The organism is Pseudochryseolinea flava (genome assembly GCF_003286915.1).
GTDB classification, from domain to species: Bacteria; Bacteroidota; Bacteroidia; order Cytophagales; family Cyclobacteriaceae; genus Ohtaekwangia; species Ohtaekwangia flava.
In genome coordinates this window covers 115344-230686 of record NZ_QMFY01000006.1, presented here as the reverse complement: position 1 = coordinate 230686, position 115343 = coordinate 115344, and the positions used below count along the sequence as shown (strand labels likewise).

General features: G+C 43.0%; 83 protein-coding genes, 2 tRNA genes and 1 pseudogene (2 of these 86 cut by a window edge). 37 read left to right on the top strand and 49 right to left on the bottom strand.

Translation table 11 applies throughout. The features are described from left to right. Positions 1-860: the 3' portion of a Na+/H+ antiporter gene (locus tag DQQ10_RS13695; RefSeq protein WP_112747441.1), read on the top strand. Its footprint begins 751 nt before the window's first position; 860 of the gene's 1611 nt are visible here — the last part of the coding sequence; its start codon lies beyond the left edge, outside the window; its stop codon occupies positions 858-860. An 83-nt stretch (positions 861-943) separates the two neighbouring features. Here DQQ10_RS13695 and DQQ10_RS13690 read toward each other — a convergent pair. Next, positions 944-1018, bottom strand: a tRNA-Pro gene (locus tag DQQ10_RS13690). A gap of 131 nt (positions 1019-1149) precedes the next feature. Here DQQ10_RS13690 and DQQ10_RS28235 point away from each other — a divergent pair. The 3 genes from DQQ10_RS28235 to DQQ10_RS13675 all read left to right on the top strand — a co-directional run bounded on the left by DQQ10_RS28235 (position 1150) and on the right by DQQ10_RS13675 (position 4342). After that, positions 1150-1884, top strand: a complete 735-nt coding sequence (locus tag DQQ10_RS28235; protein WP_112747440.1) for a carboxypeptidase-like regulatory domain-containing protein — start codon at positions 1150-1152, stop codon at positions 1882-1884. 11 nt (positions 1885-1895) lie between these two features. Then, on the top strand, positions 1896-2897 hold the full coding sequence (locus DQQ10_RS13680; protein WP_112747439.1) for a transglutaminase domain-containing protein: 1002 nt from the start codon (positions 1896-1898) through the stop codon (positions 2895-2897). Between the two features lie 353 nt (positions 2898-3250). Beyond that, entirely contained in the window at positions 3251-4342 is a 1092-nt protein-coding gene (locus DQQ10_RS13675) for a hypothetical protein (protein WP_112747438.1), read from the top strand. Positions 4343-4462: 120 nt separating this feature from the next. Here DQQ10_RS13675 and DQQ10_RS13670 read toward each other — a convergent pair whose 3' ends face one another. Continuing rightward, complete coding sequence (locus DQQ10_RS13670) at positions 4463-6736, bottom strand: TonB-dependent receptor (RefSeq protein WP_165823929.1); 2274 nt, start codon at positions 6734-6736, stop codon at positions 4463-4465. 377 nt (positions 6737-7113) lie between these two features. Here DQQ10_RS13670 and DQQ10_RS13665 point away from each other — a divergent pair, with 377 nt between their 5' ends. The 4 genes from DQQ10_RS13665 (at position 7114) to DQQ10_RS13650 (ending at position 13768) form a co-directional block, all read left to right on the top strand. Further along, complete coding sequence (locus DQQ10_RS13665) at positions 7114-8196, top strand: substrate-binding domain-containing protein (protein WP_112747436.1); 1083 nt, start codon at positions 7114-7116, stop codon at positions 8194-8196. A gap of 118 nt (positions 8197-8314) precedes the next feature. Further along, a complete protein-coding gene (locus DQQ10_RS13660; protein WP_165823928.1) occupies positions 8315-9790 on the top strand; it encodes a sensor histidine kinase in 1476 nt (491 codons plus the stop codon). Between the two features lie 3 nt (positions 9791-9793). Then, on the top strand, positions 9794-10222 hold the full coding sequence (locus DQQ10_RS13655; protein WP_112747434.1) for a response regulator: 429 nt from the start codon (positions 9794-9796) through the stop codon (positions 10220-10222). 84 nt (positions 10223-10306) lie between these two features. After that, positions 10307-13768, top strand: coding sequence for a ThuA domain-containing protein (locus DQQ10_RS13650; protein WP_112747571.1), 3462 nt, complete (start codon positions 10307-10309; stop codon positions 13766-13768). 128 nt (positions 13769-13896) lie between these two features. Here DQQ10_RS13650 and DQQ10_RS13645 read toward each other — a convergent pair whose 3' ends face one another. From DQQ10_RS13645 to DQQ10_RS13580, 14 genes are all read right to left on the bottom strand, one after another. Beyond that, complete coding sequence (locus tag DQQ10_RS13645; protein ID WP_133259645.1) at positions 13897-15933, bottom strand: cellulase family glycosylhydrolase; 2037 nt, start codon at positions 15931-15933, stop codon at positions 13897-13899. A gap of 308 nt (positions 15934-16241) precedes the next feature. Further along, entirely contained in the window at positions 16242-18611 is a 2370-nt protein-coding gene (locus DQQ10_RS13640; RefSeq protein WP_112747432.1) for a PAS domain-containing protein, read from the bottom strand. A 3-nt stretch (positions 18612-18614) separates the two neighbouring features. Continuing rightward, entirely contained in the window at positions 18615-19022 is a 408-nt protein-coding gene (locus DQQ10_RS13635; protein ID WP_221409731.1) for a response regulator, read from the bottom strand. A gap of 131 nt (positions 19023-19153) precedes the next feature. After that, positions 19154-22396 carry an Ig-like domain-containing protein gene (locus DQQ10_RS13630; RefSeq protein WP_112747431.1) on the bottom strand — a complete coding sequence of 1081 codons (3243 nt, stop codon included), beginning with the start codon at positions 22394-22396 and terminating at the stop codon, positions 19154-19156. A gap of 116 nt (positions 22397-22512) precedes the next feature. Then, positions 22513-22851, bottom strand: a complete 339-nt coding sequence (locus DQQ10_RS13625; protein ID WP_112747430.1) for a DUF6958 family protein — start codon at positions 22849-22851, stop codon at positions 22513-22515. Between the two features lie 8 nt (positions 22852-22859). Continuing rightward, positions 22860-23264, bottom strand: a complete 405-nt coding sequence (locus tag DQQ10_RS13620) for a hypothetical protein (protein WP_112747429.1) — start codon at positions 23262-23264, stop codon at positions 22860-22862. Positions 23265-23347: 83 nt separating this feature from the next. Next, complete coding sequence (locus DQQ10_RS13615; protein ID WP_165823927.1) at positions 23348-24217, bottom strand: IPT/TIG domain-containing protein; 870 nt, start codon at positions 24215-24217, stop codon at positions 23348-23350. Positions 24218-24629: 412 nt separating this feature from the next. After that, positions 24630-26243: a DUF6377 domain-containing protein gene (locus DQQ10_RS13610; RefSeq protein WP_112747427.1), complete on the bottom strand. Its 1614-nt coding sequence runs from the start codon at positions 26241-26243 to the stop codon at positions 24630-24632. Positions 26244-26439: 196 nt separating this feature from the next. Next, positions 26440-27696 carry a glycoside hydrolase family 71/99-like protein gene (locus DQQ10_RS13605; protein ID WP_112747426.1) on the bottom strand — a complete coding sequence of 419 codons (1257 nt, stop codon included), beginning with the start codon at positions 27694-27696 and terminating at the stop codon, positions 26440-26442. Between the two features lie 34 nt (positions 27697-27730). Continuing rightward, entirely contained in the window at positions 27731-29743 is a 2013-nt protein-coding gene (locus DQQ10_RS13600; RefSeq protein ID WP_112747569.1) for a glycoside hydrolase family 97 protein, read from the bottom strand. 375 nt (positions 29744-30118) lie between these two features. Continuing rightward, a complete protein-coding gene (locus DQQ10_RS13595; RefSeq protein WP_112747425.1) occupies positions 30119-31681 on the bottom strand; it encodes a RagB/SusD family nutrient uptake outer membrane protein in 1563 nt (520 codons plus the stop codon). A gap of 21 nt (positions 31682-31702) precedes the next feature. Further along, on the bottom strand, positions 31703-34675 hold the full coding sequence (locus DQQ10_RS13590) for a SusC/RagA family TonB-linked outer membrane protein (protein ID WP_112747424.1): 2973 nt from the start codon (positions 34673-34675) through the stop codon (positions 31703-31705). Between the two features lie 391 nt (positions 34676-35066). Then, positions 35067-36326 (bottom strand): YeiH family protein, encoded by a 1260-nt coding sequence (locus DQQ10_RS13585; protein ID WP_112747423.1) that lies wholly within the window; start codon positions 36324-36326, stop codon positions 35067-35069. 79 nt (positions 36327-36405) lie between these two features. Then, a complete protein-coding gene (locus DQQ10_RS13580) occupies positions 36406-37014 on the bottom strand; it encodes a YceI family protein (protein WP_112747422.1) in 609 nt (202 codons plus the stop codon). Between the two features lie 287 nt (positions 37015-37301). On the opposite strand from DQQ10_RS13580, the gene DQQ10_RS13575 reads away from it, so the two are divergent. After that, positions 37302-37739, top strand: a complete 438-nt coding sequence (locus DQQ10_RS13575) for an RrF2 family transcriptional regulator (protein ID WP_112747421.1) — start codon at positions 37302-37304, stop codon at positions 37737-37739. Between the two features lie 10 nt (positions 37740-37749). Here the strand turns inward: DQQ10_RS13575 and DQQ10_RS13570 are convergent, their stop codons facing one another. Together DQQ10_RS13570 and DQQ10_RS13565 are read right to left on the bottom strand one after the other, a co-directional pair. Beyond that, a complete protein-coding gene (locus DQQ10_RS13570; RefSeq protein WP_112747420.1) occupies positions 37750-38787 on the bottom strand; it encodes a WD40/YVTN/BNR-like repeat-containing protein in 1038 nt (345 codons plus the stop codon). A 28-nt stretch (positions 38788-38815) separates the two neighbouring features. Beyond that, complete coding sequence (locus DQQ10_RS13565; protein ID WP_112747419.1) at positions 38816-39007, bottom strand: hypothetical protein; 192 nt, start codon at positions 39005-39007, stop codon at positions 38816-38818. A 189-nt stretch (positions 39008-39196) separates the two neighbouring features. Between DQQ10_RS13565 and DQQ10_RS13560 the strand changes: the two genes are divergently transcribed. The 5 genes from DQQ10_RS13560 to DQQ10_RS13540 all read left to right on the top strand — a co-directional run bounded on the left by DQQ10_RS13560 (position 39197) and on the right by DQQ10_RS13540 (position 44807). Continuing rightward, positions 39197-39391, top strand: coding sequence for a hypothetical protein (locus DQQ10_RS13560; RefSeq protein WP_133259644.1), 195 nt, complete (start codon positions 39197-39199; stop codon positions 39389-39391). Between the two features lie 207 nt (positions 39392-39598). Then, positions 39599-39868 carry a hypothetical protein gene (locus DQQ10_RS13555; protein ID WP_112747417.1) on the top strand — a complete coding sequence of 90 codons (270 nt, stop codon included), beginning with the start codon at positions 39599-39601 and terminating at the stop codon, positions 39866-39868. Positions 39869-40004: 136 nt separating this feature from the next. Then, entirely contained in the window at positions 40005-41237 is a 1233-nt protein-coding gene (locus tag DQQ10_RS13550) for an MFS transporter (RefSeq protein WP_112747416.1), read from the top strand. A gap of 76 nt (positions 41238-41313) precedes the next feature. Then, the gene (locus DQQ10_RS13545) at positions 41314-41745 is read left to right on the top strand and encodes a hypothetical protein (RefSeq protein ID WP_112747415.1); all 432 of its coding nucleotides are present in this window, start codon (positions 41314-41316) and stop codon (positions 41743-41745) included. 20 nt (positions 41746-41765) lie between these two features. Continuing rightward, the gene (locus tag DQQ10_RS13540) at positions 41766-44807 is read left to right on the top strand and encodes a M4 family metallopeptidase (RefSeq protein ID WP_112747414.1); all 3042 of its coding nucleotides are present in this window, start codon (positions 41766-41768) and stop codon (positions 44805-44807) included. A 116-nt stretch (positions 44808-44923) separates the two neighbouring features. On the opposite strand, the gene DQQ10_RS13535 is transcribed toward DQQ10_RS13540, so the two are convergent. The 6 genes from DQQ10_RS13535 to DQQ10_RS13510 form a co-directional block, all read right to left on the bottom strand. Beyond that, entirely contained in the window at positions 44924-46078 is a 1155-nt protein-coding gene (locus DQQ10_RS13535) for a LamG domain-containing protein (RefSeq protein WP_112747413.1), read from the bottom strand. Between the two features lie 316 nt (positions 46079-46394). Further along, on the bottom strand, positions 46395-48902 hold the full coding sequence (locus tag DQQ10_RS13530) for a carbohydrate-binding protein (RefSeq protein ID WP_112747412.1): 2508 nt from the start codon (positions 48900-48902) through the stop codon (positions 46395-46397). Between the two features lie 148 nt (positions 48903-49050). Further along, positions 49051-50406 (bottom strand): glycosyl hydrolase family 18 protein, encoded by a 1356-nt coding sequence (locus DQQ10_RS13525; protein WP_165823926.1) that lies wholly within the window; start codon positions 50404-50406, stop codon positions 49051-49053. Between the two features lie 26 nt (positions 50407-50432). After that, entirely contained in the window at positions 50433-52049 is a 1617-nt protein-coding gene (locus tag DQQ10_RS13520; RefSeq protein WP_112747410.1) for a SusD/RagB family nutrient-binding outer membrane lipoprotein, read from the bottom strand. A gap of 18 nt (positions 52050-52067) precedes the next feature. Next, positions 52068-55265: a SusC/RagA family TonB-linked outer membrane protein gene (locus DQQ10_RS13515; RefSeq protein ID WP_112747409.1), complete on the bottom strand. Its 3198-nt coding sequence runs from the start codon at positions 55263-55265 to the stop codon at positions 52068-52070. A gap of 236 nt (positions 55266-55501) precedes the next feature. Then, the gene (locus DQQ10_RS13510) at positions 55502-58447 is read right to left on the bottom strand and encodes a two-component regulator propeller domain-containing protein (protein ID WP_112747408.1); all 2946 of its coding nucleotides are present in this window, start codon (positions 58445-58447) and stop codon (positions 55502-55504) included. A 269-nt stretch (positions 58448-58716) separates the two neighbouring features. Between DQQ10_RS13510 and DQQ10_RS13505 the strand changes: the two genes are divergently transcribed. Then, positions 58717-60912: a tetratricopeptide repeat protein gene (locus DQQ10_RS13505; protein WP_112747407.1), complete on the top strand. Its 2196-nt coding sequence runs from the start codon at positions 58717-58719 to the stop codon at positions 60910-60912. An 84-nt stretch (positions 60913-60996) separates the two neighbouring features. Here DQQ10_RS13505 and DQQ10_RS13500 read toward each other — a convergent pair whose 3' ends face one another. Together DQQ10_RS13500 and DQQ10_RS13495 are read right to left on the bottom strand one after the other, a co-directional pair. Beyond that, positions 60997-63315 carry an alpha-amylase family glycosyl hydrolase gene (locus tag DQQ10_RS13500; protein ID WP_112747406.1) on the bottom strand — a complete coding sequence of 773 codons (2319 nt, stop codon included), beginning with the start codon at positions 63313-63315 and terminating at the stop codon, positions 60997-60999. Between the two features lie 174 nt (positions 63316-63489). Beyond that, on the bottom strand, positions 63490-64941 hold the full coding sequence (locus DQQ10_RS13495) for a helix-turn-helix domain-containing protein (RefSeq protein ID WP_112747405.1): 1452 nt from the start codon (positions 64939-64941) through the stop codon (positions 63490-63492). A gap of 108 nt (positions 64942-65049) precedes the next feature. On the opposite strand from DQQ10_RS13495, the gene DQQ10_RS13490 reads away from it, so the two are divergent. Together DQQ10_RS13490 and DQQ10_RS13485 are read left to right on the top strand one after the other, a co-directional pair. Beyond that, entirely contained in the window at positions 65050-65922 is an 873-nt protein-coding gene (locus tag DQQ10_RS13490) for an aldose 1-epimerase family protein (protein ID WP_112747404.1), read from the top strand. Positions 65923-66185: 263 nt separating this feature from the next. Then, positions 66186-69848: an Ig-like domain-containing protein gene (locus DQQ10_RS13485; protein WP_112747403.1), complete on the top strand. Its 3663-nt coding sequence runs from the start codon at positions 66186-66188 to the stop codon at positions 69846-69848. 79 nt (positions 69849-69927) lie between these two features. Here the strand turns inward: DQQ10_RS13485 and DQQ10_RS13480 are convergent, their stop codons facing one another. From DQQ10_RS13480 to DQQ10_RS13470, 3 genes are read right to left on the bottom strand one after another with little or no spacing between them, the layout of a single operon-like run. Then, positions 69928-71265: an ATP-dependent DNA helicase gene (locus tag DQQ10_RS13480; protein WP_221409730.1), complete on the bottom strand. Its 1338-nt coding sequence runs from the start codon at positions 71263-71265 to the stop codon at positions 69928-69930. Between the two features lie 50 nt (positions 71266-71315). Then, the gene (locus tag DQQ10_RS13475; RefSeq protein WP_317047940.1) at positions 71316-72584 is read right to left on the bottom strand and encodes an Hsp70 family protein; all 1269 of its coding nucleotides are present in this window, start codon (positions 72582-72584) and stop codon (positions 71316-71318) included. A 36-nt stretch (positions 72585-72620) separates the two neighbouring features. Further along, positions 72621-73265, bottom strand: coding sequence for a class I SAM-dependent methyltransferase (locus DQQ10_RS13470; protein ID WP_112747401.1), 645 nt, complete (start codon positions 73263-73265; stop codon positions 72621-72623). Between the two features lie 196 nt (positions 73266-73461). Between DQQ10_RS13470 and DQQ10_RS13465 the strand changes: the two genes are divergently transcribed. Both DQQ10_RS13465 and DQQ10_RS13460 read left to right on the top strand, forming a co-directional pair. Beyond that, positions 73462-74775 (top strand): sensor histidine kinase, encoded by a 1314-nt coding sequence (locus tag DQQ10_RS13465; RefSeq protein WP_133259643.1) that lies wholly within the window; start codon positions 73462-73464, stop codon positions 74773-74775. 858 nt (positions 74776-75633) lie between these two features. Continuing rightward, the gene (locus DQQ10_RS13460) at positions 75634-76254 is read left to right on the top strand and encodes a porin family protein (protein WP_112747399.1); all 621 of its coding nucleotides are present in this window, start codon (positions 75634-75636) and stop codon (positions 76252-76254) included. A 71-nt stretch (positions 76255-76325) separates the two neighbouring features. Here the strand turns inward: DQQ10_RS13460 and DQQ10_RS13455 are convergent, their stop codons facing one another. Then, entirely contained in the window at positions 76326-76838 is a 513-nt protein-coding gene (locus DQQ10_RS13455) for a porin family protein (protein ID WP_112747567.1), read from the bottom strand. Between the two features lie 351 nt (positions 76839-77189). Further along, a complete protein-coding gene (locus DQQ10_RS13450) occupies positions 77190-77384 on the bottom strand; it encodes a hypothetical protein (RefSeq protein WP_133259642.1) in 195 nt (64 codons plus the stop codon). Positions 77385-77580: 196 nt separating this feature from the next. Between DQQ10_RS13450 and DQQ10_RS13445 the strand changes: the two genes are divergently transcribed. The 8 genes from DQQ10_RS13445 (at position 77581) to DQQ10_RS13410 (ending at position 85355) form a co-directional block, all read left to right on the top strand. Further along, entirely contained in the window at positions 77581-78216 is a 636-nt protein-coding gene (locus tag DQQ10_RS13445; RefSeq protein WP_112747397.1) for a hypothetical protein, read from the top strand. A 178-nt stretch (positions 78217-78394) separates the two neighbouring features. Beyond that, a complete protein-coding gene (locus DQQ10_RS13440; RefSeq protein WP_112747396.1) occupies positions 78395-79213 on the top strand; it encodes an SDR family NAD(P)-dependent oxidoreductase in 819 nt (272 codons plus the stop codon). A gap of 79 nt (positions 79214-79292) precedes the next feature. Further along, the gene (locus tag DQQ10_RS13435; protein ID WP_112747395.1) at positions 79293-80183 is read left to right on the top strand and encodes a helix-turn-helix domain-containing protein; all 891 of its coding nucleotides are present in this window, start codon (positions 79293-79295) and stop codon (positions 80181-80183) included. A 150-nt stretch (positions 80184-80333) separates the two neighbouring features. After that, positions 80334-82682, top strand: a complete 2349-nt coding sequence (locus DQQ10_RS13430; RefSeq protein ID WP_112747394.1) for a TonB-dependent receptor — start codon at positions 80334-80336, stop codon at positions 82680-82682. A gap of 296 nt (positions 82683-82978) precedes the next feature. Further along, a complete protein-coding gene (locus DQQ10_RS13425; RefSeq protein WP_112747393.1) occupies positions 82979-83395 on the top strand; it encodes a hypothetical protein in 417 nt (138 codons plus the stop codon). 295 nt (positions 83396-83690) lie between these two features. Further along, complete coding sequence (locus tag DQQ10_RS13420; RefSeq protein WP_112747392.1) at positions 83691-84032, top strand: ArsR/SmtB family transcription factor; 342 nt, start codon at positions 83691-83693, stop codon at positions 84030-84032. Further along, on the top strand, positions 84016-84480 hold the full coding sequence (locus DQQ10_RS13415; protein ID WP_112747391.1) for an SRPBCC family protein: 465 nt from the start codon (positions 84016-84018) through the stop codon (positions 84478-84480). The genes DQQ10_RS13420 and DQQ10_RS13415 overlap by 17 nt, the downstream gene beginning before the upstream one ends. Next, complete coding sequence (locus DQQ10_RS13410; RefSeq protein WP_221409729.1) at positions 84477-85355, top strand: alpha/beta fold hydrolase; 879 nt, start codon at positions 84477-84479, stop codon at positions 85353-85355. The genes DQQ10_RS13415 and DQQ10_RS13410 overlap by 4 nt, the downstream gene beginning before the upstream one ends. Positions 85356-85397: 42 nt before the next feature. Here the strand turns inward: DQQ10_RS13410 and DQQ10_RS13405 are convergent, their stop codons facing one another. The 3 genes from DQQ10_RS13405 to DQQ10_RS13395 are packed head-to-tail and all read right to left on the bottom strand — an operon-like array spanning position 85398 to position 88587. Then, entirely contained in the window at positions 85398-85607 is a 210-nt protein-coding gene (locus DQQ10_RS13405; RefSeq protein WP_112747390.1) for a KTSC domain-containing protein, read from the bottom strand. Between the two features lie 50 nt (positions 85608-85657). Further along, positions 85658-88252, bottom strand: coding sequence for an FtsX-like permease family protein (locus DQQ10_RS13400; protein ID WP_112747389.1), 2595 nt, complete (start codon positions 88250-88252; stop codon positions 85658-85660). Beyond that, the gene (locus DQQ10_RS13395) at positions 88249-88587 is read right to left on the bottom strand and encodes a PadR family transcriptional regulator (protein WP_112747388.1); all 339 of its coding nucleotides are present in this window, start codon (positions 88585-88587) and stop codon (positions 88249-88251) included. Before DQQ10_RS13395 ends, DQQ10_RS13400 begins: the two co-directional genes overlap by 4 nt. A gap of 161 nt (positions 88588-88748) precedes the next feature. Here DQQ10_RS13395 and DQQ10_RS13390 point away from each other — a divergent pair, with 161 nt between their 5' ends. Genes DQQ10_RS13390 through DQQ10_RS13380 form a run of 3 tightly spaced genes read left to right on the top strand, consistent with a single transcriptional unit; the run spans position 88749 to position 90308 of the window. Further along, on the top strand, positions 88749-89324 hold the full coding sequence (locus DQQ10_RS13390; protein ID WP_112747387.1) for a protoglobin domain-containing protein: 576 nt from the start codon (positions 88749-88751) through the stop codon (positions 89322-89324). A gap of 54 nt (positions 89325-89378) precedes the next feature. Next, on the top strand, positions 89379-89642 hold the full coding sequence (locus tag DQQ10_RS13385; protein WP_112747386.1) for a DUF2024 family protein: 264 nt from the start codon (positions 89379-89381) through the stop codon (positions 89640-89642). A gap of 60 nt (positions 89643-89702) precedes the next feature. After that, a complete protein-coding gene (locus DQQ10_RS13380) occupies positions 89703-90308 on the top strand; it encodes a MarR family winged helix-turn-helix transcriptional regulator (RefSeq protein ID WP_112747385.1) in 606 nt (201 codons plus the stop codon). Between the two features lie 17 nt (positions 90309-90325). Here the strand turns inward: DQQ10_RS13380 and DQQ10_RS13375 are convergent, their stop codons facing one another. Both DQQ10_RS13375 and DQQ10_RS13370 read right to left on the bottom strand, forming a co-directional pair. Further along, positions 90326-90682, bottom strand: a complete 357-nt coding sequence (locus tag DQQ10_RS13375; protein ID WP_112747384.1) for a DUF4406 domain-containing protein — start codon at positions 90680-90682, stop codon at positions 90326-90328. Positions 90683-90754: 72 nt separating this feature from the next. Then, positions 90755-91342, bottom strand: a complete 588-nt coding sequence (locus tag DQQ10_RS13370) for a Crp/Fnr family transcriptional regulator (RefSeq protein WP_112747383.1) — start codon at positions 91340-91342, stop codon at positions 90755-90757. A 407-nt stretch (positions 91343-91749) separates the two neighbouring features. Between DQQ10_RS13370 and DQQ10_RS13365 the strand changes: the two genes are divergently transcribed. The 3 genes and pseudogenes from DQQ10_RS13365 to DQQ10_RS13355 all read left to right on the top strand — a co-directional run bounded on the left by DQQ10_RS13365 (position 91750) and on the right by DQQ10_RS13355 (position 93485). After that, positions 91750-91821: transfer RNA gene (locus DQQ10_RS13365), tRNA-Arg, on the top strand. A 427-nt stretch (positions 91822-92248) separates the two neighbouring features. Next, a pseudogene (locus tag DQQ10_RS13360) lies at positions 92249-92767 on the top strand (type I restriction-modification system subunit M N-terminal domain-containing protein); the annotation flags it as partial. 163 nt (positions 92768-92930) lie between these two features. Next, positions 92931-93485 carry a dihydrofolate reductase family protein gene (locus tag DQQ10_RS13355; protein WP_112747382.1) on the top strand — a complete coding sequence of 185 codons (555 nt, stop codon included), beginning with the start codon at positions 92931-92933 and terminating at the stop codon, positions 93483-93485. 205 nt (positions 93486-93690) lie between these two features. On the opposite strand, the gene DQQ10_RS13350 is transcribed toward DQQ10_RS13355, so the two are convergent. Beyond that, entirely contained in the window at positions 93691-94086 is a 396-nt protein-coding gene (locus DQQ10_RS13350) for a VOC family protein (RefSeq protein WP_112747381.1), read from the bottom strand. 27 nt (positions 94087-94113) lie between these two features. Beyond that, positions 94114-94545 carry a hypothetical protein gene (locus DQQ10_RS13345; protein ID WP_112747380.1) on the bottom strand — a complete coding sequence of 144 codons (432 nt, stop codon included), beginning with the start codon at positions 94543-94545 and terminating at the stop codon, positions 94114-94116. Positions 94546-94788: 243 nt separating this feature from the next. On the opposite strand from DQQ10_RS13345, the gene DQQ10_RS13340 reads away from it, so the two are divergent. Further along, the gene (locus DQQ10_RS13340; protein WP_112747565.1) at positions 94789-95217 is read left to right on the top strand and encodes a VOC family protein; all 429 of its coding nucleotides are present in this window, start codon (positions 94789-94791) and stop codon (positions 95215-95217) included. Positions 95218-95254: 37 nt separating this feature from the next. Here the strand turns inward: DQQ10_RS13340 and DQQ10_RS13335 are convergent, their stop codons facing one another. The 10 genes from DQQ10_RS13335 to DQQ10_RS13290 all read right to left on the bottom strand — a co-directional run bounded on the left by DQQ10_RS13335 (position 95255) and on the right by DQQ10_RS13290 (position 111504). Beyond that, complete coding sequence (locus DQQ10_RS13335) at positions 95255-95515, bottom strand: hypothetical protein (RefSeq protein WP_112747379.1); 261 nt, start codon at positions 95513-95515, stop codon at positions 95255-95257. A 119-nt stretch (positions 95516-95634) separates the two neighbouring features. Further along, positions 95635-96861: a hypothetical protein gene (locus tag DQQ10_RS13330; RefSeq protein WP_133259641.1), complete on the bottom strand. Its 1227-nt coding sequence runs from the start codon at positions 96859-96861 to the stop codon at positions 95635-95637. Next, positions 96858-97388 carry a hypothetical protein gene (locus tag DQQ10_RS13325; RefSeq protein WP_133259640.1) on the bottom strand — a complete coding sequence of 177 codons (531 nt, stop codon included), beginning with the start codon at positions 97386-97388 and terminating at the stop codon, positions 96858-96860. Before DQQ10_RS13325 ends, DQQ10_RS13330 begins: the two co-directional genes overlap by 4 nt. A 249-nt stretch (positions 97389-97637) precedes the next feature. Beyond that, positions 97638-98084, bottom strand: coding sequence for a DUF4304 domain-containing protein (locus DQQ10_RS13320; protein WP_112747376.1), 447 nt, complete (start codon positions 98082-98084; stop codon positions 97638-97640). 164 nt (positions 98085-98248) lie between these two features. Further along, positions 98249-98653, bottom strand: a complete 405-nt coding sequence (locus DQQ10_RS13315) for a DUF4304 domain-containing protein (RefSeq protein ID WP_221409727.1) — start codon at positions 98651-98653, stop codon at positions 98249-98251. A 171-nt stretch (positions 98654-98824) separates the two neighbouring features. Then, positions 98825-99187 (bottom strand): SMI1/KNR4 family protein, encoded by a 363-nt coding sequence (locus tag DQQ10_RS13310; protein WP_112747375.1) that lies wholly within the window; start codon positions 99185-99187, stop codon positions 98825-98827. 4 nt (positions 99188-99191) lie between these two features. Further along, on the bottom strand, positions 99192-103649 hold the full coding sequence (locus DQQ10_RS13305) for a DUF6443 domain-containing protein (RefSeq protein ID WP_112747374.1): 4458 nt from the start codon (positions 103647-103649) through the stop codon (positions 99192-99194). Between the two features lie 2 nt (positions 103650-103651). Beyond that, the gene (locus DQQ10_RS13300) at positions 103652-107608 is read right to left on the bottom strand and encodes a PKD domain-containing protein (RefSeq protein ID WP_112747373.1); all 3957 of its coding nucleotides are present in this window, start codon (positions 107606-107608) and stop codon (positions 103652-103654) included. 400 nt (positions 107609-108008) lie between these two features. Then, entirely contained in the window at positions 108009-109886 is a 1878-nt protein-coding gene (locus tag DQQ10_RS13295) for a cytochrome c peroxidase (protein ID WP_165823925.1), read from the bottom strand. A 73-nt stretch (positions 109887-109959) separates the two neighbouring features. Further along, positions 109960-111504 (bottom strand): PhoX family protein, encoded by a 1545-nt coding sequence (locus DQQ10_RS13290; protein WP_245970407.1) that lies wholly within the window; start codon positions 111502-111504, stop codon positions 109960-109962. Positions 111505-112280: 776 nt separating this feature from the next. On the opposite strand from DQQ10_RS13290, the gene DQQ10_RS13285 reads away from it, so the two are divergent. The 3 genes from DQQ10_RS13285 to DQQ10_RS13275 all read left to right on the top strand — a co-directional run bounded on the left by DQQ10_RS13285 (position 112281) and on the right by DQQ10_RS13275 (position 114976). Beyond that, on the top strand, positions 112281-112721 hold the full coding sequence (locus DQQ10_RS13285; protein WP_112747370.1) for a cold shock domain-containing protein: 441 nt from the start codon (positions 112281-112283) through the stop codon (positions 112719-112721). 363 nt (positions 112722-113084) lie between these two features. After that, on the top strand, positions 113085-114140 hold the full coding sequence (gene rsgA, locus DQQ10_RS13280; protein ID WP_165823924.1) for a ribosome small subunit-dependent GTPase A: 1056 nt from the start codon (positions 113085-113087) through the stop codon (positions 114138-114140). 482 nt (positions 114141-114622) lie between these two features. After that, positions 114623-114976, top strand: coding sequence for a hypothetical protein (locus DQQ10_RS13275; RefSeq protein WP_112747368.1), 354 nt, complete (start codon positions 114623-114625; stop codon positions 114974-114976). Between the two features lie 61 nt (positions 114977-115037). Here the strand turns inward: DQQ10_RS13275 and DQQ10_RS13270 are convergent, their stop codons facing one another. Beyond that, on the bottom strand, positions 115038-115343 hold the 3' end of the coding sequence (locus tag DQQ10_RS13270; RefSeq protein WP_112747367.1) for an alpha/beta hydrolase family protein. It continues 1485 nt past the right edge of the window; only the last 306 of its 1791 coding nucleotides appear in the window; its start codon lies beyond the right edge, outside the window; the stop codon is at positions 115038-115040.

Here is a 115343-nt window from a genome sequence, read left to right as displayed (position 1 = left end):
AAAATCATTTCGACATCTCGCATAGCAGCCGCTTAAAAGCTGGAGCAATATGGACATCACTCGTTTTCATCCTCAACGCTGTTATATTCTTCCTCATTGGCTTGCAATTGCCCAGCATCGTGAACGATCTGAAAGGGATCGCCCTTCGCGATGCCATCATCATCTCCATCATCATCACGATTGTTATTACAGCCACGCGATTGTTTAGCGGAATTTTGTCGGCGCTGTTCACACGATTTATTAGTCGATACATCACCGTTGCACAAGCTGCACCTGGCTGGCGAAATCCTGCGATTGTCGGATGGGTGGCCATGCGTGGCGTGGTGTCATTGGCATCGGCAATGTCTATCCCTGTCCTGTTAACCAACGGCGAAGAATTTCCACACCGGAGTCTCATTCTCTTTGTAACATTCTTCGTCACCATTGTCACCCTCGTAGGACAAGGATTGATGCTCCCATGGCTCGTAAAAGTGGTGAAGCCGCAAGAGCTATCGACGCGTAAAACGGATGACGTACAGATGTTCGAAATGGAGGCTCAACTTTCTAAAGTTGCTGTAGATGAGCTTGAACAGCATCACGCAAAAACTATGGAACGTAACTTCCTAGTGAAGCACAAGTTCGATACGCTGAGAGACAAAGTAGAGATGTTAGAAATCAATAAAGAAAGTGAAGAAGGCTTTAAACACGCTACTGGCATGCTCGACGAATTTAACAAAGTAATGCACGCCGTCGCGACAAGGCAAAGACAGGAACTTCATAAGTTTAGGCGCATGACAGACTACGACGACAACGTGATCAAAGCGATTGAAACAAAGCTCGATTTAGAAGAGGAGAAATTGGGCGAGGGAAACGGGCATTGACAGCAGTTATAAATTTTGCCGCGCAGTTCCGTATAAATAAAAAAAGCCGCTATAAGAATAACGGCTTTCTTGTTTTTAAATAGTCGGGGTGAGATGATTCGAACATCCGACCCCCACGTCCCTAACGTGGTGCGCTAACCGGGCTGCGCTACACCCCGAATACCCATAAAATGGGCTGCAATAATAATCATAAAGCTCCAACGCTCAAAACGACTACCTCCGATAAGAAAATTCAAAATCTTTTATGGAATCGCTCTCTTGATCGCATCCTACGGGAAACATTTCAATCATGAGAACCACATACTCCTTATCGATCGCGAAACCCTGCAATGAAAAATGGGAAGACTTTACACCGCAAGACAAAGGCGGCTATTGTTCGTCATGCGCTAAAGTTGTTGTTGACTTCACCACCATGAGCGACTACCAAATACTTGAGTTTCTCAAAAACAAGAAAGCGCACACTTGCGGCCGCTTCACAAAAGATCAACTTAAATCATACCAAGATTTACAGCTCCCAAAGATCAATCCAGGTTTTAATTTGCTGAAAGCAAGCCTTCTATGCTTCGTTTTAATATTAACCGCGAAAACATCAACTGCGCAAGATGCCCTTGCCAAAACTGCCACCGAACAGATCATCGAACTTAAGGCGGTATCGACAGGTGGCGCTACCGTTACACGGAATGTAATGGGTATCGTGAAGGACGAAAACGGAGATCCACTACCCGGTGTAAATGTTATTGTTAAGAACACCACCATTGGAACGAGTACCAATGCCGATGGCGAATTTCAATTGACCGGCGATTTTAAAGAGGGCGACGTGTTGCTATTCAGCTTTATCGGTTATGAAACCAAAGAATTTTCAATACCGAAGAATGCTGCTCAATCACTTGAAATTCCGCTGACGGTTGATGTGCGTATGACGATGGACACGGTGATCATGATGGGCGAAATTGCGATTGACAATGTGTATGAAGAAAAATCGTCGGTTGGAAAATTCTGGGATAAAGTAAAAAACTTCTTCTAACGGATCACTGCATGATTAGGATCGCACAGCTTGTTATCGTCCTTGCACTAACACTAACGACAACGTTTTACAGTCTCGCGCAGCGAAGTGATTTCCAACAAATCGACTTCAGTAGGGCCGACAACATGGCGCTGCGATTTCCTAATCATTCATTAAAAAATATAAAAGTACTTGCTGACAAACTCACACAAGGTCTCACTACCGACGTTGAAAAATTCAGAGCACTGTATCGATGGGTATGCGACAATATTGCCTACGACTATGCCTTGTTTGAGAAAAACCGGCGACTTCGAGCAAAGCAAGAAAACACGGCCGATGATATTGCCCGTAACAAAAAATTCAATGCCGAAGTATTTAGAACACTTTTAGAAAAACATCGTACAGTATGTACCGGATACGCATACTTATTAAGGGAGCTTTGTTCACATGTCGGCATATCCTGTGTAATCGTTGATGGGTATGGAAGAACGGCGAATGCAAACATTGGTGGCAATGGTATTCCTAATCATTCGTGGAATGCTGTTCAACTTCATGGTAAATGGTACTTGAGTGATCCTACTTGGGCAAGTGGTGCCGTCGAGAGTCAGTTTCACTTGTTCATCAAAAATTACGACGACGCATACTTCCTCTCCGATCCTAATGTTTTCATTCAAAATCACTACCCACTTGATCCACAATGGACACTTTTAAAAACCAATACTGTAACGTTAAATGAATTTTTAAACAGGCCCATCATTTACAGCAACGCATATCACTACCAGGTGGATAACCCCTCTCCTACACGTTTCAATGTGGCTGTTAGAAAGGGAGAAGAAATTTCTTTTCAATTTGATAGCCGGCATGATTTCTCGCAAGCCGCATTGATGGTCGATGGAAAGTCAATTCAACATTCATTCGACAAAAAGGGATTACGCTATTCCACAGTGCAGGCATTCAATAACAAAGGCGTTCACGTTGTCCATCTGATGATTGATAACAAGAGTGTCTTAACCTATCGCGTCAGCGTAAAATAAGTGTCAATCGCACAGAAATTTTACAATCACTTCAATGCCTATTATCGTACTATTTTTTTAAATCGTTTTTTTAAACAAACATTCCTAACGCATCGAAACTAACCCCGCGGCATTTCTTTTCTTATAATTTTTCGAGCGATGTAGTTCAGAATGAAACGCCACACCTGATTATTAAGGTTTCAATATTTTTATCTTTTACTATAAACGTCACGCGCTGAGTATGACAATCACTATCGTTTTATTCTATCATTCGCGCCGTTTGATTGAATGGATTGCAATTAAATCGTACAAAAAACAAGTTCAACATTACATTCTGTAATTTCAGTGAACTCGTACCCTAAACTATTTACACCATGAAAAAACTTAGTTGGCTTTTTCTCATGGTCCTCATTCCTTTTGCCTGTCAGGAAGAAAGGGAGGACGTGATCGATCAGTCGGACCTCAAGGAGTTCACGACTGAAACAATCAAAATTATTCGCAATAAAAACAACGGTCGACTTATCACGACAACCGGTGTTAATTGCGAACAGAGCACCACGTTCGTTATTGCAGTTCCAAACGTAAGTGAAGAAGGTTACGGAACGGTAAGCGTTCATGCGGAGGAAATTGTCATTGATTATGATCTATCATTGAGTGAATGGTATTTAGTCAATGTCAAAGTTTATGCAGGAGATTGCAATGCGATACCAGATCCTGCAAATTTCCCTTACGGACAGACTTATCCTATGGATAACGAAGTACGGGCGGGCTCACTTTCCATTCCAATGTCATCGCTCCCAGACTGTGGTTGTATTCAAATCGCCGTCACCATTGGACGATTCAGTCCCATCAACAGTGAGTTAGAAACGGTCACATCAACTTCGTCCACGGATTATTGCAATTGTGATGAGCCAGAAGAACCAGAGGATCCAGACGATAAAAATTTAAGAACACAAACACCCGGTGGATGGGGCGCACCTCCTAATGGCGACAACCCAGGGGTTTATTTACACGCTAATTTTGCAGCAGCATTTCCAAATGGTATTGTATTAGGGTGCGATCACACCATTACACTAACATCGGCACACGCGGTCACAAACTTTCTGCCGCAAGGTGGACAACCCGGCGCGCTCACAAAGAGTTACGTTAACCCCGTGAATACAAACAAGAGCAGTAACAATCCGAAAAATGTTCTCGCCAGTCATGTTACCGCTTTGACATTATCAACAGGTTTTGATTCGTGGGACGCTGACTTCGGCGATTCTTCCAGCAACTTGATCAACTCAACAATTACCTCAGGTACGTTCGAAGGTTGGACTGTTTCGGAAGTACTCGCCGAAGCAAACAAGGTGTTAGGTGGATGCGCTTCGAGTTATAGTGCATCGCAGTTAACGGAAGTTCTTACAGCAATCAACGAGTGCTACGTCGACGGAAGTACGAACACAGGCTTCCTTCAAAATCAATAGAGCTCATCCATGTCTATGGTTCAAGGCCTTCTCAAATAATGAGGGGGCCTTTTCTTTTCAAACCGAAAACAAAAAAAGGTCGCCTAGTTAGTAGACGACCTTCTTTCAGAAAGCGCGCAATTAGAAACTGAAACTTTTCTTAACAGTTATCCCATAATTTGCAGGGTTGCCCAAGTGGATACCACCGAAATCATACGCATAGGAAATGTAGTGCTTGTCTCCGATGTTTCTCCCCCAAAGAGATGCTTCAAAGCCATTGAATGCAACGCCAATTCGTGCATTAGCCAAGTGATAAGATGACTGCTTAATTTGATTGCCGAGATCAAAGTACTGCTTGCCGATGGTTACCCATTCCGCACGCACAAATAAGCGAACATCTTCGGTATCAACATAATTGTATTGAACAGCGAGCATCGACGTTACGTTCGGTGTAAAAACTTGACGATGTCCATCCCAATCAAACACAACATCAGTGTCTTCCATCTTGCCAGCAAATTTAAGATCATTATACGTCGCATCTGTGAGTCCAACATTGTAGTCAATCTGTAACCCTTTAACAGGTGTCGCATTAACTTCAAATTCCAATCCCTTGCTTGTAAGTTTACCAGCATTTCTTGTGACAGTATAACCTTCTTGCATCAGTGTAGGAACTTGAATATCATTCACGATCACATAAAAAGCAGCGGCATTGAAAGTAACTTTATGATCGAACAACAAATTCTTAAAGCTTAATTCGAAATTATTGCTGTACTCTGGATTAAACTCGAATAAAACATCTTCCGAGCTTAGCGATATTCCTCCCGTTCTAAAACCTCTTGTGTAAGCAGCATAGAGTTGGCTATTGTCATTTACATGGAAAGTTGCGCCAACTTTCGGCGATAAAGCCCCGTAAGATGTGCTCTTCTTCTGCGTATCGACGATGTTCATTTCACGCTCTTCATAATCGTAACGCAATCCACCGATGACGTCAAATTTTCCAACGGTGTATGTTATTTGACCATAAACAGCAGCCCCCACGTTATCAGACTCCGTCACATCAGGTTCTCCCTGTCCCATCACGAAGTAACCTTGTTTCACTGGTGCTTGTTGTGCGAAGCTATAGACACCTGCAGTCCATTTTAATGGAGAAGATGAGGCAACAGGAGAGGCCAACTTGAATTCTTGCGTAGCAACTTTGACATTGTTCCAATCTCTACCATAGTTGTTCACGATCGTCATGAACGGAAATCCAGAGAAGTCTGCATCGATCGGATCTCTGTAGTAACGATAATTAGATTGATATGTGGTTAAGGAAGTAAATGTAATTCGCTCACCACTGTGATTGATTTTCATGCTCGCGTTAAACACATCATCAACAAGTTCCGTGATGGCATCCTGTTCAAGTTTAAATGGATTATTGAAAGCCTCCTCAGTACTTATCACAAGCGGAAAAGATCCATCATTTCTATTGTTACTATGCTTTACATTCCATGTAGCAGACCATGCAGGATTGATCATCCAAGTCATGAAGTAATTTCCGGTTAAACTCTTTCGCTTATCAAAATCGCTGTCATTATAGGTGTTGGTATAGAAACCGTCAGTTTTGTCGAAGATGCCAGAAGCACTGAAGAACAATTTATTCTTTACCAACGGTGTTCTTACACCCAGGGCATAACGTTGTTGTCCATGAGTGCCGGCACTCAACTCAGCAAATGCGTTTCCATGATTAGTCGGTTGTTTTGTGATGATATTAATTACACCACCCATTGCATTTCGACCGTAAAGTGTTCCTTGTGGGCCGCGAAGAACTTCAATTCGTTCAACGTCGAACAACTGGGCGATATAAGTATCTAAGCTGAATTGATTGACACCGTCGACGTAGGTGGCAACTGCCGGATCGTAAGACGTAGAAGTAATACCGCGGATGGAGGTGACATTTCGGTTATCGCCAGGGTTAGCGGAATATAATGTTGGAACGATCGCCGTAATATCTTTGATATTCCAAAGGCGATAGTCATTCACCTTCTTCGAAGAAATGGCGGAGATACTGTAAGGCACTTTTTGTACATCTGTCTCTTCCTTCTCTGCAGTAACGATAACGTCATCCAACTGGTAGACTGACTCGGTCAACGTGATGCGCACCGGCTCAGCATTGTCTTGTACGGTTACGAGTTGATTACTTTCCGCGAAGCCGATCGCTGAAATGGCGAGCGTATATTTTCCATTTGAAAGCGACAGCGAAAATTTACCTTCAGAATCCGATAGGGTGTTTTGGTTCGTATTCAATACACGAACGAAAGCGCCTACTACTGGCTTTTGATCATTGCTGAAAATGATTCCTGTAATAGACTGCGCAAACACCATATTGGAAACCAAAAGGAGTACGAGCAAAAATTTGATTTTCATTGTTTTCATGAATTCTGTTCTACACATTTTCTTAAAAGAACCTGCGATTATAGATAAAGTTGGGGTTGTTTCCATCATGCGATGGCGTGATGCTAAAACGATTTTGTGGGCGGTTCGGATCGGCTATAAAAAGGAAGAGGCTACATTGCTGTAGCCCCATATCCAAACCAATTAAACCCGAGATTTTAAGACGTCCCCAAAGACGTCGGATTTCGAGAACTAAGCGGTTTTTGACCGTCTAGCGCTGTAAATCTGCCATAAAGTAAACGCGAGCATTTGGAATTTCCAAGGATTTTCTAACTTCGTTTCCGCACACGGTTGAATCGTGCACGCAAACGATACTTATTTTACGCTAAAACGCCACACTGGGCACTAAATCGTTTTTTATGGATAATAGCATGGCACCGAACGGAAATGGAAAGTCGTCAATCAGAATTAAGGACATCGCCAAGTTGGTAGGCGTTTCCGTCGGAACCGTTGACCGTGTCATTCACAACCGCGGAGAAGTTTCCAAAGAGTCGTACGATAAGGTAATGGCGGCATTGGAAACGACGGGTTATAAACCTAACCTGATTGCGCGGACCCTCGGCTCCAACAAATCATATCGCGTCTGTGCGCTTGTGCCGAATCCTCAGCAAGATGAATACTGGAAAAAATCCGCCGATGGTGTTCAACATGCCCTCGAGGAATGGGGACAATACGGTGTGCGTATCGAACCGATCTATTTTGATCTCTACGATAAAGAATCATTCAAACGTGTATCAGAGAATATTTTGCAATCGGAATTTGATGGTATCATCATCGCACCAATATTCTATCAAGAAGCATTGCAGTTCTCTGAACACTGCACAGAAAAAAATATCCCCTTCGTTTTATTCAACAATACCATTCCTGACGCAAAGCCATTAACCTTTGTCGGACAAAATCTTTATGAGAGTGGACGTGTTGGCGCGGAACTTCTTCAAACAGGACAACCTGAAGGAACATTTGCCATCCTACATATCTACGACGATATTCATAATTCACTTCACCTTTACGAAAAAGAAAAAGGGTTTAATGATTATTTCTTAGAGCAAGGTCCACAGTACAATGTGTTAAGCCTGGGCATCAGCACACCCGATGAGAAAGAAATTCAGGAAAAGATTCAAACGTTGCTCACGCATCACAACTTGAAAGGCATTTTAGTAACCACTTCAAAAGGTGCGTCTACTGTGTCGGCCATTCTCAACAAGCAAGGAAAAAATAACATTCGCCTCGTTGCATACGATCTGTTACAGCCTAACATTGACTCTCTGAAACGGGGGATTATCGACTTCATCATCAACCAAGATTCAAAGCGTCAAGCATCGCTTGGTATTAGTAAGTTGGTGAACTATCTCTTGTTTAAGAAAGGTTTGCCGCCGGCGTACTTATTCCCGCTTGAAATCATCAGCAGGCAAAACTTGAATTCATATATTCAAACACACTAGTGCATACTTCGGTAACATTGTTTGATGTATTGCTGAAAAACTTGCAATTTTAAGGCAACCCAGCGGATGTACACGCCGCGATTAACACCTCTACGGCAATTGCTTATACCGAATGCCGATGAAGATTTCGTATTTTATATTTCTAGGATTTTTCACCATCCTGGCGCTATTTACAGTCGCCACCGCCGTAAATCTGCGACTGTCAGAAAAGGTGAATGAAAATTCAGAGTTTTTTGAAAAGTCGACAACTGTGGTCCGTAGCAGCAATCGCTTTCAGCGCAACATCCTCAATATGATCAGCGGCTTGCGTGGCTATCTTTTTACCGGAGAATCAAGCTTTCTGCAATCCTACGACTCTGCTGTACTCGAAAACAACGACCTCATTCATGAAATGGAGTTGATGACGTTTGATAGTTCTAGTCAGCTTCAAGATATCAAACAGATCAAAGCGTTGAATAACCGATGGCTTCAGGAATTTGCGACACCACTGATCAACGCAAAAAGAAATGCCGACTTGTCGGATAGTAGCTTGCAAGCCTTTCAAAGGCTCTATCGTGAAAAACTAAACACAGGCTTCGAAAAACAAATCAACAATAGACTACAAGCAAAACTTCGCGATTTCAGCAACTATGAATATGATCGTCGCGCACAGCGAAAGATTACACTGGAGCAATCAATTAAAGAAACGAGAACGATATCCTTTCTGCTCACCACGGTTTCTGTTGCTATCGGTTTATTGATTGCCGGATTCCTTGCTTACCGGATCTCCACAAGAATGGTACAATTGGTACGCATGGCCGATGAAATTGCCGGTGGAAATTACCTCGTTCATGTTGAAGATTCAGGCAAAGATGAATTAAGCGGGCTTGCCAGCGCATTGAACCACATGTCGAAAACGCTCTCTGAGAACATTGCATTGCTGAAGCGAAAGAATCGAGAACTCGATCAGTTTGCACACATCGTTTCGCACGATCTCAAGGCTCCGTTACGGGGAATCGACAACGTAGCAACATGGATTGAGGAAGACCATTTAGATGAGTTATCGCCAAAAGTAAAAGAATATCTAGCGTTGATAAAAGGCCGTGTTGTTCGCGCAGAAAATCTCATCCGGGGTATTCTCTCTTATGCACGGATTGGAAGAGAAAGTATTGAAAAAGAAATGGTCGACGTGGGCAAAATGTTGCAAGAGATCCAAGAAAGTATTCCTATGAAGCCAGGTGTCAGCATTAACATCGCTGCCAACATGCCTGTATTCGTTACCGAGAAACTCCCGTTGCAAATGATCTTTACAAACCTGCTTAACAATGCCATCACCTACCATGACAAATCTCCCGGAGAAGTAACCATTTCTTTCGAATCCGAAAAAAATGAATATCGTTTTTGCGTAGCCGACAATGGCCCCGGTATAGCCAAACATTATCATGATAAAATATTCGTCATCTTCCAAACACTTGCTGAGCGTGACCAACACGAAAGCACCGGGGTAGGATTGGCGATTGTCAAAAAAATTCTCGATGAACGAAATGAAACCATCAAAATCGTTTCTCAAATCGGCATAGGGTCTAAATTCATTTTCACTTGGTCAAAACATTAGCGCATGAATAAAATCATAAACATACTTCTTGTAGAAGACGATCAACTCGACATCATCGACATTCAACGTACGATGGATAAGATGAGCATCCTCCATAGAATGCACGTTACAAAAAACGGGGAAGAGGCAATCAGTTTTTTAGAGCATGAAGCGAGTCGCGCAGCAGGAACTTATCCCGATTTGATTTTACTCGACATCAATATGCCGAAGATGAATGGAATCGAATTTCTGTCGACACTCCGCAAAAATGATCAATGGAAAGACCTGAAAGTTTTCATGGTAACGACATCCGAAGAAAAAGTAGACAAGGAAGCCGCGGCAAAGTTGGGCGTATCGGGTTATATCGTAAAACCGCTGAAATTGAGTAATCCGTCATCCATGGATTGTTTTCATTTAATGATTGATCTGATGAACATTAAGAACCGGATTTAATCGGTCTCCCTAGGTTGAAAGGCGCATGGAATTTAGTTATCATTGTGTACAACATACATAACCAACGCCAGTAACCTTATGAAAATGCACTTACCCCAAAGAGCGTTGACTCTTTTTGTCTTGGTATTGATCGTGGTAGGCTGCTCCACGAAAAAAAAGCAAACGAAGATTCTAGTCTTCTCAAAAACGACGGTCTTCCGTCATGAATCTATTGCCGCAGGAATCGCAGCCATTAAACAACTTGCAGCAACCGATCAAATCATCGTCGATACGACCGAAAACGCTGATCGCTTCAATGAAGAGAACTTGAAACAATACAGCGCTGTCATTTTTCTAAGCACTACAGGCGATGTCTTAAATCAACAACAGCAAAATGATTTCGAGCGTTTCATTCAAGCTGGAGGCGGCTATGTTGGAATTCATGCGGCATCTGATACTGAATATGATTGGCCCTGGTACGGAAAACTCGTTGGCGCGTATTTTGAAAGCCATCCTAATAATCCAAATGTTCGTGAAGGCGAATTTTTTACGATCGACAAGAATCATCCATCGTCAGATTCTCTCCCAGATAGATTTAAGCGAAGTGATGAATTTTACAATTTCAAAAAAATCAATCCTGACATTAAGGTACTGGTAAAGCTTGACGAAAAATCTTACGAGGGCGGTACCAATGGCGACAACCATCCGATCTCGTGGTATCACGAGTACGACGGAGGACGGGCATTCTATACGGCAATGGGTCACACGAATGAAAGTTTTTCAGAGCCACTATTTTTAAGGCATCTGCGTGGCGGATTAGAATACGTACTGGGTGGCGATAAACCTGTCGAATTGGATTTCACAAAAGCACGCACGAAGCGCGTTCCCGAAGAAAACCGTTTTGCGAAAGTAGTGCTCGATGAGAAACTCAATGAACCCGTTGAGCTTGCTGTACTTCCCGATAGTCGCGTGTTATTCATTGAAAGAAAGGGTGCACTAAAATTATATGATCCTGCTGTCGGTAAAACGAAATTGGTTACGACGATTCCGGTGAGTACAAAATATAAATTTAAAGATGGTAATCAGGCGGAGGCGGAAGACGGATTGCTGGGTCTTGCGCTCGACCCTAATTTTTCAAAAAACAATTGGCTCTACCTATACTACTCTCCTGCTGGCGAAAAGCCTGTTAACATTTTAACGCGATATGAATTCAAAGGAGATCAGTTGATTGAATCATCGAAGAAAGTGTTGCTTGAAGTTGACGTACAACGTGAGCAATGTTGTCACACCGGTGGTTCGATTGCATTCGATGGGAATGGAAATCTTTTTGTGTCTACTGGTGACAATACTAGTCCACGTTCAACTGCATATGCACCCATGGACGATCGTGCTGGACGCAATCCTTGGGACGCGCAGAAAGGGACGAGTAACACGAATGATCTGAGAGGTAAAATTTTGCGCATTCATCCAGAGGCAGATGGCACGTACACCATTCCCGATGGAAATCTTTTTCCTAAAGGGACAGCGAAGACACGACCAGAAATTTATGCGATGGGCGCACGTAATCCATATCGTATATCAGTCGACAAAAAAACTGGCTATTTGTATTGGGGTGACGTAGGACCTGATGCCGGACAAGATTCTGTAGGACGAGGCCCTCGTGCTTACGACGAAATCAACCAAGCACGTAAGCCAGGATTTTTTGGTTGGCCATATTTCATTGGAGACAACAGTGCCTATAACACGCGCGACTTTAAAACTGGTAAACAAGGTGCGGCATTCGATCCTGCTAAGCCCGTTAATAACTCTGCGAACAACACTGGACTCACTGAACTTCCGCCGGCGCAAAAAGCATTCATCTGGTATCCGTATGATGTATCGCCCGAATTTCCGCTCGTAGGAAAAGGAGGAAGAACAGCAATGGCCGGTCCGGTTTTTTATACCGAAGATTTCAACGGAGCGAAGCGAGCTTTTCCTGACTATTACAACGGCAAGCTCTTCATTTATGAATGGATGCGTGGATGGATCATGGCCGTGACGATGGATGAACAAGGAAACTATGTTTCAATGGAGCGCTTCATGCCGAGCTATCAATTTAGTAACCCGATGGACATGGAGTTTGGCCCAGATGGAGACCTCTACATGTTGGAATATGGAACAGCATGGTTCATGGGCAACGACGATGCAAGACTTGTACGAATCGAATATAATGGCGGTAATCGCAAGCCAGTGATCCGAATGGCCGCTGACAAAACAAAGGGCGCAGTGCCATTGTCCGTTAATCTCTCTGCTGCGGGAACAAAAGATTATGATCGCGATGATCTTTCATACGAATGGAAGATCACTTCAAAGAACGGCGAGACCATTGCCACATTGAAAGATGAAAACACGAAGTACACTTTCGATAAGGTAGGAGAATTTACCGCTAACCTTACCGTTACAGACAGTAAGGGAGAAAAAGCATCTAACCAAATTATCATTCTTGCGGGAAATGAACCACCTGTACTTTCATTCGACATCATGAACGGCAACAAGTCTTTCTTCTTCCCCAACCTTCCTTTTGATTATGAAGTAAAAGTGAGTGATCAAGAAGATGGTGCATTAGGAAGTGGAATTACAGAAGATAATTTATCGATCACAATTGATTACTTAAAAGAAGGGTTCGATAAAATTGAAATAGCACAAGGACATTTATCTGCGGATGCCACAGCACAATTTGCGCAAGGGAAACAATTGATGGAAGGCAGCGACTGCAAAGCATGTCACATCATCGATAAAAAATCTGTTGGTCCGATGTACATCGACATCGCGAAGAAGTACAAAGACGACCCCAAAGCAGTTGATTACTTAGCAAAGAAAATAATCAATGGCGGCGGTGGTGTATGGGGCGACGTGAATATGGCTGCGCATCCCCAGCTTTCTCCAGCAGATGCGAGCGAGATCGTTCGATACATTTTGAGTCTTGCTGCGAATCCACCAAAGAAAAATCTTCCCGCTAAAGGAACATTTACGCCACAGATTGCTAAAGGCGTACCCGATCAGGGCGTATTCATTTTACGCGCGGCTTACACTGACAAGGGTGCGAACGGAATGCCTCCAGCATCTGCAGAGCAGGTGATGGTACTGAATAGTGGAACAATCCAAGCCCACAAAGCAGATCTCAAAGATGGCGTTCAACAATACACGCTACCCGATCCACCGATACAGCTTATGATCGGTTCAAACAACAACGCGTATTTAGGTTTCAAGCACATTGATCTTACGCACATCGCGCAAATTGTTCTTGTAGCCTCTGCACCTTTAGAGTACGGCTTCGTTGGCGGTACAATGGAAGTGCGAATTGACTCACCGACAGGAGAAATTATAGGAACATCAGGTGCAATAACACCAGCGAAAGGTTCAACACCGGCCATTGTAGCTGCACCGCTAAAGGCAACAAGCGGATTTCATGACCTCTATTTTATTTACAAGAATGACCAAGCGGTTGGTGGACAATCATTATTCGTACTCATCCAAGCACAGATGATTCCGATCCCGCCGGCAAAGGCGAAGATATCGATGCGATAAGTTTCTATCAAGCATGCACAAAGTCCATCAGTAGTACTGGTGGACTTTTTTATTGGTGAAATATTCACGAACAAAAAAAAGCCGCACTCAAATGAGCGCGGCTCCGGGTTGGATTGGTTGGTTATATTCTATCGAACAACGAGTTTTTGTGTAATAATGCGTGATGCATTTTGCATTCTCACAATGTAAATACCTGCACGTAGATTATTAAGCGTTAACGATTCGTCCACTTGTTTTTGCAAAAGCTCATTGCCCGAAGTGCTTATGATATTAACCTGGGATGGTTCATTCACGCGAATGGTAACACTTCCTTCTGTTGGATTCGGATACACGGAAAGTAAACGTTGCTCTTCGGCAGTAAAAGTACCTTCTTCTGTTGCTATGCGCCCTGCTGTCCCTGTTCCCCAATTGAATGCTTCCCATCCTCCGATGGCAGTACGCGAACATGTCATTGCTGCTGTTCCGTTTTCAGACGAGATGTATCTTCCATTGTTTCCACGCAATGAAATTTTTCCGTCGGCATTAATAATCCAATCGAATTTCTCCCAATCGCCAATCGTTGTTCTGCTGCATGTAATCGCTGCCGTACCATTTTCTGAAGACACGTACTTATTCTGGCTTCTCAAGGCAATTTTACCACCACCGGCATCGACAACGGTAAACTGCTCCCAGCCGCCTATGGACGCACGGTTACAACGCATGGCCTGGGTGCCATTCTCTCCACACACATATTGACTATTGTTTCCACGTAGCCATATCGTTTGACCTATTGGTGCCGTTTGTGGTGGTGCGTTGTAACATCCGGTAGTCCACGGTGCAGGATTTCTTGCAATGACCGCAGCAATGGTATTGTTGTTCTTAATGTTATTGGCATACTTAATATTTTCAAGTACACTCGACATTACGCCTACCCCATCCGTTGGATAAGCACCACCAATGCGCATCATGGCAGCGTTTTCTCCTACATCATGTCGCTTGTAAGTCCAGTGCGCCCAACCAATTCCCCACTCTTCCATCCACGCAATATTTTGACGCAGCCAATCATTGTTATTCTCACCCGTTTCACCAACGAATACTGGCACGTTATGTCTTGTTCTGAATTCTGTGAGATTAATCATTCGGTTAATTTGATTTGGATTCGGATCACGAACCCAATCGTCAGAAGCATTAATCCAATAGCGATGTGAACTGTAGATCAATCCCCAGTTTGGAGAAAACGTATACGGCTCCATGTAGTCATAATTATTACCCCAGCCGTTTCCACCGATCATGATGATGTGGTTATCGCCTTGATTTCGAATCGTCGTGATAAGACGTTGATACAAATCATGGATTACCTGATTACCGGGTACTTGATTGGGCTCGTTGATGAGTTCATACCAGGCAATGCGTCCTTCACCCTTGTAACGCGCGGCAATACGTTCCCAAAATTTATTCGTTACATCTTTGAACACTTGCTGATTCCATAGATCGTTAGCATAGAATAAGTCCGAGATGTTTTGATCAGCACCTTGACCACCAGGCGCTGCATGCAGGTCGAGGATAAGATACATTCCGTTGGATGCGCACCATCCTAGAAGACGATCGATCATCTTGAAACCTTCTAAGTTAGGATCGGTAAAAAGTTGATTGTTATTCAATGCAGTTTGCAACGCAGCCTTGTAGGCATCGTGATTTCCAATATTCCGAATCACATTATTGCGTGCAGTACGCTGTGATGGCGTCAAGAAAATTTGGTAGTGCATCGGAAAACGAATCGCGTTGAATCCGAGTGATGCGATGTAATCTATATCGGCCTTTGTAATAAAGTTGTCGCGCCAGCTTTGATAGAAAGCCTCCACTTGCGCCTCAGAAAGTCCGGCGTCGAAATAACGCTTCTTCATTTTCCATTCGCAATTAACAAGATTTCCGTTTTGCGGATTCAACATATAACCTTCTTGTACCGTCCAATAGCCCAGGTTCATCGCACGAAGGACAACATTCTGTCCGGCATTGTTTCGCACTTGCTGTCCGACAGTTGAAAGGAAACATCCTTGTGCAAATGCGGTCGCTGCGGTGAGCACAAAGAGAAAAGAAAGTAGTAGTAGTCGCCGACGATTGGTTACACGACTCAATGACCACGACAAAGTCATGAGAAACCACGGTTTGGTAGTTTGGTCTTTCATAGGATTTGGGTTTAGAATGGTTTGGTTCAAACGTTGCAAAAGATCCTGCAATCGTTTGTATAAAAATGACCGCTTTCCCGCAAAGCCAATAAATTTTGGTATCGTCTCTATTACTTCAGCCGCGAAAACAATCACTTCCTAACTACGTCAATTCAGTATAACGCACTGTACACCAACGACTTCAACGTTGCATACGTCAGCGTTGGCGATAGGGAGAGATGAAGCGAAATGGTAAAGACCCGTCCATGCGTAGTGATGAATTCGCCAAGAACCTGTTACAACGGACTGAATATGCGTCGGACAATGTATTAACCTGCGTCGGACGTGGCAGGCAATGGAAGGATGACGGTGAAAGTGGAGCCTTTTCCTACCTCACTTGTTGCAGAAATAAGGCCGCCGTGACTTTCCACGATGCGCTTGCAAATCGCTAAACCGATACCCGTACCCTTATATGATTCCCGTGTATTGAGGCGTTGGAATATTGTAAAGATCTGTTCCGCGAATTTTTGTTCGAAGCCGATACCGTTATCGCGGAAGGTAATCTTGGTGTAATCTGTATCATCTTTTAGTTCTGGATACATCGCCACTTCCTCGCGCGACACCGGTGTGGAGAAAATTTCGATCAATGGATGAATCGTTGAAAACTTGAGCGCGTTGCTCAGAATATTTGCCGCAAGCTGATGCAGCTGATGCGCAATTCCCATTACCTGTGGTAAATAACCGATTTCAACTACGGCATTCTTTTCAAGAATAAGCAACTCGTAATCGACTACAACAGATTTAATAATTGTCGTAAGCGAAGTTTCTGCCATTACATCACCAGTGCTCGACAATCTTGAGTATTGCAATACATCGCGAATCAACACAGACATACGTTGTGCCGAAGAATTTATTTTATCAAAATACCGATCTGCTTCCGGCGAATGATTAATGTGATTCGATAACAGAGACGAAAAGGTTTGAATCTTGCGGAGTGGTTCTTGCAGATCGTGTGATGCTACATAGGCGAACTGCTCCAACTCTTGATTCGAGCGTTCAAGCTTCTCCTTCGCCAGCTGTAACGCGCGTGTTCGCTCCATCACGGTTTCTTCTAGTGCGTCGCTGTGAGCACGTTGATCATTTATGTCGATCAATGTCCCTAAAATTCGAAACGGTCTAAGATTAGCATCGAACAAAGTCTGACCATTCACACGAACCCATTTGTATTGTCCATCTGACTTCAAAACACGTGCTTCAAACTTGAAGTTACTTTGACGATCGGCGGGATTAAGAATCGAAGATACAACCACCCGATCTTGCAGGTGAATTCGTTCTATAAAATCCGTCTCAGATAATACGGCATCAGCTTCGTACTCCATGATCGCGCGATAGATTTCGGACGCCTGAATTTTTCCAGACACCAAATCTACATCCCACGTTCCTACTTGTGCTGCTTCGGAAGCCAAACGCAAGCGCTCCTCATTCTCACGAATCGTTTCTTCAGCATGTTTTTGCGCAGTGATATCGAGCACAGTTCCGGTGAAGCGATAAGCATCGCCGGAAAGGTTGTAATATGCTTTGCCCTTGGCACGAATCCACTTGATCGATTCATCCGGATGCACCGTCCGGTATTCGATATCATAAAGACCTCCACTCTCCTGTTTCATGATGTACGAAACCACCGCATTGGTTCGTTCGCGATCATCAGGATGTAGTGCCGCTAAGAAAACATCGTAAGTCATGTTTGTTTCACTCGGTATCCCAAACAACACTTTGCAACGGTCGTCCCAAATTAATTCACCTGTTAATGGATGAAAGTCCCACGTTCCCAATTCCGCAGATGCAGTCGCAAAACTTAGACGTTCTTCACTATCAGAAATACGTTGCGCGGCGTTCCGCTGATCAGTGATATCCATCACAATCCCATGAATCGATACAGGTTTACCCGATGCATTGAACATTATTTTTCCATTCAAACGAATCCATCGAATGGTGTTATCCTTTCGAATCATCCGCACTTCATAGATAAGGCTACCATTTCGAAGCGCCGATTCCATTGCAACATTTCGCAATGGACGATCATCAGGATGAAGCATGTTGAGCAAAGTATCATGCGTGACTTCTTCAGATTCGGCTAGTCCGAAGATGGCATACATCCTCTTCGAAAAAATAAATTTATCACTCACAAGATCGCCTTCAAACGTTCCGAGCTCTGCAGCTTCTGACGCACGTCGTAGAAGTTCATCATTAGCGCGTAGAATCCCTTCTGAAGTTTTTCTCTCGGTTATATCTACAATCGTATTTATCGCGCCGACAACTTCGTGTTGTTCATTATACAGTATACTCGGATTGTGCAGTGTGCTACGACGGAGATTGTCCGGCGTTTCGATGATAATTTCTACGTTTACCAACGGCTCTCCGGTTTGCAATGTAATGGCCATGGGTGCATCGGCGACCGGAAGCGGTGTTCCATCAGCTGCAAATATCCGCCAAGCACCACACCACCTATCCTTTCCGATTTCAGGCGCACGTCCCCACAATTTTATAGCGGCTGAATTGTAGCAACGAATATATCCCTGATCATCGGTGACATACATGGCCACAGAAGACAACTGTAAAAGTTGATCGTATGTTTCATTGAAAGCGAAGCTCTTCGTCTCGCTTTTGTTGTTGACGAAATCGGTGCTAACGGCGCTCATGTTTTAATTTCGCTGATAGTTTATCAATGCGGAAAGTTCTTTTGTCAACTTGGTTATGCTCGATGGTTTCGTAAGAAAATGGAACGCACCAAGCTGCAGCGTTTCTTCAACGTCGAGTGGCCGTGCCGAAGTGGAATAAATAATGACAGGAATGTGTGCTAACCTTGGTATTTTTTTTATCTCAGCGAGCGTTTGCTTACCATTCATGCGAGGCATATTCAAGTCTAGAAAAATAAAGTCAGGAATAAACTTATCGTCGCCACTCAATTTGTTCAATGCGTCGACACCGTCGACTGCCGTTACACATACGATCGGTGCTTCAATTTCAGCCGCAGCGATCGAAAAGATCTCAACATCGTCGGCGTCGTCGTCTATTAAAAAACATGTGATCGGTGATACAATTGAGAGCATTGTACAAATTACATCTTATTTTACATAACGCCCGGCACAATCGATCATTGGCAATAAAGAATATTGTTTTCGGTGCAACTTGTAGAAGCGTGTCTACATCTTTCGCCCTATTAAAATCTGATGCCAAAAAGTTAGCGAAGAATCATGACAACACCTTTGTGCCGCGATGTTGAGAAAGCCATATTTAATTCGATCGTATAAAAGTAGGCATCGGGAGGAAGCGGTTCGCCATTAAAATTACCATCCCACTCCGACTGCAATCCTTGCGCTTCAAACACGAGCAAACCTCGCTTATCATACACACGAATTATCGCCAGATCGAGTGCGGCACTACTACTTGATGAACCTATCTTCCAAGTATCGTTCGACAAATCTTGATTTGGTGTAAATGCATTCGGTATGTCAAGTACGAAACTTTCACCAAGGGTCACAACACGCGATTGTTTTTCACCCTGAATTTTTCCATCATTCAACCGAAACCAAATTGTTTTGTTCAACGACGTTGGCAACGTATCACCACTAACAAACTGATACTGCACACGTCGTATAGCCGTTGTGTACTCTTCAAGTGTCGCTGCACCGACCAGTGTAAGCACGCCTGTGTTCGCATCAAACACACTTCGAATATTGGCAGTATTTTCGAATGTCAGCAAATCGCTGCCCTGTTGATAGATGTTTTCATCTAGTCCGACTTCGGCCAGCAAGAGTTCCTGATCATCGACATCGGTGACTACTGCATTCTCTGTGAGGTAAGTACTTCCACCATTGGCCTTGTAAAGCAACGGATCCAATTCGAGTTCGCTCAATAGCGGCGCATCATTCACCGGCGTAATAACGACCAACACATTGAAAGGTGGTGTTGCTGCTCCGCCTTTATTAACAGTGACACTCACGGTAAGATTACCAGCGTAGTTTCTTTCAGGAATAATTGTCGTGTTGTCTAGGGTATAATGTTCGCCTGGCGAAACAGTTAATGCAAAACCTGTTGGATATGCGCTTTCAGTATCATTTACTTTTAAGTCTGTCAACTTCAACACCAGCGACGAATCTTCTGGAATAGTAAGTGGTACTTGTCCTATAATCTGCATCACGTTTTTTTCAATTACCTGTATCTTTAATGCGAAAGGTGCGCTGTCGACAGTACCATCGTTAACAACTACATTCACGGCAAGTATTCCCAGAAAATTCAATGTCGGTTTCACCGTTGTGCCTGAGACCGTGTAGTTAAGACCAGGCAACACCTTCAACACAAAGCCAGTCGGAAAAGTATTATCAGGATCACTTACAGCGAGGTGCGATAGCAATATTTTGAATGCCACATTTTTAAATGTACTTAATCCAACTTGGCCTGTAATAACCGGTGGTTGATTTACATTATTCTCTACGACAGTAACAAGAAGATTGAATGGCGCACTGGTGCTCTCCCCGTCGCTAACGGTGACTTTCACATTGATTGCTCCCGTAAAATTTAAAACAGGTGTGATGATATCGCCAGCAACAGAATAGTTCGCGCCACCAATTACTGCCAAAGAAAAATCATTTGGAAAAGTATTGTCGGGATCGGTAACAATGAGATGCGTAAGTTCCACAACGAGTGGCTCGTTCTCTTTGATGGTAATTGGAACTTGTCCGGTTATTTTCGGCGCTACATTAACGGTTGGATTAACGGTGATGCTGAAGTTGAACGGTTGACTATCGGCCTCGCCATCATTGACGACAATTTTCACCGTTAATGTACCCGTAAAATTTGCAGCGGGCGTCACAACATTATCATTAAAGGTATAGTTGGTACCCGGAAGTATTTTCAATGTGAAACCGGTGGGATAGGCATCATCGGCGTCGTTTACTGTAAGATGCGAGAGCTGTAATGTAGCTGTTGAATTTTCAGTAATGGTCATTGGTGTTTGCCCTGTGATAACAGGAACTACATTCGCCGGCGCGGAAACACCGACGACCAAATTAAACAAAGCACTTTCATCGGTACCATCATTTACACTAACGGGTATTGATAACGAGCCTGTAAAATCTACTGAGGGCGTTACTGTCGTGCCGTTAACAGTATAGTTCAAACCGGGTGTTACGTGCAACGTAAAACCCGATGGATAATTATTATCAGTGTCCTGTACCGTCAGATGCGAGAGTTGTAAAGTGATGGGCGTGTTACGCGGCGTTGTCAGTGCAACCTGACCCGTGATCACTGGAACAGCATTTACATTCGTTACGGCAATGGATACGTTAAAAGGAACACTGGTATCTTCACCATCGTTTACGGTAACAGGAACTATGAGTGTCCCTGAAAATCCTGCTGATGGCGTTACAGTAGTACCGTTGACAGTATAATTTGCGCCGGCAGCAACATTCAAGGTGAAGCCATCAGGATAAGTATCGTCTGGATCGCTTACGGTAAGATGCGCGAACGCAATGGTGATCGCCGTGTTCTCGGGCGTCGACAAAGGGACTTGTCCGGTGATGGTTGGTTGCGTATTTACTGACGAGACGGTAACAGCGAGTGAAAATGGCGTGCTTGAATCTGTTCCATCGTTCACCGTAACGGGAACGGTAAGTGTTCCTGAGAATCCTGCTGTGGGCGTGATCGTCGCACCATTGACAGAATAATTTTCCCCTCCCTGAAGTGATAATGTAAAGCCTTCTGGATAATTATTATCGGCATCCGACACGGTGAGGTGAGAAAGCAAAATTGTTAGCGGTGTATTTTCAGGTGTGGAGAGCGCAACCTGTCCTGTGATCGTTGGTGGTTGATTGGGAGCAGCAACAACCGTAACCTGAAGATTAAAGAGTTCACTATTTGCAGTTCCATCGTTGACCGACACGGGAATCGTTAACGTACCAGCAAATCCTGCATCGGGCGTTATGGTTGTTCCGCTAAAAGTGTAGCCACTGCCTTCATACAGCGTTAATGAAAATCCTTCGGGGTAATTGCTATCAGGATCACTTACAATCAAATCGGTAAGCGCGATGGCTATAGCCTGTCCTTCGTTTGTGCTCAACGGTGATTGTCCGGTGATGACAGGAGGTTCCTGTTGCTGAACCGCTATGTCGATGATGAAATCAAATCGTTTACTTTCATCTTCATTGTTTGAAACAGTTATTGGCACTTTTAATTTTCCTTGAAATGACGGATCGGGCGTGACGGTATGTTGAATTACCGTATAATCCTTCCCATCGAAAACGTTAAGCACATATCCCTGCGGATAGTTATTGTCATCAACTTGAAGGTCTTGGAGTTTAATAGTATAGGAAGTACCTGCTGTTATTGATACGGGCACTTGGCCAGTAATCTTTGGTTTCTTTCCGAAAGCAGCCAGCGGTACAAGTAGAAAAAGTAGAAGTGTTTTTTGTGCCCAGTGTCGCATACTGGTGTCCGCTAAAACATTATTCCAATCGGTGAACACACGGGTTGTTCAATTGCATGCTCACATTAACATAACGTGTGAGAGTGTTCGTGTGAGTGGGAATTTATTTCAACAAGTCACGCAGCCTTCAGTCGACGCAGTTCACGTCGGTTGAGTTTGAGATGAACCATATAACGATCAAGCCTATTCGGAACGGATCGAATGAGACCTTTCGCTTCCAAGTCAAGTTTCACGACCAAAATTCGCCAGGCAATGTTAGCATGGCCATCGAGGGGTAGATTTCGCTGAATGATATCAATCAATTCGGGCAAGGTGATACGATCCGTTTGTTCAAGTACCGTTAAGATCGACTCGCGCAGCTGCACATAGTCATCTTTCGAAATACAAGCACCCTTCTTCCCTTCAGGATGTTTTGTGAAAATTACCTTATCGTACAAGATCGTTGTTGCAGTCATGAGCGTAGTTATCGGTTCGCTTCTTTTTTTCGTTGGCCCAGCACAATCAGCAGCACAAGGATGAGAAAGAAAAAAACTTGTGGCCATGCCTGAAAAAACAAAGCTTTGCCAGAATTCCTAAGGATGGTGACCAGAAAAATTGCGAGGTTACTGATGGTAACAAACAAAACGAAATATTGAATTGGTTTGTACTCGCGTTTAAAAGAAGAGATGACAAGACCGATAGCACTGAGCAACAGTACCAACGATATTTGATGCCAGGGAAGGTAGATCGTTGCAAACAGAGCGCGATCGAAACTCATAAAACGAAGATCATTGAATACCACCATTTCACCGTAGACAGCATGTGCCACCGCCATACAGAGAAGCAGTAGACCTGCTGTTAGTGCATACTCATTTAGATAACCTTTCATAGTTCTGTTTTAGGTAGTGTCTGTGAAAGAAATACGGAAGATAATTCCTCCGTATTCCCAATTTATTTCCTCAAGTACGTTGACTAAGGTTTAAGAATTGTTCCTAGCGCAGTGCCTTCAGAGAAAATCACATCGTCGAAAGAAATATCGTAGACTGCATCAGAACCTCCTGTGAGATACAATGCGATTTCAGAAACCGATTCAATGTCACCAGAAAAATCACTGAATCCCGATCCGTTCCAGCGATGGAAATCGGCGGCGGCAATACTGATTACACTCCAATTCGTTGACGTTACAGGAAAGTCGATCTCCCAATTTTTCTTTTTGCTGTCAGCTTCAGCGTCGTACACATAGAATACGAGTTTCGCTTTTGGGTATGCTTCAGGGTTCACGTCAACATTGCTTTTCACTTTTACATTGAAAAACACTTTGGCCGCATCCGTCTCTTCAACGCCGAGCGGTGTCTCCGGGTTACCGGTTCCATGATAACGTCCGCCGAGCCAGTGATTCTTATTTGTGTCGCCGCCTTTAAGACGAAAGAATGTGTTACCTGCTTCGGTTGGGAATTCGCTTACTGTAATTTCGCCGGTGTCTTCAGACTTAGGCCAGGCCTCCTCAAGATTTGCTTCTGTAAAGCGCGAAATCACGACTTGTCGAAAAGTAACGGTAAAGTCTTGCTCAGTAATGATGTGTCCCATCTCGTAGGTTAATTTGACTTCACCACTTGCACCACCAGGAGGAACGAGCACTTTAAGTTCATCTTTTGTTTTTGAGCTTGGCTTTGTTTTTACACCGCCGAAATACACGCTAATAACTTCGTTCAAATCTGTTCCTTTGATCGTCACTTCGTCGCCGACAAGTCCTTCAAGTGGCGCCATCGAGGTTATGGTTGGAACGGGGCCACCACCGGGCTCATCTTCTTCGCAAGCAAAAACCAGGAAAAGTGTGCTCATGCAACAAAGCAAGGTTAACACACGAACGAGACTCTTTTTTCGGGCACCTGCAATAAGGCGTTTGGTAGTCATTTCATTCATAGGGGAACTGTTTAGATTGGGTTTGGGCTGTTGTTTAATCGATTTCGCAATCGTTAACAAAGAAATTTTAAACATTAGCCGCGGTCAATTTTGCAATGGAAAATCCAAAAAAAAGAGCACCCGAATGATACTAGAATTTTGATTTACAGGCATTTAAGATAAACCCTAATCAAGAAAATATGGGCGAAATATAGACGCTTATGGGGACTACTTTCGTTTAGTGAATTGCTACCGCGCCGCAACAATTCATTGGTCAGACAACATTAATCAACACAACACACGCTTGTGGTTCCGCATTTCACGCACAGCATAGACTTGATATCAGCAGGTATTAAATCGCCCTGATGTCCATTATTTTCTTCTCAAACTCTTCGTTGGGAATAAGCGATTTACTTTTAATGCGGGCTTTGTAGGAGTAGATTGTATTGACAGAATAGTCAAGAATCTTCGCGATCTTTTCTGCGTCATGAATACCCATGCGTATCAATGCAAAAATCCGAAGTTCAGTATTGAGTAACTGACCGTCTTTCAGTACGATTTTATCTTCGTCGGCAAAGAAGGAGTTAAACGTAGGAACAAACTCGGGGAACAGTTTTACAAATACTTTATCGAAACTGAAATACAATTCTTCACGCTCTTTTTTAATATTGATTCCACTGACGACATATTTGATTTCATCGAACTTCTTTGCCATCAATTTATTGTCAATGGAGCGGCGGAATGCTTCAATCTTCTCCAAGTATTCCGTGTTGATATTGAAATAGTAACCGATATACTCTTCTTTGATTTTATTGGCTTCCATCAGTTTCACATTAACTTCTTGCATTTTTGTATTCGCCTCTTGCAAGTTGTTGTTTGCTGCCGTGATGATCTCCTTTGCCGCTTGAAGCTTTTTAATTTGTTTAAATATGATTACGGCAAAAATGATGATGAGTAAAGAGAGTACGGTAACGGCAATTGAATACAGAAATAATAATTTCCGTTGTTTCTCCACGGTGTTGAGTTCATCCCCTTCAATGAGCGGAAAGATTGATGCAACTTGAATTTTCCGATGTCGTGCGCCGTAAAAATTAGCGTCTTCCATCGCCTGCTTCACGTAGTTGTATGCAAGTTTAACATCCCCGTTTTCATAGAGAATTTCCGCTAGATTAAGTATTGCAAGCGTCTCTTTAGTACAGGAGCGAATATCGGCGATCGCCGCACGTGTGAGAAAGTGTATCGCTTTTTCTTCGTCACCAGCTTTCAAGTAAATATATCCAAGTGTACTCGCCGCGACACCAAGCTGCGGATCGCTCAACCGAAATCGATTGATGATATATTCAAAATCAGTACGCGCTGAATCCCAACGAAGCGTTTTTACATTCTGCAGCGCATGCATCAGCATATGCTGCACAGTACCTGGATTGCTATGCTGAATAGCTGAGTCGATGTATACATTGCCACGTGCGCGATAACGTGCGGTATAATATTCGTCTTTGTTAAAGTCGATCAGGTCGTAATACGTCCGAGCCATCACAGCGTAGTACTCAATCTTTGAAGAGTCTGGTAGCGCTTTTGGGCGTACACTATTAAGTGTGTCCAACGCTTCATTAAACATCCCTGAAGACAACAGTACAAAACTGAGTTTGATTTTAGCGACGTCAATGCGAATAGGATTACGCTCACGATACGCTACTTCCTGTAACTTTCGCGCGTACAGGAATGCGGAGTCATAGATAAATGTTTTATATTCTTCGTAAAGCTTCAAATAAACGGGAAAGACGTTTCCGCCTTGTAACTGTGACAGCGACCGTTTAATACCATCAATACGGTTTTGCTTTTCACGCACATACTCGGATTTTTTCTCCAGCGTTTTGTCGAGCTCATGGAGTAGCCTGTCATTATCAGTTTGTGTAAATGCTGTAGCGTAAACAAAAAGAAAAGTGAGCAGGAATAAGAGCCTCATCAGGAATCAATATTTGCGTCTGGTATTGCAGAGAGTTATCGACAAATTAATCTTTTTCGAAATTAAATGAAAGAAATGATCGGAAGATAAAATCACTTCCGATCATCACGATACTTTTAGAAAAATATTTACCACACTACTTCCTGAACTTTGGATTCAAGAAATTCGTGCTCAACAATTGCGGTTTATTAATTTTCTAATCTACTTCATCAAGAAGCGTTTTCGCATCCGCAAATTGCAACGCTACCAAATAATAGAAAACCTGGTCCAACCGCTTCTGCTTTGCTTTGTCGTCTTTGAACCGTACCCTAAGCGCATAGAGTTTTGCAACCATCTCGAGATGTTCTTGCGATGTCGCCGAACCTAATTTTGATTGCAAGAGTGTTAATAGGCTGTAGCCAAATTCAACGGTTGGTTCGATCATCGTTCCTTCGCCGTAATCATTCCATGTTGCCAACTGTATGTGCGACACTTCTGCTGCGAGTGCTTTATTCAATGTCGCTTCGAGTGTACCCGTACCGTTGTGATTGATCAAAAAGTAGCCGTTGTCCCACCCGCCTTGCTGGTAATAATCTTTAAAGCCAGGATATGCCGATCCCATCTTTAAACCTTCATATTCGTTGTTGTAAAAATTATCGAGAAATGACGTGTGGCTTGACGATTCGTTTTGATAGATCCATGCAAACTCACCGCCGGCATTTACTCCTGCTTCTCCTGATTCACCCCAAAGTGTTAGAAATTTTGGCTTCGTTGTGAGCCCTGAAAAGACATTTGACCACGCATCTTCCGTCTGAAATTCTTGTGGACCGAACGCCATCAGTAATGGCTTCCCATCGATAAAAGTGTAATTCGATCTCGAAAAGTGATTCGATTTCAGATACGCCATATCCGCGCGCCCTTGTGCAAGTTTATCGGTAATCTTTTTATCATTGAACGCATGCTTGACGGATTGATCTTCATAAACCAATGCAAACTCCAATCCTGTTTTTGCAGTTTGCGCTATAAAAGCTTCTGTGTTGATCGCGTTCTGAGGGTAATCACGCGCAGACGTTGTACCATACCAGTCGATTACAACGCCATCGATACCCGCCAGTTTCATTAACAATGCCTGGTACTCGACAACAAATTTATCACTCGATGCATAGGGACCTATCAACGGATAATAATGCGATGCAATTTGTCTGCGACCGCCCTCGATTACATCTGGATTGCGATTCGCCATCGTCCAATGCTGGCCCCACTTTCCATCAACACTCGTTTCCTTAGACTCAAACCATGGCATCAAGTGAACATAGATTTTCTTTTCTTCTGTTTTTGCAACTTTTATTGGCAACAACACTTTCACTTTAAACGTGTCTTCCGGCTTGGGCTCATCACCATCGTCGCCGCCTCCACCGCAGTGTATAAACAGTAGCGGCAATGCAGCAAGTGCTAAGAGTTTCAAATACTTCATATCTCAGGTTCAGGGTTGGTTATTCGTATGTTTACTAAGGCAGGCTAACAAATCGAATCGCTTGTCCACCACCTGGTGCCAGTTTGATTTCCAATGTCATTGTCGCATCCACATCTTTCGACGTGATCTCAATGGGTAGCGGATTGGACTCCATGTCTGCACCTGCGCCGTCAGCGTAAATTTCTGCTTTATACTTTTTTCCTGGCGTTAAGAAATCCAGTTTCACATGTAGTGTCCGTGCGGATTCATCGGTCACACTTCCAATGTACCAGTCTTCAGAATTTCTATCCTTACGCGCAATTGTCGTATAGTCTCCAATTTTTGCATTGAGCACTTTTGTATCAGCCCAATCTGTTGGCACATCTTGAATAAATTTAAATGCAGGTTTGCCTTCATAATGTTCTGGTAGATCAGCAGCCATGTGCATGGGACTATAGATCACGACATAGAGCGCGAGTTGTTTCGCGAGCGTAGTGTGTACGCGGAAATCAGGCACATTCTCAATCATAATATCGAAGATACCCGGCGTGTAATCTAACGGACCGCCTAGGCAACGCGTGAAAGGTAGAATCGTTGTATGTTCTGGAGGATTACCTGTACTCCAGGCTTCATACTCGGTACCACGTGCACCTTCACGTGTCATCATATTCGGATAAGTTCTGCGTAGCCCCGTGTCCTTGATCGGCTCATGCATATCGATCATCACTTTGTATTCCGCCGCAAGCGCCATCACTTTATTGTAGTGATTCACCATAAACTGTCCTTGATGTTTTTCTTTACCATTGATCAACTTGGTAACATAGCCAGTCTTCAAGCGATGGATGTCGTATTTCTGGAGAAGTTTAAAAGCATCTACCATTTGCTTTTCATAGTTTGCTACGTTCCCGCCAGTTTCGTGGTGTGCAATAAGGCCTACATTTTTTTCCTTCGCATAACGGCTTAACTCTTCAATATCGTAATCAGGATAAGCTTTCGTGAAATTGAAATTTCCGTCGACAGTCCAATCACCTTCCCAGCCCTCGTTCCATCCTTCAATGAGTACTGCAGATAAATTATTTTTGCTTGCGAAGTCGATAAAGCGTTTTACATTTTTTGTTGTAGCGCCGTGCGTTGGTCCCGCTTCCCATGTAGCCGTCTTGATGTGCATACCCCACCAGATACCATTGTATTTACCAGGTTGTATCCACGATACGTCACCAAGTTTATTCGGTTCGTTTAGGTTGAGGATGAGGTAAGAGGTAACGAGGTCGCCAGGCGTTGATGCAATTTGAATTGTTCGCCATGGTGTTTTAATGGGTGCTTGGCCAATAACTTTCATGCCATCAGACCATGGAACGAGATCGCATTTCAATTGCAAGTTTGCTTTTGGCTCAAGTGTCATCGATGCGTAATCAACCAATGCAGCTTCGTGAATGCTGATGTACAAACTATCACCTTCCATGGTGAGCGGCGTGTGCATCTTTTCTTTCAACTCACTAACCTTGTTGCTCTTAAACAACCACTCTGAATCCATCTCAGAACCGTATGCAGGAATCCACCATGCCTTCAAGTCTTGCGCAAGGTTGAACTCGGTAAGTTCATCCGTCATCGTGAAGTCTGCAAACTTATCTTGTTTTGGAATTTCATATCGGAAGCCAACGCCGTCGTCGAAAACACGAAACTCGATTGAGAACTTTCTTTTATCGCCTTTCTTTTCTTCCAATAACACCACGATGCTATTGTAGTGATTGCGAATGTCTTTTACTTCGCCCCAAGGTTGTGTCCACGTTTCATCGAATGTGGCGCGCTTCACATCGATCACTTTCAGTTCTGTTCCAAGGGGCGCACGATCTTTGAAAGTAAATCCAAGTTTCGATGGCTTTACGACAGTTTGTTTACCACGTGTGATGCTGTATTGCGGAACACCATCTTGAAGAGAAAAAGCAACTGAAATATTTCCGTTCGGAGATTTCGCGGAGGCTCCCTCATCGCGGCTGGTTGCGGCGCAAGAGAACATCAAAAAAGCAACAAATGCAGAGAGAAAGCCAGTGAAGTTGAGACGGTGCATGATTGGATAAATAATGTTTACATGAAGGCTTCTGTTAACGATTGCAGGAAGCCACATTACAAAAAAAGGCGGGCGTGGACGGCGGGACAATTTATCTATTGAAAATATAGAAAAAAGAGTATCTCAATCACATTCAATTAATTGACATAAAGTGCGTTACATAAAAGTAAGCACGGCATTTATATAGACCTTTTATAGGACATTTCCACCGTTCGCTAGCGCGTAATGCTCGTTCAATCCAAGTGTGTATTTCAAACATATACGCACCGCAAATCCTTCGTTGAATTCTACATGCATTAGCGCTTGCATAAAAAAACGATAGGCTGTCAAACAGACAACCTATCGCGACCCAAAAATAATGATGAAACAAACTGATTAATATCCTGGATTTTGCGTCAGGTTCGGGTTTACAGTGATCTGCGCATTAGGAATCGGATAGACCAAATACTTAGGATCCGACAATGGTTTCGTGCGACGCTCGTTGAGGAACGTGCCGAAGCGAATCTGATCTTGTCTTCTCCAACCTTCCCAATAAAGTTCGCGACCGCGTTCGTCAAGGAGATTCTCGAACGTAAGCGCTCCAAAAGCATCATCCGGTTCAATGCGTTTTGCGCGGAGCTCATTTACAAGGGTGAGCGCTTGTGCAGATTCTCCGTTACGAAGCAAAGCTTCCGCGCGCATCAATACCACATCGCCATAGCGGAAGAGTACGTAGTCGTTATCAGGTGCGTAGAGATAAGCACCGTTGTTGCTATAGTCAGGCGTATACTTTACGACACGAATACCAGCGAAGTCGAGCGTAGTACCGCGTTCAACAAGGTTCACGTCTTTCAAGAAACTTACAGGATTGCCAGATGCATCTTTCAATGCAACGCCATCTTTGTTGTACTGCTGACCGAGAAGAAATCCTAACTTCGGTCCGCCAAGCGCCTTCACTTCTGGATCTTCATACGATTTACGAATATCGTTGTTACTGAACTTATCATAGAATTCGCCGAGTGTAGCGAAGCCATTCCAGCCACCTGGGTTCATGCTATAATGAAGTGTTGCGAACCAACGTGATTGAACACCAGCGCCCACAGTTTGCCCGATGCCGCGCTTATTTTCACGCGAGAAAATTACTTCCGTTGAAATTTGTCCGTTATCAGGTCTGAAAGCATCGAAGTATTTATCGGCCAGTGAGTAGTGACCGCTTTCCATAATCGCTGTCGTATGTTCGATCACTTTATCCATATCCGCTTCAGGGAAAGTTGGGTTAGCGCGATCAAGAAATGTTCCGCGATTCAAATACAATTTCGCGAGGAGCATGTGCGCTGCGTCTTTGTTCGCGATTCCGACAGTAGGTCCATTCGGCAGATTGGGAAGTGCTTCTTCAACATCCTTGATCACAAAATTGATTGCAGTTTCACCCGTATATACTTCTGGTAATGCCAATGGATCCGAATTCGGCTCACGAATAGGAAATTGTCCGAAGAGATCGATTGTATGGAAGAGGTAAAAACCGCGAAGGAATTTTGCTTCTGCGACAGCTTGTGTTGTCGCTTCTTCAATACCGAGCACTTGCGTTGCATCGTAAACACCGGCCATGAGATCATAAAACGTGTCCTTGATGTATTGATGATCAGCGTTCCAACGGTGAGCATGGAGTGCGCGCCACTTGCCGCCATCACCCCAGTTTGTTGCACGTGTAGGAACGATCAACTCATCGCTGGCAACATTCTGAAGTGCAAACGCGCGATCAAGTGACATGAACCCTTGAAGGTCATTGTAAGCAGCACCGAGCAATGCCTGGTATGATGAAGTAGAGCCGCCAGAACCAAATTCGGAAGCTTTGTCATCACCGATTTGCTGGCGTAGCTCTTCATCGAGTGAACATCCCGATAGGATGATCAATCCCGCAGCACCAAGACAGCTTATATATTTTGCAAACTTTCTCATATTCTTGTTTTAATGTTTTGGTTAGAAGGTAGCGTTAACGCCAACCGTAAATGTTCTTGCTTTCGGATATTGCGTGTAATCAATACCAAATGAAGGGAACCCATTGAATGATTTATCCACGTTCACTTCAGGATCGAATCCAGAGTAATCTGTGATCACAAAAAGATTTTGTGCTGTGAAGTACACTCTGAAATTCTTGATCGCTGCGAACTTAATTTCAGGAGAATATCCCAACGTTACGTTTGCAAGTCTGAGGAACCCACCATTTTCAAGATAACGTGTCGATGGAGCAGGCTCATTAGCAAAGCTTTCTTTGTTACCGACAAGATCAGGTGAGATGTTACGAGAACCAAGATTCCCTTTTACAAGAACAGCATTGGCCGTGTTGTTATAAATCTTGTTTCCACTTACACCGTTAAGCGACAATGCTGCATCGAATTTCTTCACGTTCAGGTTTACAGTCATACCGTAGTACATTTTTGGCAGCGCTGATCCAACGAATTTCTTCGGATAGATATTCGCAAATCCATCTTCGTATAACGATTCACCGTTCTCATCAAATCCGAGCCATACAGGAAGATAGAATGAATTGATCGGATGACCTTTTGCTGTGCGTTGAGATGTTTCGCCAGAGAGCCCTTTTCCGTTTAGTACACCTGTATCAACAACGAAATCTTCTACATCACCGCGTGGCGCAAACTCATTCTTCAAGAACGTTACGTTTCCACCAATCGACAATGACACATCTCCTTTATCGATGACGTAGCCATTCAATGCGAGCTCGAGTCCTTTGTTAAGGATTTGACCATCCTCCAAGTTAACCCAGCGATTTCCGCCAGCCGATGGAAGTGGTGCTTCCGCATTGTAAAGTTGATCATCTGTTACTTTGTTGAAGTAGTCGATGGAAGCCGTAACCCGGGAGTTCAACAATGCAATATCAAATCCAACGTTTGTCGTCACCGACGTTTCCCACTTCAAATTTGGGTTACCATCATTCAACACATCGAGAATCGGTCCTTGTGGGCCGCGCAACACGCCATACGTTCTTGGGGCCAAGCCGCTTGGGAATGTTTGACTTCCAGTTTTACCCCATCCTAATCTGAGTTTGAAATCATCGAACAAATCAGGCATAAACTCTTCTTCGCTCAACGTCCACGCGAAACCGAATGCGGGGAATACGCCGTATTTATTTCCCGAACCAAATTTAGTTGAACCATCAGAGCGCAACGTTGCTGTAACTCTGAAGCGATCGTCGTACGTAACATTTACACGGCCAAAGTAAGATTGCAATTTTGCATCTGGCGGCGCGATGTTAACGATATAGGTATTCGATGCGAGTACATCTTGGAAGTTGTGTCTGAAATCAATTTCATCGGCACTAAAACCAACCGCGCCTGCTCTCATACCTGTTACACGGCTGTCTTGGAATTCGTAGCCTAACAAAGCCGAGAAGCTTAATGCATCAAGATCCTTGGAATAGGTAAGTGTATGTGAAAATTGTTTCGTCGTAACTTTCGATGTGTTGTACGTTGCTTCACCTAAGCCTGGCTTACCACCAACAAACAACCATTTTTTCTGCATGATGTAACGATCACCTTGCGTATGGTCGATAGCCACTTGCAGTTTGTAATCAAGACCTTTTGCAATTCTAACGGTTGGCGCAACGCTGGCGATCAAACGTGTCATGTAGAAATCATCATCGAAAGCATGCAATGTTGCAAGCGGGTTAACCTCTACGTTAGATTGTGGTTGGTTGTATTCGCCATCTTCACGCAGCGGATTTGTCGGATTCCATTGCAATGCTTGGCTGATGAGGTTACCATCAGTTGGTGAGTTGTTACCGATCGGAGCAGACTGTTGATTTACTTGCGCACCGAGCAACAACACATCAAGTTTAATACGATCTTCAAGGAACGCGTAATGAGAATTCAACATCGCGTTGTACTTCTCCATACCACTCTTCTTAATGATACCTTCTTGATCGGTGTATCCGATTGAAACACGGTGTGATGAATGTTCCCCTCCCGCTGCAAAGCTCAAATTATAATTTTGAACAACACCGGTGCGAATGATCTCATCGAAAGCATTGGCTTCAGATCCAAAGTCGCCACCGGTGATTCCTTCACTTTCAAGCGCTGCGCGATATTCATCAGCATTGAGCATATCGATTTTCTTAGAGATCGAGCTTACGCCTGTTGATGCACCGAAGCTGATCGCCATTTCGCCGCGCGCTGGTTTTTTAGTGGTGATCATGATTACACCATTTGCACCACGCGAACCGTAGATCGCTGTTGCCGAAGCATCTTTCAACACATCGATGCGTTCGATATCAGCACCGTTGATAAAGCTCATCGGGTCGATACCAGGTGATGCACCGAGTGCACCAGGAAGTTGTACACCAGGCTTCGCTGAGTTATTATCCAATTGTATTCCATCAACAACAATCAACGGCGCGCTTCCACTGCGAAGCGATCCGGGTCCACGAATTTGAATCGAGTTTTCTGCTCCTGGCGCACCACTTGCACTTACAACAGCAAGACCAGCAATCTTACCTTGAATGAGTTGCGCGGGTGAAGTATAAACACCTTTATTTAAGTCGGCCGCGGAAACTTGAGCAACCGATCCTGTCAAATCTTTTTTCTTGATCGTCTCATAACCAACCACAACTACCTCATTCAAAGAGGTGAAGTCAGATTGAAGGATGATGTCGACCGTGGATTGATTAGCAGAGGCTTCTTGTGTAGCATATCCCACGAATGTGAAAACAAGGGTGGCGTTTTCTCTTACGGTGAGAGAATATTTTCCCTCGCTGTCAGTGGCGGTACCGTTGGTTGTACCTTTTTCGATAATGTTCACACCAGGTAATGGCATGCCGTCGTCAGAAGAAGTTACCTTCCCCGTGACCGTTTGGGTTTGCGCCCAGGCCACCGAAGTGAGCAGGGTCAGCAGCAGCACCGCGAGGGTCTTGCTAAGTGGCTGATAGAGTTTTGTCATACGGTTCAATAAAAGTTTGGGTTATTAGAAAATTGGGTTTGGAAACGGTTACAGAATAAATAGGCGTAATCGTTTGCAATTGCCGTAGACAAAGGAAGCCGGGGCACCAGCCATCATCAATTTATCAATGGAGAATATAAAAAAAAGTGGCCCTTTAAAATGTCAAGTCATTGAATGATAACGCCTTGACATATTCTGAAATCAAGATTGTGTGAATCAAAATATAGGGAATAAGGTGGGCTGTGAGGCCAAGATTATCGATTGAAACACGTCCGATCGCACATTCTTCAAAAAAATCACGCCGATTATTTTACTACGCGTTCATCTACAAGCGGCGTTCTATCGAAGACACAAAAAGTTAAAATCAAAGTGCGGGACTGCCGCGTACCGACTACCCGAAAAGAACTAGGGCTACCAAAAGTGTCACCACAACGTTAAAGGTCTGCGCGATCAAGAATGCGTAAAGCGGCTGGCGACTTTCGTTATTGAAAAGATCCGCGAACCTTGTTTCTAGTCCGATGCTGGTGAAGGCCAACACAAACCACAATGTCTGGATACTTTTCAGACTACCTTTTACCTGCGCCACAGTTTCGGTGGGAATAAAAAATGAAAAAAGTAACGAAGCCGCGATAAAACCAAGCACAAATTTCGGAAACCGCGCCCATATCAATCCAAGTGTTGGTTGTTCAACATCAGTATCCGGCGTCTTTTTGGCGTAAGTCCAATACACACTGATCGCAAACGCTGCTAGTCCAAGCAAAACATTTTGCGACATTTTTACGATCATGCTATAGTGCTGTGCGGTTTCACCGGCGATTGATCCCGCGGCAGTTACCGCGCCTGTTGTATCTATCGTTCCGCCTATCCATGCGCCCGTTACTTCTTGCGACAAATGCAACCATTGCGCGAGGTAAGGCATAAAGATCATCATCGGGATTGCGGTAACAAGCACGAGGGAGATTACATAGCTCAGTTTTTTTGAGTCGCCTTGAATTGCTCCTGCCGTGGCAATGGCCGCAGACACGCCGCAGATGGATACTGCACTGGACAGCATCATGCTAAACTCTTGATCAAGTTTGAATCGACGGCAAATCCAAAATGCGAAGTACCAAACGGTGACCACAACAACCAGCGCCTGCATTAATCCAAGGGATCCCGCTTTCTGAATATCAGACCACATCACACCGGTTCCCAGAAGCACAAGTCCAATTTTAACCAACAATTCTGCAGCAAGCGCTTTCTTAAACCACTCTGGAAGTTTAAAAAGATTCCCGATCAGTAGCCCAACCGTTAAACTGAAAATCACGGCTTCCAGATTTAAATTTTTCATGGCGCTGTTCCCGGCGAGAATCAACGCGATGGTTGAAAGCAATGCAATGACAGGAAAGGCGCGCAAGTAATTCTTTGTCGATAAGCCCGTGAGGTAGTACGCAAAAAATCCGACAACAAAAACCAGCAGTAGCTGATTAAATATTGCGACGATATTTTTTATCGACAGAACTTTTGAAATCAGTTCTTCACCTGTAGTCCAATCGTATGACGGCGGTAAAACCACAACGACCCCAAGAATGAACGCAATGATCAAGAAGCCAAGTACCACAACGGTCCAATCTTCGTGGAGTAACGATTTCGATTTCACAGGTGTCGACATAGAGAATTAAGATAATAAAAACGTCAGGATGCCAACGTGTATCAGCATCCTGATGAATAAGCGATTAATATTATTTGAATTAGATACCGCCAGCGACTGCGACGAGTTTAAGATCTAAGTCGAAATTGTCTTCGATGGCTTTATCGCCAAGGTTTTCAAAAAAGTTCTTAGAGCGGTAACGAATATCGTATTTCGTTCTGTCGATGGTGATCTTTGCCGTGGCGGTAACCTTCTTCGCTTCTTTCACGATGGTGGCGGGAAACTCAATGTCGTTTGTAATGCCTTTGATGGTGAGCTTGCCCTTGACAAGGTACTCTTGACCTGATTTTAAAGCAGCACTCGTAAGCACAAAGTTGGCCTTCGGAAACTTTTCTGTTGAGAAGAAGTCTTCGCCTTTCAAATGGCCCACCAATCTAGCATTAGACTCGGGGTTTGTGATATCTGCAACAGTCAATCCACTTAGATCGATTTCAAAATTCCCTTGCGTGATGTTCTTTCCGTCAATTACAAGTTCACCAGCAGCAATTGGTACGGCACCATTGTGCGAGCCCGTTACTTTTCTGGCCGTCCAGAGTAGCGTGCTGCTCTTTGTATCGACCTGAAATTTGGTCGGTTTGGGTGTAAAGGCGAAGAGCCCGGCCAAGCCCAAGAGAATTGCAAAAGATTTGAATACAGTTTTTGTGTTCATAAGATTAGTTTAATAATTCTAAAGTAGGCACTGGTAGCAAAATGCATCCCAGAAATTACACCAGTGAGCGGTGTGCGTGGTAGAAGTGACCTCAATGCGAATAATTCGCTTGCAGCTGGTCAAAAGTAGTAAGAAACCATAAAAATGTAAAACCGTGCTCAACGATTAGATCTTTGAACCAAAATGAGGTGCTAGTCCTTATATATGCAACGCCCCTATCGTTTTTAGGAATTGCTGAAATTAGGTATGTTTGGGTTTACTGGATCTCATTAACTAAGGAGTGATTTATGCTTTCTAAGAAATGTCAATACGCACTGCATGCTCTCATTCACCTGGCCCGTTTGGAAGAGGGTGAATCGACGACAATCAATGAGATCGCTGTAGCGCGAAATATCCCAAAGAAATTCTTAGAGACTATCCTCCTGGACCTTCGCAACGCCGGCATGTTGGCGAGTCGAAAAGGGAAAAGCGGTGGATACTATTTATTGAAGAAAGCCAATCAAATCCAGATCATCGATGTCGTTCGTTTGATCGATGGAGCGGTTGCCATGCTACCCTGCGTGTCGCTGAATTATTATAGCACTTGTGGCCTTTGTGAGGACGAGAAGACCTGCTCAATGAATCGGATTTTTGGAATGGTGAGAGATGAAACACTCAAAATTCTTACCTCGAACACCATCGCCGACATGGCTAAAAAAATGTCACCCGCCCCGAAAGGCAAGTGACATATTCGTTTTATTTTTTAACACTTGATTTTTGTAGTAGCGCCACCTTTCCTTGTCCACCCGCCACGACAATGAGATTGCCTTTACGCGCTTTTCGTGCTACATCAAATCCGGTGAGGTCTGATAGCATCGTCCACGTTGCACCACCATCGTAGGAAATGTCGGCACCTTTTTGTCCCACCGCGACAACGGTTTTAGCATCAAGATATTCAACACACTCGCGAAGGCCACGCGTTGGCGTCGTTGGTTTCGTCCAAGTTTTTCCGCCATCATTGGTCATCACAATATGATCAGTGGTAAGCAGGTGATCATCCCAATTACCACCAACAATGATTCCTTTCTTCAAATCAAAAAACGCAACGGAGTAGCCACCGGTCATTTTACCGCCTTGAATAATCGGCAAGTCTGTGGGGGTCCAGTTCTCGCCACCATCTTTGGAAGCCCAAAGTCGCGAGGTTTGGCCTCCGGTTAAAATGATGATCTGATTATTTTTCAAGCATCGAACACCTGTGCCACTCGCCGCAAAAGACGCTTCCCCTTCTTTCATGACTGGACGTTTTTCATCAGCCACCATCGTCCAAGATTCGCCACCATCGCTGGTCTTTAACAATAACATTTTAGACGCGATCGGATCGCCGTACACTACACCACTTTTCGAATCCCAAAAATCGATACCGTCAATGAAGGCATCTTTATCCGTGTTCTCATAGACACGTCGCCAAGATTGACCGCCATCTGATGTTCGTAGAATGTACGCAGGTGTCCCCGCATTTGCGACAATAACGTTCTTCTCGTCAAAGGCATAAACAGAGCGAAAGTCAAGCGCTTCATAACCTTCAAGCACTTTGAAATTCCACGTTTTGCCACCGTCAACAGTCGAACCGATCGTTCCCTTCGATCCTCCAAGCCATGCAACTTTATCATTCACAACAGATAATCCACGAAAAGAAGCTTTTGTATCCGTAGAGATGTCAATCCAATGGTAAGCGTTCTGTTGCGCAAAAAGCGTACATGTGCTCAGCAGAAAAGCAAGGGTAAATAGCTTCATAGGTTAATGCGTTAAAGTCACAAGATAATTACGCCTTTGCTTTTCCCCAATTATTCTGCATGTCACGATACGCTTTCTTACTCACGGTCGACTTACTTTTCGGCCGCGATTTCCCCTTTCGTTTTTTGGCATTGATGTTATTGACCAATGAATTTGCCACACCCAACTTATTCTTGCGTGTCGGTTTCTTTGTTGCACGTTTACGCGTTGTTTTAGCCATGTTGAAAACACCTAAAAAATGATTCCAGATGGAAACCTCACCGCACCATCATCTAAAAATTTACACGAAACGGCGTGAGGATTATGATTTGAATTAACTTGTCGGACGATTACTGTTAAACCCCAACGTTGAATGATGTATCATTGGTATTTCGCAAAATCTACCGATGTTCAAGCAAATCCATCTCTCATGAAGAATCTTTTACTGCTTCTCGCGCTCGTCTGCACATGTTTCTTTCAAGCTTGTAACGAGTATTCAACGAACCTTTCGACCAAGGCAATCTTAAGCGACAAACAAGACATCGAGAACGCGATCAAAGGACTCCGTTCACTTGCCGATCGCATCGATGACGCGAGAAGTGTTATAGGTGCCGCCAATCCGTAGGTATTCGAGCTGCATCAAAACAAAACAAGCATTCGAATTTCTCATCCACAGAATTTCCGGAAACGTTTGCTCCTTTTCGAGTAAAAAAAAACTTCGCATAATATCGACTGTTTTGATCAATCGAAAACGGTTGTGTAAATAAACGAGCTAAAGGACAGAAGTATTACAAGCATAAAGGCGTTATCTTTATTGTAAATACTAACCCTTATGGAAATCGTATCAGCACTCGGAGCATTCTCTTTCTTCATCGCCACATACTTTCTAAGTGAAGGAAGAATTTTCAAGAAGATCGTCATGGGAATCATTGTGGTTGCATTCCTTGCTGGGTTACCATTCGTAGCCATCTCTGCATTCCATCTTTTGCAGTACCTATTGAACGGTTCTCTCGACATGGAAGCATTCCGCTACTGTATGTCGGCATCGTTGATTTCTTTATTTGTTATCGTCATTGGTTTTTACATATTGCGTAAGGACTAAAAATCGCGCAATTATTCGCTTTCAACATAGCATTTTTAAAAACCTCCTCTGCCCTCTCCGGTATTTGCGAGTGTAAAATCTCTAAAGCTTTTTTATCTTAGAAGGTTGGATCCCAAAGGTCCGACCTTTTAAGTTTATGAATACGTCCTCTCGAAAATCAGAAAGCCTCTTCCAACTTGCTGTTGTTGTCAGCGCCCTCGGATTTTTTGTCGATGTCTATGATCTGCTGCTCTTCGGCATTGTTAGAAAGGATAGTTTGCATGCGCTCGGGCTCTCACCAGAAGAAATCGTAACACAAGGTGAAACGATCATCAGCGTTCAAATGGTCGGTCTACTTATTGGTGGAATTGTATGGGGAATCATCGGCGATAAGAAGGGACGATTGAAAGTCCTTTTCGGATCTATTCTGCTTTATTCAATTGCCAATATCTTGAATGGAATGGTTACCACTATTCCACAATACATTGTACTTCGATTTATTGCCGGCATCGGGCTCGCGGGTGAGTTGGGCGCAGGTATTACACTAGTAAGTGAATTATTGCCAAAAGAAAAGCGTGGTCTTGCGTCTGCGATGATTGCATCGTTTGGAATCTTCGGTGCTGTGAGCGCCTACTTTACACACAGTTACTTTCAAGATTGGCGACTATGCTATTACATCGGCGGCGGCTTGGGATTGATTTTATTATTACTTCGCGTGTCTGTTTATGAAAGCACTTTATTCAACGAAATCAAATCAAAACAAGTTGAACGCGGCAACTTCTTGATGTTCTTTAACGACAAGAACCGTTTCTTTAAATATCTGCAGTGTGTCATGATCGGTATACCAGCGTGGTTTATCATTGGTGTGTTGGTCACCTTCTCGGATGCATTTGCAAAAGAGATGGGTATCCAAGGGGTTGATCCTGGTAAAGCCATTATGTTTCAGTATATGGCTATCGCATTCGGCGATATGAGCGCAGGACTACTGAGCCAATGGTTTAAGAGTAGAAAGAAGGCGTTGTTTATCTTTTATGGCATCACCATTTGTTTTGCAATTTTATATTTCCTTCAAACGCCAAGTTCGTCTCCCGAAAATTTCTATTGGATATGCGCAGGCTTGGGTTATGGCACTGGCTTCACAGTTGTGTACATCACAATGAGCGCAGAACAATTCGGCACAAACTTAAGGGCTTCTGCTGCGATCAGTATTCCTAATATGGTGCGTGGCGCATTGCCGCTAATCATCTTGTTATTCAAATTCACGAGGTCGTTAACGGAAAGTTATGTCACCGGAGGGTGGATCACGGGCATCATCCTGATGTCCATTGCGATTTTCGCCGCGTGGAATATTGAAGAAACATTCGGCAAAGACTTGAACTTTGTAGAGTAAGCTCCTACACCTTTATGGGGCAAATGATTCTTCTCTAAATCATTACCTTTAGCCCTGCTACAACCCTCTCCGTTTTATGAAATTTTACAACTGCATTTTAGCAATTGCTATTCTATTTTCGTCACATTTCTGTAACGCACAAGATGACGCCGTTGTCGTGGGATCCGGCGGTGGATTTACTGGCGCTGTTACGGCATACAAAATCACATCTAAAGGAAAAGTCTTTAAGGGCAATGGTGTGACGGACATTGAATACACAGCGTGTGCAAAGATCAAAAAATCAAAAGCCAAAAAGATCATCCGTTCTGTTCACCAGCAGGTCGATGCGATAAAATCGTTTAATCACCCTGGAAACATGTACACGTTTATTGCAATTGAAAGCAAAGGAGAACAAACGCGTCTCACCTGGGGAGACAACAAGATTCCTGCACCGGAGAATCTCAAAAATCTTTACGCCGACATCATGAACAGTGTTGGCAGCCTTCGCTACAAAACGATCAAAAAATAAAAAAAGCTCAACCCTCTCGTATGAAAAAGAAAACTACATGCATGGTCGCCGTCGTGTTGTTGATGATGGCATGTTTACCACTTCATGCCCAACGCACATTTGACGCTAAAAAGAAAAAGCAAAACGCTTCCTATCACGCGCCAATTCAAAAACCGAAGCACAGTGCGGCTCCGAATGTACTTCAGCAGAAAAGAACACTCAGCCCATTATTTACTGGCGGACAACACCGAATTCTTTCGCGACAATCATCCTCTCAACTACCAAGCTTCATCACGACAAGACGTAACCTCGCGCACGCAAAAGTGCCGACACAGAAAGATCCGCAGGTTGCATGTTTCGAATACCTCACTGAAATTCAGTCGCTCACGAAACTTAAAAATCCAACAGACAACTTCAGGGTTGCACGCACGCGCGTAGACGAGAAGAATACGTCGCACATTCGACTCAACCAATTCCACAGGGGTATACCGGTACATGGCGCTGAAATTATTGTACACGTGAACCGCTTTGGACAAGGTGAAGGCTTCAACGGAAAATATCTTCAAATACGTGATGATCTTTCCACCACGCCGTCGTTCGATAAGCGTGCTGCCGAGACAATCGTTAAGCATCATCTCAACAAAGACACGCATACATTTTCATCACTCGAAGCACAACTTGTCCAATATGCGACACCTGAAACAGGACTGTGTATTTACGAAGTACCAGGATCGAACAGACCGGCACTCGCTTATCATGTTAAATATTCCCCGTCGATTCATGCACGTTGGGAATATTTTGTTGATGCACAAAATGGAAATATACTTCACCACATCAACACAACATGTTTTGTCGACGGACCAAAGACAGCAACGGCCAATGATTTAAATGGTGTATCCCGCACCGTTCACTCCTACCAGAAAGGCTCTACGTTTTTTATGGTTGATGTATCGCGATCAATGTACAAACCAGGCTCCTCGACATTGCCCGATTCACCCGTGGGCGGCATACTTACGGTGGACTTGAACAACACCTTTGGTGACAACGCCGCTGTGAAACACATCACAACGACTACCAATGCATGGAACACGAAAAGCGTCTCGGCACATTTCAATGCTGGCGCTGCATTCGAATACTACAAAGCAGATCATTCACGCACCGGAATAGACGGTGAGGGCGGTACAATCATCTCGGTAATTAATACACCTGATGAAGATGGCAGCGGACTTGACAATGCTTTTTGGAATGGTAAAGCAATGTTCTATGGTAATGGGAAAGTCGGCTTTAAACCACTCGCAGGTTCTATGGACGTTGCAGGACATGAGATGACACACGGTGTAGTCGAGAACACGGCAAACTTAGAATACGAAGGCGAGTCTGGCGCGATCAACGAATCGATGGCGGATGTATTCGGCGCATTGATGGATCCCAACGATTGGACGATTGGTGAGGATGTTGTGAAGACCGATGTCTTTCCTTCTGGAGCGCTGCGTTCGTTAGAAGATCCTCATAACGGCGGGTCAAGTCTTTCGCACAATGGATATCAGCCGAAACACATGAATGAGAAATATACTGGGGCACAAGACAACGGTGGTGTTCATATCAACAGTGGCATTCCAAATCATGCTTTCTTTCTCTATGCAACCGCTATCACACGAGCAAAAGCAGGCAAGGTGTATTATAAAGCGCTCACTGAATATCTAACAAAGTCTTCACAATTTGTTGATCTTAGAAACGCAGTCATCCAAGCCGCTACTGATCTTTTCGGCGCGGGATCAAACGAAGTTACGCAGGCCGTCGCTGCCTTTAACGCGGTGGGAATCGACGCTGGCGATGGTGGCAATTACGAGGAGGATATTCAAACGAATCCTGGCGCTGAGTATCTACTTGTCTATAGCACCGATCCTGAAGACGCCAACAGTTTGTACCGCATTCGCGTGTCCGATGAAAATATCATCGCGCTATCATCAACTACTTTCATCAGCAGACCGAGTGTTACCGACGATGGTGTCGTTGGTGTTTTTGTAGGAACTGATCACAAAATCCATGCAATCATCACATCGCCGAATGAAGTTACAAAAGAAGTTATCCTGGACAATCGCGCCATTTGGTCGAACGTGGTGGTATCGAAAGGCGGCAACAGGCTCGCGGCGATCACCGAAGATCCAGATCAAATGATTCATATCTATGACTTCAACACCGAAGAATGGGAGAACTTTGAGCTCTACAATCCGACGTATAGCGATGGCGTTGAAACTGGAGGGCCACTGTATGCAGACGCGATCGAATGGGATTACAGTGGCGAGTACCTCGTGTACGACGCATTCAATCGAATAGTGAATAGCGACGGCATCGACATCGAATATTGGGATGTAGGATTTATTCATGCTTGGGATAAAGCATCAAACACTTTCGGAACCGGAGAGATTTCAAAACTATTTGCTAGCCTTCCCGATGGCGTGAGCATCGGAAATGCATCGTTCTCTAAAAACTCGCCATACATCCTTGCATTCGACATGATCGATGAAAACACAGATGAATATGCCGTTTTGGGCGTGAACATTGAGTCAAATGATGTCGACGTAATCTTCGAAAACAATGCACTCGGTTGGCCTTCGTTTGACAAAACAGATTCGCACGTTGCATTCACACTCACCAGTGAACTCGGCGATGACATGACCGGCTACGTGTCCCTTAACGGTGATAAAATTTCTTCCGACGATCCAGGAACTGAACTCTACAACGCAACCAAATGGCCGGTATTTTTTGCAGCTGGAGATCGTGTTATCGAAGAAGAAGAAACCGTTACAGGTATCGAAGAAGCAACGAAAGAAATTGAATTCACAGCCTATCCCAATCCTTTCGATGATCAGGTAACAATCAAGACAGATCGACCACTTACATCCAACACCAACGTCGAGATGTTCGACTTGTTTGGAAAGCCTGTCGCTGGATTACGTGTCGCTGTGATCGACGCCACAACCATTCAGATACTAGCAAAAGCAATCCCTGCTGGGCAATACATTGTACGCATCAACAATGGCATGAAGCAAGGGGTAAAGAAAGTTGTAAAGGTTCGGTAACTAAGTTCGTTATGTTTTGAGGTTTGAGGGCTGCTCATATCAGTAGCTCTCTTTTTTTTTAAAAAACAAAAAAGGCTACCCCATTGGATAGCCTCTTATAAAAACAATTCTATCGTTTAATTCACCGGCGCTTGTGATATCACGCGCGTTGCATTGTTCTTGATAACACCGTGGAATTGATTAGGCGATTTGTCAAGAATATCCGTTCCTTCAGCTTCATCAAAATCCCAATAACCAATCAAACCTGTTTCTCCAACAATAGATTTGGTAAAGATTTTGGTTTGAATTTCTTGGAGCGTCAAAGCCTTATTCCAAACTTTCACTTCGTCCATCAATCCTTTAAAATAGTATACATCACCTTCATTTCCGTGATGAACACCTATTACTGCATTCTCAGTAGGAGAATTTGAGTTCATCGGTGCGTCTGATTCGCCTGTTAGGATAACGCTCATTTCTATACCATTCAAATAGACAGACATATCCGTTTTGCTTCGCATTACCGTTGTCATGTTCAGCCAGCGATCCGTGAAATCAGCTTCATAAATATGTGTTGCTGATCTTCTAAATACAGAACTGTTTCCGCCTTTCCCATCACCATACTCGCAAGAAACGTGCGACATATAGCCGATGAACATGTGAAACCCGCTGTAAGCTGTTTTGCCATCTTGGCTATCGAAAATCGGAGACTTTAATGAACTTGTTTCAGCCAGTTTTACCCAACTTGAAATTGTAATCGGAAGTGTTACGTCGTCGTAGATATTTTTCAAATCAATAAAATCATCCACACCATCGAATGAGATGGCACGGTTAGTTGGAGCCGTAGGAGGAGTATTGACGTTTTCAATAATAATGGTAGACGTTTTGTCTTTACCAACCACAATTTCATCTGAACCCGACACGATCGTCAAAACGACGCGCTCGTCAGATTCATTGATAGCATCGCTAAAAGCATAAACGGGGATGCTAACAGTTGTTGAATTCTTGGGAACAGTGATCATAATACTTTCAGTAGGAGCAACAGCATTCGCAACGATGTAGTCGCTACCATATTCCCCTTCAGATTCTGAGATTTGAATCGTTACGAATTGGTCTTTGGGTTGTGGTACATCAAGTTTGATAACCAAAACGTCGTTGCCGTTTTCAAGTACCGTTGTTTCAGCAACCTCAAAGTTAACAGTCGATTTTCTCAAATCGTCCTCATCACAGGATGCCATCACTGAAACAAGGGCGACGGCAAATAAAAGCTTAACAGAAAATGGTTTTCTCTTCATATTTTTTTCAATTGGGATTCACGTTAGCTTCGTTTTTTCAAACCGGAAGCCATATAGCGGTCGAAATTAGCTTAAAATCAGCACTAACAATGGACTGTGTCAATTGAGCTAACGGCATCCATGTATGATTTTGACAAAAAAGTTACCTGATTAAGCGCCTCTACTTAAAAATTGAACCAAAATAACCGACAAATGCTAAGTCAGTACTATTTCAGTAATGTAATGAGCGGTCACAAAGCAGCGCTTTTTTAAACTAGCGAAAAAAAAAGCAGAGTGCCTGCTGGACACTCTGCAAAACAAATAAACGGACAAAAAGTTATTTCTTTATAAACTTCTTGACTTGAACGACGCCACCTAAGCTAAGGCGCAACACGAACAAGCCAGGTTTTAGTGACGACACATCAATCTGATCGCTGATCAACTTCTGACTGATAAAAGATTTTCCAGAGGCATCAAAAATGGTTACATCTGCATTTCTGAATCGTTCCGCTGCACGAACGAAAAGAATGTTTTCAACCGGGCTTGGGAACAACTCGAATTCTTCAGCAACTTCTTCACGCGCCACACTTTCTCGCGCGCTCAAGTTGTTTGTTATTTCAAACCAATTCACATTCAAACCTCCCGTGTATGTTGTCAATCCCACGGCATAAGCGCCAGCGGGGAGCGTAACCGTATGTGAAACCGTTGACCAGGTTTGCCAATTACCGGTATTTGGAATCGTAACGGTGCCCAGCAATGTAGCACCATTGTCTTTTTCTAAACGCAACGTTTTACCTGCACTGGTTGCTGATACGCGATAGGACACTTTATAGGTTCCTGCTGTAGGAATATTTACGTTGTAGGATAGCCAATCATTCGCATCGAACGCACCGATGTTAGATCCGCCTTCCGAACATGCTTCCGTAATTACGCCTGCCATATACAGATAATTCTCTGCTTCTATACGCGCCGTAAAGAAGTTTGACGAGGGAGTTCCATAGACCTCCAACTCAAAAATTGAATATCCCCACGCAGTACCACGCAACGTACCGTTTATGCGCAGATAACGTCCTGAACCACTGAGGCCGGTGTTATCATTCACCAATGATGTATTATTGGTAACGGCACGAATCGTTGACCAACTCGAAGCATTTGCTGAAACTTGGACATCATAGTTTCTACCGTACGCAGCTTCCCAAGTGATCTTTACACGATTGATGTCGTACGATGCACCGAGATCTACATAAATCCATTGGGCGTCTGAATACGTGCTAGCCCAACGTGTTGATGCATTGTTGTCGACAGCTTTTGAACCTTCCAACCCTGCCGCCTCCACAGATGAAACCGTAACCGGTTTGTTGGTTGCGAGATTGGAGCCACCAGTCGCGATTGATACTGCTAGCGTTCTCACTGTACTTGCGCCACAAGAATTATTAGCACGTACTGAAATAGTTCCTCCGCTCGTACCTGCTGTGGTGTTGATCGATGTCGTTGTTGACGATCCAGACCAACCGGAAGGTAATGTCCATGTGTAGGAAGTTGCACCACTCACTGCCGCAATTGAATACGTTTGTGCGCTCCCTGCTGCAACGGTAGGGCTACCCGAAATTACGCCGGGCTGCGACGGTACGTTACAAGAACTGACAGTCACATCTAATGTTCGCGATGCCCCCGCACCACACGCATTGTTAGCCCGTACAGATATTGTACCACCCGATGTCCCCGCCGTCGTCGTAATGGATGTTGTTGTCGATGATCCGCTCCACCCGGATGGCAACGTCCAGGTGTACGACGTAGCACCACTCACCGCTGCTATCGAATATGTTTGAGCAGTGCCTGCGCTTACCACCGTGTTACCAGACATGGTACCAGGCTGCGCGGGAACATTGCACGTTCCTTCTACATACGTTTGCCCCGCCAAATTTCTTCTCTTCAAGCCTTGTGCACGATAGTCGGCAACCAAAGCATTGATTTGGCTCAAAGACAATTCTTGATTCTTATAATGCAACACCCAGTCAGCTTGCATGGTTGTGTTTCTATCGGCTGTGCTCGCGCCTGTTACATTGTTCCAAATCCAGTTAGCAAAAGCAACCTGCATGTTGCTGCGCGGATAAACCGGTAGTGTTGTACTGCCATCCGGATTATTACCATCGGTGTATGCCTGCGATCCTAAATATGTATTATCCATCCAATACTTCACGTTCACACCATCGGTGCACGACGCAATGAAAGTGTGCCAGCCTGCATAAGACCCAACGTTTGCAAAGTATGTCTTCCACGCTGCCCACGGATTCGCTTGGTATTTGTGATACGAAGTCGTATACATCACCCGATTGTCAGCGGAGACGCCCCACTTATCGGCAGCCATGTATTCGACGATATCGAGTTCACTATACTTTGTTCCATCCATGGCAAGCGACGAACTCACAATGGTGTAGAAAGTTTGAATGTTCGCATCTTTATAGGTGTAGGGCAGATCGGAGAGATACACGCGCGCAGCATACGTCCCAGCGAAATATTCGAAGCCACCGGTTTCAATGCGCGCATGCGTTGTCGCTTTTGATTGGCCATTCACGGTTGTACGCAACGTCATCAATTTATTTGCGCTATTATCTGGATCGTTAACAAACGTGATATTATTTCGGCTATACATGCCACCTTCTGGCGGTCCACTTACGCCATCAATAATATTCCACTTATTGAATACAGGTAATTGCGGATCATTTACGCTTGTATAGTTAAAGTCATCAAACATGATCACTTGCGCAGTAGCAGGCAACGACATGCAGAAAAATATTCCCCAGAATATATGTCTACAGGTACGTGAAAAAGATTTTACGTTCATGAGGGTTAGGTTTAAAGTTTGTAATACTAAATCATCAAGGTGTTTGAGGTACTTGTTGAAATCAGTTCTTCATAACTTATCTTTTTTAGTTAAACAAAATTTTAAAACGCTGACTTGGGGGGAATCAGCGCTTCCAACGGTGTTTCAATTAGGGATTACCCAATGCTGTGTAAGCGGCTTTCACCAATGATTTACTTTCATCTTGTGTATCGTTATCAACAGTCCAAATCATAAGACCGCCAAGATTTTGATCGAGTACATATTGCGCTTTCTCCTGTATAGCAGGATGTCCATCGTAAAAAATACCGTCATCAACGTCAAGCTTATTCTTCGTATGTGCGTTTGCATCGCGTGTAAGAATATTCTTATATCCCTCATAGGCCGTATACATCCAGAGATTACCCCAACCTACACCCGAGACATCGTCGGGAAGGAAATAGTGAAATCCAACCGCAGGAATTCCGCCTACAATTTTATTTTTCGGGAGACCAAATGATTCCCACGTTGCTGCTAAATCCGTAAAAGCCCAATAAGGAGAATGGGGCGTCGGCGCATTTGGTGGAATATCTTCGTAGCGGAATCCATGAATATTCACCCAGTCCATCCTGCTAACTTTGGCTGCAGGACGCAATTGACCTGATGTCCAACCACCTGGAACTGAAGCAGTGTAAAAGAATTTACCATTAGGGCCTTCGGGGAGCGATGGCAAAATTGCACGATAGAATTTTCCAACTTTAGTAGAGTCCAAAGCACCTTCCGATGTGTTGTTCAAATAAATATCCAATCCATCAAGATCGTTGTCTGCAATAAATTTCATCAAGGTTGCAATCACTTCTTCTTGCATGTCCGGGTCATTAACTGCATTGTAAAAACTGTAGTCGCCATACAAACCAGCGCCTTGTGGTTGTGCGATTGTACCCGACGCTTGCAACATCACGTACACGCCCGCACTATGCGCAGTCTTGACGAGATTCTTAAGATCCATGCCTGTAAATGTTGTATCGACTAATGTTTCACTAGCGGCATTCACAACAGCAGATGTAATCACGAGATGTGTGATGTGATCCAGATCAACATTAGCAAGCGTTCCATTGCGTGATAAAAATGCTACGACACGTTTATTATAGGGCTTCGGCTCGAAAGGTATATTTTCGATCACCGTCAACGCAGCTGACCTCGAATTTTCAACACCATTTCTAGTCACCACAAATTTCAGCGTATGCGCACCGCCTTCAGCAAATTTCTTTTGGAATGACTTTTCTGTTCCCACAACTTCATCGTCAAGTATCCATTTAAAATCAGCGCCATCGGCAGGCGACACGGTGAAGTCGAGCCGTAGTGTATCGGTCACATCCATCGTAAACATATTCGTCGTTGGCCAATCAAAAATGCGCGGCACTTCATCATTTGCGAAAGTCGGATTCTCCGCTTCATCGACACAGCCAGCGATGATGCTTGCCACCATTGTCAACAGCAAAGTATAGCGTATCATTATTTTCTTCATGTCTTCATATTTTAAGGTCATCTCGATTATTCTTTATCCCACCATACACGATTCATCCAACTATCAGTCGCGCCAGGCATTCTTGCAATGGCCTCTTGTGCATTGGCAGTATTGTAGTCAAGTTCTTCTTGTGGATATTGCATGCGGCGAGGGATTTCGCCACCACTTTGATTTACGCCAGGATCGCGGTTAGGATATTCAATTGCAGGAAACCCAGATCTTCTCCAATTCGCCCACGCCTCTTGTCCATTGAGCGCGAAGTTCACCCACAGTTGATTATTAATTTGTTCAAGCTCTTGTCCCGACACAATCGGATTTGCGTCAACAAAATCACTAACCACAGATTCATCAACTTCGGGAACACCATACGTATACATTTGCTTCACACCAGCTTCGAGTGCTTTACTGAAATGTTCCTGAACGGAAGCACCCGTATCCCAGCCTCTAAACGCAGCTTCAGCTTTCCAAAGCTCCACTTCAGCATAACTCATCATGATGTAGGGCGCATCGATACGCGCGATGTAATTTGAAGGCTGTAGACATTGATACAACTTTGTAAGGTCTTTAACTGTATTGCCATTGTATTCAACATCGATGGCCGCACCTTGTGAAGATGCTTCCCAAGAAAATGTACTCGGGAGCAATGACATCTGCGTGTAGCTGCCGACGACATCGAATACTTCATCTGTAATATCATCCGGTCTATTTTCAGACTTAAGATAGCTACGTCCATACATGGTAATACGCGGGTCATTCATATCCTCCATATAAGAGGCAAATGTCGAGCACATACGAAACAGGCTTTCGTCAGCAGTTGTTGAAGTATTCATGAAAGTATACGAAACGCCATTGCCACCAAAAGTTCCACCGCGCCACGTTGTAACGATGTGTTGCATGACAGCCATATCGTCGTTGCTTTGCATCGTACCCAATGCAATTGCAGCCTCTGCCTGCTGCTCTGCTTTTTCAATGTTCACTTTCGTCAACCGCATGGCTAGACGCAGACGAAGAGAATTTGCAAAGCGTTTCCACTGCTCAATATTTCCTTCGAAATAAAAGTCTTCGGTGATTGCTTTCTGCGACGCGTCAAAAGATTTCACTGCTCCATCGAGTTCTTCAAAGAAGTGATTGTAGATATCTTCCTGACGATCGAACTTCGGTGTGAATAAGCGCGTGTAGTATCCTTTCCCCGCATCGAAGTATGGTATGTCGCCATAAAGATCGGTGAGCCTTGAAAAGATGTAGACCTTCATGATTCGAGACACTGCATTGATGTTCACGTTCTCCGGAACACCTGTCGTACGTTCTACCATGTCAACGATATTTTTTACTTCGCGCGGGTATTGCGCTGTCCACAAGGCGCCCATGTAAGCATCATTACGAACGCCTTTTCCGCCATACTCTGTCGATGCGTACTCGCCTGTCCAATGTTGCATCCACTCGCCAGAATAAATAAATCCATTCCGGAGCTGCTCAAATTGTCCGCCGGATAATTGCAATTGAATCGTCGGCAACATCAGATTAGGATCCATATCTGTTGAGGTCACCGGATTCTGATTCAATTCTTCGAAGTGATCACAACGCACTAACAAAAACGCTGCGAAGACAAGAAGAATAAGTTTTTTATGCGTATTGATAATCATAACCTTATTGTTCAGTGATTAAAATTTAAGATTTACGCTAGCACCGAAGCTTCTTCGCGATGGCAGCGAACCATATTCGAAACCTTGACCATTTCCGTTATTGTAGCCTGATTCTGGATCGACGTTCGGAATGTTGCTGTAGAGGATAAAAAGATTCCTTGCCACAAACGATACTGAAATACTTTCAAACGGCGTCTTCGAAATAATGGAAGGCGGCAGCGTGTACCCAATTGTTAATTCACGAAGTTTCGCATACGATGCATCGTAAATAAAATACTCTGGCGAATTTTCAAGGAAACCTCTCCAGTACAACTCTGGGTCTACTGGTTTTGCATTCGCAACATATTCAGGCTTCTCTGCCGTCCCGACATTCACCACACCTTTCCCTACATATCCGCCTGTTGGCGTCCATGCTTCTTGCGAAACGCCTGCAGCCAGCCTTGCTTCTTCTGAGGCATACCAAGCATCGCGACCTTCCACCGTTTCTTCCGCTGTACCATTCTGATACGCCAACGCATTACTCATTGAATAAATATCAGCACCTACCTTCAAATCGATCAATGCACTCAATGATATACCTTTATACTTGAATGTATTGCTAAGTCCCATCATCCATTTGTGTACACCATTGCCGAGCACAGCTTGATCTGTTGCATCAGTAGGCATTGGAAACCCTGCTGCGTTGTGAATGATATTTCCCTCTGGATCACGCTTAAATTTCCTCCCGACGATAACACCATACGCCGCACCTTCACGTGCCTGAATCACAGCACCTGCCCATCGTGCCGCTGACAATTCGTACGTTTTGATTTGCTCATGCAGACGTTCCACTTCGTTGATGTTCTTGGTATAATTTAACATCACATCCCAAGAAAAACCTGAAGTAGTATTATTGATTGGCGTCGCTGACAATGAAAGCTCAATGCCCTTATTTCTAATCTGCCCCGCGTTAATCACTGCATTGTTATATCCACTTGTGACGGGAATTTTTAAACTAAGAATTTGGTTGACCGTTCTCGCATTGTAGTACGCAACATCGAGACGAACTCTGCCTTCAAGGAATTGCAGATCTGTACCAATCTCATACGAATATGTTTTTGTTGGCTTCAAGTCGGCATTCGGAATATCTGTATTGAATACCTGCCCCATTGGTTTTCCCAAATGAGAAAATTCCAAGAGACCATAATTCAAACTCAATTGATAGGGTGCTGCATCGCCACCGACTTGTGCGACTGATCCACGAATTTTACCGAATGACAAGAACCGTTGGTTTTCAAGGTGATTAGAGAACACATAACTTCCAGACAGCGAAGTGTAGAAATATGAATTCAAACCAGGACGAAGTGATGATGACCAGTCGTTACGAAATGTTGCATCCACAAAATAAGTATCCTTGTATGCAAACTGCGTAGCACCGTAAAGCGAATTGATTTGCTTTTTATACAATTGATAAATATTTGTCTGTCTTCTGAAGTTCGTAATCGGATGAATATCCGGAAGAATAATCTCTTGTCCATTCGACGTGGAATTTTCTCTTCCTGATCGCATGATATTTCCTCCACCGTAAGCGGTTATCGAAAATTCAGGAAGTATCTGTTTGTTAAACTTCAGCAGTCCTTCAAAATTATTTTCAAATACATTTACCGAGAGTTCCTCTACGGCACCACTGGTTACAGTCGGCGTTCCCTTCGGCGAGAAATTGGTGTATCGAAAAGAATAAAAGTCCGTTCCTCCTCTAGCTTGAAAACTAAGTGATTTGGAGAACGCGTAGTTTAATTGCAGATAACCTATGATACGGTTTCGAGTCGACGTGTTCTCAATTTCATTCACGGACCAATACGGATTGATACGATAAATATTACCGCCGTTCCAATCCACATAGTTGCCTTGCGCATCTTTGTAGTTTTGTGACAACCAACGTTGATCGAAGTTTGGTGCAATGCCAAGCAGTGCTAATCCTACGTTGTTTGGATTATCCGAAAGCGCCGGACGATTATCAACTTTTTCATTGATGTAATTCACTTTACCGCTGATGGTAATTTTATCAGCGAGCGTAAGAGAAGAATTAATCAAAAACGTATTTCTGCGCAAACCCGTCCCCGGAACGATGTCTTGATTTCGCAAATCAGATACAGACATTCTGATCGTGGCTTTTTCTGTTCCACCCGATAATGATATCGTATTGGTTGCCGTTGAACCGGTACGGAAGAAACTTAGAATATTATTATTGACAGCACCATATGGTTTCATCTCGCCGTTGTAAATCGGCACCATGACGTTTGGATTGAGTTTCGCACCCCAGGCAACTTGTGTTGTTTGAGCATTCTCTATCGACGTGGGCAACACACCTTGGCGTCCCATACCGTACGTAGTTTGGTAGTCATCGAAACGAGACAAAACACGTTCTGCTGTGTAGTTGCTGGTGACTTCTACACCGATACCTTTTTTAACTTTTCCGGATTTTGTTGTGATCAAGATTACACCATCCGATGCGCGTGATCCATATAGTGCCGAAGCAGATGCGCCCTTCAAAACAGAAACCGACTCGATATCGTTGGGGTTAAGACTGGAAATACCATTTCCAAGATCATAACCACCCCACATACCAGCGTCGCTTCCCATGTCGCCGTTATCCATGGGAACACCATCAATAACATACAGCGGTTGATTTTTTCCACTGAGTGATGCATTGCCACGAATAACAACGCGCGTAGAGCCACTTGGTCCCGCCGTGGGTGTGGAAATATCTACGCCAGCGACTTTACCTGACAGGGAATTGACGGCATTCACTTCGATAGCCGTCGAGAGCTGACTCCCACTGACTTCCGTAACAGCGTATCCGAGTGCTTTCTTTTCACGCTTAATACCGAGCGCCGTAACAACAACTTCGCCGAGATTAGTGATGTCGGCCGTTAAAGAAAGATCGATCGTAGTCTGGTCCGCAACCACTACTTCTTCTGACTTCATTCCCAGGAACGAAAAAACAATCGTCTCTCCTTTCTGAGCTTGAATTGTATAGTTTCCTTCTGCATCTGTGACGGTACCCGTTGCCGTACCTTTAATCACAATCGATACACCAGGTAAGGGCTGATCATCCTCCTGGGACTTGACTTTTCCGGACACGCTCATGCGCTGCGCCTGTGCCTGGAAAAGCCAGCAGGTTAGCAGTACAAAGAGCAGTACCGTCTTTTTGAGGTTCGTAAAATTTAGAGTCATGCTGTTTGGGTTAGGTAAATTTCTTCCAGTGAAATGGTCACCGAATATTTTACCTATCCCGCGCTTTTCTAAATTTTAAAGGGCTACATAAAAACCTACCAGTAGTGTTTCAGGGGCTACAACGATTATAATTATTGCGTTTTGGCTGAATTTAGAAAGGATGAGGGGACTACGGATATAGCCGCTAACGTCTTGACGCGCGCAGCGTGCTTCCATGCAGTACACACTGCACACATTCAACACCTTTTGAGGAAATCGTGTATGTCTTCTTCTGGTGAGAGGTTTAGTTTTTTCCGTAAACGATAGCGTGCCATTTTTACACTTGTCTGTGAAATACCCATGGCCTCGGCAATGTCCTTGGTCGGAATGTCGATGCGATAGAGTGCACACAACCTGAGGTCATTGCTGGTTAATTCTGGAAATTTTTCCTTCAGCGTATCGGTAAATCCTTTATGAATACGATTGAAATTAGCATTGAACTCTTTCCATTCCTTTTCAGGGCTGAAATTATAGTTAATCATCTGAACAAGATTTCGGAAGTCTCGTAAGTTTGATGACCCCGGATTTCGCACCACGTCTTTCAATTTTTTCTTTAACTCGTCCAGAAGTTTATTCTTCTGGACAATCAGCAAGGTGTAATTGGTCAACTCCTTACTTTTCGTTGCGAGCTCATCATTAAGTTTCTGATGAACAAGCTGAGCATTTCGCTTTTCTGTTTCCAGGATGAGTTTATTCTTCTCCTCTATTTCAGCGGTACGTTGATCGACAAGTAATGTCAGTAGTTCCTGTTGCTTTTTGATAGCGTTGATTTTGAATCGATATGCCATGTACAATCCCGCAGCAACCATCAATACAAAAAGCGTCCGTGCCCACCAGGTTTTCCAAAGTGGCGGCTTAACGATCACCTTCAACGTTGTTGCCTGTTCATTCCACACATTATCATTATTAGATCCTCTCACCTTAAACACATATTCACCCGGATCAAGGTTGGTGTACGTTGCTGTTGTATTATTTCCCGCAGCAATCCAGTCCTGATCAAAACCTTCGAGCATGTAGGCGTAGCTATTCTTGTCGGCATGCGAAAAATTAAGCGCAGCAAAGTGAAGGCTAAAAACGGATTGTGAATGTTCTAACGTTACCTCCTTCGCCACGTCGATAGTCTCTTGCAGGGGCGAATCATCGCCAAGCAACACGGGTTTATTAAATAATTTAAAATCAGAGATTACAACCGGTGGAATAAATGCATTCTGCCGGATATGATGTGGAAAAAACGATGTAACGCCATTGATGTTTCCAAAAAACATTTGTCCTTCTTTACCTTTAAACGCAGCGCCAATATTGAATTGAGCACTACTAAGACCGCTTCGTGTATCGAAGTTCTTAAACACTTGGTTAACAACATCAAATCGTGAAAGCCCTTTGTTGGTACTCATCCAAAGATTCCCTTGCGCGTCTTCTAACATAGCGTAAACGATGTTACCGGCGAGACCATCCTTCTCTTGAAATGAAGTAAACGTATTTGATCGCGCATCGTAGCGATTAACACCGCCGCCGTGCGTACCAAACCACAGGTTCTTTTTCATGTCTTCAAAAATGCAAAGCACGTTGTTGTTACTGATGGTATTGCTACTATCTCTGTAGTAGTACGCTGTAAATGTGCTATCCGTCTCGTTAAAGACATTTAATCCTGAAACAGTGCCGATCCAAAATTTGCCGCGGCTGTCTTTGAAGATTGCACGAATCGTATTGGAACTTATCGTTCTTTCATCTTGCATGACATTGGTGAAGTGCACGATTTTACCTGTTCGTTTATCAAGGACGTTTACACCACCTTTATTTGTTCCAATCCAAACATGGTCTACATCATTGTATATTACCCACACACTGTTATCACTTAGCCCGTTGCGCTGATTATAGGTTTTAAACTTACCGGTTCGCCTATCCAGAACAGACATGCCGTCGGCGTACGTACCGATGTAAAGCTCGCTGTCGAACCCAGCTTCCAGGCAAAGAATGGTATTTCCGGCAATTGAATTAGCCGTTGTATTTTGTAAAAAACGCTTAACCGTACCGTTGCGTCGCTGGAGTAATCCGCCGCCATCTGAGCCAAGCCATAAACTCTCATCGTCTTGAAAAATGGATAACACAGAATTACTTTGCGATGCATTCTCTTGTTTGTCTTGTGGCGCATATTGTTGAAACGTGGTGTCCATCTTATCGAATAAATAAACACCGCCATGATATGTACCCAACCACATATCACCTTTCGCATCGTTAAATAACGACAACACAACGTCCGTTTCATTTTCTTTCCGTTGACCTAATGAAGACACTCTTCCACTATTCGGATCGAGCAAGAAAGCTCCACCCTTGTCTGTTCCCACCCAAAGATTACCTTCCTTATCTTCAATCATGGTACGAATTGGATACTTCTTCTTTAAAAAAGTATATTCTTTAAAACTGCGCGTAGTGATGTCATATCGATATATTGAACCGTCGTCACGTCCAATCCAAATCATTCCCTCGCTGTCTTCCACGATTGAGGCAATGGCATAGTTCACAGTCCCTTCCTGAGGAAAATGAACCTTTGAAAATTGATGAGTATTCGGATTGAATTGCATCAACTCCCCGATCTGGGTGCCAATCCAAAGTACACCCGCCCTATCGCGACAAATTGCTTTTGCTGAGTTTGCGTTTTGAATGCTATCGTTGATCTTGAAGTGCTCAAACTTCCTCAGCCCCTTGTCGAATTTAAATAAACCTCCAGAAGCGCCGATCCATAGATGATCATCATCTGCGGGTGCAATACACCACACGGGTCGCATCGCATAAACTCGTCCTTCCGGATAGTCGTAATTTGAGAAGGTATTTCGTGAACGATTGTAACGCGATAGACCCGAGCGTGTACCTATCCACAATTGCTTTTCGTGATCTTCAAATATTGCATAAACGTCATTATTAGAAAGACTCGTCGTATCGCCTGAGGTGTTTTTGTATACAGTAAAGTTCCGGCCGTCGAACTTATTTAATCCATTCTGCGTGCCGAACCACATGTACCCCCTACTATCTTGATAAATCGTATTGATTGTATTTTGTGACAACCCGTTCTCTATTGAAAACTGCTGAAGTCTAATTTCCCGTTGTGCCCATGATGGTAACGATAGTAATAACGCTACAAGCATTACAAAGCATTGCCGACTCCCGACCGACAAGCGTGAAGATTTAGATTGGTTTAGGCGAATCACAATTTGAAAATTATGTAATTCATTCTTGAGGCGCAAGACGTTTCATCGATGTGCGCAAAGAACACCGTTGTTGCGATACAACCCATGGGATACCGGTCATTTCACAATTTTGATTGCGGCAATAGCAATCGTTGTCGCATCCCTCTAAAAGAAGTCATTATTATTCAGTATATTCATAAGACTTTGCCCATTCAAACCGGAAACTCATGAGGCTCATCTTGCTCGTGGTCAGCATTTATATTGCAACGGTATTCGCCACGCGCGCGCAAAACCAAGCCGTAATTCAGGAAATCAAGGAATCACTCCAAAGGGCGCAAGGAGAATCGCGCTACAAACTTATCACCGATCTAGCCTGGCAATTTCGTGTGGCTTATCCAGACAGCACCATTATCTATGGCAGAGAAGCGCTTGAGCTCGGTAAAAAACTTAACCTTAATACGGGACTGGCACGTCCTCTAAATTTTATCGGAATCGCATACAACTACCTCGGCGATCCGCTCAATGCTTTTGAATATTATAACCAAGCGCTTACCGTTGCGACAGCACAAAAAGATTTGCTACAGGTCGCGCATTCCAACAATAACATTGGACGACTATTCTCAGAACAAGGGCTCGTCGGAAAATCTGAACCCTTTTTCAAAAAAGCGTTAACAATCTTCGAAAACATCCGCGACTCCTCCGGCCTTGCGTTTGCATATCAGAGTTTGGGCACGTTGAACCGAATCCAAAATAAAGTAGACGACGCAGAGCGAAACTTTCAAAAAGCATATCAGCTTCGTTTAGCCATCGGTGACACTAAAGAGATCATGTCTGCGCTTACACAAATTGGCAAACTTTATCTCGATGCAAAGCAATTCGATCGCGCACTCCGCTATTTTATTTTAGCTGATTCCACAGGAAATGTTATTCATGATGCCATCAACCTGGCGGAAGTAAAGACATTAATTGCAGATTGCTATTTCAACAAAGGCATGTTGAAAGACGCTGAACGGATTGGCAAAGAAGGATTGGATTATATACTCCAATCACAAAATAAAAGACTACTCCCAAGCGCATACGTCACCATGGGGCAAGTGTATTTTGAGAAGGGTAACCTCGCGCTAGCAAAGGAGTATTTTATTAAGGCGCTGGAAGTTTCAACATCACGCAGAGATCTTAACGTTCGAATGGAAGCGCACTACATGCTCTGGAAAGCGTTTCAAAAAGAAAACAATCCAATTGCAGAGTATCAAAATTTCAGCCAGTATATCATCTTAAAAGATTCTATCGCGCAGCTTGAGATGGAAATGCAGGAAGAGCGTATGCAATTTCAACTCGCCATCGAAAAACAAACACAGGAAAACGAATTGTTACGTTTGGAACAAGGGCGTAAGCAAGCTGTAATCGAAAAGCAAAGGCTACAGCTTATTATATTGATTGTGGCTATATGTTCAATTTCAACCATCCTGTATTTGTTATGGCGAAGTTGGAAGAAAACCCAGCGGCATAATTACAAGCTGGCCATGCAAAAAGAAAAGATCGAAAGCATGAACAGCATCCTCAATATCAAGAACAGCACACTTGAGAATCACGTCAGCACACTGCTCGCTTTTTCAAGAAACAGAAACATTATTACAGGACACGTGCTCGATGCTGCGAAAGATATCGCCAAGATAACGGCGCAAACCATCCAAGTATCCCGTGTGGGCGTGTGGATATACTCCTCTGAAAAAAACTCATTGGAGCCGTTAACGATATACACGAAAAAAGATGACAGCTTTACCACGGGTATGTCGCTCGATGCTGACGACTATCCCGTTTACATGAATGGTTTAAAGAAAGAAAAAATCATTACGGTGAATGATGTCTCACGCGACAACCACACCCACGAATTATTTCTCAACTACTTAAAACCTGCAGACATTCATTCTATGCTTGATGCTACATTTTTTATGGATGGCAAACTAAAGGGCGTCATCTGTTGCGAGCATCAGGGTGTAACAAAGCGATGGACTGCTGAGGACGTTATCTTCGTGGCTTCCGTTGCCGACATCATGTCGTTAACGTATCGCACGGCTCAAAGACGTGACCATGAAAAACAAGTAATTCATCACAGCAAAGAAATTGAAACACTCAATGAAAGTTTGGAACGGCGTGTGAAGGAGCGAACCGAAGAACTGGCGATTCAAAATACACAACTTGCAGAATATGCATTCATTAACTCCCACTTGCTGCGTGGTCCTTTATCAAGAATATTAGGACTGATCAACCTCATCGAGCACGACCCAGATCAACGCGCGGAGAAACTGATTGAGCTTTTGAAAGTCTCTAGCAAAGAACTTGACGAGGTGGTTCAAAAAATCACAGAAACACTTCAAAACAGAAAGCATCTTTCGCGCGAAGATTTTAAGAAAGCAACCTAGGGATCAAACAAAAAAGCTGTCTCAAAATTTACTTCGAAACAGCTTTTTCTTAACCAATTACCAATTAAACTACAACGATATCGATCACTCTTTGATCACCTTTTCAGAGCCGACAAATGCTCCTGTAGCAGCACGAAGAATGTACATTCCCTTTGCACACGAAGTAATATCCAATTCTGTTTCCGTATTGGTCTGTGCTGCGCGCTTAAAAATTTCTATTCCGTTCAACGTAAGAAATTGAAGTTTTACATTTTCTTGCTGCGGCGACGACACAACAACTTTAAGTTTGTTGCCTCTTACTGGATTCGACCATACTTTAATTTCAAGTTCATTCTTTCCATCTAATCTCGTTTCGTCATCTGTTGCCTCACGCGCACCCGGATCAACAAAAGCAACGTATTCACTTTGCTTCACCCACACGGTATAGCTACGTGCAGGCGCCGACACACTTACGCGACCATCAGGTTGTACAACCGTTGTTTGTGCAGGGTTGAAAGCATTCACCAATGTCTGACCAGCAAGGCTAGTCCATCCCGACGGAGACGAATCGACCCATAGGCTCTTCGTTGCTGAATCGTGATTGTTGATTACGACAATAGCGCCGCTCTTCGTTCCATTACCAGCTCTTCGTGCAACGTATACGTTATACGCATCGCCGGATGGATATGGATTTCCAACTTGACTCAACACGGTAAGTGATCCACCCAAATATGTCTTACGAGCATGAATGAGTTTACGAATATCAAGTCCCAAACCAGGAGCAGGTGTCACGGTCAATGAACTATTGTGCGAATCCGTTAACACATCACCAAAGTAGTGATTGTAAAACACGCAGGGACGTCCTTCATGTGTCAAAATATAGGCATAGCCCATTTTCCAATCTTTCGTTACCCACTTGTCGTGCTCCTTACCGGTATCGTGATTCTCTAACCAGGTTACGACAGATGTTCCAGGCAATGAATTTCCGCCGCTATTGCGAACCATACCAGCATGGTTCAACCAACGCATGTCCCAATTACCGCCGTTACCATTACACATGCCCGTCAAAGAAGACTTCAGTGGAAAATCAAATCCATCAACATCAGCACCGTAAGAGCCAACGGTGTTTACCCAGTTTTTAATTCTAGAATCAGATCCCCAGTATTCACCAACAATAAACCGTTGTACATTCCCAGTCTTTTTTGGAAGAGCATTCACCCATGCTGCAACATAATCTTCTTGAAAGCCGCGTACAAAATCGAGCCGAAAACCATCGAAGCCAATCGTATTGGATAGCCATGTACCCCACGCTTGATAGCGTGTCTTCACCGTATTGCTGAACGTGTTAACATCATTACCAAAAAATTTGGTATTCGTGATAATTTCATCTGAACCAGGATAGCCCAGCCAATCGGTGTTATTCACGGGATGAAAATCAGCATATCCCCAAGTGTGATTTGCTTCACCTGGGCCTGTATGATTCGGGTACACAAAATTTGTATTCGTGTGCGCTTCAAATTGTGTCGTTGTCGCGATGTTCGTTCCATTCTTCCAAATCGCTTTCGGGTAATAACCATTCGTTTGATCTGCCCAAGCCCACTCCCACGCCGGCGATGTATTCTCTCGACGTGCCGTAAGTTTGATGATTACATCGCGCGTACCGACTACAGTAATTTTATACTCGTCGAAATCGCCTACTTCAATATGCCCACGCACTGTGTTACCAGACGCAGGAAATGTATTGGATGCACCACCACCATTGTTGGGTTCCGATTCCCAACTATAATTTGCATTGAACCCCGTACTGTTGTAATCGATTTGTACGTCATAACCGCGCTCAGCCTTGGCTGTGCTGTTCAAGTGAAAACCATGGATTTGAATATAATAATCGCCAGCAGTAGCATTCTTAATTACCCACTTGATTTCATTCGTAGGATACGGTGCATACTGTTGTCCATTGCGGAATGCTTGATCGAACTCATACTGTTTCACCGCGGGATTATTTTGATCGTTGTCATCGCCCGAGTAGAGGTGATTGAGTACGATGTCGGCGTACACTTCAATTTGATTGTTGTGCATTGCCGTGATCATATTTGTTAATTCAGTCTTCGAGCCGAAACGCGTTTCCGTCGTGCCCTTTTGATTATAACTTCCGAGATCATACGGATCGTAAATTCCGTAGCCCATATCCCAAATTCCAAAGTTTCCTTTGCTTGGTGGCGGAACCCAAATTGCTTTGATTCCTGCATTCTTCAGGGTTACGGCTTTGCCATTGAGGTTGTCCCACCAGGTTCCATTTAGTGAACCAGAATTTACGGGAACATCCCAATAGAAAGCTTGCATCATCACATCGTTTTGAGCCGGCGATGCCAACGGGAGCAGACAGCCTAGCAATAGCGTTAAGGAGAGTAATCTTTTTGTCATGGTGAATAGTTTAAATTAAACGATGGCGAAAATGCCCGATCACATCACCTTTATCGACCTATTTCAAGAAAATGGACGAATTCAAACGTTTGTATTCGTTTAGTTTTAACTTTTAGGATGTTTGGGAAAGTGGCACGTCTCGCGACACGATGATGCAACTTGCTCACGATCATGTTATTCACGCGTTTTGAAATATTCGCGGGGACTTTGATTCGTGAATTTCTTGAAAGCGAGGTTAAACGTCGATTTAGAATTAAATCCTACTTCCTGAGCCAATGCCAGAAAAGTGAAGTGCCGATACTCCTTTGTATTGGCTAGCGCAATGAACTCCTCAACTCTGTAAGCATTTAAAAAGTCTCTAAAATTCCGTTCATATTGATCGTTGATCAGCCTCGACAAAATATGCGGACGCGTTCCCAACAGATCAGCTAAATCAGAGACAGTAAGGTCTGCCTTTCGAAATGGCTTGTTGGTTTGCATGTAATCACGCAGGCGTGACACGAGCTCCGGTGAATAATCGGCCGCCGTAACACTAGTCTTTTCCTCCCGGATAATTTCGGGGTACCGCCAGAACATATAAGCCTCCACGAAAATTAATAGCGACAACACCACCGCGACCGGATGGAAATATTCAATCGAAGGATGACGAACTCCATACATCAACAACGCTATGTTGCAGGGCACGACTAACAACGCGACGAAAGAAATCCAGTATACATAATAAAGTAGCTCTTGTTTTGCATCGCGCGCAAATGACTTCGCGATCTTTAAAAAGGCGAACTGCCTGTACAGTTTAATATAAATGAACAGGTTGAATATAAAACCACATGCTGTGATCATTCCCATAGACCAAGTGACAGGCGGCCACAGCACATTGGACAAAAAACTGAAAGATGGAATATTCATCAATCTTGCGAGCACAACAAGCAAAGAAATCAACGCAGGGATACCATACCAACCTTTTCCATCAAGTTTTCTTGCAGAAACGAAAGCACTGAAAAAATACGCTATGATGGGCGCCCATAGAAAGAAAATCACTTGGAAAAAGAAGGCAAAATAAGTCTGCGAAATCTGATCAGCGATCTCGACGTACACCATTGTGAACAGCAACAATACAAAAATGGTATTGATGACGGCAAATGCGCTGAACTTAATAGGTTCTCTCTTTTGAATCCTGTGCACGAGCAAACACAAGGCGATTGCCTGGAATGCGCACGCGAAAAAATAAAATATCACGAAATTCAAGGGACGTGCGCCTCCCAAGTCAAGCCAATTCACGATTTGAACACTAACAGAAACTTCCTGATGCCCCAATTCAACTTTTCTGTTTTTTGTATAATGATTATCACGATCTGTTTCAACTTTAGTCCAATTACCACGCGTCAATTTGTATTCGTACTTCCCCGGAGGAAGATTGATCGTGATGGCAAGTTGTCCGTTGACTTGACGTTGTAGCGCATATCGCGCATCATTCGTTACCCATCCGTTAAAATTTCCGCAGATAAAAATGGTATCAGATACAGGCGTCGCAGCAGGTAAGGACGCAACCACAACGCGAAGCTGCGCTTGGATGTACGGAATAGTCAAGAAGAAAAAAAGAAAAATGATTATGAGCTTTTTCAACATGACAATTTCTTATACCCCCGAATCAAATATAAAAAGAAGCCGTCATTTCAATACCACATATATAAAGGCTTGCGACAGTTCTTTTTTGACAATACTTTTGTCGACATCATGCAACATACTATTTCTAACGGCACGCTTTCGGCAACGATTAAATCAAAAGGAGCAGAACTTTCCAGCGTCGTCCATCAGCAACTTGGTCTTGAATATATGTGGGGAGCCGACCCAGCGTTTTGGGGTAAATCTTCGCCCATACTTTTTCCAATCGTCGGAACACTCAAAGACAACCAATTCAACTACAAAAATAAATCGTATCAATTACCGCGACATGGTTTCGCGCGAGACGAAGAGTTCACCGTAGAATCGACATCGCCGACAAAAGTCACGTTTCTCCAAAAGAGCAATAGCGTTTCGCTGCAGAAGTATCCATTTACTTTCGAACTGCGCTTAGGCTATGCGTTGATCGACGATTGCCTTCACACCAGCTACCTGGTGACCAACACAGGAACTGAGGATCTATATTTTTCAATTGGGGGCCATCCGGCGTTTAAAGTTCCATTGGCTAATCATTTAAAATACGAAGACTATTACCTCGAATTCGACACACCCGAAACTATTGGTCGATGGCCAATAACCAACGATGGTCTCATCGACAGTACTCCCGAAGCACTGCTACAAAACGAAAAACGTATTTCACTAACGCGTGGGCTATTTGCCAACGACGCTGTTGTGTTGAAAAACATAAAATCAAAAAATGTTGCCATTAAAAGTGATAAGGATGCACATGGCTTGTCTTTCAACTTCGATGGCTTTCCTTTCCTTGGTCTATGGGCCGCTAAAAATGCAGACTTCGTGTGTATTGAACCATGGTGCGGCATTGCCGATAGCGTGAACCACAATCAAGCGCTCACCACGAAAGAGGGTATTGAAAAAATTGGTACAGGAACTACCTGGACACGAACATGGAAAGTAAAATTCTCCTAGGCGTGTGTTCATTGTAGTCCCTCACTTTGAATGACGGCGCGTGTTCTTGGGGATTGATGACCTTATTTTTCCGGTTCACATTTACGATGTATACCCGACATCGCTTTTATTTCGTGTTAAAGTTCGAAAAATCAAATTTACTGTAGCCCATTCAGTCAGTTAGGTAGCCTAATAAGTAGCCCCGCTATCAAGTTTTCAAGCTTCGTTCGCTTTTATGTTTTGGTTTGATTCGCATCATCTATTCAAACCTAACCCAAACACGAATGAACATTCAAAAACTATTCATCGCTTGGTTGTTGTTACTGGTTGCGCTGACAGCACACGCGCAGCAGTCTTACGAAAATCTTGTTGTTGCAGGATTTTATCCCTACACCAAAGACTATGTTTTGAAACCAGAAAACATTGCGCTTCAAAACTTAACGCACCTCATTTATTGCTTCGCAGGCCCACGCGCCGACGGAAGCATTAGCACCGAAACGGGATCGTACCACAATCCTACGCTTGTAAACAGGGTTCATGCCGCCAATAAAAAATTCATCATCATGATGGGCGGTGGATTGCAGTCCGGAGGATATCATGCGATGGCATCAGCACAAGCTACGCGAACCATCTTCATCAACACGCTCGTCGATTGGTGCCGTACCTATGGGTATGACGGCGTTAACATCGATTGGGAATATCCTGGAGACAACAATAGAAATGAAGACCGCGCCAACCTTACAGCACTCATCACAGAAATGCGAGCGGCCTTCAATGCAGCTGGAACACAACTCGGAAAATATCTCGAAATTTCTATCGACGTACACTCGAGTTTGTATTACGCAACATGGGTCGATTTTGCTACGCTGAAAAATTATGTCGATTGGTTTGGTCTCATGTCTTACGATTATGCCGGCGATTGGTCCTACAGTATTCATGCCGCGCACAACGCACCACTTTATTGCGGCCCTCCTGAAATTTGTGACCGTTATCTAAGTGTTGATCGCGGTGTGAAAAACTTGACCGATTCACTCGGCATTCCACCGTCGCAGATTGTGATGGGGCTCGCATTCTATGGTCGTGAGTTTTTCAACAGTGCACTCTACCAAACACCACGCGAAGGTGGCGGCGGCATTGCTCACTATGATGTGAAACCACTGATCGGAAACGGTTGGACTAGACATTGGGATGACCAATCTAAAGTGCCCTACCTGCTTAAGAATTCAGGGAGTGGTTTCATTAGTTATGATGATGAACAATCACTCACCGAAAAAGCAAACTACATCAAGCAAAATGAACTGTTGGGTGCGATGGCTTGGGAGATTACACAAGATGTTGACAAGGTAACCAAACAGCAACCGCTGTTCAACGTACTCGGCACGCAACTGGTAGGGCAACCGTTGGACACTGAAGGTAAACCAGCAGTATCGATCACATCACCTACGCAAAATTTTGTTTTCACACCTGGAGCAACGCTAACCATTCAAGCCAATGCTACGGTCGAAGCGGGTTTTACGATTTCGCGTGTTGAATTTTTTAGAAATGGCGCATTGCTTTCAACAGATACCAGTACACCGTTCAGTGCAAACTGGCAAAATGTACCGAATGGGAAACACACACTTTATGCTATCGCGTACAGCAACAATGGAAAGTCAGCGCAATCCACAACAATCAACATAACGGATGGTCTGTTGCCACAAGTCACCGATATGTTCGACGATTTCACCTATACCAGCGCTTCTGATCCCGCGCTCGAAGGCCTCAACGATTGGATTGTCGTCGATGGCGTGAGTGGACCTCCATCAGGTGCTATTTATAGCAAAGATCTAATCACGTTTACGGCTGATCCGCAAAACAGTGAGAACAAAATCATGGGTGTGGCGACACGCGCTGATAACAATCCACAAAACACGCGTCATTCACGAATAGAAACCTCGGTGATGCCATATCGCAATGGCACGTTTGCCGCGCGCGTTTATTTCGATGACACACCAGCAATTTACGGTGATGGAAACGTTGAAACATTTTATACCATCAACAGCTATGCCACTTGCAACAATCCTGATCTCTACTCAGAATGTGATTTTGAATATCTTCCCTGGGATGCATGGCATTGGGAGCGACAAAAGACAATGTACACAACAACATGGGAAACTTGTGAGATCAGAGATCATCAAAAACAAGTACGTTCGTATGAAGGATGGCATGACCTCATCTACACCGTGGTTGATGGGCAACCAGTGAAGTATTATATCGACGGTCAGTTGTTCCACACACAAGAGCGCTTCCAACCCGACTCGGATGTAAACATCTCTTTCGCAAACTGGATTTATCAGAATATCACCGGAAGTAACACAACTGTTCGCACAACAACGATGAAAGTAGATTGGGTCTATCACGCCAAGGATGTAATACTTTCTCGTGCCGATGTTTTAGCGATGGTTGCCAACTTTAGATCAGGTGGCGTTCTTCGCAAAAATCTCGCTGGTGAACGCGTGGTTAGTGGGCCGGTCAATCCGTTGCCAACCGTAGCAATCACCTCGCCTAGCAACGGCGCATTATTTACACCTCCTGCCAACATCGTTATCAATGCAACCGCGAGTGACAACGGATCAATTACCAGCGTAGCCTTTTATAACGGCACCACATTATTGTCGACAGATACCAGCAGTCCGTATAGTTTCAATTGGAATAATGTGTCAGCGGGGAACTACACCATCGTAGCGCGCGCAACGGATAATCAAGGAGCCACCGCCGACGCACAGGTTTCCGTGGTTGTGAGTAGCAATCCACCACCAACCGTTTCAATTACGTCGCCAACGAATAACGCATCATTTAATGCACCGGCAAATATTGCCATTCAAGCAAACGCTTCAGACAACAACGGCTCTATTGCAAGTGTGGCATTTTACAATGGCACAACGTTGCTCGGAACCGATACGTCGAGTCCGTATAGTTTTGTTTGGAACAATGTCGCCGCGGGTAACTATACTTTGACCGCAGTAGCAACCGATAATGGTTCGGCAACAACGACATCCGCTCCCGTTTCAATTTCGGTGATCGGGAATGCACCACCTACGGCTTCGATTACATCGCCAGCAAACAATGCAAGCTTTATTGCGCCGGCAACGATCACGATCAACGCATCTGCCGCGGATGCGAATGGTTCCATTGCTACAGTTGCATTTTATCAAGGCACAACGTTACTGGGTACAGACACTTCAAGTCCATATAGCTTTACATGGAGTAACGTGGCTGTTGGAAACTACTCCCTCACGGTGCGCGCCACAGATAATCAAGGAGCCGTTACGACATCAGCTCCCGTTGCTATAACAGTCAATCCATATACACCTGTAAATTTACAGGTAACGTATTGGACGATCGTTGAATGGGGAACAGGATTTCAGGGTGAAGTAAGGATTACGAACAACTCATCAACCGCAGCTTCCAACTGGACAGTGGAATTTAATTGTGCTCACAATCTAACACCGATTTGGGATGCGGTCATCACCAGCCACGTTGGCAATCATTATGTTGTACAAGGTACTTCGGCAACGCAAACCATAGCGGCTAATTCTTCGGTCGTCTTTGGATTTATTGGAAACATCACGTCTGGACAAAGTTTCGTTGCCCCGAGCGGATTCACGGTATCGACACCAGGTGGTAGGCTTAGGACAGAATCTACACGCGGTGAATCTCTAGAGCTTAGTGCTTATCCTAACCCTTTCACCGAATCGATCAATATTGAATTCATTTTACCCGAAGCGTCGATCGTAAAACTTGAAATCTTAAACGCTCAAGGAAGTAAACTTCAAACATTGATCAACCAAAAACTTACGGAGGGTAAACATATTGCAACCTGGAATAGTACGGATGCTCAAGGAATGTACTTGTATCAATTGAATGTCAATGGAACAATCATCACGAAGAAGATTGTGAAAGAATAACATTGATCTTAAAACTGCGGATACTTTGTGGTATCATCCAACAAAAGGATTGATATCACAAAGATTCGCTTCCTCGTTGTCAACCAATTTTCCCGCGATCAGCAAAATACTCCACCGCCTCATCGACGATCATGTCTTTCAGTTGAATCTTTGTCTTCAACGTTATCCCTTCGAGTGTTTTGCAGCGGCTTAATGCGACATACAGTTGCCCATGCGCAAAAGCACCTTTTCCTAAATCGATAATGATGTTGTCAAACGTTAGACCTTGACTTTTATGAATCGTAATTGCCCATGCATGGCGAATTGGGTATTGCGTATACGTACCATGCACTTCAAAACTGATCGCATTCGTTTCGCGATCCCATTTATAAGTTTTATTTTCCCACGTCACGGGATCGACTTTATGAATTTTTCCATCGGCGAATTTCACATAAACTTCTTCGGGTGTTACGCTTGCAACTTTCCCAATACTACCATTCACCCACCTCCCTTGAAGATCATTTTTGATCATCATTACCTGCGCGCCCTCTTTTAGATTCAGCAACGTATTCGACGGATAAAGACGTTCGTGAAATATCCCTTCCGTTTTACTTTTATACAAGACGCTTGGTGATTTCAGCTCGACAAGTTTCAACAAATTAACTTGATCAGCGATGGCGTTTACCGATGTCAGCACAATTGAAAAGTCTTCTTGCTTATCACGTGTCGGTAGATACCGCTTGTTAAGTTCATCAAGATCGTCTTGCGTTGCAGCGCCTTTACGAACACGATTCAACAAATAAATAAAATCTTCATCGTGCTGGCGATAAATCTTTTTTAACTCTAACACTTTAGGACGTGCCGCTCGAAATGATTCCGCACTAAAAAAATATTGACTCGCATATTCATCAAAGTCTCCGCCTTGATAATCTTGTTGCTGTACCACGGGCGACAACTGAAAAACATCGCCGATAAAGATCACTTGCTTTCCACCGAATGGCAAGTCTATCCCCATGTTCAATCGAAGTGATTGATCGATGGCATCCAGTAAGTCGACACGCACCATCGACACTTCGTCAATGATCAGTACATCCATCTTTTTTACAATGCGCATTCGTGGATGCCCTTTCTTCCATGCATAGATCTCTGGATCGTTTCGCATCATCGTACGCAGTGGAAACCCAAAAAAAGAGTGGATGGTGTTACCGCCTACTTGCAAAGCTGCCAATCCTGTGGGTGCGAGTACAACATATTTCTTGACTGTTGTCTTCCGAAAATAATTCAGGAGTGTAGACTTACCAGTTCCGGCTCTTCCGGTCAAGAACAAACTTTCATTTGTATACTCCATGATATGATAGGCCATAGCCAAATCATCCTCCAGCTTGAAATCCGGCGGAATAACGATAGCGTCTTTGTCTGTTACTGGTTTTAAAGGCATCGCAGAAGAATACAAAAATGCACAAAACCTTTGACTCTAGGAATAACGAACTAGGCGAATCGACGCTTGCTATCGTACGCCAAACCAAGCGCTACACTAGAAAGTTTGTTCTCATCTGAAATGGTTGCGTGGGTAAACAGCGCTTTGAAAACCTTTTGGATCAAGGGCACTTCTGTTGATCCTCCCGTTAGAATTACAAGATTGATTGCTGAAGCACCAATATTCGCCGAACGCAGACATTCGTTCGCAGCATCAACAATTTTCTGAACATCTTCTTGGATGGCGTTCTCAAACTGATCGCGCGTGACATCGATGAAAAAGTGTGGATCTAAAAAACCGAACGTTGCCCGGTGTTCTACATGTGGCGTCAGTGCTACTTTAGTATCTTCTGCCGCGGCTAGTAGTGTGTGTCCCGATTCACTTTCCAATATGCGAAGCAATCTACCAAATCTTTTTTTATCGTGTGACTGATGTAGCAACTCACGCGTCTGAGACAACGTTTTGATGTTGTATATAAAGTTTACACGGCTCCACTCCGACAGATCATGATAAGGCTTTAAGGGTACTTCCAATTTTTTGTCGCCATAGGTACTACCATAACCGATCTCTGGCAAAATTGTCGTTAAGCTTATCTTCTTGTCGAAATCATTTCCACCGATACGCACACCTGTATTTGCTAAAATATCTGACGCACGATTCACCTTTCCGATATAATTATTGGAGAGCTTGATAATGGTGAAGTCAGATGTACCACCGCCAAGATCAACAACGATGGCTAACTTCTCTCCTACAATCTTCACCTCATGTGCAAACGCAGCAGCAATCGGTTCGTACTGAAATTCGACAAATTTAAAGCCTATCGTTTTTGCAATCGCTGCTAGTTCATGCTGCGCTTGTTCATCACCCTGTGGATCATTATCGATAAAATGAACAGGGCGCCCCATCACTACATGATCGACCTCTATCCCCGCAGCGTGATCTGTTTTTTGCTTGATATTTTCCAAGAAAGATCCGATGATCTTCTCGAACTTGATCACCTTGCCGTTCACCATCGTGCCTTGCTTCATGAGACTTGTGCCGAGTACGCGTTTTAGGCTTCGCATCAAGCGGCCTTCTTGTTTATCAAAAAAACGGCGCATAGCTTCTCTCCCGAATACTGGAACAAATTCTCGTTTGGGATAAAACACCGCGCTAGGAATCGTAACATGATCGCCCTCGACAGGCAAAAGTTTTACATCCGTCGTCGCCAGCGCTACTCCCGAATTAGAAGTACCGAAATCTATACCACACGTAACCATTTTTTGCAGATCAAGCTGCAAGAGTAATAAAAGTTTAGGAGAAATGTGAATTTGAAATCAAGGCTTCTTTCCAACGCCGAACAACGATTCGAAATAAATCATCTTCCCGGCAACGGTAATAACAGGCTCCTCTTCCTTCATTACTTTCACAGCGCAAAATCCTGCATCCGTTAACGCACATTCTAGTTCGTAGGCATCGTACAACTTAAAACCATACTGCACCATGGGAAGATTTTGCATACTGGCTTTCGAGCGAATACCAACAACGAGTTTGGCACCAGGTTTCATGACTCTCAAAATTTCACCAAGCTCGTCGACAGCATGATGCCAAAAGTAAATTGTGTTAACCGTAAATACTTTATCGAAAGAATTATCTACGAAAGGTAAGTGCGCGGCATCGCCGAGATGAAAAGATGCTTGCGACGTGTCTACTCTTTTTGCATTCAATTTTGTTGCCGCTTCAACCATCGACTCAGAGAAGTCGCAGCCTGTATACAAGGCTTGGCGCGTGCGCACAATCTCTTCGCAAAAAAATCCATTGGCCATCCCTATCTCCAACACCTTCTCCCCCGGCTCAATGTTCAAAATGTCAATCGATCGCCGATTCACATACACATTATTTTCGTTCATCTTGGAAGTGACTTCCATTCCCATCTCACCTTCGGGACGGCGTAACTGGGCCGCGAGTAGTTCGTAATCCATAAGTTCGTGTTAACGTAAATGCCTTGAAAATCGCTGCCTATAAAGTAGCAACGACGCAAAATAATTGGCTGCTTGGCTATCAACATTGGAAAAATGCGACATTCTAAACTGGCCGAAGGTGAATTCCCATCTTTACACAGTCAGGCTTTACGCATTTGACGCATTTCCATTATCTTATACACCAAACCGAATCGATTTGACACGAGCCAACCTAAAAGCGTTTATTCGTATTAAGAAAGATTCTCCATCACGTGCGGAATACAAGCGCCTGATGCTTACCGCCTATCTTTCGGTAACGTGCATGGCCGTGGCGCTGGCTTATGCGACGTTAGACCTGCTAAACCAAGTCTACTATGCTATTCCTGCGTACGTCGTGCTGCTATGCACCCCCATGCTGTCGCTGTGGCTCTTACGGCAACAGAAATATAAATTGGCGAAGGTGGCCCTTATGGTTGCATCCAATTTAGTGGTGTTTTGGGTGGCCATCACCGATCCCTTTGAAACCGGCGCTTTCATGTTTTTTATCCCAGTCGGCATTGGCTCATTTGCGATGCTAGCCTTTGAAGATCATTTAACAGGATTCGTGTTAGCGGCATTCACGTCAGCACTTTTTCTACTGGCATTTTTCGGCGACATACACCCGACAGCCATCACACGGCCAACTGAATTCTATATTAAAATCAGCTTTATCATTAATTACTTCATATCACTCACCATCGCGTTGCTTGCACTTTATTTCTTGATCAACTTAAACAAAGCCTCAGAACTTGAACTAATTCAAAAAGAAGATTTTGCTAATCAGAAAAATGCGGAATTGCAAAAGGTGAATGATGAGCTTGATCGGTTTGTGTACAGTGTATCGCATGATTTGCGATCACCCTTAAGTTCCATTCTTGGATTAACAAACCTCGCGCGTAAAACAAATGATCGTGAAGAACTGCTTCAAATTCTGATGATGATTCAGGGGCGCGTGAATGCGCAGGATGACTTTATCAAAGAGATTATTGACTATTCTCGGAACGCGCGGACTGAAACGGCGAACGAACCGATCAAAGTTGGCACACTGGTTCGTGAGACCATCGAAGCACTTCGCTTCAATCACAACGCCGATAAAATTCAGTTCAAACAGTTGATCAACGACGACGTTATTATCTTTTCAGACCGCATTCGTCTTACCATTATTCTCAACAACCTCATTGCAAATTCCATCAAGTATCACGACTTCAGCAAACCTATCCCGACGATAGAGATTGGTTATCGTTCAGCGCAAAATGCAATTTATGTAACCGACAATGGCATTGGTATTGCGACGATATATCAGGACAAGATCTTCAATATGTTTTTTAGAGGATCAGATCGCTCTACAGGGAGTGGGCTAGGATTATTTATTACGCGTGAGGTTGTCGAGAAATTAGGCGGTTCCATCATCCTTGAATCCACCGAAGGTAAAGGCAGCACCTTCACCGTCTTCCTTCCCATAGCTGAACATACAGTGCAAGCCAATTCGTAGTGATGCAAAAACTCAGGGTAAAAAACGGGTATGTCCATGAAGATTTCACATAATTAAATACTATTGTAGACCGTTGTTTTAAACTTGTAAATTGAAAAGGACAATAAAAGGGATTTATCAGGCGGGTGAGTCCCTTCTATTAGCGCAATCACATTCTTCACGTTGCGTTAAATTTCTTCGGCCCATCTTATAACACTGATTTATCCATCATACATGTCGATTAAAACACGATTAAAAATTGTGTTCGCGGGAACTTTTATTGTCATCAAATGTTTTCAAAAGCTTTAATAAAAAGCTGCCATTGCGCTCGTCGAAACAAACTTACCGTACACCTCCGAAATACTACAACTCGAAAAAAATTTTGGGGTATTAAGCGGGTTGACACGTGGATTTTATAAATAAAGTACTACTATTGTATACCCGTTGTCAAATTTTAAATTGGGGTTCCGTAAAAGGAAAAATAAAAAGGGATGTTATCAGGCGGATAAGATCCCTTTTGTTCTTTTAGACTGTTCATTACGTCAATTCATCGGTTAAAACCAGTCGCCTGTCTCCAAAAAATTGTCATTTCCTCCGCGCGTACCTTCCTTTCAATCCAGCGAACACGAAACACGACTACAGTAGCATAGACTCGTCATGCGCAAATAAAGTTTTGCTTAGATTTTCCGGCTTTGCCTTTAAGTTGAAAATAGGTTGCATAACCCCCACATCGTTTCGGCTACATTGCCAACATTCACCGTGATGATTCATAGCACATAGCCATACCGTTGTATCAAGAAGCGTACAGCAGAGTTGCGGCAGTACGAGCGGCAGGGCATTTCATTTTACGCGTTCCATGCAAACAACTTTACAATTTGTATGAAACAAATAACGAACAGACGAACCCTCCTCGCTAGCTTAATATTGACGATTATATCTTTTTCCGCACAAGCACAAACCGATGAAAAGGTGTGGAGTTTCGGGCCAGAAGTGGGTATGAACCTTTCAAAATTCGGTGACGATGGCAGCTCATCTGATTATCGCACAGGAATACTTCTGGGTGTTGGCTTGACTTACTCCATCCAAAATACTTACGGCGTAACGACGAAAGTATTGTATTCACAAAAGGGCGCAGAAGTCGACGACAAAAAGACTTCGCTCAAGTATATCGAAGTACCAATCACGGGACGATTCTTTTTAAACAAGGATGGCAAATGCCGCCCTAATCTTTTCGTGGGCCCCTCGTTCAGTTTCCTCACCGGTGCAGCTGAAAAGATCGGTGATGCGGACGCTGAAGAAGTAAAAGATTACAGTGACTTCTTTAATACATTTGACTTCGGCGTTACGGGTGGTATCGGATTGAACTGGCTCATTGCAGATGAAACGCATCTCATTATTGATGGACGTTATACGCACGGACTTACCGATGTCTCGAAGTCGAACGCGACAATCAATAATCAAGCATTTACATTATCCGCGGGCGTGACTTTTGGATTGTAGATAATAACCGAGTCAAAAAAAACGAGGCCCAAATCGAAGCCTCGTTTTTTTTGTTTCAGATTAGATCTGAATTATAATTTGATGGTGATACCAAATTTACCACCAGAGAAAGAACCGCCACCCAATTCAAGGTTAACGCCGAAACGATCGTTGAAGTAATAACGACCACCAACTTGAGCTGCTAGACCGAGGCCAGAACCTTCATCACCAAGGTAATCATCACCTCCAGTATTCCAAATGTAGTAGCCAAGTGTTAAGCCTGCATAGAAATCCCATTCCCTTGGAATGTCCAATACTGTATTAAAATGGTAGTTACCGTTTGCTGCGATACCAATGATGCTGTGTCTGTAACGCGCGCGAAACTGCCCGTAACCATATCTTTCGCGATATGATCTATATGACAATTCACCACCTACAGAAATATCTTGGTGAACACCGTAGTCAAACCCTGCATAAATAGGTACGCCCCATGAAGAGAAACCTAAGCCAGCGTTGAATTGAGCTCTTCCTTTGTCGAGTGCGTATTGTCCGTATGACACCTGCGCTACAACAAGGAGAAAACCTACAAGAAGTAATTTTTTCATTCTATTATTTTTTTTCATACGCCCACAATTTGGCTTTAGGCATCGCCCCGTTTTTAAAGTGATTGCTGGACTTCACTTAAATTTCCGCAAGTATAGTTTTTTATTGAAAAAAATCAATGCCCTGGCAGATACTCTTACCTTCCAATGGACGTAACATTCGGCTATCGAAGTCTGTCTTCACGAACCTCACGTTCACTTTCTCCAAATGATTACCACTCTACAAACCACCGGTATGGCTGAGTCTAATTGTAAAAAAACGACAAATGTTCTGAAATGTTTACACTTTCTACCATCATGTTCATGGGGGTGGTGCATTCATTTCTTAAGAAATTACTGAATGATTCGCAATGGCTATTGCCCTTCTTTTGCGTCACGAGCCCGCGCTTGTTCCGCGGTACTTTCCTTTGATTCGCGAACCTTTTGCGGTGATGACGTCTGAACTTTAGCGGTATCATAAGAAGTAAAAGCACTAGCCTGCTTCTCTTTACCCTTTGTGGAGGGTGTTTTACGCTTATGATCATTTGGATTTTCAGGTTGCGTTTTCATGGCTTTTTTCGGATATCCTAAAAAAAGCTGCCACCAGTAAACAACCGCAACAGCCATTCGGCCGTCATGTAACGGCAATTATCGATTGGAATTGCCGTATCACCTCAAATGCAGTAGCAACCGTCTAATACTTCAATACGACATTAAACGTTGGGGCTCATTTTGTATCTAAGAATCGTAACAAAAACAAAACACTATGAAAAAGAGCTTCGTATTCGGAATATGTGTGATGATGTGTACCATGGTTTTTGCACAACATCAGGGGAGTTATCATCGTCACGATAAAGTTGCCCTGATTGATAAAATGAAAACTGAACTTACCTTGAGTGAGGAACAGTACGCATCGATCAAGTCCATCAACGAAAAGTATCATGCAAAGCGTGTCGCCGTAAGGAAAGATTCTGCAATCGCCAAAGAAGAAAAGTCGAAAACACTAAAGTCGTTGCAAGAATCTAGAAGAAAAGAAATGAACACCGTACTCACACCTGCACAAAGTGAGAAATGGAAAACATTGCAGCAGCAACAAAAACAACAACGACGTGCGGATAGACAAAAAGAAAAAGCAGAACGCGCTGCCAAGTTGAAAGAAACGCTTTCACTAACCGATGATCAATTGCAAAAAATGGAAGCTGTGAACAAAACATTTCACAGCAAGGTAAAAGCATCTCGGAAAGAAGGCCAATATAGAGAAGTGTACAAGGAAACCATGAAGAAACAACGCGATGAACATCAAAACGAAATCAAAACAATTTTGACGCCGGCGCAATTTGAAAAGTATCAAGCCTTAAAAAAAGAGAATCGTGAACATCGGAAAGCGCATAAAAAGAAATAGGCATATACATTTCTATTTCTCGAAAGCATTTACACGAACCTGGGTTTACTCTCAGGTTTTCTTTTTGCCGGATCTTTGCGACAGCAGGCAACAAAATGTATCTGCTTTCCGGATTTTTGTATAAGTATTAGATTAAGCCACCACGATAGTTTTGTGTCATTGATAATCAACAAGACAAATGACAAAGACTATTTTCATCACAGGTGCTTCCAAGGGTTTTGGTAAAATCTGGACCACCGCATTTCTTAACGCTGGTTATAACGTAGCGGCTACCGCACGTAACGTAGAGACTTTAGACGATCTCAAGAAAGAATTCGGAAGTAAGATACTCCCGATAAAACTCGACGTGAACGATCGAGAGCAGTGCTTCAAAGCCGTTCAAACAGCGAGCGCGCATTTTGGGAGTATTGATATTGTAATCAACAATGCTGGCTTCGGGCTTTTCGGCACGATTGAAGAAACAACAGAAAAAGAAGCACGCGATCAGATTGAGACAAATGTTTTCGGATTGCTATGGGTTACTCAAGCGGTAATGCCGATCATGCGCAAGCAACAGCATGGCCATATCATTCAAATTTCAAGTGTGTTAGGAATGGTGACATTACCCGTACTCGGCATTTATAATGCTTCGAAGTGGGCTGTTGAAGGACTAAGTGAAACCCTAGCTGCAGAAGTCGCAGGCTTTGGAATTAAGGTCACACTTGTTGAGCCTAATGGGTTTGCAACGGAATGGGCTAGCGCATCGGCACTGCACGCTCAACCCATGAAAGAGTACGACAATGTAAGAGCATCGTTTAACGAAGGATTAACCGACGACATCTTCGGTGTTCCCGAGGCAACAACAGAAGCCATGTTAAAACTTGTGCGCAGTGAAAATCCACCGCTAAGACTTTTTCTTGGAAAAATGGCGCTTCCTTGGGTAACGCAAGTTTATGCTGACAGATTAAAAACTTGGGAAAGCTGGAAAGAAGTAGCAGAAAAAGCCCACGGAAAATAAATTATTTCAGCAGCTTCTTGGTTATAGGCTCATAAACGATTTCCGGAGATCTTCCGGAATCGTTTCCTAACTTTTTATTATGATACATTTCAAGACACTAAGTGACATGCACCGCAGTAATGGCTATCCCGGTCCGGAAAATCCATTGCTTAGTCTTCTCCGCTGCAATCAAACATGCACTTTCGGCAATACAGAATATACCAGTGACTTTTACATGATAGGATTCAAGAAACTGATTGCCGGTCAGATTATGTATGGTCGTACCAAGTATGATCACGATAGTGGATCGATGTCATTTTTTAAGCCACGGCAAGTGATTGAAATGCGTAATGTCGAGTTAGAGGAAAGTGGCTTTGCCATTTACATGCACGAAGATTATCTCAATGGCCATCCACTGCACAGCGAGATCAAAAAGTACTCGTTCTTTGAATATGAATCTAATGAAGCACTGCATCTTTCTCCAAAAGAAGAAATGATCATTTGGGATCTCTATCAAAAAATTGAAATCGAATACAATAACAATCCCGACGAATATAGTCGAGACATTATCCTTGCGCACATCGATTCAATCCTGAAATACGCGCAACGATTCTATAAAAGACAGTTTATCAACAGAACAAGTTTATCAGGAAAGGTCGTCTCGAAGTTCAATGAAAAGCTAGCGCTATATTTTAATAATGGGTATTTACAAGAAAAAGGACTGCCAACCGTTAAGTTCATGGCATCAGAACTGAACATGTCATCTCGTTATTTAAGTGATCTATTAAAACAGGAAACGGGTAAGACGGCCATTGAACTCATCCACATCTTCCTTATATCCGAGGCCAAAAATATGTTGATTGAAGCAGAGCAAAGTGTTTCAGAAATTGCTTACGCACTCGGCTTTGATAATCTTCCTTACTTCTCACGTTTATTTAAGAAAGAAACCGGCGTTAGTCCAAATCAATTTAAAAAACAACTTGTGGCTTAATTACAAATCAGATCTTCGTCAAAGCAAGATTCCTTTTGATATCTTTTTTTAAGCACTAATGTGGTGACCAAATGTAATCTATGTTTTTTTCATTCCGTGCGTAGGGGTTTATTCGATCAGCGTTGTCTGATATCAAAACCTTAACGAAAAATGAAATTAAAATTGTTTGTACTCGCCATTGGTTGTGTACTATTCTCGGCGGCATATGCCCAAAAAATTCAACAAACGGTTCGCGGAACAATCGTCGATCAAGACAGTCAAGTGCCCATTGTTGGTGCGTCTGTTATGGTTATCAATTCAAATCCATTGATCGGCGCATTAACCGATGAAAATGGAAACTTTCGACTCAGCAACGTTCCCATTGGACGTGTTACTTTAAAAGTAAGTTTCATTGGATATGAAGATCGCATCGTTCCTAATATTCTCATTGGCTCGGCAAAAGAAGTTATTCAAAACATAACGTTAGTGGAATCAGTGAGTAAACTCGATGAAGTCGTAGTTCTTGGTGACCAAGAGAAAGGTGAAATACTCAATGAGATGGCTGTTGTAAGTGCGCGCACATTCTCTGTTGAAGAAACGCAAAGATTCGCAGGTTCCTTCGATGATCCCGCTCGTATGGCTGCAGGTTTCGCTGGTGTCAATGGAAATGCAGAAGGGAACAATGACATCATCGTTCGCGGTAACTCATCACGCGGCATCCTCTGGAGACTTGAAGGAATTGCAATTCCCAATCCAAACCACTTTGCTGGCGAAGGAACCACAGGTGGTCCAATCAACGCACTCAACAGTCACATGCTTGCAAACTCCGATTTCTTTACCGGCGCATTTGCACCCGAATACGGTGATGCTACTTCCGGTGTTTTTGATATGAAATTAAAAAACGGAAATAATGAGCAACGAGAATACTCCGCGTCGATCAGCACGCTTGGTCTGGACATGTCGGCAGAAGGTCCGTTCAAAAAAGGTTACAACGGTTCATACTTGGTGAACTACCGATATTCTTCATTAGACTTACTTGATCGCGCGGGTGTTGTTGACTTTGGTGGGGTGCCGCGCTATCAAGACCTATCGTTTAAAATTGCGCTACCCGCTGGCGGAAAACATAACTTCTCAATCTTCGGTCTCGGTGGTGTTAGTAGCATCGACGAAGAGGATAAAGATGAAGAAGATGAAAACACCATTATCTCAAAAGCGAATGTAACAAATCGATTGGGTATTGCAGGAATAACGCACACTTATCAATTGAATGATAATATTTACATCAGAAGTGCGTTGGCAGGAACGGGAACATCATTTGAATTTGACGAACAGATTCCGACAGTAGATCAAGTATTCAATACTACCTCAATCGGAAAGTTTACAAAGTCATCGCTCATTGGAACAACGGCGTTCAACTATAAGCTCAATGCTAAACACAAAATTGAAACGGGCGTGATATTCACACGCAACAGTTTTAATATGAAATCAGACGATTGGAATTACGACGAAGACCAACTCATAAATGAACTCGATGAAGATGGAAGTTCTACGATGTTTCAGGCTTATGCGAGTTGGAAATATCGCGCAACAGAAAAGATGACATTCATCAGTGGACTTCACTACCTTCACTTCGCATTGAACGATAACTATTCTGTTGAACCAAGAGTGGCTATGCACTGGCAATTCAAAGAACGCCAGGCATTCACCGTAGGATTCGGATTACACAGTAAACTCGATGGCGTTGCTACCTATTTGGCTAAACAGTTCAACGAGGATGGGACATTTTCACAACCCAATAAAAATTTAGGAATCGGAAAATCAGCGCACTTTGTAGTAGGCTATGACAACCAAATTGGCGAGCGTACGCATTTGAAAGTCGAGACATACTATCAACACCTATTTGACGTGCCTGTTGAAAATTCATTCAGTAGTGCATTCTCATTACTCAATGAAACCGATGGGTACACAACACGTGCGTTGGTGAATGATGGCAAAGGCAAAAATTACGGTGTTGAATTTACACTTGAACGTTACTTGCACGACGGATTTTACTATATGTCAACATTGTCGTTGTTCCGTTCATTATACACTGCTAAAGATGGGATTGAACGCAAGTCTGCATTCGACAATAATTATGTTGCAAATCTCATTGGAGGGAAAGAATTCCGAATGGGAAATCCCAATAAGAACCGTGTATTCTTCGCTAATACCAAAATTGTTCTTATCGGCGGGAAACGTTTCTCTCCCATTGACCTCGAAGCATCAAGAGAACGCGGGGAAGAAGTTCGAAATGACGCCGAACCTTTCACTGCAAAAAGCAATGATATATTCCGTTTAGATCTTGCCATTGGAATAAGGAGAAATCGCGCGAGAACTACAACCGAACTTAAGTTTGACGTGCAGAATATTTTAAACAACCAAGTGGTCGTGAATGAATACTATGTCCCTGCGACACAAGGGATTGACAAAGGGCGACAACTCGGATTACTTCCAACCATTAGCTACAAAATCAGTTTCTAACACGATTGCATGCATGGCCCCAACGAAAGAGACACGGTCTAGAATCGTGTCTCTTCTTTTTTTGTATCAAAGAATTGGATCATCTACAGTATAACCAATCAACACGAAGGTTTAGATATATTCTGAATTTGCTCCCGACAAAATACCATTATCTCCCTACAGTAACCAACATGAATGCCCAACCTGCAATGTAGTAATGACGTATAAACAAGACATGTCGCTGGAACTAAAAGACAAAAAAGATAAGTTACGCACAATCAGAATCCATCGTTTACGTTTACATTTGCACCCTTAGCATGGCTCGGAGAATAGTTTACAGTGGGAAGAATAATCAGGACGACTCATTAGTTGTAGGTAATCATGGTCCTGTTCAAATCGTTATCAAAGGTGATTTCTATATTAATGGACTTGTCTATTGTCCGAAACATCGCTTACAAATTTACATCAAAGGAAATGGACGACTAGCGCTGCGTGGTATCTGTAAGAAGATAGATATTATCCGCGTGAACGGCAATTGCGTGATCGATCTTGAAGCGCTGAAACTTTCAGAGCTCGAACTAGAGGAACTTAAAGGACATACCGAACTTATTATCGGTAACATTAAGCAAATCCGAAAAGGTAACATTGACGAAGAAGTTCTTTCTATTAATAGCAGCAATAAAGTGCACTATACGGCAGCATCGGAAACGATCATTTCAACATCGGCTCTTTAAACTAACAATGTCATTCATCACCTCTGCTAGATCAAAACGCCTGATCGACGCGTTGCAAAAACGAATTTGCTTCATCGGTAAAATATATTGAAGCGTTCGGGCGTACCTATGCACAGCCTTTCGTATTCTCTCTTTACTAACGTACAACAAACGAGCACTGCGAACTTCCCTAGCAAAGGTCGCTTCATTCCTTAGTACTTAGGCCCTAAGCACGCACATCAGGGTCTAAAAAAGCCGTGTACACTTGCGCAAGTAAACACTTGCATGTATATTAGCAAGCAAATACTTGCATATCATGGAAAGCAGAAGAGATGTGTTTCAAGCAATCGCTGATCCGACACGTCGTGAAATCATTGCGCTTATCGCGACAAAATCACTAAATGTAAATGCAATAGCCGAACAGTTTGACATGACTAGACAAGCTGTTTCACTCCATATTAAAATTCTAGAGGAATGCGGCTTGATCATGCTCAAACAACATGGTAGGGAGCGACACTGTGAAGCACAATTAGAAAAGCTCAGCGAAGTTTCCGCATGGATAGAGCAATTCAAACAACATTTTGAACAAAAACTAGACTCATTGGAAAAGTACTTGACAAAACTGCAAAAGCAACGAAAGCATGGAAACAAAAAATGATACCTCTAATCGCGAAATAAAAATTTCCAGGATACTGAATGCGCCTATCGATCTTGTTTGGGAAGTATGGACGAATCCCGATCACATTAAAAATTGGTGGGGACCAAATGGATTTACCAATACCATTTCCAAAATGGATATGACGGAGAATGGCGAATGGGATTTAGTCATGCATGGCCCTGATGGAACGAATTATAAAAACAAAAGCGTTTTTAAAGAAGTAATCAAACACAAGCGCATCGTATATCAACATGTGAGTGCTCCAAAATTTACAACCACTATTACGTTCGAAGCCCAAGGCAACAAAACTCATTTGACCTGGCACATGTTGTTCGAAAGCCGTGAAGTTTTCATTCAAACTGTGAAAACGTTCAAGGCCGATGAAGGATTAAAACAGAACATCGAAAAGCTATCGTTATACCTCACCAAGATGACTGCAACGCAATGAGACGATTCGCTACCATTCTATTTACGCTACTCACCTTCGCGAACTGTAGCCAACCACAAAACAACGAAAACATCATGACTGACAATATCTCGAAAGAAAACACACTTGCCATGAAACATGGATACCAAGAAGTAAATGGAATTCGAATGTATTATGAAATTTACGGAACCGGTAAGCCATTAGTTCTTATTCATGGTGGCGGATCGACCATTCAGACTACTTTTGCAAACATCATCCCAACGCTGGCAAAAAAACATCTTATTATTGCCGTTGAATTGCAAGCACATGGACGCACTTCCGATCGCGACACGCCCCTTTCGTTTGAACAAGACGCTGATGATGTATCAACACTCCTTCAAAAGCTTAACATCGGAAGCGCTGATTTTATGGGATTTAGTAACGGAGGAAACACTGTCATGCAAATCGCATTACGAAATCCACGCGTAGTCGATCGCATGATTATTTGTTCTGCATTTTATAAACGCGACGGTATGTTTCCTGGATTTTGGGATTTCATGAAAAAAGGCACTTTCGCGGATATGCCAGCATCATTAAAACAAGCGTTTTTGGCCGTGACACCGGACTCTTCAAAGCTGCAAAACATGTACAACAAATGTGCACAACGTGTACTTAACTTCGAAGATTGGAGCGATGAACAATTAAAATCGATTAAGGCCAAAACCCTAATCATCAATGGAGACAAAGACGTTGCTACTACCGAGCACGTAACAACTATGCATCGACTCATTTCGAATTCGCAGCTATTGATTATTCCTGGTGGTCATGGTGAATACATGGGAGAAATTTCCTTTGACCCAAAAGTGGATAACATTTATGCATTCACGACGCTTATTGAAAAGTTTTTGACAGAATAACAATGTTGTCGCATTGCCAATTCGGATGTGCGCCTCTAACAACTATCGTATGCGTTTTTCTTTATACTTATTCTTGATCATCAACTGAAAGTATTTTCCAATAGATACACTCTTCATTTCATAGAATACATTTTCCTGGACGCCATAGTATTGCCAGATTTCACCTGAGCGAAATTCAATTTCTAAAGTCGCAGACTCAGGATCGTAACCAATACTGGTCGCCATCGACGAATCAACGGGACGTCTAACCATAATAAAACATTTCAGTTGAAGTAAATATACGTTACTGTTGCGTTCTGAGATCAATCCACTTTCAATCCCTCCACCGGATTTGCCTTTAATACCTTTTTTATTTGCGTCGATACAACAGCCAACAAAACGAAGACCAACAGTAACAGACCTATCAATGAACCTGAAATCCCCATCGGCATCGGATACGCAAAAAGCATATCGAGGTAAGCTTTTGTAAATAAATAACTCACTGGTGCGCCTATCACCAGGGCGATCATGGTCAACACCACATATTGATTTACAATTACCCAGGCAATATTCTTTATGTTGGCGCCCAATGTTTTTCGGATACTGAATTCGCGCGTACGTCCTGAAACATTAAGCCTCACTAAACCATATAGTCCTAAGCTTGCAAGCATTATGGCAATGGCTGCTATCACACCGTTGAATTGTTCCGATTTGTCAACACTATTAAAATAACTCCCCATCACGTCCTCCTGATAGCCACCCTGAAAAGGAATCTCAGGGTAGAGTTTCATCCAATGTGTTTGCAAAGCTTGATACATCTCCTTCTCAGATCCTTCCGCCACGCGCAGCGACAAATATCGAAATTCATTTTCATCCGCCAGTCTAAAAATGGTTGGTTCAATTGCTCGGAAGAAATCATTAGCATGGAAATCTTTCACTACACCTACAATCTCGTACTGAACGCTATCGAGTCCAAAGGTCACGCCTAACGGTTTCGGCAAATTCATATTCTTGACAAAAAGCTCATTCACAACCAACGCACGTTTATCGTTTTCAGAATTCTTTCTAAAATTTCTTCCTTCGACAACAGGAATCTTCAACGTCTCAAAATAATTTTCATCAACAACAAATTGCGTGACTTCGACATGTTGATTCATCTCAGTTTTCAGCACCGCGATCGCATTATCTTTCCCAACATGATGGCGTGAACCCGTTATACGCTCGACATCTTTATACGGTGTGATCGCAGCGTTCATTTTATCATACGCCGTCTTGTCTGGAACAGAAACGAACAACATATTGTCTTGTTGATATCCCCAACTTCTATCGTTTTGGAAATCATTATTTTGAACAAAAACTACTGCGGCGGTGATGGTAATACAGGCCAGTACCATTTGAATACACAGAAATATTTTAGTAAGTGGATTTTTTCTACCAAATCGGAGTGACCCTTTAAATATCTTAACAGCCTCAAATTTTGAGATATAGAGCACCGGATAAATCCCCGACACCATGCCCGTCACCAAAAGCAGCACCAACAGAAAAATCCAAATATTTTTATCGAGATACTGAAGCTCTAACTCCCAGCCTGTGAACTGCACAAACCAGGGCAGAAAAATAAAGGCGCACAAAATGAAACCAACAACGAGCGCAAAAAAAGTAACGACCACATTTTCCGTGAGAAACTGTACGATCACGCGCATTCTATTAGCACCAATTACTTTACGAACACCAATCTCCTTTAAGCGTTTCGACGCCGACACGATGGCTATGTTGATGTAGTTGAAACACGCTAGCATAATCATGAAGAGCGCAATGATAGGCATACCAATCCTTCCTTCAAGATTGTAGTCATGAAAAATAGCATCTCGGATATTCGCTGCACGCGCATGCATGGTTGTCAAAGGTTCGAATTTAAATGACGCTACCTGCCAATCAGGTTGCGCATCATTCTGTAGCGTTTTATATTTTGCCATCTGTGTTTCTATCGACGTGACGTCGGAAGCATGATGTAGCTGAACAAGTGTTGCGTTCGAAAATTCGCTCCAGTCATTCAAGTCGTAAGATGGATCAGCGATTTCTATATTTTTAAAATTCACCAAGAAATTAAATTCAAGGTCACGCGACTTCGGAAATGCATTCGCAACGCCCGCCACTACAAAAGCCTTCTTTACCTGATCGTTAAAGATCACGGTCATCTCCCGCCCTACTGGATTTTCATCACCGAAATATTTCACGGACATCGTCTCACTTAAGATTATGCTGTTCAAATCATTCAGCGAACTTGGCACGCCCCATTTTAAAGGAAATGTAAACATCTGTAAAAACGTCGGATCAACGTATCGAATCGATTCATGAAACACATTTTCTTCATACTTGATAACGACACTACGGTCTTCTAGCCGACACACGTGTTTAATTTGTTGAAAATCTTCTTTCATTAAATCACCTAGAGGGCGAGGTGCGAAACCATATTGCAACATCTCACCCTCGCGATCGGCAAAAAATGTTGCCAAGAAAATTTCATCCTTGTTAACATGAAATTGATCGATACGTTTATCGTATTCCATGAACGTATACACCAGCAAACAAATACCAATGGCTACAGCTAATCCAAATACATTGATAAAAGCCGTCAAAGGGTTTTTCACCAGACTTCTGAAAGAAGTTTTAAAATAATTTCTAAACATGGGTAATGGCGTTACAGATTGAGGGTTAAAATTTTTCAGCAACATGGGTCGCAGCAGCTTGAGTACTTGCCAAGAATAGCGCCAACGCGCGCGGTGTATAGTATAGCGTTCGATATCATCATGAAAGATTTCTTCCAGGTCGCCTTCGAGTTCCTCGATGTATTGCTCCTTCACAAAGAAGCGCATCACGCGAAGCGGCCATTGGGGTGGTTTACTGATTCTATTCATATCGCTTTCAGTGCGTGAGAAAGTTTCGGCATAGACTTCCAAAGGTCAGCACGGATTGCTTTGAGTTCCGCCAGCGTACGATGTGCGTAAGCTGTAATGGTGTAGATGCGTTTTCTTTTGCCGCCGCGTTTCTGAGTAGCCTCGCCAAACTCAGATGTCAAGAATCCTTTTTCTTCTAGCCGTTTCAATGCCGACTGAATAGAACCCACGCTCAAAGTTTCATCGAGACGTGTTTCAAGTTCGCGTTTGATCTCCACGCCATAAGCCTCCTCCCCCAGGGCGCCGACAACCAATAACACCAGTTCTTCAAATTCACCGAGTTTTGTCTTCTTCATGATATTATTCGCAATTGCAGTAAATATAGTATATTATTCGTAATTGCAGTTTATATATAATTATTTATCCAGGCTTTACAATCTGATGAAACTTAAATTTATACACTTCGTTTATTTGTTAGGATTCCTAACTATATTTGTTCACATCAAAACGACGTATTATGGAAAGAATTAAAGGTTACACCTATGGCCAAGCTATGTCTTCGCCAGTATCTCTAAACGACCTAGAGCTCCTCAAAACAACTGTATTATTTACCGACGATGATGTTCAACATCTGAAACTCGCGGGTGAGGTACTTCAAGACCAAACCGACGAAATTCTTGATTTATGGTATGGATTTGTCGGAAGCAATGCGCACTTGGTCCACTACTTCGGCAATGGTTCGGCCCCCAATGCTGAGTACCTCACGGCAGTTCGTGCTCGATTCAATCAGTGGATCCTTGACCTCTGCAAGAAACCTTATGATCAAACTTGGCTAAACTATCAGCATGAAATTGGGCTTCGTCACCACAGTATAAAAAAGAATAAAACCGACAACGTTGACAGCGTGCCCATCATACATTATCGTTACCTCGTCGCATTTATATTTCCAATAACAGCAACGATAAAAGGGTTTCTTGCAAAGAAAAATCACGACGCGCAAACCATTGAAAAAATGTATTCAGCGTGGTTCAAAGCAGTAACACTTACGGTTGTACTCTGGACGCATCCATACATTAAGGAGAATGAATTCTAGCGCGAGAAGATCCGCGCAATCAAAAATCTATATCAACAATTAAATTAGAATAATATGCAAGTCGCAGTATGGGATACTTATGTAACAAAACAAAATGGAACAATCATGAATTTCGACATCATCGTCCCTAAAGAGCAGAAAGATGAACAATTAATTCGTCAGTTTGGTCGTCAATACCTTGCGTCAAAATCATTGAGCACAAGTGATGTGGTTGTCAATCAGTGTGCGTTTTGCCATATAGAACAAGCCAGTGATAAGATGGTTAAGAGTATTCTGGAGACCGGTTATTTTATTCTTGAGCTACGCAACTGCAACTAGGCGTTGCAAACGCATTGTAGCTGAGTGATTCGGAAGTATCTTTAGGGAAAGATTGTGGGCATGAAGAAATCTTCTTTCAATTTAGATGAGCAAAATGAAAACATCGATAGCCGCATCGTGGTTGCGATGGAAAGAATTTCACAAGCATTTCGCGTGCTTCTTTGGAATGAGAGTAAGGAATATTCGTTGAGTCCGATCCAAATTCAGATTCTAATATTCTTACTCTTTCACTCAAAAGAAAAGGCAAAAGTCAGCTATCTCGCGAACGAGTTTAACATGACGAAGGCTACCATAAGCGATAGCATCAAAATTCTTTTAGAGAAAAAGCTCATCAGCAAAACCGACGATCCCAACGACACGCGAAGCTACAGTGTTACATTAACGGCTGCAGGAAAAAAAATTGCAGAGAAGAGCTCCAATTTCTCCTCTGCAATTGAAAAGCCCCTCGGTACAATGTCAGAAAATGAAAAACATATAACCTTAAAAGTCCTGCTAACGTTGATTGAACACCTAAATAAATCAGGGATCATCACCGTACAACGTATGTGCGCAACGTGTTCGCTGTATTCAAATGAAAATGGAATCCACTATTGTAAACTTCTCCGAGCAAGGTTATTGGAAAGCGAATTGCGTTTAGATTGTCCAGAACATGTAGCATTGAAATAATTTCTACAGCATTTACATTACGTTGCGCTGGGTACATCCTCGAGTCTGTAAAATATTTTCAGCCCACGCTCCGTCGCAATGCGCACATCATTGTCGGCGCCTTTCGATTCCCCTGGTATTCGCAGCACTGCATCGCACTTTTCCAACAGCTTATGTGCTACAGGGTATTGTATTTCGTTCCACGCATCATCGCCAACTTTTGTTGAGCCCGCTTTTTTAATTAACGGTAGGGCTATCCATTCGCCAATTAAAGGAAGATGTCCTAAACGAAATAACGGAAGGGCTACTGCTTCCAACGCTTCCAAATTTTTCTTCATTAATTCAGGATTGTCGTTAGTGCCGCCGCGATACGGACCCGCAATGAGTATTACCATAAGTGTTTTATTTATTTGAACCCAAAACTATGCGATCACCCGCAGACAAAAATTAATGTACATTAATAAACGCTATTTGTGACGAAGTCTGCTTCTTACTACACTCAAGAACTCTGGCGTAATACCAAGATAAGAGGCAATGTGTTTGTTGGTGACTTTGGAAGCAATACCTGGGTACTTTTGCAAGAAATTGAGATAGCGTTCTTCTGCTGGTTGCGAAAAAGTTTGCAACACCCTGAGCTGCTCCCGAACGTATGCATTTTGCATCATGATACGCATCGCCCGTTCAAACTTCGGGATTCGCGTATAAAGCAACTCCAAATCTTCGTATCGCAGTTGCAAGATAGAGGTATCTTCGATGGCCGTTATGGAGATCATGGCAGGCTGTCGATTAACGAAGCAAGGCATATCGGTGATCCACCAATCGGCTATCGCAAACATGATGGTCACTTCTTTGTCGTTCTCGGTTGAGAAAAACGCCCGCAACGCACCATGCACAACATAGTTGAACGTATCGCAGGCTTGCCCAGCTTGTAACAGCACGTCACCACTGTCGAGTGTCTTAGCCTTAAGTCGGGAAAGAAAAAAAGAAGTTTCGTCTTCGGTCAGGGAAATATGCCTGGAGAGGTTGGCGATTATTTGTTCAGCGGCAGCGGTCATGCGGGATCTATACTTTCGTCAATTTAGGCACATCATGCCAATCGTTCTGCGTGTACACTTGTCATTTCACGCCGAAAACGGTAAAAGGATTCGCCATTTCCAATGAAGAAATTTTTTCGGTAGACCCGAATGACTATTTTTGCGGCTATTCAATAGCAGAAAGGTGCAATTTGCGCTAATTTCAAAGCTTTGGGAATGACTTCAGATTTTTATCGGAAAAATTCAGGAGCAAGTTGGATGGATTACGCTCAAGGTTGACAGATAACAGTGAACTGATAACTGATAACCGTTAACCAGCATGGCTCCGTATTTCAATGGATTAAATTTCATCCCGATAGCTATCGGGACGATTCTGAAGATGATATATAAACAACAAGACTGCCAGCAGGGCATCTACTTAATTAAATGGCTCCGTATTTCAATGGATAGAATTTCAGATTCCGATTCTGAAGATGCAGGTTCGATTCCTGCCGGGGCTACAAAAACAGCGTGAGTGTGAGCGCGAGAGCGATCGGATTCACGCTGTTTTTTTATTCGCTCTCACACGGAGAAAATGAAGGCAATCTTAAGTAGGGAGTTAAAGACCACTTTTCGGCAGATAGTGTCGGTTTGCTGTGGATCAAAGATGCATTGAGTAAAATTACTCAGTACGTTGAGTAATTTGTAAACCACTATCAATCTATTGATATTCACTAAGTTTGAACATGTATTCAATCCGTTTATTGGCTAATTATCAGGCCGTAACCTGATAAAACAATCCAAAATATCAGGTATTAGCCTTATGGACTGCTCATCTTCCGCATTGGACATCTTTAATCTTCAAAGTTTACCATGGTGGGCTTTTGAATTGAACCTCACCAAACGATGCCCGAAGAACTCAAACAATTTCGCTGAAAACTAGCCGATACCCTGCGCGGGAAAATGGATGCCGATGATTTCAGGGATTATATTCTTGGCTTTATCTTCTATAAGTATCTCAGCGAAAAAATGGAAGATCATGCCAACAAGATTCTTAAAGGTGACAATCTCACCTACTCCGATCTTAAGAAACACAAAGAGAAAAGACTCTACTTAAAAGAAGTGAAAGCCGATGCGCTAGATGCGCTCGGTTATTATCTAGAACCAGATGAGCTTTTCCGTGAACTCGCAGAGCGAGGCAATGGCGAAGGCAAAGCAAAATTCATTCTCGATGACCTCACCAAAATTCTCAATCACATTGAGCAGAGCACTATGGGTACGCCCAGTGAGGAGGAATTTAGTAATCTATTCGAAGACCTCGACCTCACCAGTAGCAAGCTGGGTAAGTCTGAATCCGCGAAGAACGAATTGATTGTTAAAATCATCAATCAGCTCAACGATATAGATTTTGATCTGCACAACACCGAGCGCGATGTGCTGGGCGAGAGTAAGCAATGTTCTCCTTGACCGCTTGTTAGTATCCTCAATTCGTTTTTGTACCATGAAAACCATGCTCTTGAACCTATTGCCAAGATGGTAGCGCGATGTCGCAAAATGCCCGGAAATTGTCGCAGACTAACGCTGCAATAAAAGCGTTACTTCCGACATTGCATCCGTTAACAAAATTGACATGGCTAAAATAGTAGCTACTTTAAATATTGCGCTCAACGGTTCTTGTGATCATACTTCCGGAATCGCGGACGAAGGACTACATGATCATTACACGGATGTAATCAGAAACTCTGATATTATTCTTTACGGTAGAACCACCTACCAACTCATGGAAGGCTACTGGCCGGGATTGGTAAAAAATCCCAGTGGAGAAAAGTCGATGGATGATTTTGCTAACGCTTTGCACCATATCCAGAAAGTTGTTTTCTCCCGTACACTAAAATCTCTGAGCTGGGAAAATTCTGTTCTTGCTACAAAGAGTCTTGAGGATGAAGTTCAGTTATTGAAGAAACAGCCTGGTAAGGATGTTTTAATTGGTAGTCCAAGCTTGATTAACGCGCTGGCAAAACTTGATTTGATCGACGAATATCACCTTTGCATTCACCCTGTCATCGCACAAGACGGATTACTTCTTTTTCACAATATCCCCGAACGCCGCGTGCTTAAATTAAAGAACACTAAAATTTTCAAAGCCGGACAAGTGATGCACTATTACGAGAGAATCAAAGATTAAATTACAGCGCGCTACGCCTTCTAAATACATTCCGCGTGTGTAACAGATTCATTCTTTTCTGCAAACTCACACTGATACTTCAATGCTTCGTCGAAAAAAATAGATATTCTGTTGCGTCGCAAATAGGCATTCTTTTTTTCCTAATTTCAGTGGCACAATACTACACATGGCAACATTTCTGCAGGCAGAACAAAAGTAAAATAGTCTACTCTACTTTCTTTTGTATTTGCCAGTAGTGTCCAAAAGGGTCTTTGAACATCCCTTGTCTGTAACCATATTCGTAGTCCCTTGCCGGATTAATTTCAATTGCTCCTGCTTGAATAGCCTTTTGCATTACAGCATCGACATCATCCACAAACAGTCCGATGATTGTAGTCACACCCATTGCGCTGATTGGCTCAAGCGCGTTAGAGCTGCGGTTGATTTCATGCACGTGAAAAGTTGCGCCATCCAATTCCATCTCTGCAACATGAATACTACCGTCATCATTTCGAAAACAGAAATGTTCAATGGCGCCAAAATCTAAATAAAAGCCGATGTCATGCGTGCCCATCGGAATGTGAAGTTCAGGCGCAAAGCGTGTTATCTGTTTTGTGGCCATGTTTCTCATTTTACATTTTAAAAATCACTATCGAATAAACGGTTGGAATTCGCGATAAATGTTTTCGAGATAATCTTCCATGGTACACGGTGGATATAATTCCATAAAGTCTACCTCGTCATGCGTTACTGAAGCGGCTATACCACGGGATGGAAAAACCAATTGATTTGAAGTTTTCCCTGCACGCGACCTAAGGGTTTGATCGGGATTATCAATGTCTTCACCACGTTTAAACTCCTCCCACAGCTTCTTAATAACAGTTTCGTTAGAAATGTAGATCATCTGCAACCTCCCCTCTTTAAAATAAAAAAATTGCCCTTCGCCCAGATCAACACGCAGCACATTTTTAATTTTTTCGTAAGCCACATTTTCCGTGACTTGATCATCACCAATTCGATGTTTTAAAACGAATTCAGTATAATGTTGGGCAAAGCATTTTTTGTAGTCCTCAAGTTTCATTACGTACTATTCTCCCTGTTTTTTTACGTTGACGAAACACCAATATACAAGCTTTCAGATATTTTCACACGGGCTGGAATAATCACGCGCAATCCTCAATCGAAGTTGATTTTTAAGATAGCCCCCTTTCGAGCAACGGACTTTTTTCTACATAAACTTGCGCAACCAATTGATTGCACTATATTTGCAACTACTTGATTGCAAGTAAGCAAAAAAACAATTCAAACGTTAACTCATAAAATTATGGCACTCATCAATCCCTACATTCATTTCAATGGTAACGCCGAAGAGGCATTCACATTCTACAAATCCGTATTCGGTGGTACTTTCAGAAAAATTATGCGTTATGGTGATTTGTCAAGTCCCGAGCATCCAATACCCGATACAGATGCCAAACGTATCATGCACATTGCCTTGCCTATTGGACAAAACACAGTGCTTTTAGGAAGCGACGTTATGCAGGTGATGGGAAATGTAAATGAAAACGACAACAGAAATTCAATCGCCATCACGGCGAACAGTCGCGATGAAGCGGATAAATTATTTACGGGACTTTCAAAGGGCGGAAAAATTGAAATGCTGCTTTCCGATGGACCACTGGGATCATATTTCGGCATGTTTGCTGACCAGTATGGCGTACAGTGGATGGTGAACTTCGATCCCAAAGCTTAACACGTTGGACAATTTACCAACTCAATGGATGCTTGACTCAATCGCTTGATATGTGATTTGTTTGCTTTTCGATGGCGCTTACCAAAGCTTCGTCGCTCACGCTCACATCCCATTGTGGATCCAGGCGTAGGCGGACAGTTTGCGCGCCACCGGAAGGTGTACAAATTACCTCAACTTTGTTTTCCGAATTTTCGGTAAGCTGAACAGCTTCTTTCGCAGCCTTGCCATTTGTACCAGTAAAAGCTTGTACACAACTCCAGCGCGTACTGTTGCTGTCTGTAACTTCGCGAGATCTCATCTTCTTAATGTTTTAAGAGGATGATTGTAAAAACAAATGCCGGAATGCGTTGTTGTGTTACAGGAAAAATTTATTCTATCCAACATTCAACGCACCTGGTTTGCCGGTATAGCAAATAACTAGCGGAATGAAAGGGCTGATGTTTGAAAACCTATTCGCACCGCCCAGCGCGAGGGATACACCGGATCGTCCTTTTTATAAAGGAAGTTATACAGTACAACCATCGTTGATTCAAGTTTAGGATGGAGTAAAAATTTTCGTCCAATACCCGCAAATGCTGCAGACGTCCATTTGGTTTTTGCTGCAGACTCTAACCGGAAGTGCCTGGTCGCATTGTTGGCGAATTCTCCATACACAAAAAACTGACGCACAACTTCGTAACTCGCAAAAGATTTATAGCCGAACACAGTCGCGGCGAGTTTGGGCATAGAGTCGGTAAACGATTGCCGATAAGTACCACCGATACCGGCAATGAATCGCGCATTGAACTTATAGCCGATAGCGGGAGAAAGATCGATTGTTAAAGGATCGATACTCGGCAATTGGAAATTGAGTGCCACATAAAGACGCTCACGAAAACTTCGATCCGCAAGCGACGTTCGTTTTACAGCCGTTGATAAGTCATTTGAATTTGGGACAATTGAATATTTACGCATGAGCAAACTCATCTTTCGCTCTATGCCCTTTAGGAATGCGGGGTTTTCTTGAAAGTATTTCATCAACAACGCTTCCGCCTTCTCTCGTGCTTGCGCTTTCAAATATGACGAGTCACCAAGTGTTTTTACATCGGAGAAATCCTTAACATCGGCTGGGAGCACGTCGCGATAGTCCAGATCATTTAAGGCGCGTAAAGAATCGTGTGACGGAAACGTAGGCGAATAGCGCTTGGTTAGATCGCCAACTTTCGCAGTCGCTTCACGCGAGATTTCACCACCAATCGATTCTGTATTTAAAGAATCAGTGCCAAATGACAATTGCAGATGTTCTTGCAATTTCGACTTCACAAAATTGATAGTAGTAGTATCCGAAGAATGAAGGATAGAATCTGTGGCGTTTATATTTGACACGCTTGCAGAATCAATCGGTTTATAATCTCTTACGGCGCGCCACAAGCTATCGCTATAGTGTTTGTAATACTTTCGCAACCTTCGATTAAATTGAATGCTATCGCGATGTAACATCCGTTTTGAAACACGTAATTTCTTCTCCGCATGCTTAGCCGTTTCGATCTTCGCCAATGATTTCTTTGATAGCCGAAATTGAGGAAACTTTTGTGCTGCCGTGTCGAACGAAAAAATTAGCACTAGCGCAATGACCAGGACTATGACAATATAGTTCTTCATCATTTCAAATTAATCCGTGACCCAACGCTAAGTCCAAAGCCTACTGGATAAAATTCCATATATCGCGGAACATATTCGACGCTTTCAAATTCATATAAAATAAGCGCAGGGGCATAGTAGACTTTGAGAAGAAATCCCTTATCAGGTTTTTGAAATCTGTAACCGACATTTAATAGCGTGGCAAGCGTCTTCGTGTACCGAACGTCTTCAAAATCCCAGCGTTCTCTGTTATCTCTCAGCCCTTGGATGTAGTTTAAGCAGATACCAAACTCTGCATGGTGCTTTCCTTGTGGTCTGTTCCAATACGTAAAACCAATTGGCTTACTGAAATGGTTATACTTACCCCTTACGCGGTAAAAGGAAAATCCTCCATGAACGCCCCAGACTTTTTTATCGGTCTGTTTTATCACGTGCTCATAATTTATGGAATACAATCCTCCACTGTTACCGAGGAATTCTGCATAAATGTTTTGAGCACACAGCTCGGGTGAGAAGATCACCCATAGAAATACGATTGATAGTATTTTCACAACGGTTATTTTTTACAACATCTTCTAACAACGCGCTGCAACAACAAATGTGTTCCAGCAAACACCTTTAGTATAATTTAGCGTATCAACATGTCCTCTTCTACACTAAATCTAATAAGAAAGGCAAGTTTGTTCTTCAATGGCCATTTCCAAAATGCCTGCTGACTGGGATTTGCCACGAACCCGTCAATTTTATCGATAGCAACGTAACGCTTGTCAAGCTTCGTCTCTTAAAATAGCAAAAATTCGTTACAGTGTATCAAGTTCTTTTTCTACCGCGGCCAACAGGGCAATCTCCCGTATTGCTGCCAATTTCCTAATACCTGCTATTGATAGTGCTTCATTCGTGAATGGCGCCACAAACTCTTTAAAAAATTCGTTAAGCTTTTCAACCCTGCTCGTTCTATCGATAGATTTTTCAAAACTAAAAATATCATCATATGTCGCCGGTTGACGTCTAAAAAGATCGCCTACATCCTTCTTAACTAAGTCCTTGTTAATCGAATAATGCATTGCAAACATTCTTTGCACATAGATTTTGATATTCAATTCAAACCGATCTGCAAAATTTGATTTCTGTAAATCCAACACAACGATGCACTCTGGACTTTCCTTGAACCAACCACCGAAAGCTCTTTCAAAGCCAACCATTTTTGCAGACTGATTAAATTGCGTCTTGAAGTCGTCCTTGGTCATGTTAAGTCAGCTTAGATAACTATGATGTCCAATATGCGAGTCATGAAGTATTGATGAGCTATTTTTTGAGCATAGTCATTATTTTCAATTTCATTGTTACACAACTTATCCATAAAATTTACATCGACTCCAATTCAGTTTGTACGGGAGGCAACATCGCGATTTCACCATTTCGCAAGTGCTCTAATACCCGCCTTAGATAACGCTTTATTCGTGAACGGCGTGACAAATTCTTCAAAGAACGAATTCATCCTTTCTCGGTGGATTGTATCGTCTGTTGAAGAGGTATTAAACTTCAATACATCATCATACTCCGCAGGCTGACGTCTAAAAATATTGCCCACCTGTTTCTTTACTAAATCTTTACTCTTGGGGTAGTTTTTCGCGAACATACCTTGAACAAAAATTTTGATGTTCAAAAGATAAATGTCTCCATGATTAGATTTTTGTAGATCTAATACAACGGTGCACTCTGAGCTTTCCTTGAACCACCCACCGAAAGCGCTGTCGAAGCCTTTGAGTTTGGCAACGTCGTTAAATGTATCCTTAACTTGTTTATCGGTCATCATAATCTATTACATGAAGCAACGTGTTTAATCGTGTCAAAGCAAAATTTTAGACTCCTTGAGCTTAGATTTTTCATTATTGTTTCGATTTACATCAGCAAAGATCACTTTTAAGTTTTCACGTATACCAACTAGGTTGTAAATTAGGCAATGCTCAAAATTGTTTTCTTAAGTTTAACTTATGTCTTGTATAAATCTAGTAAATGTTTCACTTATCAGAACCGCTTCGTCTTTTGACATTCCGATAAATGGTATTTCATATATTGAACCAGTGAACTTCTCTATTGCGTACGCATTGTCGCCTCCGTTAGAGGCAAAAACAAAAAAACCAGGGATATATTCATCGACTTTGTACCCTGAGTTCAACTGAATCATTTCCGTCAAAGGCCATAAAATGAAGAATCCAACATCAGAACTAATTTCAGCCCCATTTGCATTTTCAAAAAAATCAATAAATCCTATTGGCAAACTAAAATTGACTGCGGCCAAAAATTGCTGTATCTCTTCTTTCGTGGGAGGGTTATTCTTATTAATCATATCTTTATCTTGTAGTTCGCATCAATGAATTCCAAAAATTAGTGTATTGCAAGTGCTGTGCAGGTGTTAAGAATATCTTATTTGACAGATCCGTGGGACTTCCCCCGAATTTGACGGGGTGAATTTCGTGTATTTGTAAGCCTCTTAACAATTCATTATTTGCTTTGTGCAATGCCGCGTTTGTTGAGTTCGCCAGCTTTCTAGCCGAACTATACTCCGCTCCCTCTAGCAACCTAAACGGTCCAGAGGGTCTGATCGCACCGCTTGGGTAGCCGGTCCAATCTGAAACTGAGAATGAACCATTTGGAAAATTATCAACATTACCTCGAAGGCTATATTCTGCAACCTGTGAGGACCGTAAACTAAATTTGGGTGCCGCAAGATTCAATTTCGGCAAAAAGTATCCAAGTGCAAAAGAACCAATTTTATCAGCGGCGTGTGGGTCTGCTAAGAAATTCTTTCCGAGATCATAATTTCTACCTAAGAAATCCGGTTCCGTCAAATAATTATTGATGCCCGTGCCCAAACCCATTAATGTTGGGATGTAGTCTTTGGGGCTCAGCAGAAAATCCATTGTACCAACGGTTCCATTCCACACGTTGATACTGACGTTCTGTGCAAACGCTAGATGAGAATATAAAAGATTTCCAAATGTAAACTCTGGTCCAGCAGGTGGCACCGGATCTATGTTCAGGCCTGATAAATCTGCATCCATTTGTGGATAGATAAATGGTTGCCATAGGTTTACTCCCCAGAACTCTGCTCCTTCCAGTTCAATACCGTCGATTAATCGATTCTCACTAAAAGCATAAACGCTGTTGTATTTATAATCTTCCGCTAAAGGATCCAACGCCGAGAATCTTCCGAGGGCAGGATCATGCATACGATATTTGTAGTGATACCAGCCAAGATCAAATTGTTCTTGTAACTCTTGCCCTTGAAATTTTACGCGACCTTCTTGAACGTCTTCGACACTCGCATCACCACTATGGTAATAATTTCTAGAAAGCTCAGTTTGATTAAAGCTTAGCCCGAATGGATAATAATCTGACGATTGATAAACTTGTAGCGTAGGCGTAGTTGATTGGTGAACCACTGCGAGATCATCAAAGAAAACATTTGTCGCAGCATTTACTTTCGATTCATTGGCCACATAAATGAATACAACACCATCACCAATAGATTCGGGCACGTGCACATCGAGTGCTAACTTCTGCCACGCTGAAAGCGCAAGATCTGAAATGCAAGCGTATCCAAACTGCCGTGCGTGGTATACTTCGCCTACTTTCTCCACGAGGATATAACACAAATACGCTTTCGGATAACTATTAGCTTTCGGCACCGATGCTGCTTGCGCGGGTAAGTAGTCGTTAACAGCATTAAACAAAGCAGCGTTCTCACCTGTTGGGGTCAACCCTAACGCCGTTGTAACCAATGAAGTGATGTTTGCAACAAGTGTATTGGTACCTGTGATGGCGGCACTGTATCGCCCGTAGACGTGTGATTGAATATTATCACCGCCCTGTACGTTAAGTTGAATTGACGGCCCTACGGCCCTGCCTCCAGAAACCGCTGAGTTCAGCTTTGAAGCTCTTATTGGCGCAACGATTTCAGCAGATCGTGAAGTGTGATTGTATGTTGCGTCACCAGCAATACCTTTAAATGACTGCGCTTCTTTTGTGGCCCGTACGGCCTCCATTGTCGCCAAGTAGTTTTGCGATTTACCACCACTACCGAATACCACGCGAACATTTTGTTGATGATCGCGGATATAGTACTCGTATTCATATCCCGTAGGCCCACGAACGACTCGACCTTCAGTGGTTTCAATCGACGCAAGTTTCCCATCCCAATATTGAATTGCACCGACGTAATCAATTTGTTCTAGTATTTTTGTTGGCGATGTTTCCTTCGACAATGTTCGAAGTTTATTTCCTGTTGCATCGTATTGATATTCAACGACGCGATTTCCTGACAACTGAATTTTCGTGGGGTAATCAAGGTGGTTATACTCGATCAATACAATTTCCTTGTTAAGATCGGATTTCAAATTTCCATCCAGATAGTACTCATACTCAGTGTTGTTCTCCCCCTCTACATCGGAAACAAAATTGCTATGGGTAATTGGCTTTTCGGTGTAACCAAAAGAAGACTCACCAGACCAATAAGTAGATTTATCTACAACGTGCCGCAATGCATTACTCTTCGATTGGGTGACGCTTGCGTATTGGTAGAGAAGGTCGTCGATGTTTGCAACGGCTCCATTTACTTTTCCATACCGCTTCAGTGTGCTAATGTTTCCATTGATATCATATTCCATGATCTCATTGAACATATTCGGATTACCGTTCCAGTTCGCGCCATTTAGCGTTGCATACCGCGCGCTTTTTAACCGGTCGAAAACGTCGTATGTAAAAGCATATGCTTTTTGTTTCGGTGGATCAACTAAGTTGTTTGTGTTCCATTTTATCGCGCTGATGTTTCCGTGAAAATTTTTAGTGGATGCTGTTCCATTAACCACGAGGCTTTTATCATAGTTAATTTCCATTCCGAACAAGTCATTAACATCGTCGTTATTACTGCCATCGGCATTAAACGACACATTGTTAATACTGCTGAGCCACCCTTGAATATTATAGCGGTAATCGATTGACTGCAGATAAGTTTTACCGTTATCTGTTGAGTGTAGATTTTTTTCAATAACCTTGCCTAGCTCATTGTATTTGAAGTTGGATAAGATTACGCTCGGGTTGTCTCCCACCTGGTGATACACATTCAATAATCGTCCTGTGTGATCGCGGGAGTATTCTTTCTGGATGACGATGTTGGAGCCATGACGTTGAAGTTCTTTCAATACATTTCCGGTGAAGTCGTACAGGGTTGTTACACGATCAATTGTTCCAAGATGGTTCTGTCCAACTTTCTGAAGAATACGACCTTTAGAATCATAATACGTCACACCATTCAACCAAGTATCAGCGCCTATTATTTTTACTTTATACCCCGTCGAAAATCCTTTAGGCGGGTTTCGCCATGCGGCCGGATAGGGAAGTTGATGAACGTCGTTTACTTTCGGATAGGCAGTCTCGGCCTGAAATTTATAGTTGGATGAATTTCCATTGTCCTCCCAGTTTGTAAAGCCCAAAAAGTCATAAGAATCGTAATACTGAATTGTTAAGATATCAGGTAGGGAATGGAGTGGTAGGGCAGTATTGCTATAACCTATTTCATTGTTGCCATTAACTTCGAATCGGACGGATGCATTCGCAAGCTTCGTTGTTAACTGAGATCTCAGGCCTGTTGTGATGCCCGTGATAATAACACGGTTGTGGCAATCGTACTTTGTATATGTCCATTCATTTTTTAGTCGCTGCTCACCATCCTGAACGAGCACCTGTCTATCCCAGCGATCAAATATGGTATAAATCCAATCTGCTCCTGGGATTTTCTTTCCGGTAATTCTATTGAGGTGATCGTGCTCATATTGAAAGCACCAGCGATTGAGAAAGTCAATCTTATTGGTCGAGCTGTTGTATTCGCTTAATTTCTCTACAGCAAGCGGAGGAAAAACTAGCTTTAGGTTTCCACCGAAATCATAGATAAAATAGGTGACTCTCCACAGCTTTTCCGCGCCCTCCTTTTCCATAATGAGCCGACCGAGTTCATCTTTTGCTTTAATAATTGTTTTGCCGTTAGGCAGTACATGTTCGGTTAGGAGTAATGCGCCCGGTGGGTAAAAAGTGTTTGCTGACGGCAGAGACGACGTAGACCAAAACAATACTTCGTCAGCGACATTAAAGCGCGTAATCTGTGTTGTCGGTTTTGAATTGGCATCATTGTGCCAACTCCAGCCGGGTGCATATGTTTTACTTTCAATATTTAGCTGGGACTCGTGAAAGTAATTGAGAGAATAGGGCTCCGAGTCTGAAGGAATCCCCACAGTACCATTATAGAATACTTTTTGTTCTTCTTCTGGTGAAGACCTGAATTGACTATTACTTTCCCCGGTATACGGTAAATACGATTTTGGCTGCCTTCCGAACTTGTCATATTGCTTAAAGTTGACAACATCACGTGATGCCGGACTTTGCTTCACATCAACAGATTGCAATGATCTGCCGATTCCATCAAAATATTCGTATGATACAATCTTATCTGGATGCAACGCCGCTGTGACCAATGCTTCCGTGGTCATTTTCTTTTGCAGCGTTTCTGTCCTGATCGAATTTTTATCAGGCGATGCCACACCATTGGCTGTTTTATTGGCGCTAATAAAAAAGGAACCGTGAGCGGATGCCTTCAAGCTAAACCCTGGACGCAACAGGCCAGAACTATTGACAACGTAAGACGATTGCTTGCCAACGCCAGCCAGGGCCACGGCATGTACAGTCGAGAAATCTTGCGCGTTGGCTAGTTGGATTGACACTGCCAAGATGATATAGAGTAAAATACGCTTGACCATAATTAAGGACAGGTTCTAAAGAAGTTGAAACTTATTATTGATGAAATCCCACTAGTTCCGCAAGCGTCAATCGCGACACACCTCACGTCGCCGCTACCAATACCTGGCGGCAAAATAGGTGCAGTAATCGTCTGTGATGCTCCCTGCGTAGCCCAAGTGGATGAGCCAGCTGCTCTATATTCCCAACGGTAGGTCATTGCGCCGTTGCAGTTTCCTACAACGTTCACTTTCAGTTGTGTTGGGTGTGAGAAATGACGATTGGCAGGAGCGGTACATGATCCATAAACATCAGCACCTTGTATACCTCTGCAAACATCGCCAGCCACCGGACCATCCGCGCAGATTGAGACGCTAAGTGCGGCATTTATCAATATTGTTTTTTGAGCTTTTGCAGTTCCATATTCCGGATTAGATTTCGCAACGGTAACGACGTAAGCTCCAGGAGAAGTGTAGATATGTGTTACGCTATGCGCTGTTGTCGTCAACGTCTGGCCATCACCATAGTCGTATGTAACGTTCGTGGTATTCAATGAACGAGTCTCATTATTAACCGAAATCGTTACGGCCCATCCAACAGTCAAAGACCCACTTACTGAAATTGTCGCGGTAAAAGATTCATTCTTGTTATCAGCAACGACGTGGTAGCGATAACGGTGTTTAATGTTATTCTCATGATCTCGAATTAACCGAAGTTTACCTTGCTCGCCATATTCGAAACTTGTTTTAACCCCATTCGCATCGGTTACTGAAGTAGGACCAACAAGCGCCCGGTTATCATATTGTTTTCTAAGCTGCGATGTACCAGGATTAACAATTTCTTCTTTTATCACCGTGTTTGCCAATTGTGCATCCCACACATATGACACCGTTGTGCCATCTATGGACGTCTGTTTTGTCAAATTGCGAGTCACTGGGTCATATTCATCATAGCTATGAACTTTTCTTAATACCGTTTTATCATGAACAACATCACCGTGCTCAGTAACGTATACCGATCGAAAATCTTTGGGATTGATTGCGCCATCAAAAGCGTATACCTCCGAGGGTTTGGCAACGCCATTTATGATTTTGAACGTATTGTATTTTGCGGAAGTAAGTTTTTCTGTACCCCCTCTCAAAATCGACGTCCGTTCCTCAATTATTGTATTGAATTTATTCTTCTCCCACAGCAATAAGATTGCTTTCAGCGCGCTGGATGCATGAATACCTGCCGAGGGGTTTTCAGAAAACTTAAATGCATCATCGCTAACATACTTGAAGGTAGTTTTGATTATCGTCCCGTTTGAGCTCATAACCTTCGACATCGGATACGTAAGCTTCCTTATTTGGTCGTAGTGAAATTTAGTCTCCGATTGTACAAATTTGTTGATATCATAATTTAAGGATTGATCGTATACTTTTTCAATTACGTTGTCCAACAAAATCCAATCTGCCGAAATTGAGAATCGGCCATATCGTATCTTTTTTCCTCCATTATAGGGAAAGCTTCCGCCTATGAATCCTTTCAGCGTTGGAGGTTGATATCCGAAAGGATTTACGACGTAGTTGTTCGTTGTAGATTTTATTTTTCTGCCAGCCTTATCATAGATGGTAGTTTCAAGAGGTAGACCGGAGAGATGCTCACGTTCCTCTAACTTTAGAAACGGAAACACATCCGCACGATTCAAGTCCAATATGACATTTCCATCTTTATTAACATCCAAGGGATCTGAATACACTGGGTTAATCTGAGCATTGTGCGAACTAAAAGTTTTTACCTCGTATCCATTGTGATCGGTGGCGCTTGCTCCATTATACACAATCACCTTGTCAACAAAATAAGACGGCTCTCGATAGGAACGGTTCTGTGGTACAGAAGACATTACTTTGAATCGCTTGTACAAGCTCCGATTTTCATCCCAACAGTTTTCAAAAGATTGTAACACGGGTTTGTATGAACTAATTGGCTTTAGCGTGTAAACGAAAGAACGTTCTGCTACGATGCTACCATTGATATCATGATCTTTAATTGTTTCTAGCATGTTACAGCCCTGCAATGAGGTATAACCGCCAGTTGGATATTTGATTTGAATGAGTCGTGCAATGCAGGGGCTTCCGTACGTGGGGTCGCGGTAACTTGATGGGTCGTAAGCATGCAACATTTGTACTTTGTTGCCGAACGCGAATTGTCCGGCGACAGGCAGATACTCGGGAGTACAATAGTTGATACTCCGCATGTACCCGTTAACAGTCTGTAAAGGACTGATTCGTCTCGGTAAAGCCTCACGAGCATAGTAGACAAAACTATACAACGGGTGTTCTAACGTTGTCGTTGAGAGTTCAACTATACCATCGAGAAATAATCGATTGTAGTTGTACTCCTTCATTCCCTCATAAACATATTTTCGTAGGAGCTGATCATTCGGAGGGGTTGACTTAAAATTTGAAGCGTCTAGCGGAGTTGCATTCTCGTGTACTTCATAATCGTCATCCGGTCCATACTTTTCTACTGCGACCATCGCCTCTGATAGCCACATGAAATTATTAGCTACATTTGCTTCTACTACTGAATAATTTAGTTTTATATTCCTTATGGTTTCATTTTTCATGTTAACCAATGTTATACGGTCATATTTTATGGCGCCAGGTAAATCATTCCTGCCTGAGGAATAAAACACAACCTGATTACCAGCAGATGTTTTGATATTTTCTAGCCTGATGAGCGACTCGGTAACAATAGACTGATTCACAAATATTCCTTCCGGGTCTACCCGATCTGTTCGCGGGTCAAAATAATTGAGCTGTCCTTGAGTTACGGTTTGTGGAAAATTCTCGCTACAGGAATAATCAAAGTCGGGACATGCCTTTGTAAAGCCTGCATAAGCTTTCGTAACCTTTTCGCCCCTTACAATGGTGTGATGACGGGTGTCTCTACAGGTTGGGACGTCAAAAATCGTCATCCACCGAAAGCAAACATCCATCTCATACGTGTAGTTAGAGATTGATGTAAGTAGAGGAACCTTCCTAGTTACGACTGGCTGAGTCGCGTAAGTTGTTGTCCCTGACTTAACATAATTAAAATTGATTGCATCGCCTTCTGTAGATGTAATTGCTATCAAATACCACTTTGACGTATAGGTGGGGTTGATTGTTTCGGACATGTGTGCTTTGGCTACCACGAGTTTATCGCCCAGGTAAAACCAATCGTATTGTTTAACGTCGTCGTGATAGTCGACAAACGTATCGTTATTCCAATCGAAGGCAAAGTTTGCAACCATGTGAAACGTCTCGACCTTACGCTCTTCTATTGCATTAGGGGACAATCCAAATTGGTAATGTGTACCATCTTCAGTCGTGAGATAAAACCCAGTGATCCTACCATTTTCGACCTTATATGCCATGCGTAGAGCTTGACGTGGAATTGGCACCGGCGCGCCGTTATCAATAATAAATCGAATGGTGCGGCCTGGAATGTAAAGAAAGAATTCATCAGGTTCGGCATCTGCCTTATTCCTTTCAAAACGATCAGTCCACAAGGGTGGGTCAATAACATTTGCGTTCAATTCATTTTTATATTTCCAATACCCTTTATTAGGATCTTCGTCCGGCAAGCCATTTAATTTCCTGACAACATAACCACCGGCTCCCAAATTCCATTTAAGTCCCGCGGGACTTGCAATATCATCCACACTGACTCCACTAGCGTCATAACTCAATGAAATCGGTACGCTTAAATCTCGACTCGGCAGCGTAAACAAATTCAAATTAATTTCGGGCTGTCCCGTCGCATAGTTAATCGGTATATTTCCAAATGAACCCAATGCGGACTTCTCCGGCGTACTTGGACTATAATTCGAATAGTAGTCACTACTCGCAAAACCATTCGTCTTCTTTTGGGCGAACACAATATTTCCACAGAGTATTAAAAGCACACCACACAAATTCCTGCACAACGGTTTTGTAAATTTTAGAAAGCGCATAGTCAAACATTAAAGTGTAAAGTGTTTGCTAGGAATAACTTGATGAAAACAAATTCCTAGAACAGCATAGCTTTCCTCTCTGATCAAAACTCGAAAAGCTACAAGACGTTTTCCATGGAAGTTCCTGAAGACTTCCATTTCCATTTTTGTTGATATACAAGTATTGTAAACACATGGCGACGGTTCGTACTAATGACACCACCGGCATTCCTAGAACTAATGCATTACCCCTAACGGTTAATCAAATAAAATATCAACAGGAGAGAAAACAAAAAAAAGCGTTTCGGGAAAACCTAACTTTTTTATCAAGCACTACATGCAGAACCTGGTGATCAGTTCTTGCAATTAATTTATATGATCACCAAATGAATCCTTTTACTTTTTTATGCGCCGAGCAATGCTAGTACTCACCACCAATCCTTCTCTTGGTGTGATCTCCTTTCAAGAACGGCAATCTCGAAGGTACACGCGTAAGCCCTGTCGTATCGGTTAACGTTCCAATAAAAAGAATGATCTGCTTTTTCTCAAGCGATGTCAACTGCAGTGCATCCGTCGGAAGGGTTTGATTATCTAGTATAATTCCTAATCCTGCTCCACCACCGCGATTGTAAAAATCAATAACCTCCTCCAATGTTTGATAAACACCATTGTGCATATACGGCGCTGTCAATGCTGCATTCCGAACGGTAGAAGTTTTAAACATATCGCGTTGCAACGATTTTGATGAGACTAATATCTTTCCTGCGTCACCATCACGAACAGGTCGCAGCGAATCTGCATTACCTGGGACGCCCAACACTTCTGATTCCGTTTCCACAAACATCGGTGGTACGCTTCCATTAAACAACGGCATAAAATGACACGTACCGCACTTTGCTTTCCCCATGAATAAATTTAAGCCAGCAACTTCATCAACGTTGAGTGTATTTTCGCCGCGAATAAAATGATCGAATTTTGAATTGAAACTACTCAGTGAACGCACATAACTTGCAATGGCAACGCGAATATGCTTTGCCGAAATGATTTCTGTAGAATCTGCTGCAGGGAACGCTTTCTTGAACATCGTGCGATATTCTTCGCTACTTTCTAAACGTTTGCTTGTCGACGTAATATCACCATTCATCTCAACAGCATTATGAACGACGTCCATCACTTGCTCTTCGAGGAAAGCAACACGAGAATCAGAAAATTGTGCTTTCTGAAACGTGGCATTTATCAGTGTGGGTGCGTTTCTAAACACGGCATCACGACCGCCGAATGCCAGGCTTTTTTTATTTCCATCTGTAAATGCTTTGTCGGGCTGATGACACGAAGCACATGCCCGCGCATTATTTCCTGATAAAACAGGATCAAAGAAAAGAACGCGTCCAAGTTCAATTAAATCCTTCGATGGTGCGAGTGATTGTGTTGCCGTTGACGAAAAAAATGAACGACGTAAAGCCGCCGCATCAATCACGTTCGGATAATTCATATCAACCGCAGTCAACCATTTGTTGTTTATAACACCCAACCGTTGTTGATGTCGATAAATTTGTTCGCTAAGCGGAACAACATATCGCTGAATAAAACGAGCGCGATCAAATGAATTAAAAGTCCAACGTTGTTGTAGAAAATTATCTAAAGCAGAAAAAAGACTATCCAACTGCCTTGCTTCTTCGTACCGTGGATATTGTTGTAAAATATTTTTTATACCAAAAAGTGAGTGACGTGTTTCTGAAACCGAAAGTTGCGCCACGGGTGAGTCAAATCCTGAAATGCCTAGGCTCACTATCCGTAACAATTCTAAGCGACAAGCTTCGAAAATATTTGCGTCGGTAAATTGATTACTCTCATACAATTGCTTAACACGTGGCATCGTTGACTTAAGAATACCAATCTCTTGTAATAGTTCCTGATGTTGCAAGGTATCGTATTGCGGGTAAATCAATTCCTCGATCACTTGAAAGCCTGTCGGCTCTTGTATTTTTGAATCATAGTCCTCTTCTTCGGGTAATGCAGGGCCATTCACTGCCTCTGATACATTCGCAAAATAATATTCAGTCAACGGCTCAATGTGTTTCCAATGTAAACGCGCTCCAATGAAATGCTTTCTTATCTTATCGACAGGTGCTTTGTTCTCAACAGCGTCATACAAGCTATCTACACACATCGCCATTGAATCAATTTGCTCACGGTAGTAGGCTTCTATTTTATCGGCTGGCGTTGCATTTTGTTGAGACACATGATTACATGACATCAATGTGCATGACGCAATGACGAGGAACAAAAAATATTTCATAGCAATTGGCATTCATAAAAACTGCCCGGTCAAATGCCGAGCAGTTTTCATACAAACATTTAACCCTTAAAATTTATCTCGGTAAGCCTTTGATGATTAATACTTGGCTACCTTGTTTTTCGTTTACGCGAATTGAACCACCATCAGGATTTCTGAAATAATCCGATTGCCAGGTGTGTGGTTGAACGTTAAGAAGAAAGGTATTTTCGCTTCCGATAATATCTGATATATCGATCATCGCGCCATACTCCCACGCGCCATAACCCGCTTTGCCTTTTACGGGCTCAGGATATGCACCACCAGAGACGGCGTTAAATTTATCTGCATCAGCTTCATTGCGTCGTGGATCTACTTCAAACACATTTTTCAATTCCTTCGTTGCAAGATTATATTGGTATATGCGTGAATCGTGCTGCTGATCATTGTAACCTGAATTTGGATCTTCCTGGATGTAAGCATAATTGGTTGTGACCATGATGTTATCAGGATTTTGGAATGCCTTGGCAACGCCTTCGCGATCGTCACCATCAAGAATGAGTTCAAGCTTTCCTGTTAGTGGCGACGTTTCGGATAATACAAGTTTGTAAGTGCGTCCATATTTAGAACGTGAATAGTCCGCGTTCACACCTGTGTTATTTTGGCCCGTCACATTGAAGTAGACTTCTCTTCCGTTTGCACCACCGCCTTTTCTATAGTCTATATCTTCTACGCGTCCGAATGCAATCGCCTTCAAACTATTTGCCTCCGTGTTCATCTGCGCGCCACTCAATGCACTCGCGCCAGCAATTTCCATAAACTCAACATCAATTTGCTCACCGGTTTCGATGTCCATCTCACGCTGATTTTGATCTACTCTACGCAGCACATATACTTTTCCATTTGTCAGGTCACCAACTGTATTAGCCAAGTAAAGCGCGAGTTGTCCGCCACCAGCATCTGACTCATCGTCACCAATAACAATAGCTGTCTTCCCAGGATAGGCTGTCTTTGGAAGTGGTACTGCGTTTTCTGCATTCCATCTTCCGAGCGCTGGTAATGCTTTAGAAAACCCTGCACCAGAAGATGATGCTAACGGATTTAGACCATGCGTTTGTGAATCGATATTTGATTCTCCACAAGTGAAGTACACCGGACCGAATCCATGTTCAGCAGGTGTTGCTAGCGTGGCTGAGCAAAGACGCCATAATCCGCCACTAGAGTTCAATAGATATTCTCCCGCCACTGGTTTGAACGATTTATCCAACGTAATGCGCGAAACAGAAAAATTATCTTCGTGATTCACCAATAAAGAATAACCAAGCGATGTTTGCAATAATCCAGCGCCATCGGCCGATCCACCAAAAATAAAGTTCGGTGTTTCGATTAATTGATCTTCACTACTGATTAAAGGGAATACTTCAACATTCTCAAATCCTGCAAGCTTCTTGAGTAGTGCAGGCGTAATAGAATGTGCCTTAAGGTTAATTGCGTTCGGTGGACCTGGAGCTGGATCACCCTGATCGCCTTTGTCGCCTTTTTCTCCTTGAGGACCAACATCTCCTTCAGGACCTTCACACGATGTGAATGCGAATAAGGCTACTACAAGTAGGCTCATTATACGATTGGAAAATCTTCTCATGTACAGATTAAGTTTTTTTTCAAAACTAAGTCTGTCATGTTTCGCTACGATAACTGAAATATTACCGTAGGATTACAATTTGCGAAAAACGACCAACCATACTTAACATGAAGTATCGAACATTGGTCCTCGTGTGTTTTTTAAGCACAACGGTTTACATACCTGCTGGAACCGCGGTCTGGAGCAAAAACATTATCTACTGTTGAAGAGATTCGCGTTAGATGGGAACGCGACGATGTCGTGATCTTATCGTTTGGATCCGGCCGATATAATTTCCTGGTAAAAGATAACCTTAGCGTGTGTTACGGGTGATGTCGTTCCCTAAGTGAAATCATCGGAAAAACGAACATTAATTTCTGTTATTCACCTTGCGCTTGCCGAGCAAAGGCGAAAATATCAACTATTATCGTTACCTTTGACGTACTTTAATAATCTATTCTTCCAAAGCTCGCCAGTTTCCGGCCATCCCTCACTTTCTCTTTGGAAATACTTTAATAAAGCATGGATTGAAACCATTGATTAGCAAATCGATGTTATCAAGGGAACGATAACTTGGCTAATCTGATGTAAGCAAAGCGTTTGACTCTTCAAGGAAGAACTCCAAACCCTGTTCGCTGTTTTATCCTACTACACAGCTCGACAAAACAGATGAGCGAAGGGCTATTGGCCACTTCAGGTTCTGCACCGATGATTATTTTAATGAATACGACTTTCAGCAGTTGTTTCATTCGCATTTATTATTCGAAAACAAATTAAAAACAACCAGTTCATAAATTATGGCAGAAACGTTCAACAAAAAGGAAAAAGAAAAACAAAAGCAGCAAAAGAAAAAAGAGAAAGAGCAGCGTAAAGCTGAGCGAAAAGCAAACAAAAAACCAGGTCAGTCGTGGGAAGATATGATCGCCTACATGGATGAGAATGGCAATCTATCCTCAACTCCACCGGATCCGAACAAAAAGCAGGTTATCAATCAAAACGACATCGTGCTCGGATCTAGAAACATTGAAGGAATGATTACCAATCCGATCAGAAAAGGTCGTGTAACATACTTCAACAAAGAGAAAGGCTATGGTTTCATCAAAGATCTAAAGACTCAGGAAAGCATTTTTGTTCACAGTAGCGTGTTAACGATGGAACTGAAGGAGAACAATATGGTATCCTTTGAAACTGAAAATGGATTTAAGGGTCTTACCGCCATTAATGTTAAGATGGCTTAAGCATTAATACTTCTCATCGCTACATTTCAATGAATAAATCTTCCTCAACTTTCAGGGGCTGCTCGGCATTTGAAGGTTGAGGAATACTTGCATCCAGTAGCCACAGCGTCACCAAAATTACGACACACCATTGTTCGGAATCGTTTCGCTTTCAACCGATCAATTGCATTCCATTTTTTTATTTAACTTTACCGCGGATATGCAAAATATCAATTCACGATATCGCCTTATTGCCGGAATTGCGGCTTAATTACAGACACTCTTTTCTGACCTCCGTCTGTAATTCTTCCCTTTCAAATCGTATTTCTTAACACGATGGCATTGCCTATTTCCGGCAGTTTCCATCAAAAACATTTCGGTAAAATGATATCATTGAATCAATACGGCTGGGATCATTGTTTCCAGTCTTCTCAAACACAAAGCGACTTACTCATCGGGCGCGTCACATCCATACAAGGATTTAAATATTATATCATCACCATACACGGAGAAAAGGAAGCTGAGCTTTCCGGTAAACTCCTTTATGAAATCTCTGCAGAGGAACTTCCTAAAGTTGGTGATTGGGTCACGATGAAAGATTACGAAACGATGGGATACATCATCGATGTATTGCCACGAAAGAATGTGCTTTCACGAAAAAATCCAGGAAGCAAAACAGAACGCCAGCTTCTTGCTACCAATATCGATTACGCGTTGGTTGTGCAAGGACTTGATCGTGACTTCAACATCATGAGACTTGAGCGCTACATCGTGCAACTGATGGCGTGTTCCATTACGCCCATCGTGGTACTAAATAAAGCAGACCTCGTCAATGATTGGAATCCATTCAGCAGCGAGATCTCAACATTACAACGAGACTGCAAGATCCATTTTTGTAGCACGTACAACGGTATTGGGATCGACGAATTATTTAACAGCGTACTCGAACCGCGAAAGACATACATCTTGATCGGATCATCGGGTGTTGGAAAAAGTTCGTTACTAAACGCGTTGATGAATAATTCCCTCCGAGCGGTGAGTGACGTTAGCACCTTCAACAACAAAGGGAAACACACGACTACGACGCGTGATCTTTTCCTGTTGCCTAATGATAGCATTGTGATCGACACGCCTGGTATGAGAGAATTTGGACTCACGTTCGAGCGCGGCCATAACGATGACGAATTATTTCCAGCGATTCACCAGTTCGCTGCACAATGTCGTTTTTCAGATTGTAAACATCTTCACGAAAAAGATTGTGCGGTGATTGCTGCTGTTGAGCGGGGTGAACTAGAAAAACAAGTTTATGAAAGTTATCTGAAATTGGTAAAAGAACAGCGACGTTTTGAGATGAACGCTGAAGACAAAAAGCGCTTGGGAAAAATTGCGGGTAAAATGTCGCGCGAGGCACAAGAAAATCGGAAAAAGTATAAATACTAGTTGCAACACGCGACAACGTGCTTCTACAAAAAGGTCGGTGATCGGACACGATTATCGGCCTTTCTTCACCGCATAGTATCAGTGCGAAGTCTATTTACACGCTTAAAAAAAGACAACAAATGGTACAATATAAGATCAAACCACATTTGCTATTATTTCTTACTACCGTTGAGCAATCCCACATCCGGCATCCACAAGTCGGTATTTGTTGACCAAAACGGTAACCAATCGCCTACCCGCGCCCGAACATGATCAAGAAAGTGCGCAAAGTTGCTTCCGAAACATACGTGCGCTTACATACCGAAATACATTGAAGAAACCCTCCACGTTGCCCTATTATTAGCATTGAATTATCTTCGATAAAATTCCTTGACCTGATCTTCTTTTTTTCACCAACGTTACCAGGGAAATAGACTGATCAAACACTCATCTGGAATTTCATAAGATAGCACGTTATTATTTTTTGACATACCCCCAATTTTATGCAGATGACAAAAGAACAAGAACTGGACATCTACCGCGAAGCGATCGCGATGAAAAACCAAGGAAAATTCGAACCTGAGATTCGATCTGTTCTCAAACAAAAAGGTCTCGATGATGCTTACATCACCAATGCGTTGATGAACATCTACAGACTCGAATCACCACAGGAACGCGCTGAAGCACAAGCAAACGCTGGTTCAGGGACAAGCAGTATGGTTATTGGCGGACTGATTTGTGTTGGCGGAATTATTGCAACAATGGCTACGAATGGACAAGTACTGTTTTACGGTGCAATCATCGTGGGCGCAATTCAATTCATAAAAGGATTAGTACAAGCTAGCAACGCCGATTAATCATTGACCAATAATTGCCGATATCATGAGCCTTCTACATAAAGAGAAGGCTTTATTTTTTTTAAGGGTTGGCAAACATTCGAATACGCTGACAAACAATCTCGTCATCATCGGCACCATGTCCCTTTCCTTCATAGTAGTAGATTTTAAATGTAGCGTCGGGGCGGTGAAGTTGTTGTAGCTTTTGCTCAAGTCTCCGAACATGATCAACCGTTGTCAATAGGTCTTCCGTGCCTTGATGAATCTCGAATGATGGTACATACTCAGCAAAATAATAGGGCGAGCTGTTTAGCATTCTTTTCCTGATGATTGCTGGTGACGCTTGGGGAGTAAAAAATATCCGCGCAAAATCTTTCCCAACACGCTC

Excerpts from the sequence above, each read along its gene's own strand:
- DQQ10_RS28235 (WP_112747440.1), top strand. The coding sequence starts at position 1,150 with ATGAGAACCACATACTCCTTATCGATCGCGAAACCCTGCAATGAAAAA.
- DQQ10_RS13680 (WP_112747439.1), top strand. The coding sequence starts at position 1,896 with ATGATTAGGATCGCACAGCTTGTTATCGTCCTTGCACTAACACTAACG.
- DQQ10_RS13675 (WP_112747438.1), top strand. The coding sequence starts at position 3,251 with ATGAAAAAACTTAGTTGGCTTTTTCTCATGGTCCTCATTCCTTTTGCC.
- DQQ10_RS13670 (WP_165823929.1), bottom strand. The coding sequence starts at position 6,736 with ATGAAAACAATGAAAATCAAATTTTTGCTCGTACTCCTTTTGGTTTCC.
- DQQ10_RS13665 (WP_112747436.1), top strand. The coding sequence starts at position 7,114 with ATGGATAATAGCATGGCACCGAACGGAAATGGAAAGTCGTCAATCAGA.
- DQQ10_RS13660 (WP_165823928.1), top strand. The coding sequence starts at position 8,315 with ATGAAGATTTCGTATTTTATATTTCTAGGATTTTTCACCATCCTGGCG.
- DQQ10_RS13655 (WP_112747434.1), top strand. The coding sequence starts at position 9,794 with ATGAATAAAATCATAAACATACTTCTTGTAGAAGACGATCAACTCGAC.
- DQQ10_RS13650 (WP_112747571.1), top strand. The coding sequence starts at position 10,307 with ATGCACTTACCCCAAAGAGCGTTGACTCTTTTTGTCTTGGTATTGATC.
- DQQ10_RS13645 (WP_133259645.1), bottom strand. The coding sequence starts at position 15,933 with ATGAAAGACCAAACTACCAAACCGTGGTTTCTCATGACTTTGTCGTGG.
- DQQ10_RS13640 (WP_112747432.1), bottom strand. The coding sequence starts at position 18,611 with ATGAGCGCCGTTAGCACCGATTTCGTCAACAACAAAAGCGAGACGAAG.
- DQQ10_RS13635 (WP_221409731.1), bottom strand. The coding sequence starts at position 19,022 with ATGCTCTCAATTGTATCACCGATCACATGTTTTTTAATAGACGACGAC.
- DQQ10_RS13630 (WP_112747431.1), bottom strand. The coding sequence starts at position 22,396 with ATGCGACACTGGGCACAAAAAACACTTCTACTTTTTCTACTTGTACCG.
- DQQ10_RS13625 (WP_112747430.1), bottom strand. The coding sequence starts at position 22,851 with ATGACTGCAACAACGATCTTGTACGATAAGGTAATTTTCACAAAACAT.
- DQQ10_RS13620 (WP_112747429.1), bottom strand. The coding sequence starts at position 23,264 with ATGAAAGGTTATCTAAATGAGTATGCACTAACAGCAGGTCTACTGCTT.
- DQQ10_RS13615 (WP_165823927.1), bottom strand. The coding sequence starts at position 24,217 with ATGAGCACACTTTTCCTGGTTTTTGCTTGCGAAGAAGATGAGCCCGGT.
- DQQ10_RS13610 (WP_112747427.1), bottom strand. The coding sequence starts at position 26,243 with ATGAGGCTCTTATTCCTGCTCACTTTTCTTTTTGTTTACGCTACAGCA.
- DQQ10_RS13605 (WP_112747426.1), bottom strand. The coding sequence starts at position 27,696 with ATGAAGTATTTGAAACTCTTAGCACTTGCTGCATTGCCGCTACTGTTT.
- DQQ10_RS13600 (WP_112747569.1), bottom strand. The coding sequence starts at position 29,743 with ATGCACCGTCTCAACTTCACTGGCTTTCTCTCTGCATTTGTTGCTTTT.
- DQQ10_RS13595 (WP_112747425.1), bottom strand. The coding sequence starts at position 31,681 with ATGAGAAAGTTTGCAAAATATATAAGCTGTCTTGGTGCTGCGGGATTG.
- DQQ10_RS13590 (WP_112747424.1), bottom strand. The coding sequence starts at position 34,675 with ATGACAAAACTCTATCAGCCACTTAGCAAGACCCTCGCGGTGCTGCTG.
- DQQ10_RS13585 (WP_112747423.1), bottom strand. The coding sequence starts at position 36,326 with ATGTCGACACCTGTGAAATCGAAATCGTTACTCCACGAAGATTGGACC.
- DQQ10_RS13580 (WP_112747422.1), bottom strand. The coding sequence starts at position 37,014 with ATGAACACAAAAACTGTATTCAAATCTTTTGCAATTCTCTTGGGCTTG.
- DQQ10_RS13575 (WP_112747421.1), top strand. The coding sequence starts at position 37,302 with ATGCTTTCTAAGAAATGTCAATACGCACTGCATGCTCTCATTCACCTG.
- DQQ10_RS13570 (WP_112747420.1), bottom strand. The coding sequence starts at position 38,787 with ATGAAGCTATTTACCCTTGCTTTTCTGCTGAGCACATGTACGCTTTTT.
- DQQ10_RS13565 (WP_112747419.1), bottom strand. The coding sequence starts at position 39,007 with ATGGCTAAAACAACGCGTAAACGTGCAACAAAGAAACCGACACGCAAG.
- DQQ10_RS13560 (WP_133259644.1), top strand. The coding sequence starts at position 39,197 with ATGAAGAATCTTTTACTGCTTCTCGCGCTCGTCTGCACATGTTTCTTT.
- DQQ10_RS13555 (WP_112747417.1), top strand. The coding sequence starts at position 39,599 with ATGGAAATCGTATCAGCACTCGGAGCATTCTCTTTCTTCATCGCCACA.
- DQQ10_RS13550 (WP_112747416.1), top strand. The coding sequence starts at position 40,005 with ATGAATACGTCCTCTCGAAAATCAGAAAGCCTCTTCCAACTTGCTGTT.
- DQQ10_RS13545 (WP_112747415.1), top strand. The coding sequence starts at position 41,314 with ATGAAATTTTACAACTGCATTTTAGCAATTGCTATTCTATTTTCGTCA.
- DQQ10_RS13540 (WP_112747414.1), top strand. The coding sequence starts at position 41,766 with ATGAAAAAGAAAACTACATGCATGGTCGCCGTCGTGTTGTTGATGATG.
- DQQ10_RS13535 (WP_112747413.1), bottom strand. The coding sequence starts at position 46,078 with ATGAAGAGAAAACCATTTTCTGTTAAGCTTTTATTTGCCGTCGCCCTT.
- DQQ10_RS13530 (WP_112747412.1), bottom strand. The coding sequence starts at position 48,902 with ATGAACGTAAAATCTTTTTCACGTACCTGTAGACATATATTCTGGGGA.
- DQQ10_RS13525 (WP_165823926.1), bottom strand. The coding sequence starts at position 50,406 with ATGAAGAAAATAATGATACGCTATACTTTGCTGTTGACAATGGTGGCA.
- DQQ10_RS13520 (WP_112747410.1), bottom strand. The coding sequence starts at position 52,049 with ATGATTATCAATACGCATAAAAAACTTATTCTTCTTGTCTTCGCAGCG.
- DQQ10_RS13515 (WP_112747409.1), bottom strand. The coding sequence starts at position 55,265 with ATGACTCTAAATTTTACGAACCTCAAAAAGACGGTACTGCTCTTTGTA.
- DQQ10_RS13510 (WP_112747408.1), bottom strand. The coding sequence starts at position 58,447 with ATGCTTGTAGCGTTATTACTATCGTTACCATCATGGGCACAACGGGAA.
- DQQ10_RS13505 (WP_112747407.1), top strand. The coding sequence starts at position 58,717 with ATGAGGCTCATCTTGCTCGTGGTCAGCATTTATATTGCAACGGTATTC.
- DQQ10_RS13500 (WP_112747406.1), bottom strand. The coding sequence starts at position 63,315 with ATGACAAAAAGATTACTCTCCTTAACGCTATTGCTAGGCTGTCTGCTC.
- DQQ10_RS13495 (WP_112747405.1), bottom strand. The coding sequence starts at position 64,941 with ATGTTGAAAAAGCTCATAATCATTTTTCTTTTTTTCTTCTTGACTATT.
- DQQ10_RS13490 (WP_112747404.1), top strand. The coding sequence starts at position 65,050 with ATGCAACATACTATTTCTAACGGCACGCTTTCGGCAACGATTAAATCA.
- DQQ10_RS13485 (WP_112747403.1), top strand. The coding sequence starts at position 66,186 with ATGAACATTCAAAAACTATTCATCGCTTGGTTGTTGTTACTGGTTGCG.
- DQQ10_RS13480 (WP_221409730.1), bottom strand. The coding sequence starts at position 71,265 with ATGCCTTTAAAACCAGTAACAGACAAAGACGCTATCGTTATTCCGCCG.
- DQQ10_RS13470 (WP_112747401.1), bottom strand. The coding sequence starts at position 73,265 with ATGGATTACGAACTACTCGCGGCCCAGTTACGCCGTCCCGAAGGTGAG.
- DQQ10_RS13460 (WP_112747399.1), top strand. The coding sequence starts at position 75,634 with ATGAAACAAATAACGAACAGACGAACCCTCCTCGCTAGCTTAATATTG.
- DQQ10_RS13455 (WP_112747567.1), bottom strand. The coding sequence starts at position 76,838 with ATGAAAAAATTACTTCTTGTAGGTTTTCTCCTTGTTGTAGCGCAGGTG.
- DQQ10_RS13450 (WP_133259642.1), bottom strand. The coding sequence starts at position 77,384 with ATGAAAACGCAACCTGAAAATCCAAATGATCATAAGCGTAAAACACCC.
- DQQ10_RS13445 (WP_112747397.1), top strand. The coding sequence starts at position 77,581 with ATGAAAAAGAGCTTCGTATTCGGAATATGTGTGATGATGTGTACCATG.
- DQQ10_RS13440 (WP_112747396.1), top strand. The coding sequence starts at position 78,395 with ATGACAAAGACTATTTTCATCACAGGTGCTTCCAAGGGTTTTGGTAAA.
- DQQ10_RS13435 (WP_112747395.1), top strand. The coding sequence starts at position 79,293 with ATGATACATTTCAAGACACTAAGTGACATGCACCGCAGTAATGGCTAT.
- DQQ10_RS13430 (WP_112747394.1), top strand. The coding sequence starts at position 80,334 with ATGAAATTAAAATTGTTTGTACTCGCCATTGGTTGTGTACTATTCTCG.
- DQQ10_RS13425 (WP_112747393.1), top strand. The coding sequence starts at position 82,979 with ATGGCTCGGAGAATAGTTTACAGTGGGAAGAATAATCAGGACGACTCA.
- DQQ10_RS13420 (WP_112747392.1), top strand. The coding sequence starts at position 83,691 with ATGGAAAGCAGAAGAGATGTGTTTCAAGCAATCGCTGATCCGACACGT.
- DQQ10_RS13415 (WP_112747391.1), top strand. The coding sequence starts at position 84,016 with ATGGAAACAAAAAATGATACCTCTAATCGCGAAATAAAAATTTCCAGG.
- DQQ10_RS13410 (WP_221409729.1), top strand. The coding sequence starts at position 84,477 with ATGAGACGATTCGCTACCATTCTATTTACGCTACTCACCTTCGCGAAC.
- DQQ10_RS13405 (WP_112747390.1), bottom strand. The coding sequence starts at position 85,607 with ATGGTTAGACGTCCCGTTGATTCGTCGATGGCGACCAGTATTGGTTAC.
- DQQ10_RS13400 (WP_112747389.1), bottom strand. The coding sequence starts at position 88,252 with ATGAATAGAATCAGTAAACCACCCCAATGGCCGCTTCGCGTGATGCGC.
- DQQ10_RS13395 (WP_112747388.1), bottom strand. The coding sequence starts at position 88,587 with ATGAAGAAGACAAAACTCGGTGAATTTGAAGAACTGGTGTTATTGGTT.
- DQQ10_RS13390 (WP_112747387.1), top strand. The coding sequence starts at position 88,749 with ATGGAAAGAATTAAAGGTTACACCTATGGCCAAGCTATGTCTTCGCCA.
- DQQ10_RS13385 (WP_112747386.1), top strand. The coding sequence starts at position 89,379 with ATGCAAGTCGCAGTATGGGATACTTATGTAACAAAACAAAATGGAACA.
- DQQ10_RS13380 (WP_112747385.1), top strand. The coding sequence starts at position 89,703 with ATGAAGAAATCTTCTTTCAATTTAGATGAGCAAAATGAAAACATCGAT.
- DQQ10_RS13375 (WP_112747384.1), bottom strand. The coding sequence starts at position 90,682 with ATGGTAATACTCATTGCGGGTCCGTATCGCGGCGGCACTAACGACAAT.
- DQQ10_RS13370 (WP_112747383.1), bottom strand. The coding sequence starts at position 91,342 with ATGACCGCTGCCGCTGAACAAATAATCGCCAACCTCTCCAGGCATATT.
- DQQ10_RS13355 (WP_112747382.1), top strand. The coding sequence starts at position 92,931 with ATGGCTAAAATAGTAGCTACTTTAAATATTGCGCTCAACGGTTCTTGT.
- DQQ10_RS13350 (WP_112747381.1), bottom strand. The coding sequence starts at position 94,086 with ATGGCCACAAAACAGATAACACGCTTTGCGCCTGAACTTCACATTCCG.
- DQQ10_RS13345 (WP_112747380.1), bottom strand. The coding sequence starts at position 94,545 with ATGAAACTTGAGGACTACAAAAAATGCTTTGCCCAACATTATACTGAA.
- DQQ10_RS13340 (WP_112747565.1), top strand. The coding sequence starts at position 94,789 with ATGGCACTCATCAATCCCTACATTCATTTCAATGGTAACGCCGAAGAG.
- DQQ10_RS13335 (WP_112747379.1), bottom strand. The coding sequence starts at position 95,515 with ATGAGATCTCGCGAAGTTACAGACAGCAACAGTACGCGCTGGAGTTGT.
- DQQ10_RS13330 (WP_133259641.1), bottom strand. The coding sequence starts at position 96,861 with ATGATGAAGAACTATATTGTCATAGTCCTGGTCATTGCGCTAGTGCTA.
- DQQ10_RS13320 (WP_112747376.1), bottom strand. The coding sequence starts at position 98,084 with ATGACCAAGGACGACTTCAAGACGCAATTTAATCAGTCTGCAAAAATG.
- DQQ10_RS13315 (WP_221409727.1), bottom strand. The coding sequence starts at position 98,653 with ATGATGACCGATAAACAAGTTAAGGATACATTTAACGACGTTGCCAAA.
- DQQ10_RS13310 (WP_112747375.1), bottom strand. The coding sequence starts at position 99,187 with ATGATTAATAAGAATAACCCTCCCACGAAAGAAGAGATACAGCAATTT.
- DQQ10_RS13305 (WP_112747374.1), bottom strand. The coding sequence starts at position 103,649 with ATGGTCAAGCGTATTTTACTCTATATCATCTTGGCAGTGTCAATCCAA.
- DQQ10_RS13300 (WP_112747373.1), bottom strand. The coding sequence starts at position 107,608 with ATGCGCTTTCTAAAATTTACAAAACCGTTGTGCAGGAATTTGTGTGGT.
- DQQ10_RS13295 (WP_165823925.1), bottom strand. The coding sequence starts at position 109,886 with ATGAAATATTTTTTGTTCCTCGTCATTGCGTCATGCACATTGATGTCA.
- DQQ10_RS13290 (WP_245970407.1), bottom strand. The coding sequence starts at position 111,504 with ATGAGAAGATTTTCCAATCGTATAATGAGCCTACTTGTAGTAGCCTTA.
- DQQ10_RS13285 (WP_112747370.1), top strand. The coding sequence starts at position 112,281 with ATGGCAGAAACGTTCAACAAAAAGGAAAAAGAAAAACAAAAGCAGCAA.
- rsgA (WP_165823924.1), top strand. The coding sequence starts at position 113,085 with ATGATATCATTGAATCAATACGGCTGGGATCATTGTTTCCAGTCTTCT.
- DQQ10_RS13275 (WP_112747368.1), top strand. The coding sequence starts at position 114,623 with ATGCAGATGACAAAAGAACAAGAACTGGACATCTACCGCGAAGCGATC.